Below are 115343 nucleotides of genomic sequence, written 5' to 3'. Positions count from 1 at the left end.
ACCACCAGCTCCGGCTTTTGCCAGGCGCGGATCAGGCGGTTGGTATCCTGATGGTGCGTGAAGTTCGACCCGCCCGCCCACCAGACAAATTTAATGTCCGGGAAATGGCGGTCCAGACCGTTGTGCTGATAAAAACCGCCGGGGTTTTCAAGGGCTTCAACAATACGCGCCACCGGGATTTTATCCACGGCATCCACGCCGCCCTGCACCGAGCCCTGCAGAGACGCCAGCACCGCCGCTTTACGCGTGGGGTTGCCGCCGTTAGCAAAGTGATAGGAGAGACCAAAACCACCGCCCGGCGTGCCGATCTGCCCAAGCATCGCGGCAAGGGTCACCAGCATCCAGTGTTTTTGCTCGCCAAACTGCTGGCGCTGCATTCCCCAGCCGGACATTAACATCGTAGTATTTTTATGGAACAACGCCGTCAGTTCGCGGATTTTCTCCGCATGAACGCCACAAATATTTGCCGCCCACTCTGCCGTTTTCGCAATCCCATCGGATTGACCCGTCAGGTAGTCGGCGAATTTATCGAAACCGGTGGTACAGCGCGTCAGGAATTCGACATCGTGCCAGCCGTTCTCCACCAGGGTATGGGCGATACCCAGCATCATTGCCACGTCGGTGCCCATATGCGGGGCAACCCACTCGGCGCTGTCGCCAAAGAAATCCATGGTTTCAGAACGCATCGGGTCAATGCAGATGATGCGCTTGCCGCTTTTGCGCAGCGCGTCGAAATACCCAATGCCCTGCTCGTCGCTGGCATTCCATGCAATTTTCAGCGTGTTAAGGGGGTTAGCGCTCCACAGCACGACCACATCGGTATGCTCCAGCACCAGCGGCCAGCTGGTCTGCTGCTGGTACACTTCGTTCCCGCCCACGACGTATGGCATGATCGCCTGCGCCGCGCCGGTGGAGTAATCCCCCAGATGACCGGTATAGCCTCCCGCCAGGCTCATGTAGCGCTGCAGCAGCGTCGAGGCTTTGTGCAGCACGCCGTTTGAACGCCAGCCGTAGGACCCGGCGAAAATGGACGACGGACCGTAGCTGTTGCGGATGCGCTTGTGCTGGGTGTGGATCAGCGCCAGCGCGTCATCCCAGCTCACGCGAACAAACTCATCCTGATCGCGAATACCCTGCGGCTTGTCCGGCGAGGCCAGAAAACCTTTACGCACCATCGGCCAGCGCACGCGCGTTTTGCTATGCACCTGATCGCGAACGACGGTCTGTAACGAGTTGGGATGTTGGGTTGGCAGTGCCCCGCGGGACGACAGAACATTTTCGCCATCGGTTTCGACCAGCATCGGACCCCAGTGGGCGGCGGTCAGAATGGTTTTCGTTGAGGTGCTCAAGCGTGCGCTCCTGGTTGCGTGCAGGTTTTACGGCCTTCTTTGCTGAGGCAGTTTATGGTTTGTCACAAATTTCAGAGTTATACCCGGAATTTTCTCCGTATCTGGACGTCATAATCAACTGCCACGCTCGCCGTGGCAAAGAATAAAAAGGATTAAGGAAAGAAGATGAAAAAACGCGTACTCGTTATTGCCGCTCTGGTGAGCGGTGCCCTGGCTGTTTCTGGCTGCACAACCAACCCTTACACCGGTGAACGCGAAGCGGGTAAATCCGGCATTGGCGCGGGTATCGGCTCGCTGGTCGGCGCAGGCGTTGGGGCGCTCTCCTCCTCCAAGAAAGACCGCGGCAAAGGCGCTCTGATTGGCGCAGCGGCGGGCGCGGCGCTGGGCGGCGGCGTTGGTTATTACATGGACGTGCAGGAAGCGAAGCTGCGCGACAAAATGAAGGGAACCGGCGTGAGCGTGACGCGCAGCGGCGATAACATCATCCTGAACATGCCGAACAACGTGACCTTCGACAGCAGCAGCGCAACGCTGAAACCAGCAGGTGCGAACACGCTCACCGGCGTGGCAATGGTGCTGAAAGAGTACAACAAGACTGCCGTGAACGTGATGGGCTATACCGATAGCACCGGCAGCCAGGATCTGAACATGCGTCTGTCCCAGCAGCGCGCCGACGCCGTGGCCAGCTCGCTCATCACTCAGGGCGTTGAAGCAAACCGCATCCGCACCAGCGGCATGGGCCCTGCCAACCCTATCGCCAGCAACAGCACGGCGGAAGGCAAAGCGCAGAACCGCCGCGTTGAGATTACGTTGAGCCCAATTCAGTAATTGCATTTCCTCCTCTCCCAGTGGGAGAGGGTCGGGGTGAGGGCATCAAGCCCCACACCCCGGCATGAACCACTTGCCATCGTTGATTTTCCCGCTAAGGTATTCTCACTAAATTCAGGGAAATCAGCGATGAGCAAACCAGCCCGGGCCACCATCAGCGACGTGGCGAAAGCCGCCAAAACCGGTAAAACCAGTATTTCGCGCTACCTTAACGGTGAGAAACACCTGCTGTCCGATGCGTTGCTGGCGCGAATTGAACAGGCCATTGCCGATCTCGACTACCGTCCCAGCCTCATGGCGCGCGGGCTAAAACGCGGTCGCACCCGTCTTATCGGACTTATCATCGCCGATATCACTAATCCCTACTCCGTTAACGTGCTCAGCGGTATCGAAGCCGCCTGTCGCGAGAAGGGGTTCACGCCGCTGGTCTGTAATACCAATAATGAAGTCGACCAGGAGCTGCACTATCTCGACCTGCTGCGCAGCTATCAGGTGGAAGGGATTGTGGTCAACGCGGTAGGCATGCGTGAAGAGGGGTTAAACCGCCTGCAGCAGTCCTCTCTGCCTATGGTCCTCATCGACCGTAAAATCCCTGAATTTGCCTGCGATGTCGTCGGGCTGGATAACACCCAGGCCGCGACGACCGCCACCGAACATCTGATTGAACAGGGCTTCGAGGCTATTCTTTTTCTGAGTGAACCGCTGGGGATGGTCAATACCCGTCGCGAGCGCCTGAGTGCATTTCGCGCCACGCTGGAGCGATATCCCGGCGTGATCGCCGAAAATGCCGAAACGCCGCTTCACGAAGCCGGGCAGCTCGACAACACCCTGCGTCAGTTCCATACGCGCCATCGCGGGATGCGCAAAGCCGTTATCTCGGCCAACGGGGCGCTGACGCTTCAGGTCGCCCGCTCGCTCAAGCGCATTGGCCTCCACTGGGGCAGCGACATCGGTCTGCTGGGGTTTGATGAACTGGAGTGGGCGGAACTGGCTGGCGTAGGCATTACCACCCTCAAGCAGCCCACCTGGCAAATTGGCTATGCTGCTGTTGAACAAGTGGTTCGTCGTATTGAAGGTACCAGCGATGCCGTTCGCGAGCAGGTCTTCTCCGGGGAGCTGATCGTTCGTGGCTCCACCGCGCGTTAAATTTCCCTTGTGATAGCGATCATAAATTCAACATCCTGACCTTTTCTTTGGAACCGGTTCCATCTAGCGTAATAGTATTGATATGTTGCGATGGAGTCCGAAGATGGGCAGGAAAATTATGGTGGTCACCGCCGCGTACGGTGCGGAACAGGTGCGACAGGCAGGCGGTCAGCGGGCGATGCTTCCCGTTATTGCAGGCGCAGGGGCAGACGGCGTGGAGATCCGCCGGGAACTGTTCAACAGCGAAGAGCTGCTGGCACTGCCTGCGCTGGGTGAATCCATTGAGCTGCTGGGCCTGCTTGCGTGCTACTCCGCACCCGCCGCCCTGTTTATGCCCGACGGCAACCTCAACCCGGACCTGCCCCGCTATCTTTCTGAAGCCAACACCCTGAACGCCCTGTGGCTGAAGGTTTCCCTGGGCCATTTCCAGGATGCGCAGCCTCTTGACGCCCTGCGTAGCCAGCTTATTGCAAGCGGTATGGCGCTGGTCGTGGAGAACGATCAGACCGACTGCGGGCAGCTCGCCCCCATGCAGCGCTTCCAGGCCGCCTGTCGGGAAATGGCTTTACCCGTCACGCTAACCTTCGACATGGGCAACTGGCTATGGGTTGGCGATTCCCCCGAAGAGGCCGCCCGTCATCTGGCCCCTGCGGTGAGCTATATCCACGTGAAGGCCGCCGTGCCGCACAAAGATAACTTCCGCGCCGTGGCGCCGGACCGCGCCGATGCGCGCTGGCTGGATCTGCTCGGCCAGCTGCCTGCCGATGCCCCGCGCGGTATCGAGTTCCCGCTGGAAGGGGCGGATTTAACCGCCGTTACCCGCCATTACGTCAACCTGCTGCGCGAGGAGTAAACCATGCACAAGACGCTGGATGTCATCACGATCGGCGAGGCCATGGCGATGTTTGTCGCCACCGAAACGGGCGAGCTGAGCGCGGTAGAGCACTTTATCAAACGCGTCGCAGGCGCTGAACTCAACGTCGCAACCGGCCTGGCGCGTCTTGGCCTGAACGTGGGCTGGGTCAGCCGCGTGGGGGACGACAGCTTTGGCCATTTCGTTCTCGATTCGCTGAAAAAAGAGGGGATTGATGCCGCAGGCGTCACCCTCGACGGACGCTTCCCTACCGGCTTTCAGCTTAAATCTAAGGTCGAAAATGGAACCGATCCCATCGTGGAGTATTTCCGTAAAGGATCGGCCGCAAGCCACCTGTCTGTCGCGGATTACCACACAGATTACTTTGCCGCCGCGCGCCATCTTCACCTGAGCGGCGTGGCGGCCGCGCTGTCTGCCAGCTCGTATGAGCTGCTCGATCATGCCGCGACCACTCTGAAAGGCCAGGGGAAAACCATATCGTTCGACCCCAACCTGCGCCCGGTGCTGTGGAAAAGCGAAGCGGAAATGGTGGAGAAACTGAACCGTCTGGCGTTCAGGGCGGACTGGGTTCTGCCAGGCCTGAAAGAAGGGATGATCCTCACCGGCGAAAGCACGCCGGAAGGCATTGCCGATTTCTATCTGAATAAAGGGGTAAAAGCGGTGGTGCTGAAAACCGGTGCTGATGGCGCATGGTTTAAAACGGCCGACGGCGAACAGGGCGCGGTCGCGGCGGTGAAGGTCGAGAACGTAGTCGACACCGTCGGCGCGGGCGACGGCTTTGCCGTGGGCGTGATTAGCGCCCTGCTGGAAGGCAAAACGCTGCCGCAGGCCGTCGCTCGAGGCAACAAGATTGGCTCGCTGGCCATTCAGGTGCAGGGCGACAGCGAAGGATTACCAACGCGAGCACAGCTCGGCGTTTAAATTCCCTCTCCCTATGGGAGAGGGCCAGGGTGAGGGCAGCAAGCCACACCAAATAATTAAACCACCGTGTACCCTACAGACAACGGCGGTAACAACCTCAACAACAGAGGCAAGCCTATGAACAGTTCGACCAATGCAGTAAAACGCTGGTGGTACATCATGCCAATCGTGTTTATCACCTACAGCCTGGCGTACCTTGACCGTGCCAACTTCAGCTTCGCGTCTGCGGCAGGGATCACAGAGGACCTTGGCATCACCAAAGGTATCTCCTCCCTGCTGGGTGCCCTTTTCTTCCTGGGCTACTTCTTCTTCCAGATCCCCGGCGCGATTTATGCGGAACGCCGCAGCGTGCGTAAGCTGATCTTCATCTGTCTGATCCTGTGGGGCGCCTGCGCGTCACTGACCGGCATGGTGAACAATATTCCTGCCCTGGCCGCCATTCGCTTTATCCTCGGCGTCGTTGAGGCGGCGGTTATGCCGGCGATGCTGATCTACATCAGCAACTGGTTTACCAAATCTGAACGCTCGCGCGCGAATACCTTCCTTATCCTCGGTAACCCGGTAACGGTACTGTGGATGTCGGTGGTGTCCGGCTACCTGATCCAGTCCTTCGGCTGGCGCGAAATGTTTATCATTGAAGGGGTGCCGGCGATTATCTGGGCCTTCTGCTGGTGGGTGCTGGTGAAAGATAAACCAGCCCAGGCGAAATGGCTTTCTGAAGATGAGAAAGCGGCGCTGCAGGCGCAGCTGGACAAAGAACAGCAGGGCCTGAAGGCGGTACGTAACTATGGTGAAGCCTTCCGCTCGCGTAACGTGATCCTGCTCTGCGCGCAGTATTTTACCTGGAGCATTGGCGTGTACGGCTTTGTGCTGTGGCTGCCGTCCATTATCCGCAGCGGCGGCGAGAACCTCGGCATGGTCGAAGTAGGCTGGCTGTCATCCGTACCATATCTGGCGGCAACCATCGCCATGATCGTCGTCTCCTGGGCATCGGACAAGCTGCAGAACCGTAAATTGTTTGTCTGGCCGCTGCTGCTGATTGCTGCCTTCGCCTTTATTGGCTCCTGGGCCGTGGGCGCAAACCATTTCTGGGCCTCTTACACCCTGCTGGTGATTGCCGGTGCGGCCATGTACGCCCCTTACGGACCGTTCTTTGCCATCATCCCGGAGATGCTCCCGCGTAACGTTGCGGGTGGCGCAATGGCGTTAATTAACAGCATGGGTGCGCTGGGCTCGTTCTGCGGCTCCTGGTTCGTCGGCTACCTGAACGGTGCCACCGGCAGCCCGTCCGCATCGTACATCTTTATGGGGGTGGCGCTTTTCGCCTCCGTGTGGCTTACTCTGATTGTTAAGCCTGCTAATAATCAACAACACCCTGTCGGCGCTCGCCACGCCTGAATCCTTAAAAATCAACGGAGATTAGCATGAAGCCGTCCGTCATTTTGTATAAAGCACTGCCGGAAGATCTGCAGAAACGCCTTGAAGAACACTTCACCGTCACGCATGTGAAGAACCTGAGCCCGGAAACCCTGGCACAGCACGCCGACGCGTTCGCCAGCGCCGAAGGCCTGCTGGGTTCAAGCGAGAAAGTGGATGTCGCCCTGCTGGAAAAAATGCCGAAGCTTCGTGCTACCTCAACCGTTTCCGTGGGTTACGACAACTTCGACGTGGATGCCCTTAACGCCCGCAAGATCCTGCTGATGCATACCCCACATGCCCTGACGGAAACCGTGGCCGATACGCTGATGGCGCTGATGCTCACCACGGCCCGTCGCGTGGTGGAAGTGGCTGAGCGCGTCAAAGCGGGCGAATGGACAAAAAGCATTGGTCCGGACTGGTTCGGCGTGGACGTTCACGGCAAGACGCTGGGCATTGTCGGTATGGGTCGTATCGGGCTGGCGCTGGCGCAGCGCGCGCATTTTGGTTTTAACATGCCGATTCTGTATAACGCGCGTCGCCATCACGGTGAAGCCGAAGAACGCTTCAACGCCCGTTACTGCGAGCTGGATACCCTGCTGCAGGAAGCCGATTTTGTCTGCCTGGTTCTGCCGCTCACGAACGAAACCCGTCATCTGATTGGCAAAGAGGCGTTTGAAAAAATGAAGACGTCAGCCATTTTCATCAACGCGGGTCGTGGCCCGGTGGTGGATGAGAAGGCGCTGATTGAGGCCCTTAAAAACGGTCAGATCCATGCAGCAGGTCTGGACGTGTTTGAGCAGGAGCCGCTGCCGGTGGATTCGCCGCTGCTTTCGCTGCCTAACGTGGTTGCCCTGCCCCACATCGGTTCAGCCACCCATGAGACGCGCTACAATATGGCGGCCACGGCGGTCGATAATCTAATTGCCGCCCTTAGCGGAAAGGTGGAGATAAACTGCGTGAACCCGCAGGTGCAACGGTAGAAACGAAAAAACCCGCCAGAAGGCGGGTTTTTAAATTTTTTGCTACTGGGTTGGAAGCTTACAGGCTTACAACGTTACCAGCTGCTGGGCCTTTAGCGCCGCTTTCGATGGTGAAGGACACTTTCTGACCTTCGTCCAGAGATTTGTAGCCATCGTTCTGGATAGCAGAGAAGTGTACGAACACGTCTTTAGAGCCATCGTCAGGAGTGATGAAGCCGAAACCTTTATCAGCGTTGAACCATTTTACCAGACCAGTCATTTTAGCAGACATAGAAATTACCTTATTAACAAATATATTGTGCCTTCCGGCTTGATGGATTGCGTTACAGATTTTTAAGCGATGAAGGAAGGGTCACTACGAAGGGTATCTATGGATAACAATCTGGACTGCTTTACTAAACTGCTTTAGGTCTGTGTAACAAACCGACGGGAATAGTTATACCGATGTGGTAGAGGAATGACAAGCGTTATTTTCGACAGGCATAAAAAAACCCCGCCAGAAGCGGGGGTTTTTCGGTTTATTCTGTGGCAGTGACTGCCGCACTCCAGGCCTGGCTAAAGGCCTGATGCTGGGAGGCCAGCGGCCCAATCAGCGTATTATACTGGCTTGCCTGCTGCGAGGTCGGGAACTGAATACCGTTGGCAACAAAGCTCACCTGCGTATCCTGCTGGGCGATAAAGTCACCTACCTGAACCAGTTGCTGCGTGAAGATTTGCGCAGCCGGAATCAGCGGTTGCAGCGCTTCAGAAGGCTTGGTCACCACTTTCTCATACACTTTGTCGAAGACCGGTTTAAGATCGTCACCTTGCTTGAGCGCAGAACGTGACGCGTCAGCCTGCATTTTCGCATTTTGCAACTGCTGGCTCAGCACGCCAAGTGCACCGTTGGACTGGCGCAGCGGTTCACGCTGCGTCACATAATCCTGTGGAACGCGGATGGCGTTCACGCTATCCACTACCGGGCGGATACCGGAATCCATCGCCTGGCTCACCTGCTGTGAATAACCATAAAGAATGGCGTAATCGGACACGAAGGGACCAAACTGTTTTTTCTGATCCGCAGTCAGCGTCGGCAACCGCTCGCCGCTGCGCATCACTGTATTCTGCAGAAAATCGATAAACGCTTTGCGCTGATCGCCTTCTTTATCAAAACACCCACTCAGGCTAACAACCATCAACAACGCCGCAATAGGCGCAAACCAGCGAGAGCAGGACTTTCCTGTCGCCATTTTATTACTCCTTTCACCCAAAAAAGCGCACACCGGCACACGCGTGCCCGACGCTGACAAGGATAGTCCAGGTCAGCCTTGCAAGATACTCTTTTCATGCAAAACGGCTATTGCCGATTTATTTCTTATCATTTACAAAAAAATACCTGGCGAAGCCGACCTATGACTAATCAGGGAATTAGCATAACTATCCATATTGCTGAATCGGATACAGCGATCGTTACCGCACAATTAATCACACCCGTGACGATCCTGGGTTGGTATTAGGGACTATTCTTAACTGGCTCTCTGATGTTCTTGATCACGATGTGAGATTTAAGAGGAGTCCTCAATGGAATATAAAGATCCTGAGTTTGAACTGCTGAGCAGTCTGGAACAGATCATTTTTAAAGATGTACCGCAGATGATTACCCTGCAACAAAAATCCAATCCCTTTACAGAATATGAGCAATTGCGCAAAGGGACAGGACTGAAAACCGAAGAATTCGCCAGAGCGATGGGTGTCAGCGTGGCTATGGTGCAGGAGTGGGAGTCAAAACGTGAGAAACCCACCCCAACCGAGTTACGGCTGATGCGCCTGATTCAGGCCAACCCTGCACTCAGCAAACAGATAGCGTAATGAAGATTGAATGCCCCCGCCTTTGCGGGGGCTTGTGTTTTACAGGCTATCACAACGCCAACCCGCCTCTTCCCATACCAGCTCATGCGTTAACGCCAGGCCTCTTAAAAAAGCCTCATCGTGTGATACCACCAGCAGAGCCCCAGGGAAACCGGCCAGCGCCGCTTCAATGGCCTGGACTGAAGCCAGATCCAGATGGTTGGTCGGTTCATCCAGTAGAAGAAGCTGCGCGGCCTCCGCGCGCCACAGCGCGCAGGCCAGGGCAGCCTTAAGACGCTCGCCGCCGCTGAGCGCCGCCAATGGGAGTTTCACTTTGTCGGCCCCCAGTTGAAGCTGCGCTAAACGGGTTCGCAATACTCCCTCTTCCAGAGGGGTATGACTCAAATTGAGATGCGTCATGACCGACTGCGTGAGATCGAGTTGTGACAGATGCTGGTCGAGATAAGCACAGCTGACGGATACCTTACAGGCACCCGAAGAGGGAGTAACCTCGCCGAGGATGGTTTTTAACAACGTCGATTTCCCACAGCCGTTCGGTCCCTTTAACGCCACGCGCATCGGTCCGTCCATACGCCAGGTAAGCGGTGGAACAGGCAGATGCGGCAACACCAGATCCTCCAGCACCAGTACCTGTTTGCCCTCCGGGACCTGACTTCCCGGCAGGGTGAACATCACCGGGTTATCGTCTTCAACCCGCTCACGCGCCTTGTTTACCGCGGCGTTCAGGGCTTCATTTTGCTCGCTGTGCTGTTTTTTCCATGAGCCGATCCGCTCCTTTGCCGCGCCTTTATATTTGACCCGCTCGAACGATGCGATATTCAGGGTATCGACGGTGCGTAACGTCTTTGCCGACCGCCGCTGGCTGTCATCATGCTCTTTTTGCATACGCGCGCGGGTGCGTTTGCGCTCGGTTGCCGCATGTTCCAGCGCCGCGCGGGCAGCCTGCTGTTCGGCATCGCGCTGGGCTTGATAATCCGCATAATTTCCACCGTAGCTGCACAGACCCGAGGCGCTCAGCTCAAGAATACGCGGCACCTGCTCCAGAAGTTCGCGGTCATGAGAGGCCACCAGCACGCCGCCCTGATAGCGACTCAACTGGTCGTAGAACCACGCCCGACCTTGTTGATCCAGATGGTTAGTCGGTTCGTCCAGCAGCATGAAATCCGCTTCAGCCGTAAACGCCCCGCACAGCAGGGCGCGGATGCGCTCGCCGCCGCTGAGTTCCTGGGCAGGCTTATCCGGATCAAACGCCGGGAGCTTCGCATTGATAAACGCCTCGCTCAGTCGCTCGGCTACATCCCAGTAGCCGTCGAGCAACGCCAGATCGTCAGGCTGGTAATCACCGCTGTCGATGCGCTTACGCGCAGTAAAAATCGCATCATATCCGAGAAGTTCAGCCAGCGTCGTCTGCGAAGAAATAACGTGCTGCTGCGCCACAAAGACATGCGAGCCAAAGCGTTCAATATTACCGGTAGCCGGTTCGTCCAGCCCCGCCAGCAGACGCAGCAGACGCGTTTTTCCGCTGCCGTTGCGGCCAACCAGCGCGCACAGAGAGGGTTCCAGCGTGAGATTCAGCGGGCCAAAAAGGGTATCGCCCGTCGGAAACTGACAGGTGACCTGATGCAAAATAAAAGAAGGGGGCTGCGCAAAATGAGCCATAAGCACTCCTGAATGAAATCAAAACATCCCCTGCCGACGCGGTGGCGTTTAGCAAGGATCGAAATTCATCAGTCGTGTTTGTTCATTTTTGGGGGGCTCTCCAGCGCGAGAAAGTTAACGTGGATAAGGATAGCGGTAATGTGTTGACGGTTTCAAGGTTAAATTTTCAGCAACACATCATAAAAAAACCCGCCGAAGCGGGTTTTTAGCATTTGTATCAACGGGCACATTACTGCAGCAGCGAAATATCCGCTACGCGCAGGAACAGCTCACGCAGTTTTTCGAGCATAGAGAGACGGTTAATACGCAGCTCTTTATCTTCTACGTTCACCATCACTTTCTCGAAGAAGGCGTCGATCACATCACGCAGTTCGGCCAGCTCCACCAGCGCTTCCTGGTAGCGACCTTCCGCGAAGACCGGCTCGAGCTTGTCGCGCAGCACCACAACCTGCATCGCCAGGGCGATCTCTTCCGGCTCTTTCAGCGTCGCGGCGTTCACACGCTCGTTCAGCGTCTCGTCGGATTTCGCCAGAATGTTGGATACACGCTTGTTGGCCGCCGCCAGAGCAGATGCCGCTTCCAGCGTACGGAAGTGGGAAACCGCCTTCATACGCGCATCGAAATCAGCCGGACGGGTCGGACGACGCGCCAGCACCGCCTGAATGGTGTCGACGGTGTAACCTTCATCCTGATACCAGGCGCGGAAACGACCGAGCATAAAGTCGATCACGTCATCCACCACGTTCGCGTTGGTCAGCTTGTCGCCGTACAGACGCACCGCTTCTTCGGTCAGGGTCTGCAGATCCAGGTTCAGGTTCTTCTCAACGATGATACGCAGCACGCCCAGCGCGGCACGACGCAGCGCAAACGGGTCTTTGTCGCCTTTTGGATGCTGACCGATACCGAAGATACCCGCCAGGGTGTCCATCTTATCGGCGATCGCCACGGCACAGGCAACCGGGTTGGACGGCAGCTCGTCACCCGCAAAGCGCGGCTGATACTGCTCGTTCAGGGCAACAGCCACGTCTTCCGCTTCGCCATCGTGACGCGCGTAGTGCATGCCCATCACGCCCTGGGTGTCGGTAAATTCGAACACCATGTTGGTCATCAGGTCGCATTTAGACAGCAGGCCAGCACGGGTTGCGTGGTTGACGTCCGCACCGATTTCACGGGCAATCCAGCCGGACAGTTCCGCAATACGGTCGGTCTTGTCGCGCAGCGTCCCCAGCTGCTGCTGGAACAGTACGGTCTGCAGGCGCGGCAGGTTATCTTCCAGACGCTTTTTGCGGTCGGTATTGAAGAAGAACTCGGCATCCGCCAGACGCGGACGCACTACTTTTTCGTTACCGGATATAATCTGGCTCGGATCTTTCGATTCGATGTTTGCCACGAAGATAAAGTTTGGTAGCAGCTTGCCGTCGTTGGCATAGACCGGGAAGTACTTCTGGTCACCCTTCATCGTGTACACCAGTGCTTCAGCCGGAACGGCGAGGAATTTCTCTTCGAATTTCGCAGTCAGCACAACCGGCCATTCAACCAGAGAGGTCACTTCTTCCAGCAGGCTGTCGCTCAGGTCGGCGTTACCGCCAATCTTGCGTGCCGCTTCTTCCGCGTCCGCTTTGATTTTGGCTTTACGCTGTTCGTAGTTAGCAATGACCTTACCGCGCTCCAGCAGGATCTGCGGGTACTGGTCGGCATTGTCGATGGTGAACTCTGGCTCGCCCATAAAGCGGTGGCCGCGGATCACGCGATCGGACGCCACGCCCAGAATGGTGGCCGGAATAACGGTGTCGCCCAGCAGCAGGGTCACGGTGTGAACCGGACGCACGAAGTGCACGTCGGACGCGCCCCAGCGCATCAGCTTAGGAATAGGCAGCTTCGCCAGAGACGTGGCAATCATGTCCGGCAGCAGCGCTTCCGCGCTTTCGCCCTTCACGTGCGCACGGTACAGCAGCCACTCGCCTTTATCCGTGGTCAGACGCTCGGCCTGATCGACGGTGATGCCGCAGCCGCGCGCCCAGCCTTCCGCCGCTTTGCTCGGCTTGCCTTCAGCGTCAAACGCCTGGGCAATCGCCGGGCCACGTTTTTCGACTTCGCGATCTGGCTGGGACGCCGCCAGATTTGCCACTTTCAGCGCCAGACGGCGCGGTGCAGCAAACCACTCAATTTTACCGTGCGCCAGGCCAGCGTTATCCAGCTCGGCGGTCACGTTCGCAGCAAAAGATTCAGCCAGGCTGCGCAGGGCTTTTGGTGGCAGCTCTTCGGTGCCGATTTCCACCAGGAAAGTTTTCTCAGACATGGCCGCCTCTTATTTGTTTCGGTTGCACATCGGGAAGCCAAGGGCTTCACGGGACGCATAGTAAGCTTCTGCAACGGCTTTGGTCAGGGTACGAATACGCAGAATGTAGCGCTGACGTTCAGTCACGGAGATGGCTTTGCGGGCATCCAGCAGGTTGAAACTGTGGGCGGCCTTCAGAATACGCTCGTAAGCAGGCAGCGGCAGTGGAGTCTCCAGCGCCAGCAGCTGCTGCGCTTCTTTCTCGTACTGCTCGAAGCAGGTGAACAGGAAGTCCACGTCTGCGTATTCGAAGTTATAGGTGGATTGCTCCACTTCGTTCTGATGGAACACGTCGCCGTAGGTGGTTTTACCCAGCGGGCCGTCGCTCCAGACCAGGTCGTAAACGCTGTCTACGCCCTGAATGTACATCGCCAGACGTTCCAGACCGTAGGTGATTTCACCGGTGATCGGCTTACATTCCAGACCACCCACCTGCTGGAAGTAAGTGAACTGGGTCACTTCCATACCGTTAAGCCACACTTCCCAACCCAGACCCCAGGCACCCAGCGTTGGGTTCTCCCAGTTATCTTCCACGAAACGGATGTCGTGGATGGTTGGATCCATACCCAGCTCTTTCAGCGACCCGAGGTACAGTTCCTGAATGTTGTCGGGTGATGGCTTAATCACCACCTGGAACTGATAGTAATGCTGCAGACGGTTCGGGTTCTCACCGTAACGACCATCGGTCGGACGACGGGAAGGCTGCACATACGCGGTCGCCATTGGCTCTGGCCCCAACGCACGCAGACTGGTCATCGGGTGTGAAGTGCCGGCGCCGACTTCCATGTCCAAAGGTTGAACAATGGTACAGCCCTGACGAGCCCAGTAATCCTGTAAGGTCAGGATCAGGCCCTGGAAGGTCTTGGTATCAAACTTTTGCATAGTATTTCGTGCTGGATACGTGTGGTTTTAAATGGAAGGGACCAGTATACCCGCTGGCTGCAAGATATACAGTACGAAACGGGGTTGTTTAGGGAAAATTGGGAAATAAGCCTTCCGGCCAGAACGCTGACGGCGTCTGGCTGCTGATTATACGAGCAGGCTAGCGCATGGAGAGGTGTAAAAACTGACCGTCCGCATCAAACGAGCAGACAAAGCCCTCTTTGCGCGACGTATGGCCCCGTAGCTCGTAGCTTCCCTGAAAACGCTCGAACCCGGTGACATCAATTTTTTGAACGTCCGAGTTATAGCGCCGAGCGGCCCGATCTTTACAGAGCGCTTCCATATTCAGCGAACGTTCCGGGCTCATTTTACCCTGCTGCGCTTTTTGCACGGGTGCTTCTTGCGGCGCACTGCATCCCGCCAGGATCAACAGCAGAAAGAGTGACGCCACACGCTTCATCATCATTTTTATTACCGTCCTGGTCAGCGGCTGTTATTTTTAGTATCAACACTTTTATAGATTAAGGACTGCCATTCTGCGAATCTCGCGGTCTCCCGGCAAGCCTGCGCATAAAACTCAGAATTTTCCAAACGAAGACTTTTGGACAATGGGAGTCACACTCAATTTACAGGGAATACGAGGAACTGATGCCGTCAAAAATTAACTGGATTGATAACCTGCGAGGAATAGCGTGTCTGATGGTGGTCATGATCCACACAACGACCTGGTACGTTACGAATGCCCACAGCATCAGCCCCGTTAACTGGGATATCGCCAATATTCTCAACTCTGCGTCACGCGTCAGCGTGCCGCTGTTCTTTATGATTTCCGGCTTTCTCTTTTTTGGCGAGCGCAGCGCGCAGCCAAGGCACTTCATCCGCATCGCGGCCTGCCTGGGGTTTTACAGCGCCGTTGCCCTGCTCTATATCACCCTGTTTACCTCAATAAACGCCGGACTATCGCTGAAATACGTGCTGCAAAAACCGGTGTTCTACCACCTGTGGTTCTTCTTCGCCATTATCGTTATCTATCTGGTCTCCCCGCTCATTCAGGTGAAAAACGTCAGCGGGAAAATGCTTCTGGCCCTGATGGTGGTCATTGGCATTGTCGCCAACCCTAATACGGTCTCGCAGAAAATCGACGGCGTTGAGTGGCTGCCGGTGAACCTCTATATCAACGGCGATACCTTTTACTACGTGCTTTACGGCATGCTGGGGCGCGCCATCGGGATGATGGAGACGCAAAAACGCGGTCTGAGCTGGCTCTGCGGGGCGCTGTTTATCGCTGGCGTGGCGGTGATTTCACGCGGGACGCTGCATGAGCTGCAGTGGCGCGGTAATTTTGCCGATACCTGGTATCTCTACTGCGGGCCGATGGTCTTTATCTGTGCCGTATCGCTGCTCACGCTCGTTAAAAACACCCTGAATGCGCGTCCCCTTCCCGTACTGAGCGTCATTTCACGACACTCTCTCGGGATTTACGGTTTTCACGCGCTGGTTATCCACGCGCTTAGGACAAGAGGCGTTGAGCTAAAAAGCTGGCCGGTGCTGGATATCATCTGGATTTTTGCCGCTACGCTGGCGATCAGCCTGCTGCTGTCGATGCTGCTGCAAAAAATAGACGTTCGCCGCTTCGTCAGTTAACGCTGCGCTGCCGGGCACGATGGTACTGGCGCGGGGAGGAAAACCCTGCCGCCAGCGAAGCCTGCTCCACGCCGCGCCCCTGCAATAGCCACTGCTCCGCCGCCGCCAGACGCAGCTGCTCCAGATAATCGCGAACGCTAATGCCTAAATGAGTCTGGAAAAGCCGGGTAAGATGGCGCGGGCTGACGTGCGCCAGCGCGGCGATATCAGGCAAGCTCCACGCTTTTTGCGGCTCGGCGGTGAGCGCATCCTGCGCTCGATGGATCGCCGGATGAAGATGATTGCGATAGCGTAGCCACGGGGATAGCTGGGGATCGTCACCGGAACGGCGGAACCAGACCACCATCTCGCGCGCCACACTCAGCGCCTTTTCGGGGCCGCACAGGCGGTTAATCATATGCAGCGCCAGATCGATGCCAGACGTGATGCCTGCGCTGGTCCAGATGTTCTCATCCTGCACAAAGATGCGGTTTTCTTTAATCATCGCCGTGGGAGCCGCAGTGCGTAAACGGCCGATAACGTCATGGTGGGTTGTACACTGACGGTTGTTCAACAGGCCCGATTTCGCCGCCAGTAGAGCGCCTGAACAGACGCACATTACCATGATATCCCGGTGCAAAATGACCGGCTGCAGGCGCATCAGCCAGTGCTGTATCTGTAACGCCTGTGGCGTCGAAAACTGAGAGCGGGAGTCACTCACGCCGGGCAATACCAGCAGACTTCCCTCTGGAAGACGCTCCGGCAATGGCTGAATACCGTTCATCGTCAGGCCAATCGACGTCGTAACCTCCGGTTGCGGGCCAATGTAATGCAGACGAAACGCGTCGCCAGCCAGCACAAAGGTCTCCGCCGGGCCCGTCATATCTAATGACAGGACTCCAGGTAACATGACGAACCAGACGTCGATGGGCATTACAGTGACTCCAGCGTCTCCGCTACCGTTTTAATTTCGGCAAAACGCCCGGACAGTACCGTTTCGGTACGGTGGCGAATTTCCGCTGCGCTAAGGGTTATCCCTTTGTACGTCATGGGAAACGTCAGCGTCGCCTCGCTTACAAAGGTCACAGCATAACCCAGATCGGATGCCACCCGGGCGGTGGTTTCACAGCATTGTTCAGTGCGAATGCCGCAGATAATCAGCTGGTTGATATCACGCTCGCGCAGCCAGCGGTCAAGCCCGGTATCCGTGAAGGCATTATGGACGTGTTTCTGAAAAACCACATCCGGCTGATGACGTAAAAAGGCCATCGGTTTGACATAGCCGCTTTCCAGGGTGAAAGGACCGTCTTCATCCACATGAAAAATATCAACGACCGGGATATTGCGTGCCTGGCAGCCATCAATCAGCCCCAGAATCGCCTGCTGAAAGGCAGGGATCTCGCTTTCCTGCCAGTAATTGCGGTGATGGAAGGACTGCTGAGTATCAATATTGATGAGTGCAATACGTGACATGATGGATCTCCTCGCCAGTGGGTGTGACACCATACTGGCAAGGAAAGGAAGGCACGAACAGACCAAAAAAGGACATCCTCGTGCCTCTCCCGGACAAGCGTATTTACGACATTAGCGGCAGCAGCTGCTGGTAGATTTTACGGAATACCGCGCGCCTTTCCGCGTACCGCGCATGGTTTACCGCGTTCGGGAAATGCGCCTGCTCAAGGGTAAGCTGCGGCAGCAGTTGTGAAAGCGGTTTTTCCGGGTTCACAGCAATCTGCGCCAGACGCGCGGCGCCGAGCGCGGGGCCAACATCCCCTCCCGTGCGGAAATCCAGCTGCAACCCGCTGATATCCGACAGCATTTGTCGCCAGTAAGGGCTTCGCGCACCTCCTCCAATCAGGGTGACGCTCGTCGGTTTCAGGCCGCAGTCGTGCACCACGTCCATCCCGTCGGCCAGCGCATAGCCCACCCCTTCCAGAACTGCACGCGCCAGTTCTGCCGGACCATGCTGATGGGTTAAGCCAAAAAACACCCCTTTCGCTTCCGGGTTGTTGTGCGGCGTACGTTCGCCGGAAAGATACGGTAAAAACCAGACGGTACCGGCATTTTCATCCGCCTGCTGTGCTGCGGCAATCAACGCAGGAACATCAGCCATCCCGGTCAATTTCGCCGCCCAGTCCAGGCAGGACGCAGCGCTCAGCATCACCGACATCAAATGCCATTTCCCAGGAAGCGCATGACAGAAACTGTGCACCGCGCTTTCGGGATTGCTGCGATAGCCGTCACTGACGGCAAAATAGACGCCAGACGTTCCCAGCGACAGCATCGCCTGACCCGCCTCAACCATGCCGACGCCCACGGCACCCGCGGCATTGTCACCGCCCCCGGCAACCACCGGTACGGCAGGCATATTCCAGCGTTCCGCAACGTACGGCAGCAACGTGCCTGTTACCTCGCTACCTTCGAACAGCGCGGGCATGTGTTCCCGGGTTAGATGGCAAGCATCCAGCATCGCCTCGCTCCAGTCGCGTTTCGCCACGTCGAGCCACATCGTGCCTGCGGCATCGGACATGTCGGAAGCAAAATCGCCCGTCATACGAAAGCGCAGATAGTCTTTCGGCAGCAGAACTTTCGCCACCTGACGGAAAATCTCCGGCTCGTGTCGCTGCACCCACAGCAGTTTGGGCGCCGTAAAGCCGGGCATCATCAGGTTGCCGGTAATTTCACGAGACGTGGGTACATGCGCCTCAAGAAGCGCGCACTCTTCCGCACAGCGGCCATCGTTCCAGAGAATGGCGGGTCGCAACACGCGATGCTCGCTGTCCAGCAGCGTAGCGCCGTGCATTTGCCCGGCAATCCCCAGCGCTTTAACGTCGCGCAGGCTATGCTGCTCGCCTAAAGCTTTGATTGCACGATCCGTTGCCTGCCACCACTGCTCCGGGTCCTGTTCCGACCACAGCGGATGCGGACGTGAAACCTGCAGCTTTTCTGTCTGCGTTGCTAACACCTCGCCCTGCTCGCTTAACAGGATGGCTTTCACACCCGATGTGCCCAGATCGATCCCGATATACATTGCGGTGACTCCTTTGACAGAAATGCCCGGTGGCGCTTCCGCGTACCGGGCCTGGATGCTGTTATTTATCGAACAGGTAGTGATTAACCAGATTTTCCAGCAGTTCCTGGTGCCCGCTCTGGTGCTGCGGCGCCAGCTGATGTTGTTCAGCGTACTTCGCGATGTCCGCAAGCGATAACTGCCCTTTCAATATTTGCTGGCCCAGTTCACTGTTCCAGCCGCTGTAACGCTTCGCCACGCGTTTATCCAGCTCGCCGTCTTCAATCATACGTGCCGCCACTTTCAGCGCCAGCGCCATGGTGTCCATCGCGCCAATGTGGCCGTAGAACAGATCGTATTTGTCGGTGCTCTGGCGACGCACTTTGGCGTCAAAGTTCAGGCCGCCGGTAGTGAAACCACCCGCTTTGATGATTTCGTACATCACCAGCGCGTTCTCTTCCACGCTGTTCGGGAACTGATCGGTGTCCCAGCCCAGCTGCGCATCGCCACGGTTCGCATCGACCGAGCCGAAGATGCCCAGCGCAATCGCAGACGCGATCTCGTGGTGGAAAGAGTGGCCCGCCAGCGTGGCGTGGTTGGCCTCAATGTTCACTTTGATCTCTTTTTCCAGACCGAACTGCTTCAGGAAGCCATACACCGTCGCCACGTCGTAGTCATACTGATGCTTCGTTGGTTCCTGCGGCTTCGGCTCAATCAACAGCGTGCCGCGGAAGCCAATTTTGTGCTTGTGGTCGACAACCATCTGCATAAAGCGGCCAATCTGCTCGCGCTCCTGACGCAGATCGGTGTTGAGCAGGGTTTCATAGCCTTCACGTCCGCCCCACAGGACATAGTTTTCGCCGCCCAACTGATGCGTGGCGTTCATTGCCGTCACCACCTGCGTGGCCGCCCAGCTAAACACTTCCGGATCCGGGTTGGTTGCCGCACCCGCGCCGTAGCGTGGGTTAGTGAAGCAGTTTGCCGTGCCCCAGAGCAGCTTTACGCCGCTTTGCTGCTGTTTTGCTGCCAGTACATCCACCATCTGTGCAAAGTTGTTCAGATACTCTTTCAGCGATGCGCCTTCCGGCGACACGTCGACGTCATGGAAGCAGTAGTACGGCACGTTCAGCTTGTGGAAGAACTCAAACGCAACGTCGGCTTTGCGCTTTGCCAGTTCGATGGCCTCACCCGGCTGCTGCCATGGGCGATCAAAGGAGCCCACGCCGAACATATCGGCGCCATTCCAGCAGAAGGTATGCCAGTAACAGGCGGCAAAGCGCAGATGATCTTCCATGCGCTTACCCAGCACCAGCTCATCCGGGTTGTAGTGACGAAATGCTAAAGGATTGGTCGTTTTCGGGCCTTCGTAACGAACACGATCGAGTTGGTCGAAATAAGCTTGCATATTGAGCTCCATAATCAGGGTATGCGGCGAGTCGTTGATACAGGAGTAATAGTGAATAGACATTTTGGGTTGCTCAATTACGTTATTTCACACTGCTATTGAGAGAATGCACAACTGTGCGCTGGCTCGCAAAATAATGCGCAGACAAACTATTTTTCGGCGCATATTCCAGAATCAAATGTAATTAAGACGTTACGTATTTTAAAATCCGATCGCGGTCATAAATTCAGAAATAAACCAAATATCATAATGCGAAGATAAAAATCTGTAATTGCCAGCCCGCCTTTCCGCGTTAAAAATTTGCTGCGTCCCAGCAGTGAATGTTTCTTTTATCTCAGCAACATATACCCCTACAAAAAGGCCTAATAATTATGAAGATAAAGAACCTGACTCTAACGCTCTGCACTACGCTCCTCCTTGCAAGCTTTGCAGGACATGCCAAAGAGGTCAAAATTGGCATGGCGATTGACGACCTGCGCCTGGAGCGCTGGCAAAAAGATCGCGATATTTTTGTTAAAAAAGCAGAATCCCTCGGCGCCAGCGTGTTTGTTCAGTCGGCTAACGGCAACGAAGAAACACAAATGTCGCAGATTGAGAATATGATTAACCGTGGCGTCGATGTGCTGGTCATTATCCCCTATAACGGCCAGGTATTAAGTAACGTGGTGAAAGAAGCCAAACAGGAAGGCATTAAAGTCCTGGCCTATGACCGCATGATTAATAATGCGGACATTGATTATTATATTTCGTTCGACAATGAAAAAGTCGGGGAATTACAGGCGCAAAGCCTGATCGACAAAGTGCCTCAGGGCAATTATTTCCTGATGGGCGGCTCTCCGGTGGATAACAACGCCAAGCTGTTCCGCGAAGGGCAAATGAAAGTCCTTAAGCCGTACATCGACAACGGGAAAATTAAAGTGGTCGGCGATCAGTGGGCCGACGGCTGGCTGCCAGAAAACGCGCTGAAGATTATGGAAAACGCGCTGACGGCCAACAACAACAAAATTGATGCGGTTGTGGCCTCCAACGATGCCACCGCAGGCGGTGCTATCCAGGCCCTGAGTGCACAGGGGCTGGCCGGTAAAGTCGCCATTTCAGGACAGGATGCCGATCTGGCTGGCGTAAAACGCATCATCGCAGGCACCCAAACCATGACGGTCTACAAACCGATTACCGAGCTTGCCAATACGGCGGCGGAAATCGCCGTGGAACTGGGTAATGGCAAGCAACCTAAAGCAGACGCAACGCTGAATAACGGGCTGAAAGACGTTCCGGCTCGCCTGCTCACCCCTATTGAAGTCAATAAAGAGAACATTGACGCCACCGTCATTAAAGACGGCTTCCACAAGAAGAGCGAACTGTAATCCGGCGCGGCCCCTGCTCTGCGGGGGCGCATCACGTTGTACTGTTCTTCCCTCGGGTTATGTGGAGCAGTTATGCCTTATTTACTTGAAATGAAAAGCATCACCAAGCGCTTCGGCACGGTGAAAGCCGTCGATAACGTCAGCCTCCGGTTGAACCCCGGCGAAGTAGTTTCGCTGTGTGGCGAGAACGGCTCAGGCAAGTCGACGCTGATGAAAGTGCTGTGCGGGATCTACCCGCACGGCAGCTATGAAGGCGAAATCATCTTTGCCGGTGAAGTTATCCAGGCGACTCACATTCGTGATACCGAACGTAAAGGCATCGCCATCATCCACCAGGAGCTGGCGCTGGTGAAGCATCTCACCGTGCTGGAGAACATTTTCCTTGGGGCCGAAATTTCCCGCCACGGCGTGCTGGATTACGACACCATGACGCTCCGCTGTGAAAAGCTGCTGGCGCAGGTGAGCCTCAGCATTTCACCAGATACCCGCGTGGGTGACCTGGGCCTTGGGCAACAGCAGTTGGTCGAAATAGCGAAAGCGCTCAATAAGCAGGTCAGGCTGCTGATCCTCGATGAGCCTACAGCCTCGCTCACCGAACAGGAAACCGCGGTTCTGCTCAATATCATCCGCGATCTGCAAAACCACGGCATCGCCTGCATCTACATTTCACATAAGCTGAACGAGGTTAAAGCCATTTCGGACACCATCTGCGTGATCCGCGACGGGCAGCACATCGGCACGCGTGAAGCCGCCGGGATGAGCGAAGATGACATCATCACCATGATGGTAGGGCGCGAGCTGACGGCGCTCTACCCGAATGAACCTCATACCAAAGGAGATGAAGTGCTGCGCGTGGAAAACCTGACCGCGTGGCACCCCGTTAACCGCCACATCAGGCGCGTCAATAACGTCTCGTTTTCTCTGCACAGCGGCGAAATTCTCGGTATTGCCGGGTTAGTCGGTGCCGGGCGCACGGAGGCCGTACAGTGTCTGTTTGGCGTGTGGCCGGGGCGCTGGGAGGGCACGATTTATATCGACGGCCAGCCGGTGAAAATCGACAACTGCCAGCAGGCGATCGCCCGCGGCATTGCAATGGTGCCGGAAGACCGCAAAAAAGACGGCATCGTGCCGGTCATGGCGGTAGGGAAAAACATTACGCTTGCGGCGCTCGATCGCTTCTCCGGTGCTCTGAGCAGCCTGGACGATGCCGCAGAGCAGCAGTGCATCCTCCAGTCACTCGCCCGTCTGAAGGTCAAAACATCCTCTCCGGAACTGGCGATTGGTCGCCTGAGCGGCGGCAACCAGCAAAAAGCCATTCTGGCGCGCTGCCTGCTGCTTAATCCACGCATATTAATCCTTGATGAACCGACGCGCGGGATTGATATCGGTGCCAAATATGAAATCTACAAACTGATTAATCAGCTTGTACAGCAAGGGATTGCCGTCATTGTCATTTCGTCTGAGTTACCCGAAGTGCTCGGCCTGAGCGACCGCGTGTTGGTCATGCATGAGGGGAAACTGAAAGCCAACCTGATTAACCAGAACCTGACGCAGGAGCAGGTGATGGAAGCCGCTTTAAGGAGCGAACGTCATGTCGAAAAGCAATCCGTCTGATATCAAAGTCGCCGTTCCGACGCCCGGTGCGTTCGCAGGGCTAAAAGCGCTGAACCTGCAGGTCTTCGTGATGATTGCGGCCATTATCGTCATCATGCTGTTCTTTACCTGGATGACCGATGGCTCGTACTTAAGCGCGCGAAACGTCTCCAACCTGCTTCGCCAGACCGCCATCACCGGCATCCTGGCCGTGGGCATGGTGTTCGTGATTATCTCCGCGGAGATCGATCTGTCGGTCGGGTCGATGATGGGACTTCTCGGCGGCGTGGCGGCGATTTTTGACGTATGGCTCGGCTGGCCGCTACCGCTGACCGTGGCGGTCACGCTGGTGCTGGGTCTGGTTCTGGGGGCCTGGAACGGCTGGTGGGTAGCCTATCGTAAAGTGCCGTCGTTCATTGTCACCCTGGCAGGGATGCTGGCCTTCCGCGGGATCTTAATCGGCATCACTAACGGCACCACCGTCTCCCCGACCAGTGCAGCCATGTCGCAGATTGGCCAGAGTTACCTCTCAGATAGCGTGGGCTTTTCCATCGGCGTGGTGGGATTGCTGGCCTTTGTCGCGTGGCAGTGGCGTGGACGCATGCGCCGTCAGGCGCTGGGGCTCGCTTCTCCGGCGTCAACCTCGGTGGTGGGGCGTCAGGCGCTCACGGCGGTCATTGTGCTGGGCGCCATCTGGCTTTTAAACGACTATCGCGGTGTCCCGACACCCGTCCTGCTGCTGGCACTTTTACTGTTGGGCGGTATGTTTATGGCGACGCGCACCGCGTTTGGCCGCCGTATTTATGCCATTGGCGGCAACCTTGAGGCTGCTCGGCTTTCGGGTATTAACGTCGAACGCACCAAACTCGCGGTCTTCGCCATTAACGGCCTGATGGTCGCTATCGCCGGGCTGATCCTCAGCTCAAGACTGGGCGCCGGCTCTCCCTCCGCCGGTAACATCGCCGAGCTGGATGCTATCGCCGCCTGCGTCATTGGCGGTACCAGCCTCGCAGGGGGTATCGGTAGCGTGGCGGGCGCGGTCATGGGGGCATTTATTATGGCGTCGTTGGATAACGGGATGAGTATGATGGACGTCCCGACGTTTTGGCAGTATATCGTCAAGGGGGCAATTCTTTTACTGGCAGTCTGGATGGATTCGGCCACCAAGCGACGGGCCTGATAACGGTATTGTGACTTAATTAGGAAGTGAGCCATGTTTGAAAAGCGTCACCGCATTACGTTGTTATTCAATGCCAACAAAGCCTACGACCGTCAGGTGGTGGAAGGCGTGGGTGAATATTTGCAGGCGTCGCAATCCGAATGGGATATTTTTATTGAAGAAGATTTCCGCACCCGTCTGGAGAACATCAAAGACTGGCTGGGCGATGGCGTTATCGCCGACTATGACGATCCCGTCATCGAACAGCTGCTGACCGACGTCGACGTGCCGATCGTGGGCGTCGGCGGCTCCTACCATTCGCCCGAACACTATCCTCCGGTTCACTATATTGCCACCGATAACCATGCCCTGGTCGAGGCCGCGTTTCTCCATTTAAAAGAGAAAGGCGTCCACCGCTTTGCGTTTTACGGCCTACCCGCCACCAGCGGCAAGCGCTGGGCCGTTGAGCGTGAACACGCGTTTTGCCAGCTGGTCGCGCAGGAGAAGTATCGCGGCGTGGTCTATCAGGGGCTGGAAACCGCGCCGGAAAACTGGCAGCACGCGCAAAACCGCCTCGCTGACTGGCTGCAAACGCTGCCACCACAAACCGGTATCATTGCCGTGACGGACGCGCGTGCGCGCCACGTGCTGCAGGTCTGCGAACACTTACATATTCCGGTGCCCGAAAAGCTGTGCGTGATTGGCATTGATAATGAAGAACTGACCCGCTATCTGTCCCGCGTGGCGCTTTCCTCCGTTGCTCAGGGCACGCGTCAGATGGGCTATCAGGCGGCGAAGCTGCTGCATCGCCTGCTCGATAAAGAATCACTGCCACTTCAGCGCCTGCTGGTGCCTCCTGTTCGCGTCGTAGAACGTCGTTCAACCGATTATCGCTCCTTAAGCGACCCGGCCGTTATTCAGGCCATGCACTATATTCGCAACCACGCCTGCAAAGGGATTAAGGTCGATCAGGTGCTGGATTCGGTGGGTATTTCGCGTTCGAATCTGGAGAAGCGTTTTAAAGAAGAGGTGGGCGAAACTATTCATGCCGTCATCCATGCTGAAAAGCTGGAGAAAGCACGCAGCCTGCTCATCTCCACATCGCTGTCGATCAACGAAATCTCGCAGATGTGCGGTTACCCGTCGCTGCAATATTTTTATTCGGTGTTTCGCAAAGAGTATGACACCACGCCGAAAGAGTATCGGGATCGCCACAGCGAGGTGCTGATCTAGAAAAGAAAACGCCTTCCCGTGGAAGGCGTTTTTTTGAGATTACATATGGGCGGCGATTAAGCGCTGGTTATCCTGGTACATAGCAAACAGATAGTTGTTATAGCTCTGTCCCTTCGTCGAATACCCTTTCAGCTTGTGGATCATCGTACTGGCCGTCACTTCCTGGTCCGCTTTACGCAGCTGAGCGCGTGATTTCCGGAACGATGAGTAGGCCGGGTGCGTGTTTAGATTCACCACGTAGGCGCTAACGGAATCTTTCACGGATTCAAACTGCGAATAGCCTTTCACCTTGCCCGGCGCATTTGTACAACGGCCTTTCACGCATTTCATGCCGAAAAGGTTGTTGTTGCTACGTGCAAGCTTAGAAGTCCCCCAGCCGCTTTCGGCTGCAGCCATGGTCGCAACCATACTGCCTGGGATGATATCCACACGCTCAAGGAGAGCGTTCCACGGCACACGACGCGTGTTACCGTTCCAGCTCAGCTTGTAGCGCTTCGTGATATCCTTCAGACGCGCGCGCTCGGATGGCGACCAGCGGCTATCGTACTGTTTGGAAATCAGCCAGTTACGATCCGCAGTAATCGCGGCATTTTGACTCGTGATGTAAGGCATTACCGTCCGGAGAAACGCTTTTTTCCTTGGTGTTCCGGAAGGGTATTTTCGCAAATCAGGAAGTGAACTACTCTTTGCACTATTGCGAGAATACTCTTGTTTACTGCTAACCTTACTACTTGTCGTCTTTATTACGTGGGCTTTCTTACTCGTTGTATCCGTGTGCGTCTTCGCAAGCACCTCACCCGAAAATGCCGTGGTGAGTAACATGAGTATCGCAGCCCCATATCGTCGAATGGGAGTCGATATCATTAGGTCTCCTGGTCGGATGTAATCATCCTAACACCTTATTTTTTTCACAAATTTGAGATCGGAATCTCAAATCATATCAAAAATAGACTTCAAGAGCACGTATAGAAATAGTCCAATTCCGAAACTATGTCACCTGAAACTTGCTCATAAAAACATCATTCCACAAAAACTGTGTGCGCTATCGCAGATAACTGCCTAATTTTGCGCGAGATCACTCATCCTCACGCATCCTCCTGGCGGAAAGCGACAGGGGATGAGTTTTTGCCCCTTGTCTGATGGCACACTGGTCAAAAATGCCGCGACAGGAAAAAGGAATGAAACGTACCGCATTAGCCTTTCTGATGTTACCCGCACTGGCGCATGCCGACTGGTCATCGCCAGGGTTTAGCGCATTTAGCGCCGAAGGCACCGGGGTCTTCACCAGCCAGGCAAAGCTTGCGAAGGGTACGCGTCCTCTTACGCTGAGTTTTGACAAGACGTGCTGGCAGCCTACAGGCGCGATAAAACTCAATGAGATGCTGTCGCTCAAGCCCTGTGACGGCACGCCGCCGCAGTGGCGCCTTTTCCGCGACGGTGAATACCAGATGCGGATTGATACCCGCTCCGGCACGCCCACCCTGCTGCTGACGATTCTGAGCGCCGCAGAACAGCCGGTTGCAAACGTCATCCGTCAGTGTCCGAAGTGGGACGGTAAGCCGCTGACGCTGGACGTCAGCCATACCTTCCCGGAAGGCTCCGTCGTGCGCGACTACTACAGTAAACAGACGGCGACGGTGCAGAATGGAAACATCACTCTGCAGCCAGCCGTCAACAGTAACGGCCTGCTGCTGCTTGAGCGCGCCGAAACCGACAAGCCTGCGCCGTTTAGCTGGCAAAATGCCACCGTCTATTTTGTGCTGACCGACCGCTATGCGAATGGTGACCCGGGTAACGACAACAGCTACGGTCGCCATAAAGACGGCATGCAGGAGATTGGCACCTTCCACGGTGGTGACCTCAAGGGACTCGCCGGCAAGCTCGACTACCTGCAGCAGCTGGGAGTGAACGCGCTCTGGATAAGCTCCCCGCTTGAGCAGATCCACGGCTGGGTCGGCGGTGGCACCAAAGGAGATTTTCCTCACTACGCCTATCACGGCTACTACACCCAGGACTGGACAAAACTCGACGCCAACATGGGCACCGAAGATGATTTACGCCATCTTGTCGACGAAGCGCACAAGCGCGGGATCCGCATTCTGTTCGATATCGTTATGAACCACGCTGGCTATGCCACGCTTGCAGACATGCAGGAGTATCAGTTTGGAGCCCTGTACCTGCAGGGGGACGAGCTGAAAAAGACGCTGGGAGAACGCTCGACGGACTGGAAGCCGGGCGCGGGACAAAGCTGGCATAGCTTCAACGACTACATCAAATTCAGCGACAAGGCCGCATGGGAAAAATGGTGGGGTAAGAAATGGATCCGTACCGACATCGGTGATTACGATAATCCCGGCTTCGACGATTTAACGATGTCGCTGGCGTTCTTGCCCGACCTGAAAACGGAATCCACCGTCCCTTCCGGGTTACCCAATTTCTATCAACACAAGCCCGATACCCACGCGAAAGCTATTCCGGGCTATACCCCGCGCGACTACCTGACCCACTGGCTCAGCCAGTGGGTGCGTGACTACGGCATCGACGGTTTCCGGGTGGATACCGCAAAACACGTTGAGCTTGCGGCCTGGCAACAGCTGAAAGACCAGGCAAGCCAGGCGCTGGCTGCCTGGAAAGGCGCTCACCCGGATAAAAAGCTCGATAATGCACCGTTCTGGATGACCGGGGAATCCTGGGGCCACGGCGTCATGCAGAGCGATTATTACCGCCATGGTTTTGACGCGATGATTAACTTTGATTATCAGGAGCAGGCGGCAAAAGCGGTGGATTGTCTGGCCGATATGGATCTCACCTGGCAGCAGATGGCGGAGAAGCTGCAAAGCTTCAACGTGCTGAGCTATCTCTCATCCCACGATACGCGCCTGTTCCGCGAAGGGGGCCCGCGCGCGGCGGAGCTGCTTCTGCTCGCACCGGGCAGCGTGCAAATCTATTACGGGGATGAGTCCGAGCGCCCATTCGGGCCGACAGGCTCCGACCCGCTGCAGGGCACCCGCTCGGATATGAACTGGCAGGACGTCACGGGCAAGCAGGCCTTAACCGTCGCCCACTGGCAAACGCTGGGTCAGTTCCGCGCCCGCCACCCGGCGATTGGTGAAGGCAAACAAACCACGCTGTCGCTGAAAGAGGGGTATGGCTTCGTACGTGAACATGATGGCGATAAGGTGATGGTCGTCTGGGCGGGGAATCAGTAGATCATACCCCTCACCCTAACCCTCTCCCCATGGGGAGAGGGGAGGAGCTCCAGAACTATTCACTACACAAATCCACTCCCGCCCTATAAAACTACAAATCCGACCACACCACCCGATTTGCACCAACACGGTGCTAGCGTTATGGTTACCCACTTTCAAAATAAGCTCGACAGATCACCTGCTATGACGTTTTCACTTTTCGGCGACAAATTTACCCGCCATTCAGGCATTACTCGCCTGATGGAGGACCTCAACGACGGGCTGCGCACACCGGGCGCAATCATGCTCGGCGGCGGAAACCCGGCTCAAATTCCGGAGATGACGACCTATTTCCAGACGCTGCTCGCTCAGATGCTGGAAAGCGGCAAAGCAACCGATGCGCTTTGCAATTACGACGGCCCGCAGGGTAAAACCGAACTGCTGGCACTCCTCGCCGAAATGCTGCGTGACGAGCTGGGCTGGGATATCGAACCACAGAATATTGCACTAACAAACGGCAGCCAGAGCGCATTTTTCTACTTGTTTAACCTGTTCGCAGGGCGTCGCGCCGACGGCACCACCAAAAAAGTGCTGTTCCCGCTGGCGCCGGAGTATATCGGCTATGCCGATTCCGGCCTGGAAGAGGATCTGTTCGTCTCCGCGCGCCCGAACATCGAGCTGCTGCCGGAAGGCCAGTTCAAATATCACGTCGATTTTGAACACCTGCATATTGGTGAAGAGACGGGCATGATCTGCGTATCGCGCCCGACTAACCCAACGGGCAATGTGATCACCGATGACGAACTGATGAAGCTGGATGCACTGGCAAATCAGCACGGCATTCCGCTGGTAATCGATAACGCCTACGGCGTACCGTTCCCGGGCATTATCTTCAGCGAAGCACGTCCGCTGTGGAACCCGAACATTGTCCTGTGCATGAGCCTCTCTAAGCTGGGCCTGCCGGGCAGCCGCTGCGGCATCATCATCGCCAATGAGAAAATCATCACCGCCATTACCAATATGAACGGTATTATCAGCCTTTCACCGGGCGGCATTGGCCCGGCGATGATGTGCGAGATGATCAAACGCAAGGATCTGCTGCGTCTGTCGAATGACGTGATTAAGCCTTTCTATTACCAGCGAGTTCAGGAAACAATCGCGACAATTCGCCGCTATTTGCCGGAAGAACGCTGCCTGATCCACAAGCCTGAAGGAGCGATTTTCCTGTGGCTGTGGTTTAAGGATTTGCCTATCACTACCGAACTGCTCTACCAGCGCCTTAAAAAGCGCGGCGTGCTGATGGTTCCGGGCGATTATTTCTTCCCGGGACTGGATAAGCCATGGCCGCATACCCATCAGTGCATGCGCATGAACTACGTCCCCGACCCGGAAAAAATCGAAGCGGGGGTTAAAATTCTCGCCGAAGAAATCGAAAAAGCCTGGCTCGAAGGCAATTGTTAAATAATTAGGCTCTTCAAATGAAGAGCCTTATTTTTCCGTGATCTGAATCTTACAATAAGGATATATCCTGTAGCGTTTCATTTATCATCCCCATTGAGTTTTCTTAGGAATATTCCTTTAATTTACGCCCGCTAACTACTCTCTCAATAATTAAGCACCGATTAAACACCCTAACTTATTGTTATTTTAAATAACCACCTACACCGAAGAAAAATACCTTCTTCAGCCACTTTCATGCATATTTAAAAATACTGCATATACTCACTAATACGCCGCTCGGCGTTCTTTTGCGTGGAGTATTCATATGCTACCTAATAATGTTAGTCGCATCAGCGCTATTGCTGTTGCGGTACTGCTCGCGTTCTCTCTTTCTGCCTGTAGTGGAAGCGGTGGCGGATCTCACTCAACAGCCAAAAATAACCCTGCAACGGGAAGCAGCAGCGGCTCAGATGATGGAAGTGGCACAACCGCGAGCAATGGCGGTTCGGGCAGCAACGGATCGGGCACCGGAACGGGTTCAGGTACCGGGACAGGCGCTGGTGGCGGAACGGGTTCTGGTTCAGGCTCAGGCTCAGGGGGCAGTGGAGGAACAACTACCGCAGGCGTAAATACGATACTGGGTGATGCTGGTGAAACCGTGACCAGCGTCGGATCCACTGTGGATGGCCTCGGAAGCCAGCTTCCAACAAATAATCCCGTCACGTCAACCGTTTCAACCACCGTCAGCGGTGTTGGCAGTGCCGTGTCCACCGTGGGGACAGGCGTTACGACTGGCGTTGGCGATCCAAACAACCCGAACGGTGTGGGTACAACGGTTAAAGGCGTGACCACGTCGGTCACCTCCCTCGGCAATACCGTTTCAACGGTAGGCACGGGTCTGGCGAGTTCCACTTCCGGAACACCGGTCAGCGGCGTAACCGGCCTGACGGGCAGCGTGGTAAACAGTACCGGGCAACTGGTCAGTAACACCGGCACGGGTCTCACCAACACGGTAAGCAGCCCCGCAGTCACTCAGGTAACAACCGATACCACGACCCTGGCTAACAAGACGCTGGGCGGAGTACAAGGCGTGACGCAAACCGTAGGCACCACAACGGGTCTCGGCACACCGGTCAACGGTCTGCTGACTCAGGTGGGTGGCACCGTCAGCGGCGTGGGGACCAACATTAGCAGCAGCAATAGCGGGCTTAGCGGTGTCGGTCAGGTCGTTCAAAATGTCGGCCAGACGGTCACGGATAGCGGTACGCTAGTGAAACCCACATCAACCACCGGAGGCAGCGGCTCAGGATCTCTGACGGCCGATGCCAATGTAACAGCCACAAACAATAGCCTGAGCACAACAGTCAATACCACCCTCAATACGCTGACTGCGGGTGTAACGGCCAATGCAGGCACAACCCAAAACACATCTACGACAAACCCGATTAACGGGCTCAACACGTTAACCTCGAGTCTACTGACACCAAAACAGTAATCCTTTTATTGCCTGTCTGCGCCCCTGGTTCAGGGGCGCTTTATTCAGCGACACTTACCCCAACCGGGGATGACGAACAGGGATTGCGCGATGAAACACCACTTCCTTTTTTCGCTGACGGGGCTGGTTGTGCTGAGCATGGCCCGCGCCGATACTCTGCCCTCTATTATTAACCCCGATAACCCGGCGCAAGTTTCTCGTAACGTTGCCCCCGAACAGACTGAAGCCGTTCAACAACCGAACGTCAAAATAGAAAAACCGAAGTCAACGCTGACGCCTGAAACGCCCATTACCATTAATCACATTCAGTTTATTGGCGGCACGCGTTATCCCTTGAAGGAATTACTTCAGCCCTTCAGGCCTTACGCCGGAAAAACCGTGCCGCTAAAAACGCTCACGGGGCTGATAAACGATATTACGGAACGCTATAAGGCCGACGGTTTTCCACTCTCCTATGCCTGGCTGCCCGATAATAATTTCCAGCAGGGCAATATTAAAATTGTTCTGGTTGAAGGCTATGTCGCTCATAGCGACATCACCAGTAATAACCCGCACATCGCCGAACGTCTTAAACGTTTGTCCGAAAAAATCATGGCGGAAAAACCGCTGTCTCAGGATACGTTCGATCGCTACAGCCAGCTGATGACGCGCACCCCGAACGTTCCGGTTACGGCTAACGCGCAGCTGCCAACCAATATCTATGGCGCGGCGGCGATGCAAATCACCGGCAACCAGGAGCGGAGCTGGAATATCGCCTCGACGATTGATACCCGTAAAGGGCAAGATTTAATGATGCTGAACGGCACGCTCAGCAACATGACAAGCTATGGCGATCAGCTTGGCGTGGCCACGCTTGTGCCGTTAGATAGCAACACGCGAAAAAACTATGTCGGGCTCAACTGGCAGCAGTTTTTAAACGATGAAGGGCTGACGATGCAGCTCAAAGGCAGCTATTACCATGAAGAGCCGCGAGATTTTTCTCCCCTGCTCTCTTTGCCGAATAATATCAGCGTCGATTCGAAGCAAAAAACAACGCAATACAACGGCGGCGTGACGTTTGGCTATCCCCTGCTGCTGACGCAAAAATCACAAATTAATCTGACCAGCGGTTTTGATTACACCGACCGCCAGGATGATTACGCTCTGCAGGCCAGACTGCAGGGCAAAACCTATAGCCTTGACTCCGTCAACCAGCACGCGCGTTATCCCGCCCTGGAAGTCGGCATCAACGGTGCACATCAATTCACAACCGCCAGCATCAGCGGCCGACTCAACGTTCGTCAGGGGATTGATGCGATGGGTGCCGATATCGTCTCGGCCCCCAGGCCCGATATTAATTTTACGCTCACGAAAAGCTATCTGGACGCAGCCTGGCTGTTTGCCGATAAATGGCGGCTATCAACGTCCTGGGAGGGGGACTGGTCAAACAACACGTTGCCAGAACCCGAACGCGTTAGTTTCGGAGCCCAGCGGTTTGGCCGAGGATATCAGGACAGTGAAGCAAGCGGTGACTACGGCTACGGCGGGCAGGTAGAACTGCGCTATATGCAGATGCGAAAAGAGAGCACCTGGCTTGCCACTATCCAGCCCTACATCCTGGCCGATACCGCGCAAACCTGGTTTAACACCTCCGGCTTGCCTCATCAGCGGCTCGGGTCAGTGGCGGCCGGCGTGATGGTAGGCGATACCCGCCACTATAGCATCACGGTTGAGGCGGCAAGACCCGTCGGGGATGTTCCGACAGACAGTCGCAACAGAGACTGGCGCTACAGCCTGACGTTTACGTGGAATTTCAATAAAATGCAGTAAGCTTTTCAGCCCGAATACTGGCAGGATCAACGCAGCGCAGCGCGTGGGTTGGACAGGCCTCCACGCAGGCCGGTCCGCCTTCGCGCTGCACACATAAATCACATTTCAGCGCTTGTGGCCTGTTTCCCTCCAGCCGTACCTGCATCGCCCCAAACGGACAGGCGACCATGCAGCTTTTACAGCCAATACAGCGCGTCTGCTCAACAAGCCAGGCGCCTGCCGTACGTCTGATGGCATGGGTTGGGCAGACATTGGCACAGGGGGCGTCCTCGCACTGATGGCAACCCACAGCCGTAGTGTAGGCGTCCCCCTTCACCACCCGCAGGCGAGAGGTAAAAGCCTCTGCGGTGAAGTCATCCTGATGCGCGACCGCACAGGCCGCTTCACAGGTGCGGCACCCGATGCATTTTTCCGCATCAGCCATGATAAATCGGTTCATCTGTTACGCCTCTCGTACGTTAAAACCCAGCTCTTTTGAGATCGCATACGGAACGCGGCCGTGGATATCAAACACCAGCTCATCATACATGGCGCTCAGTTCAGTGATGGTGTTCCGCGTCAAAGGTTGGATCTCAACGCCATGTAGATCTTGCCCATTGCGGAGCAGTAGAGAGGCATATGCTGGCCGATTCAGATCCCGGATATGCAGCAGGAACTGCTCGACAGGCACGATCGTAGGCCGGGTAAGGCGAACCTGCCCCCCGGCTTTACCGCATCAGAAACGCCAGGTCAGGCCGGTCATTAGCGCGAAGCTGTCATCGCGGTCGATCATCGGGCTGTTCTTCACGTCGTCAGGCAACACGGTGTAAATCGCGCTGGCGTTGAGGTACAGATTCTGGGTTAACTGATATTTAGCCGCGAGGCCAACGTATGGCGTCCAACTGTCGCCAGCGGTGTATTGATCCAGTCCGGAGCGGCGAGACTCGCTGCCGGATACGCCGTAGTAGTAGTCGTTATAGCTTTCGTCGCTATAGAAAACACCAACAGTAGGTGTCAGGGTCAGGCGCTCCATTTTGATCGGACGGAAGTACGATACCTCGCCCACCACGCCGCCGCTTTCATCCATCGCATCGCCAGAAACGGCCACTTTCAGCGACCCCCAGCTTTCGTGGCGGTAGTACGCCCCGCCGAGGAATGCAGATGCTTTACGCTCATCAAGCTGCTTCATCTGATGGTCGTCGTTGTCATCAGGATCGAAATGCAGTGGCATCCAGGTTGCGGTCAGGCTGAGTTCATTTTTTGCGTCTTTCCACAGGATCCATCCACCCGTGGTCTGGCGAACATAAAAGCGATCGCCTTCGTAGCTAATTAACGGTACTGCGGTAGTATTTTCGTTATAGCCTCTGTAAGGAGACTCATTAAATACAGCCCCCGCTCCAAGTGAAAAATCACCAGCCATGGCAGACGTTGATGCAAATAACGTGGCAGCGATGAGTAAATTGTATTTAATAGTCATTCTATGTAATCCATTTAAATGCCAAACAAGCGAGGCGCATAATAATGGTTACAAAATTGCCAATGCAACGCTGCGGTTTATATAATATTATATATAAAATCATATAGATGGGTGTGCATGATGAGTACATTACAGCTAAAGCCACGCGAATTAAAAATTATCTCCGTCATTGCAGCCACCCACAGCATTGGTGATGCCGCCGCCCTGCTGGGCATGGCGCAGGCCAACGTCAGTAAATATCTGTCTGATTTTGAAACGCGGGTTGGACTCAAGGTTTTTGAGCGCACCACGCGCCAGCTTGCCCTGACCCAGTTTGGTGAAGCGTTGCTCCCTTACGTTAATGCAACACTGGATAAGAACAGCCAGCTTGTGAATTTCATTGCGGATTATAAGCACGAAAAGCGCGGAAAAGTGACGATCTATGCCCCAACCGGCATCGTGACCTACCTGGCGCGACACGTGATCCATCAGATAGAAGACATCGGTGACATTCGCATCTCTTTGAAAACCTACAACCTGGACCGGAATGAATTTTCAGAAGGCGTTTCCTTTCCGGATGACTGCGACATTTTAATTACTTATGCGCAGCCAAAAGACGAAAGTCTGGTTGCCAGCGTTCTGACACAATATTCCGTTACGGCCTTCGCAACCGTGGAATATTTAAATAAACACCCGTTAACGGGACCGGAAGATTTAATTAATCACTCCTGTATTCTCATTGATTCCATGCTGGTTGATGATGCCAACATCTGGCGTTTCCGAGTGCATGGCAGTGATGACGTGCATGACTACCGGGTGACCGGTAATTATATTTGCGACAATACGCAGACGGCTCTGGAGCTGGCAAGAAATAATCTTGGGATTGTTTTTGCACCAAAAGAAAGTCTGAAAAAAGAATTAACGCAGGGGATGCTGGTCCCCTGCTTCCCGCATCAGGAAGAGTGGTGGCTCGATCTGACGGCCATCTTCCGCAAACGCGAATACCAGCCCTGGCGCGTGCAATACGTACTGGATGGGGTTCTGAACTGCCTGCGCCAGCAAATTGCTCAGGCCGTGCATGGACGGCCTGAGCTGGGTGATTAGAACAGCCCCAACGGCTTATCGGAGTAGCTGACCAGCAAACATTTCGTCTGCTGATAATGCTCCAGCATCATCTTGTGGGTTTCACGCCCGATGCCCGATTGCTTATAACCGCCAAATGCCGCGTGCGCAGGATAGGCGTGGTAGCAGTTGGTCCATACGCGCCCGGCCTGAATGCCTCTGCCCATTTTATAGGCCAGATTACCGTTGCGGCTCCAGACGCCTGCTCCCAGGCCATACGGCGTGTCGTTGGCAATCTCCAGCGCCTCCTCCATCGTTTTGAAGGTGGTCACGGCCAGTACCGGTCCGAAAATTTCTTCCTGGAAGACGCGCATGTTGTTTTGACCGAACAGGATCGTCGGCTCCAGATAATACCCGTCCTGCAGATCCCCACCGAGTACCTTACGACGCCCGCCGGTGAGAATATCCGCCCCCTCTTTCTTGCCGATATCAATGTAGTTGAGGATAGTTTCCAGCTGTCCATGCGAGACCTGCGCCCCCATCTGCGTGGCGTTATCAAGCGGGTTACCGCTGCGGATAGACTCAACGCGCCGAATCGCCCGCTCCATAAAGCGCTCGTAGATGGACTCTTGTACCAGCGCACGGCTTGGGCAAGTGCAGACTTCGCCCTGGTTAAACGCAAACAGCGCAAACCCTTCCAGGGCTTTATCGAAGAAGGCATCCTCTTCCTCCATTACGTCTGCGAAGAAGATGTTCGGGGATTTCCCGCCCAGCTCGAGGGTCACCGGGATAATGTTCTGCGTGGCGTACTGCATGATCTGCTGGCCCACCTCCGTCGACCCGGTAAACGCCACTTTGGCGATCCGTTTTGAGGTAGCCAGATATTCCCCTATCTCCCCGCCCGCGCCGTTAACCACGTTAATCACGCCCGGCGGCAAAAGATCGCCAACGATTTCCATCAGCAGCAGCACCGAGAGAGGGGTCAGACGCGCCGGTTTCAGCACAATGCAGTTTCCCGCCGCCAGCGCGGGCGCCATTTTCCAGCTCGCCATCAGCAGCGGGAAGTTCCACGGAATGATTTGCCCGACGACGCCCAGCGGTTCGTGGAAGTGATACGCCACGGTATCGCTGTCAACTTCGCTGATCCCGCCCTCCTGAGCGCGAATGCAGGAAGCAAAATAGCGGAAGTGGTCAATGGCCAGCGGCACGTCTGCCGCCATCGTTTCCCGTATCGGCTTGCCGTTATCCCAGGTTTCAGCCGTCGCCAGCAGCTCCAGATTCTGCTCCATCCGGTCGGCGATTTTGAACAGGATCGCCGCCCGGTCCTGCACGGAGGTGTGAGCCCATTTTTCTTTCGCTTTGTGTGCCGCATCCAGCGCCAGGTCGATATCACGCTTGCCGGAGCTGGCAATTTCGCACAGCGGCTGGCCGGTAACGGGAGTCAGGTTGGAATAGTATTCGCCGTCGACGGGAGCGACCCAGTCGCCGCCAATAAAGTTGTCATAACGAGGCTTCAGCTTGAGTGGAAAACCATACTCGCCGGGCTGGATACGCGATGAGGGAGGATTGTTTGTCATGTCCGTCTCCTTGCTGTTGGTGTACAACAAGGGTAGTTCCGGCTGGCGATTTTCTCGCCAACCGGTAACGGTGTTTACGACGGAGGTCACGGAGTTTCAGGAAATAATAACGAATCGCGCAACAGGTGATCGTTACCGCGACGGCGGGTAAAGCCGATGCGGTTGAAATACTCCAGGATCTGGATCGCCAGCTTGCGGCCCACGTTCAGCCGATCGCGGAAATCCGCTGCGCAGGTCGAGCCGCGCGCCTGATCCAGCTCGCGGATCAGGTTGGCAAACGCCACAATACGATCGTTACGGTAATAACGATCTTTCACGATCGCGACTATTAGCCCCTGCTGCGCCGCATGGCGCAATACCTGGCGCATCACCTGCTCGTCGGTGTTGGTTTCGCGAGCCAGATCGCGAACCCACCACGGCTCATCGCCAAACAGCGGGGCGGCTTTTTGCCATATGGCCTCTTGCTCGGCGGTGAACCCGGCCTTGTGATCCGGCAGATGCAGCCAGCCGTGGTGGCTTTTGATCGCCCCGCTTTCGCGCATGTTTTCAATCAGCAGCAGCACCAGCGCATCGTCTTCCATCGGCAGCGCCATGCGCCGCAGACGCTCACGGCCCGGGCCAGGCTCGTCCTGATGCTGTTCGTGGTAAGTCGCAAGCGTGTTCAGTATCTTACGCTGCCATTGCGCAGCAACCGGGGCATTGAGCAGGCTGTCTCCAGCCTGAATAAAGCCCGGCTCCTGAGTCAGCTGCCGTAAGCCTTCCCCGCTCAGCTGGCGTGCCCATGCAAAATCACGCAGGCTCACCGCTCCGCGATCGAGGTGTACCCGCAGCGCGGCGTTATTCTCTCTGGCCTGCGCCAGCGCGGCCAGCCACTGCAGATATTCCGGCTTACGCTTGCCGCGTCGGGGTGGGTTAAGCGCCACCACGCGCGCCCCGGCCAGCGTTTCCCTTGCAGAAATGTCACGCAGAACCAGACGATCGTTGTCTGCCAGCCAGAGCGGTGAATCGAATACCAGCTCGGCGAGATCGTTTTCCAGCAGCGACACGCGCCCGGTGATATGGCTGGCCGCGTGGTGAATATGCAGCGGCTGCCATTGGGTCAGAGGCACGTTTGCCTGCAGGGAGACGATGACGCGTTCAGACGGTTCCGGCGGGGCATCGGCCAGCAGCCAGTCGCCGCGGTTAAGCTGCTCTTTTTCCGCATCCCCGGCAATGTTCAGCGCGATCCGCTGCCCGGCGTGAGCCTGCTCTGTGGGCTGGTTTTGAGCATGCAGGCCGCGCACGCGCATCGGTTTATTCACGCCCGTCAGCCATAAGCTATCGCCTACTTTCACCTCGCCGCTGAGCGCCGTCCCGGTGACCACCAGACCCGCCCCTTTCACGCTAAACGCCCGGTCAATCGCCAGACGGAAACGGTGATGGCTGGCGTGGTCACGTGATGAAAGGTGCTGCAAGTGGTGGCGAAGTTCGTCGATACCTCGCCCTTCGGTCGCCACGGTGACAAAAAGCGCTGCATCGGCAAAGCCATATTCACGTAAGGTCGCCTGCACCGCTTCGCGCACCTCGCTGACGCGTGCGTCATCCACGCGATCGGCTTTGGTCAGCGCCACGGTCAGCTGCGGATTGCCGGTCAGTTGCAGGATCGCCAGATGCTCGCGGGTTTGCGCCATAACGCCATCATCACAGGCCACCACCAGCAGGGCATGATCGATGCCGCCTACCCCCGCCAGCATGTTAGACAGAAACTTTTCATGCCCCGGCACATCAATAAAGCCCAGCACGCGGCCATCAGGCTGGGGCCAGTAGGCATAGCCCAGATCGATGGTCATGCCGCGCTTTTTCTCTTCCGGCAGGCGATCGGCGTTTACCCCGGTAATGGCCTGCAGTAACGTGGTTTTTCCGTGGTCAACGTGACCGGCGGTGGCAATAATCATTTCAACAACATCTCCAGAAATCGCTCTTCATCTTCAAGGCAGCGCAGATCCAGCCACATTCGGCCATCGTAAATCCGCCCGATAACCGGCGTCGAGAGACCCCGCCAGCGCGACGACAGGGCTTCCAGATGGCCGCCGCGCCTGTCACGCGGCGTGAACGTCAGCGCTTCACTCGGCAGCCTGTCCACCGGCAGCGAACCGCTGCCAATCTGCGACTGGCAGGGCTCAATGCGAACGTCAAAATCAGAGTAGTGCGCGGCGACGCGCGGCAGCAGAAGTTCGGCCTGGGCGCGAATCGAGGCGGCATCACGGCTTAACAGGCGCAGCGTGGGCAGGCGGTCGGCCAGTTTTTCCGGGTGGAGATAGAGCCGCAGCGTCGCCTCCAGCGCGGCAAGCGTCATTTTATCGGCGCGCAGGGCGCGCTTGAGCGGATGCTGCTGCAGCTGCGCAATCAGCTCGCGCTTGCCGACGATAATCCCGGCCTGCGGCCCGCCCAGCAGTTTGTCGCCGGAAAAACTGACCAGGCTAACGCCCGCCGCAATCATCTCCTGCGGCATCGGCTCTTTTGGCAGCCCGTAAAGGCTCAGATCAACCAGCGAGCCGCTGCCAAGATCGGCAATCACCGGTATATTCAGTTCGCGCCCAATCGCCGCCAGCTCCGCCTCTTCAACCGTTTTGGTGAAGCCTTCAATATGGTAATTGCTGGTGTGAACCTTCATCAGCAGGGCGGTATTTTCATTTACCGCCGCGCGATAGTCTTTCGCATGAGTACGGTTAGTGGTACCCACCTCATGCAGCGTACAGCCCGCCTGGCGCATCACGTCAGGAATACGAAACGCCCCGCCAATCTCCACCAGCTCGCCGCGGGACACTACCACCTCTTTGCCGCTGGCGGTGGCCGCCAGCATCAGCAGCACCGCTGCGGCGTTGTTATTCACAATGCAGGCATCTTCCGCGCCGGTCAGCCGGCACAGCAGCTCCGCCAGCGCGCGGTCGCGATGCCCGCGTCCGGCGCCGTCCAGATCGTACTCCAGCGTTACAGGCGCTTGCATGGCCTGTACAACCGCCTCGACAGCCTCTTCTGCCTGCTGCGCGCGGCCCAGGTTGGTATGCAGTACGGTACCGGTCAGGTTAATCACCGGGCGTAACGCGCTTTGCGCTTTCTCATCCAGCCGGCGTTCAACTTCCTGCTCCCACGCCGTGCACCAGTCGGGCAAGACGTTTTCTGACTGAATAGCGCATCGGGCTTCGTCCTGAAGCAGGCGTAACATTTCCACCGTCGCGGTATGGCCGAAGCGCTCAACAACAGCATGAATGCGGGGCTCGCGAAGGAGACGGTCGGTAGCGGGGATCTGGCTGTACAGCGAACGATGAGTAGTCATGAAAGCGCCTGGCGAATAAATATCTTCCCCCCTCCCGACGGGAGAGGGAGTTAACATGTAGAGGGATTGTACCGCCTCCGACGCCGAAGTGTTATAACCCGCGTCAAGCCTTTGGCGGTTCTGTACGGGCAAAGCTTTCGCGGCTAAACAGCGTGTCTGCAAGCTTCACCAGCAGCGGACGGTCGACGCACCAGCCCGGGGAGACGTGGCGGAAGTTGAGATAGCCAATCGCGCAGGCGATGGCGATGGTCCCCAGGTTCAGGCTGTCGGTGTCGATCTTTCCCTCCCGGATAAGCTGTTCACACCTGTCCAGGCTGCGGCTGATTTTTTCCCGCTGGCGTAACAGTTCCGTTTCCGACTGCTGGGCAGCGGGCCTTGCCTGTTCCCGTACGGAGGTTAATGCCGCATCCATAATACCGTCGGCCAGGGCTTCAATTTGCTTCACCGCCAGCGCCGCTTTTGGGTCAGCCGGCAGCATTGCCGGGGCAACGCCCAGCAGCTCGATATACTCCGCAATAATCGGGGAATCGAACCAGTATTCTCCCTCATCTGTTACCAGCGCCGGGACTTTCCCCAGCGGGTTGTACTGCGCGACGCCGTTTTCCGCGTTGTAGGGCTGTTCGTTCACGAATTCAAATTCAATTCCCTTCTCCAGCAGGAGAATCGAGATTTTTCGCACGAAGGGACTGGTGTAGCTGCCGATGAGTTTCATTGCCTGATCCTTGATGCCGGAAAAAAGTCAGTATGGATCAAGCGATGGAAAAAGGGCAGATCTGCATGTCGCATTCCTGCCCTGGAAGGATTAGTGATCGAGGTAGAGGTAGTGCATCCAGCTGGTCATGCGCAGCAGTACTTTACGCATCACCGAGACGTGGGCGAAATGGTCCGAATAGACCGCCACCTGGGCATAGATACCGTCCGGCAGGGCATCGACTTCAGCGTCAGGGCTCAGTTCTATGATGGCCTGCACGCCATCCGTACCCGGTGTGACCGTCAGAGACTGCAGCGCGCCCTGCGCCTGATAGGTTCCTCCCGGTACCACAGGCAGAATTGCGGTGAGCTTCCCGGAGAACACCTGGCCCGGCAGCGCGTTAAACACCACTTCCGCTTCATCGCCTGGCTTCAGACGCAGCAGCGAGTTCTGGCGGAACTGGGCCACAATCTGACGCTTCTGTTCTGGGATAAAGACCATCACCGGACGCAGCGGCAGCGCGGCGGCATAGGTCCCCGGACGTATCAGCACCTGGGTGATGTAACCATCGCTCGGCGCACGCACCACGGTCTGATCCAGGTTGTATTTGGCTTCGGCAAGCTGGGCGCGTAACGAAGCAATCTGCGACTGCTCGCCGTTCACCATGCTGTCTAACTGGCTTTGGATCTGCACCTGTTCAGCCACGGAGCCTTTCACCATGGCGTCCTGCGCCAGATAGTTTTGCCGCGCGTTATCAATATCGCTTTCAGAGAACGGATTGACCTTCGCCTGGCTGCCTTTCAGGTAGCGCTGATAATCTTTATAGAGGCGATCGCGCTCAGCGGAGACGCGCGTGGTATTGGCAACCGCTTCCGACAGCTGCGCTTTCAGATTGTCGATATTGTGCGTCGCGGTTACCAGGTCGGCCTGGAGTCTGTCGACGCGCGCCTGATAGCGGCCCGGATCAAGTTTAAATAACACTTCGCCTTTTTTAATTAGCTGGTTATTTTTATCTGTCACTTCGCTGACCACCCCGGTAACCTGCGGCGTAATCGGAATAGAAATAACCGCTTTTTGCGCCGTAAAGGTATACGGGTGGTTATAGTTCATTAACAGAATAAGTCCGGCAACAATAAATACGCCGCCTAATGTTGCGGTGGCAAGCGTCCACTGGTTGACCGGAATTCGGAATATTTTAAAGATGGCCCAGGCAAATGCCACGTAGGTCAAAATAATCAACAGATCCATGATTAGCGCTCCAGCGTGGTCTTATCAGCAGCAGGCTTTACCGCGGCCAGCTTTTGTTCTAATTCGGCCACGCGTTTGGCCAGCGCATCCATGCCCGGAACCTCATCAGGCTTTGTGATGTGGTTTTGCATACCCCAGCCGCGATCTTCACGGTACAGCGTGGCCCAAATCCACAGGAATGGCCAGATGGCATGAAGCGTAAACAGGCTAATCCAGCCTGCCGTATGAATGGCATCGGCATGCGGGTGGTTACGCTTTTTGGCCATATTATAAGGGATGTCATGGATAGCGATGATTCCATAAAAGAGAACCAGAAATACAAAAATCAATACGCCCAGCGCAAAATAGTTGAGAAACATATTCTCCTCACTTAAACAACGTCAACTCATTAAATTAATAAAACGGTACGCAACCTAATTAATTTTTTATAAACACGGGGTTGTGCTTATTATTTCCGAGCCGGGGAGTATGGGTTTTTATAATATCTCCATGCAAGTTTATAAGCGTGTCAAAATATATCCTGAATAATAATAGACTTAACCTTACAATATGAGCGTAATCCACCTTTTAACTTTTCGCCATACCACACAGAAAAAGTGGTTTTTTAGCTTATCGTGTCGTGCCATATCATCCTGGCGCTGAATCGCTATGCAGAGTTTGCCGTCGATCACAGCCGGAGAAATCTGCATAAAAATATTTTGTGAAATCAGTCACAATCCAGAAACAAACACGCCATAACAAAACGTGACAACAATCACACAAAAGGGTGTGTTTTGCTTTTTTTCTCGCCATCGTATTTTTTTTGCCCATCGTTTTTGTGATTCAGATCACCTCATAGATATCCTCACCCCCTACATTTACGTGACATGAATCACATAAATTTTCACTGTCTGGACAGTTGAACGATTCAGTGCCAGATTTCACAGCATCAGAACAGGGCCCGGCTACCTCTGCCGCCTCATTAACAATAAACCTCGGGCCATAAGCCTTAGCGTAAACAGAAGAAGGGGTGTTTTATGTCATCCGATTTCAAGATCAAAGTTCAAAGCTTTGGTCGTTTCCTCAGCAACATGGTGATGCCAAATATCGGCGCGTTTATCGCGTGGGGTATCATCACCGCATTGTTCATTCCGACAGGGTGGTTGCCTAACGAGACGCTGGCGAAACTTGTTGGCCCAATGATTACCTATCTCCTGCCGCTGCTCATCGGTTTCACCGGGGGTCGTCTGGTGGGCGGTGACCGTGGTGGCGTAGTGGGTGCCATCACAACCATGGGCGTTATCGTCGGTGCAGATATGCCGATGTTCCTCGGTGCGATGATTGCCGGTCCTCTGGGCGGCTGGGCGATTAAGAAATTCGACGTCTGGGTTGATGGTAAGATCAAATCCGGCTTCGAAATGCTGGTGAACAACTTCTCTGCGGGCATCATCGGGATGATCCTCGCCATTCTGGCGTTCCTCGGCATTGGCCCTGCGGTTGAAGTGCTGTCTAAAATTCTGGCGGCAGGCGTTAACTTCATGGTGGCGCACGAAATGCTGCCGCTGGCGTCTATCTTCGTTGAACCGGCGAAAATCCTGTTCCTTAACAACGCCATCAACCACGGTATCTTCTCGCCGCTGGGTATCCAGCAGTCTCACGATCTCGGCAAGTCTATCTTCTTCCTGATTGAAGCTAACCCGGGTCCAGGTATGGGCGTTCTGCTGGCGTACATCTTCTTCGGCCGTGGCAGCGCTAAACAGTCTGCTGGCGGCGCGGCGATAATCCACTTCCTGGGCGGTATCCACGAAATTTACTTCCCGTACGTGCTGATGAACCCGCGTCTGATCCTGGCCGTTATCCTCGGCGGTATGACCGGCGTGTTCACCCTGAGCGTGCTGGGCGGCGGTCTGGTTTCTCCGGCCTCTCCGGGTTCTATCCTGGCGGTACTGGCGATGACGCCAAAAGGCGCTTACTTCGCGAACCTCGCGGCTATTTTTGCGGCAATGGCCGTCTCCTTCGTGGTCTCTTCTATCCTGCTGAAAACCAGCAAAGTGAAAGAAGATGATGACATCGAAGCGGCGACCCGTCGTATGCACGATATGAAAGCCGAATCCAAAGGCGCAACCCCACTGGCAGCCGGTGATGTCTCTAACGACCTGAGCCACGTGCGTAAAATCATCGTTGCCTGTGATGCCGGTATGGGTTCCAGCGCGATGGGTGCAGGCGTGCTACGTAAGAAAGTGCAGGATGCGGGCCTGACCAACATCTCCGTGACCAACAGCGCCATTAACAGCCTGCCGCCGGATGTTGACCTGGTCATCACGCACCGCGATCTGACCGAACGCGCCATGCGCCAGGTGCCGCAGGCACAGCACATTTCGCTGACCAACTTCCTCGACAGCGGCCTGTACACCAGCCTGACCGAACGTCTGGTGGCCGCGCAGCGTCACGAAGACAACGAAGTGAAAGTGCGCTCCAGCCTGCAGGACAGTTTTGACGAGAGCAATGCTCATCTGTTTAAGCTGGGTGCGGAGAATATTTTCCTCGGTCGTACCGCGGCCACCAAAGAAGAAGCGATTCGCTTTGCCGGTGAGCAGCTGGTGAAAGACGGCTACGTTCAGCCTGAATATGTCGACGCGATGCTGGAACGCGAAAAACTGACGCCAACCTACCTGGGCGAATCCATCGCGGTGCCGCACGGAACGGTTGAAGCGAAAGATCGCGTCCTGAAAACCGGCGTCGTATTCTGTCAGTACCCGCAGGGCGTGCGCTTCGGTGAAGAAGAAGACGACATCGCTCGTCTGGTGATTGGTATCGCCGCTCGCAACAACGAGCACATTCAGGTGATTACCAGCCTGACCAACGCCCTGGATGATGAATCCGTCATTGAGCGTCTGGCCAATACCACCAGCGTGGAAGAAGTGCTGGCTCTGCTGAACAAATAAGTTCTCTTCCCTCTCCCTCCGGGGAGAGGGCTAGGGTGAGGGGGAAAACGTTCCTCACCCCAGCCCTCTCGGGTAAAAACATTGATGAAGGTTAACACTATGAAAGCATTACATTTTGGCGCAGGTAATATCGGTCGTGGTTTTATCGGTAAACTGCTTGCTGACGCGGGCATTACTCTGACATTCGCCGATGTGAATCAGGTTGTCCTGGATGCCCTGAATGCCCGTCATAGCTATCAGGTCCATGTGGTGGGCGAAAACGAGCAGGTTGAGACGGTATCCGGCGTCAACGCGGTCAGCAGCATCGGTGAAGACGTTATTGACCTGATCGCCAGCGTCGATCTGGTCACCACCGCCGTGGGTCCGGTCGTCCTTGAGCGCATCGCCCCTGCGGTTGCAAAAGGCTTGGCAAAACGTAAAGCGCAGGGCATCGACACCCCGCTGAACATCATCGCCTGTGAAAACATGGTGCGCGGCACTACGCAGCTGAAAGGCCACGTTCTTAACGCGGTGGCAGACGAAGACAAAGCCTGGGTTGAAGCGCACGTGGGTTTTGTGGATTCCGCCGTGGATCGCATCGTTCCGCCTTCCGAATCCGCGACCAACGACCCGCTGGAAGTGACCGTGGAAACCTTCAGCGAGTGGATCGTCGATAAAACCCAGTTTAAAGGTGACCTGCCGACCATTCCGGGAATGGAATTAACCGATAACCTGATGGCATTTGTCGAACGCAAGCTCTTCACGCTGAACACCGGGCATGCTATAACCGCGTACCTCGGAAAATTGGCCGGTCATCAGACCATTCGTGACGCGATCCTCGATGAGAAGATCCGCGCGGTGGTAAAAGGGGCAATGGAAGAGAGCGGCGCGGTGCTAATCAAACGCTACGGTTTTGATGCTGAGAAACACGCAGCATACATCCAGAAAATCCTCGGTCGCTTTGAAAACCCGTATCTGAAAGATGACGTTGAGCGCGTGGGCCGCCAGCCGCTGCGTAAGCTGAGCGCGGGCGATCGCCTGATTAAGCCGCTGCTGGGCACGCTGGAATACGGCCTGCCGCACGCCAACCTGGTGAAAGGGATTGCCGCAGCGATGCACTACCGCAGCGAGCAGGACCCACAGGCGATTGAGCTGGCTCAGCTGATTGATGATAAAGGCGCGCAGGCTGCGCTGGCGCAGATCTCCGGTCTGGACGCCAACAGCGACGTGGTTGCGGAGGCGGTTAACGCATACAACGCAACCAAATGATGCAGAATGCGGCGCAGGTTAGCCTGCGCCCTGATTACAGATTGTCAGATATGCAGGCAATAATGGAACAAACCCAGGCCTTTGAAAATCGTGTGCTTGAGCGTCTGAATGCTGGCAAAACCGTACGAAGTTTCCTGATTGCCGCCGTCGAGCTGTTAACCGAGGCGGTGAATATCCTGGTGCTTCAGGTGTTTCGCAAAGACGACTACGCGGTAAAATATGCTGTAGAACCGTTACTGGACGGAGACGGACCGCTGGGCGATCTATCCGTGCGTCTGAAGCTGATTTATGGTCTTGGCGTGCTGAACCGACAAGAGTATGAAGATGCGGAGCTGTTGATGGCGCTGCGAGAAGAGCTCAATCATGACGGTAACGAGTATACCTTTACCGACGATGAGATTCTGGGGCCCTTCGGCGAGCTGCACTGCGTTACCGCGCTGCCCCCTGCTCCCCATTTTGATAACAGCGACCCTGAGCTTTACGCGATGCAAAAGCTGCGTTATCAACAGGTTGTCCGTTCCACGATGGTTCTCTCCCTGACTGAGCTGATTTCCCGAATCAGCTTAAAAAAAGCGTTTCAGAAGTAAGCCTGCTCACATTGGTGTATCCTTCCCTGTAAATTCCCCGTTTTCAGAGTCATTTGTTATGAAAGAAGTCGAAAAGAACGAAATTAAACGCCTGAGCGACCGCCTGGATCTCATCCGCCACCAGATGGCTGGCCTGTCGCTGGTCGATTCCGCCGAGAAATACGCCGAGCTTGAGAAAGAGACCGCGAAGCTGGAAGCGGAAATCGAGCGCCTGCGCGAAGTCAAAGGCCAGAAGCTGAGTAAAGAAGCGCAGAAGCTGATGAACATGCCGCACCGCCGCGCGATCACCAAAAAAGAACAGGCCGACATGGGCAAGCTGAAGAAAAGCGTCCGCGGTCTGGTGGTGGTACACCCGATGACCGAGCTTGGCCGCGAAATGGGCCTGAAAGAGATGACGGGCTTTTGTAAGACCGCGTTCTAACCATTCTTCCCCTCCCCCTCTCCCGTGGGAGAGGGCCGGGGTGAGGGCATCAGGCCCCACCCCGCTTCAAATTGGCCCAACCAATCCCCCTTTTCTTTCTTCCCTGGTTCACAATTCCATTATTTCCGCTCACAAAACCATTGCTAGCTCATAACATCTGGTTAACCATTCATTGTCATTAACCCTACAACACAACATTGGCAGGACCACTTTTACACAACCTGTGACGCAGAGTTGAGCGGAGACTCACCCGCAGCGCAGGCTGTCTGGTCCCCAGGAGACCTGCATGAGCCTCTGGCAACAAAACTACGACCCGGCTGGAAATATCTGGCTGTCGAGCCTGATCGCATCGCTTCCGATCCTGTTCTTCTTCTTTGCGCTGATTAAGCTCAAGCTGAAGGGCTACCTCGCCGCGACGTATACCGTTGCCATCGCCCTGATGGTGGCGTTGTTCTTCTACAAAATGCCGGTCGATCGCGCGCTGGCCTCCGTCGTCTACGGTTTCTTCTACGGCCTGTGGCCGATTGCGTGGATCATCATCGCCGCGGTCTTTGTGTATAAAATCTCGGTGAAAACCGGGCAGTTCGACATTATCCGCTCGTCGATTCTCTCCATTACACCGGACCAACGCCTGCAGATGCTGATTGTTGGCTTCTCCTTCGGGGCGTTTCTGGAAGGTGCGGCAGGTTTTGGCGCTCCGGTGGCGATTACCGCCGCGCTGCTGGTGGGTCTGGGCTTTAACCCGCTCTATGCCGCAGGTCTGTGCCTGATTGTGAACACCGCTCCGGTTGCGTTTGGCGCGATGGGTATTCCGATTCTGGTAGCCGGGCAGGTCACCGGGCTGGACAGCTTCGAGATCGGCCAGATGGTTGGCCGCCAGCTGCCCTTCCTGACCATTATCGTCCTGTTCTGGATCATGGCGATTATGGACGGCTGGCGCGGCGTGAAGGAGACCTGGCCTGCGGTGATGGTGGCGGGCGGTTCGTTCGCTATCGCCCAGTACCTCAGCTCGAACTTCCTTGGCCCGGAGCTGCCGGACATCATCTCTTCGCTGGTTTCTCTGGTCTGCCTGACGCTGTTCCTGAAACGCTGGCAGCCGGTCCGTATTTTCCGCTTCGCCGACATGGGCGCCTCGCAGGTCGATCAAACCCTGGCCCGCACCGGCTACACCGCAGGACAGGTGATCCGCGCCTGGTCGCCGTTCCTGTTCCTGACCGCCACGGTCACGCTGTGGAGCATCCCGCCGTTTAAAGCCCTGTTCGCCCCTGGCGGCGCGCTGTACGACATGGTGATTAATATCTCCGTGCCGTTTCTCGACAAGATGGTCGCCCGTATGCCGCCGGTAGTGCACGCCGCCACGCCGTATGCCGCGGTCTATAAATTCGACTGGTTCTCCGCCACCGGGACCGCCATCCTGTTTGCCGCTATTCTTTCCGTGGTGTGGCTGCGCATGAAGCCTGCGGCTGCGGTACAGACCTTTGCGGCGACCGTTAAAGAGCTGATGCTGCCGATTTACTCCATCGGCATGGTGCTGGCGTTCGCGTTTATCTCGAACTACTCCGGACTGTCATCGACGCTGGCGCTCGCGCTGGCCCATACCAGCCACGCCTTCACCTTCTTCTCGCCGTTCCTCGGCTGGCTGGGGGTGTTCCTGACCGGGTCCGATACCTCGTCTAACGCCCTGTTTGCCGCGCTGCAGGCAACGGCAGCCCAGCAGATTGGCGTATCGGACGTCCTGCTGGTGGCCGCGAACACGACGGGCGGCGTGACCGGGAAAATGATCTCCCCGCAGTCCATTGCCATTGCCTGTGCGGCGGTGGGACTGGTCGGTAAAGAGTCGGATCTGTTCCGCTTTACCGTGAAACACAGCCTGATATTCACCTGCATGGTCGGGGTGATCACCACCCTGCAGGCCTATGTCTTAACCTGGATGATCCCATGATAGTGATGCCCAGACGCCTGTCCGACGAGATTGCCTCTCGCGTGCGGGCGCTGATTGAAGAACAACAGCTGGAAGCGGGCATGAAGTTGCCCGCCGAACGCCAGCTCGCCGCCCAGCTTGGCGTGTCGCGCAATTCACTGCGCGAGGCGCTGGCGACGCTGGTCAGCGAAGGGGTACTGGTAAGCCGTCGCGGCGGCGGCACCTTTGTGCGCTGGCAGCATGACGACTGGTCCGAGCAAAACATCGTTCAGCCGCTGAAAACGCTGATGGAGAACGACCCGGACTACAGCTTCGACATCCTTGAAGCGCGCCACGCCATCGAAACCAGTACCGCCTGGCACGCGGCCATGCGGGCAACCGACGCCGACAAAGAGAAACTCATCGCCTGCTTTGAGGCCACGCAAAGCAGCGACCCGGATATCGCCTCCCAGGCGGACGTCCGTTTTCACCTTGCGATTGCCGAGGCGTCGCACAACGTGGTGCTGCTCCAGACCATGCGCGGGTTTTTCGACCTGCTGCAATCCTCCGTGAAGCAGAGCCGCCAGCGCATGTATCTGGTTCCGCCGGTGTTTGCCCAACTGACCGAACAGCACGAGGCGGTGCTCAACGCCATTCTTGCCGGTGATGCCGAGGCCGCGCGCAAAGCGATGATGGCGCATCTGGGCTTCGTGCATACCACCATCAAACGATTCGATGAAGACCAGGCCCGACAGGCGCGTATTACCCGTCTGCCAGGCGACAGTGATATTTCCAGGGAGAACAAAGCATGATTATTTCAGCAGCCAGTGACTATCGCGCCGCGGCGCAGCGCATTTTGCCCCCGTTCCTGTTCCACTACATTGACGGCGGGGCGTATGCCGAATACACCCTGCGCCGCAATGTGGAAGACCTGTCGGAGGTGGCGCTGCGCCAGCGCGTGCTGAAGAATATGTCTGACCTGAGCCTTGAGACGAAACTGTTCAACGAAACGCTTTCCATGCCCGTCGCGCTCGCGCCCGTTGGCCTGTGCGGTATGTATGCCCGCCGTGGCGAAGTGCAGGCCGCCGCTGCAGCGGATGCCAAAGGCATTCCGTTTACCCTCTCTACCGTCTCGGTTTGTCCGATTGAAGAGGTCGCCCCAACCATCAAACGCCCGATGTGGTTCCAGCTGTACGTCCTGCGCGATCGCGGCTTTATGCGTAACGCGCTCGAGCGTGCCAAAGCGGCGGGCTGCTCCACGCTGGTCTTTACCGTCGATATGCCGACCCCCGGCGCGCGCTATCGTGATGCCCACTCCGGCATGAGCGGCCCAAATGCGGCGCTCCGCCGCTACTGGCAGGCGGTAACGCATCCGCAGTGGGCGTGGGACGTTGGCCTGAACGGTCGTCCACACGATCTGGGGAATATCTCGGCGTATCTGGGTAAACCCACCGGGCTGGAGGATTACATCGGCTGGCTGGCGAACAACTTCGATCCGTCCATCTCCTGGAAAGACCTGGAGTGGATCCGCGAATTCTGGGATGGCCCGATGGTGATCAAGGGGATCCTCGACCCGGAAGATGCCCGCGATGCGGTCCGCTTTGGCGCAGACGGGATTGTGGTTTCTAACCACGGCGGCCGCCAGCTCGACGGGGTGCTCTCCTCCGCCCGCGCCCTGCCGGCCATTGCCGATGCGGTGAAAGGCGATATTGCCATCCTGGCCGACAGCGGGATCCGCAACGGGCTGGACGTGGTGCGCATGATTGCACTGGGTGCCGACAGCGTGCTGCTGGGGCGCGCGTATCTGTACGCCCTGGCGACCGCGGGCCAGGCGGGCGTGGCGAATCTGCTTAACCTGATCGAAAAAGAGATGAAGGTAGCGATGACGCTGACCGGTGCAAAAACGATTAGCGAAATCAGCAGGGATTCTCTGGTTCAGGAGTTAAGCAAATTACCGGCAGCGCTGGCTCCCCTTGCTCAGGGAAACGCGGCCTGAATTATCCCTCGTTAACACCTCTTCTCACGCGTCCGATCTCCCCCTCGGGCGCTTTTTTATGCCAAAAATAACATCCAGATAACATATTGGATAAGAAAATTTGACATCTACCTGTCGCCCGCAATTGTATAGACAAGCAAAGACAAGAACACAAAAACAACATCACATCAGAGGGGAGCGTATGACCTATTCAGGTAAGGTGGATATTCAGCAGGTGATCGACGACAGCCGCTTTTCAGGGTTTCACTGGCTGCTCATTGTGCTGGGCTTTCTGGTTCTGGCGATCGATGGCTTTGATACGGCGGCGATGGGCTACATCGCCCCTACGCTGTCGGCAGAATGGGGGATCCATAAACAGGATCTGGGGCCGGTGCTGAGCGCCGCGCTGCTGGGGCTGTCGCTGGGCGCGCTGATTGCCGGTCCGGTATCGGACCGGATGGGGCGCAAGCGCGTGCTGGTCTTTTCGTGCCTGTTCTTCGGCCTTGCGAGCCTGGGGACGGCCTGGGCGCAAAGCCTGAATACCCTGACGCTGTGGCGCTTCCTGACGGGGCTCGGGCTCGGAGCTGCGATGCCCAACGCCATTACGCTTATCTCCGAGTTTGCCCCCCAGCGCTGTCGCGCCATGGCGATTAACACCATGTACTGCGGTTTCCCTCTGGGTGCGGCGGGCGGCGGCGCGATCTCGTCCTGGCTTATCCCCCATCACGGCTGGCGAAGCGTACTGCTGACCGGCGCGATTGCGCCGCTGGTTTTAACGCTGCTGCTGGCGCTGCTGTTGCCGGAGTCGGTGAAGTTTCTGGTGCAGCGCGGAAGAGATGTCATGCAGGTCCGCCGCATCGCCAACCGGTTCGCCCGCAGCACGCTGGATAGCGTCACGGGCTTTTTCCTGGCGGAGGAGAAAGTCGCGTCTAAAAAAGGAAGCGTGTCGCAGCTGTTTTCGATGCCCTGGCTGCCCGGCACCCTGATGCTGTGGGTGACCTATTTTATGGGGCTGGTGATTTACTACGTCCTGCTGAGCTGGATGCCGACGCTAATGCAGGGGATGGGTTATGCGCTGGCGGAGTCAGCCTGGCTCACCTCGCTGTTCACCTTCGGCGGCACGGCCGGGATCCTGCTAGCGGGCTGGATGATGGACCGTTGGGAAGCGCACAAGGTGGTCGCGGGCGGGTTTATCCTGACGATGGGGCTGATCCTGCTACTCGGCATGGAGCATAATCATATCGCCCTGTTTGGCGGGCTAATCTTCCTGATGGGGATCGCAATGAACGGCGCGCAGTCGGGCATGCAAACCCTGGCCGCCACCTTTTACCCTACCGAGTGCCGCGCGACGGGCATCGCCTGGATGCAGGGGATCGGCCGCTTTGGCGGCGTGGCGGGAACCATGACCAGCGCCCAGCTTCTTTCGATGCAGTGGCAGGCGGACAGTATTTTAATGATCCTCAGCGTACCCGCTCTGGTGGCCGCCGCGGCAACCGTCTACAAAATGCTGTATAGCCGCTCGCAGGAGCCCGGCGTCGCGTAGTTGCTCTCTTTTCTGCTATCCTGCCCCCGCAATTAAGGGGGCAGCATGCTTAACATCGTTTTATTCGAACCAGAAATTCCGCCGAATACCGGCAATATTATCCGCCTGTGTGCCAACACCGGTTTTCGTCTGCACATTATTGAGCCGATGGGCTTTACTTGGGACGACAAACGCCTGCGTCGCGCAGGGCTGGATTACCATGAATTTACCGCCGTTATTCGCCACCACGATTACGCCGCGTTTCTGGAAGCCGAGCAGCCGCAGCGCATGTTCGCCCTGACCACCAAAGGCACGCCGGCGCACAGCGCCGTGAGCTATCAGGCAGGTGACTATCTGATGTTTGGCCCGGAAACCCGCGGCCTGCCGGCCACGATTCTGGATGCCCTGCCCGCTGAGCAGAAAATCCGTATTCCGATGATGCCGGACAGCCGCAGCATGAACCTGTCGAACGCGGTGTCGGTGGTGGTGTATGAAGCATGGCGCCAGCTGGGATATCCGGGCGCCATTCTCAGAAGTTAAATGCCGTCGCCATACTCGAAGGTATGGTGAATGCCGTTGAAGTGCTGATCCATGTCCATGGACGGCTTATCGCTGTCTGGCTTACCGACGATGCGCGCCGGTACGCCAGCGGCGGTGGTGTGCGGCGGAACCGGCTGGAGCACCACGGAGCCTGCGCCGATCTTCGCGCCGCGTCCGACTTCGATATTGCCGAGGATTTTGGCACCCGCGCCTATCATCACCCCTTCACGAATTTTCGGATGGCGATCGCCGCTGGTTTTGCCGGTACCGCCCAGGGTAACCGACTGCAGGATCGAGACGTCGTCTTCAATCACTGCCGTTTCCCCGACAACGATCCCGGTGGCGTGGTCGAGCATGATCCCGCGGCCAATCTTAGCCGCCGGGTGAATATCAACCTGAAACGTCACGGAAACCTGGTTTTGCAGGAAGATCGCCAGCGCGCGGCGGCCTTCATTCCACAGCCAGTGGCCGATTCGATAAGCCTGCAGGGCGTGGAAGCCTTTCAGGTAAAGCAGCGGCGTAGAATATTTATCGACCGCCGGGTCACGGGTGCGCACGGCCTGGATATCACAGGCGGCAGACGCAATCATTTCCGGGTCTGCTGCGTACGCCTCTTCCACCACCTCACGAATGGCAATCGCGGGCATGATCGAGGAAGCCAGCTTGTTGGCGAGCATATAGCTCAGCGCGCTGCCGAGGTTTTCGTGCTTGAGTAGCGTTGCGTGGTAGAAACTGGCCAGCATAGGCTCACAGTCGGCCAGCGCCCGGGCTTCGGCTTTAATGTTGTTCCAGACGATATCCAGTTCTTCACACGGCATTGCTTACTCCAGACGATAGTTAATGACCAGCCAGTTCTGCACTGGCTGGGTCATTCAGGTGACAACGGTTCCGACTAGTTACTGCTGCGCTCGTCCTTGCGCGCACGACCTAATAAGGTCAATGCTGCCTCGCGCGCATTTTTTCCGCAATACAATACCTGATAAATTTCCTCGGTTATTGGCATTTCGACACCAAAACGGTGCGCCAACTCGCGGACTTCTTTGGTATTGCGGTAGCCTTCCACCACCTGACCAATCTTCTCCTGCGCGTCTTTCACATCGCTGCCCTGTCCGAGCATCATGCCAAAACGGCGGTTACGAGACTGGTTGTCGGTACAGGTCAGCACCAGGTCGCCCAGGCCAGCCATTCCCATAAACGTGGCCGGATCGGCACCCAGCGCTTCGCCCAAACGGGACATCTCGGTCAGACCCCGGGTGATCAGCGCCGTACGCGCGTTGGCACCAAAACCAATGCCGTCGGACATCCCGGCACCAATCGCAATCACGTTCTTCACCGCTCCGCCCAACTGCACACCGATAAAATCGGGGTTGCTGTAGACGCGGAAGCTCTTGCCGCAGTGCAGCAGCTGTTGAAGATCGTCGGAGAAGGCCCGATCGGTTGAGGCCAGCGAAATCGCCGTCGGCAGGCCAGCGGCCAGCTCTTTGGCAAAGGTCGGGCCGGAGATGACCGCCAGCGGGATCTCATCACCCAGCGCTTCACGGGCAACGTCCTGCAGCAGGCGCCCGGTTTCGGCTTCCAGTCCTTTTGTCGCCCAGACAATGCGCGCATCCGGGCGCATCAGCGGCTTAATCTGACGCAGCACGTCGCCAAAGACATGGCTCGGAACCACAATCAGAATGTTGCGGCTGGCCGCCAGCGCGGTCGCAAGGTCGCTTTCAAGGTGCAGGGAGTCAGGGAACGGAACGTCCGGGAGAAACGCCACGTTACAGCGGTCGCGCTGCAGCGTTGCGATATGTTTTGGGTCGTGGCCCCAGAGGACCACATCGTGACCATTTCTTGCCAGCGTGATGGCAAGAGCGGTGCCGTATGAGCCGGCACCGATCACAGTCATTGACGCATTAACAGTGCTCATCAGGCATCCTGATGTTGTTCAGCACCTTCGCCAGCCTGCTGCTGCAGATAGTTCATGAACAGCGCATCAAAGTTAACTGGCGCAAGGTTCAGTTGCGGGAATGTACCGCGAGAAACCAGGCTGGTGATGCATTCACGCGCATACGGGAACAGAATGTTCGGGCAGTACGCACCCAGGCAATGTGCCATCTGGTTGCCTTCGATACCGCCGATAGAGAAGATGCCGCCCTGCTGTACTTCACACAGGAATGCAGTTTCTTCGCCCAGGGATGCGGTAACGGTCACACGCAGCACGACTTCATACACGTCATCTGCCAGTTGGGTAGATGCGGTATCCAGATCAAGTTTAACCTCTGGCTGCCAATCTTTCTGGAAAACGTGTGGCGCATTTGGCGCTTCGAAAGAGACGTCCTTGGTGTAGATACGCTGGATCTGGAAAGTCATTTCGGTGTTGTTTTGTTCTGACATGGAAATACCCTTTTTAATTGTCCTAAAGTCTCTTAGCTCAGCAGCGGATCGAGTCCACCACGGGCGTCGAGCGCATACAAGTCATCACAGCCGCCAATGTGCTGCGCATCAATAAAAATCTGCGGAACCGTCGTGCGACCACTACGTTTGATCATCTCTTCGCGTTTAATCGCGTCACCGTCGATCGGCAGTTCCTGGAACGTGACGCCCTTGCTGTTCAGCAGCGCTTTCGCACGATGGCAGAACGGACACGTCGCTTTGGTATAGATCTCAATATTGGCCATGACTGAACTCCTTATTTACCGCGCACCAAAGGAAGATTTTCCCCGCTCCAGCCGGAAATACCTTCTTTCAGCACAGTTACGTTTTCGAAGCCTGCTTTATGAAGCGCGCTGGCAGATTCTTGTGCCTGCATGCCGGTCGCATCGACAACGATAATCGGCTGGGCTTTGTGTTTTTCAAGCTCACCGACGTTGTTCGCTTTGATTTCAGCTGGCAACAGGTTGATTGCGCCCGCAATGTGACCTTTACGGAAATCGTCACGCTGACGCAGATCGACAACGACGGCATCTTCTTTGTTAATCAGACGCGTCGCTTCACCACGGGTGATAACCTTAATCTTAGACGTCAGGCTCTTAAATGTGGTGAACAGCACAGCAGCCAGCAGGCCAATCCACGCGATGCTCAGAACCGGATGGCGGCTAACGAATTGCATAATTTCTTGCATGGAGGGTAACTACTCCCGACTAATTGATAAAAAAACCAGGACAGGAGTATACCTGTGCGTTCTGGCAAATACAGCCAGCGACCATAACCTAATCCATTTTCTGCGGCATGCCACCTAAAAAAATGCCTCAAAATGGTCTGGAGGGCACCTTGCCACTGCGCTTTCTTTGATCTTCTGCGGCTATTTGATCGATTCAGCTGTAGTAAAATTACGCAAATTTTGACTCTTGAGCATGAGGTTGTCGCAATGTCGGTTTCTAAAAAACCTATGGTACTGGTGATTCTGGATGGTTATGGCTACCGTGAAGATAGCCAGGATAACGCTATTTTCAACGCCAAAACCCCGGTCATGGATGCCCTGTGGGCAAAACGTCCACATACGCTGATTGACGCGTCTGGCCTGGAAGTGGGCCTGCCGGACCGCCAGATGGGCAACTCCGAAGTCGGTCACGTAAACCTGGGCGCCGGGCGTATTGTGTATCAGGACCTGACGCGTCTGGACGTTGAAATCAAAGAACGCACCTTCTTCTCCAACCCAACGCTGTCTGGCGCGGTCGATAAAGCCGTTGCCGCTGGCAAGGCTGTACACATTATGGGCCTGCTCTCTGCTGGCGGCGTGCACAGCCACGAAGATCACATCATGGCGATGGTTGAACTGGCCGCTGAACGCGGTGCAGAAAAAATCTATCTGCACGCCTTCCTGGACGGTCGCGATACGCCACCACGCAGCGCAAAAGGCTCTCTGCAAGCCTTCGAAGACAAATTCGCCGCGCTGGGTAAAGGCCGCGTAGCATCCATTATTGGCCGTTACTACGCCATGGACCGCGACAACCGCTGGGATCGCGTTGAACAGGCCTATGACCTGTTGACCCTGGCAAAAGGGGAATTCCAGTTCGCGACCGCCGTTGAAGCGCTGGAAGCAGCTTATGCTCGTGATGAAAACGACGAATTCGTCAAAGCGTCCGTCATTCGCGCTGAAGGTCAGGCCGACGCCGCCATGGAAGATGGCGACGCGCTGATCTTCATGAACTTCCGTGCTGACCGCGCGCGCGAAATCACCCGTGCTTTCGTCAACAGCGACTTCGACGGTTTTGCCCGCAAGAAAGTGGTAAACATCGACTTCATCCAGCTGACCGAATACGCGGCAGACATCAAAGCCCCATGCGCGTATCCACCAGCCTCGCTGGCCAATACCTTCGGTGAGTGGATGGCGAAGAACGATAAAACGCAGCTGCGTATTTCCGAAACTGAAAAATACGCACACGTGACCTTCTTCTTTAACGGCGGCGTTGAAGAACCGTTCAAAGGCGAAGACCGCATTCTGGTCAACTCACCGAAAGTCGCCACCTACGATCTGCAGCCAGAAATGAGCTCTGCAGAATTGACGGAAAAACTGGTTGCAGCCATCGAGAGCGGTAAATACGACACCATCATTTGTAACTACCCGAACGGCGACATGGTGGGTCATACCGGGGTGATGGAAGCGGCAGTGAAAGCGGTTGAAGCACTGGATCACTGCGTTGATCAGGTTGCGAAAGCTGTTGAATCCGTTGGCGGCCAGCTGCTGATCACCGCAGATCACGGTAACGCTGAACAGATGCGCGACCCGGCGACTGGCCAGGCGCATACCGCCCACACCAACCTGCCCGTTCCGCTGATTTATGTGGGTGATAAATCACTGAAAGCAGTGGAAGGTGGCAAGCTTTCTGACATCGCGCCAACCATGCTGTCGCTGATGGGGATGCCGATCCCTGAAGAGATGACTGGTAAGCCGCTGTTCATCGTGGAATAATCGCTCCCCATGAGGGGAAAGGCGATTTTTTCAATCACATGGGTCGTGAAGCCGCTTAGGTTATCAGTCAGACCTCTGTTTTACGCCAGCGCACTCAGCGCTGGCGTATTGCTGTGCGCCGCATCCGCCCACGCGGATGACCGCGACCAGCTGAAATCCATTCAGGCCGATATCGCCGCCAAAGAGCGTGCGGTACGCCAACAGCAACAGCAGCGATCCGCACTTCTTGCCCAGCTAAAGCAACAGGAAGAGGCGATCTCCGCCGCCGCGCGTAAACTCCGTGAAACGCAAAACACCCTCGCCCTGTTGAACAAGCAGATAGACGAGATGAACGCGTCGATTGCCAAACTGGAACGCCAGCGCGATGCGCAGGAGCGCAATCTTGCCGCACAGCTTGATGCCGCATTCCGCCAGGGTGAACATACCGGACTCCAGCTGATCCTCAGCGGCGAAGAGAGCCAGCGCGGCCAGCGCCTGCAGGCCTACTTTGGCTATCTCAACCAGGCGCGTCAGGAGACTATCGCGCAACTGAAGCAGACGCGCGAAGAGGTCACCACGCAAAAAGCCGAGCTGGAAGAGAAGCAGAGCCAGCAGCAGACGCTGCTCTACGATCAGCAGGCCCAGCAGGCGAAGCTCGAGCAGGCGCGCAACGAGCGTAAGAAAACCCTTTCCGGCCTTGAATCCTCTATTCAGGAAGGACAGAGCCAGCTCAGCGAAATGCGCGCCAACGAATCAAAACTGCGTAACAGCATCGCCCGTGCGGAAGCCGCGGCGAAAGCGCGTGCCGAAAAAGAAGCGCGCGAGGCGCAGGCCGTTCGCGACAAGCAGCAGGAAGCGTCCCGCAAAGGCACCACCTACAAGCCAAGCGAGAGCGAACGTTCCCTGATGTCGCGTACCGGCGGTTTGGGTTCTCCTCGCGGCCAGGCTTTCTGGCCCGTTCGTGGTTCAATTCTGCATCGCTATGGCGAACAGCTGCAGGGTGAGCTACGTTGGAAAGGGATCGTTATCGGTGCGTCTGAAGGTAGCGAAGTGAAAGCCATCGCCGATGGCCGCGTGATTCTGGCCGACTGGCTGCAGGGTTACGGACTGGTGGTGGTGGTCGAACACGGTAAAGGTGATATGAGCCTTTACGGCTACAACCAGAGCGCGCTGGTCAGCGTCGGCACGCAGGTGCGCGCCGGCCAACCCATCGCCCTTGTGGGCAGCAGTGGCGGTCAGGGCCGCCCGTCACTCTATTTCGAAATTCGTCGCCAGGGTCAGGCGGTCAATCCACAGCCGTGGTTGGGAAGATAAGTTTTGCTTCAATTTCGTCGAATGGTTTTCTCCGTCGTCAGCGCGCTGGCGCTGGCTGCACCGGTATACGCAGGTAAACTCGCTATCGTGATTGATGACTTCGGTTATCGTCCGCACTATGAAAATCAGGTGCTGGCGATGCCGTCGGCCATCTCTGTCGCCGTCCTTCCGAATGCTCCCCACGCGCGTGAGATGGCGACCAAAGCACACAGCAGCGACCATCAGGTGCTGATCCACCTGCCAATGGCACCTCTCAGCAAGCAGCCGCTGGAAAAAGATACCCTGCGCCCGGACATGAGCAGCGAGGAAATCGAGCGCATCATCCGTGACGCCTACAACAAAGTGCCGTATGCCGTAGGGCTGAACAACCATATGGGCAGCGCGATGACGTCAAGCCTGTACGGTATGCTCAAAGTGATGCAGGCGCTGGAGCGTTACAACCTCTACTTCCTCGACAGCATGACCATCGGCAACAGCCAGGCGATGCGTGCCGCTCAGGGAACGGGCGTAAAGGTGATTAAGCGCAAGGTGTTCCTGGATGATACCCAGAACGAAGCCGATATTCGCATGCAGTTCAATCGCGCGGTACAGCTGGCCCGCCGCAATGGATCAGCCATCGCCATCGGTCACCCGCACCCGTCTACCGTTCGCGTCCTGCAGCAGATGCTGCCGACCTTACCTTCCGATATCACGCTGGTACGTCCGAGCGATCTACTGAACGAGCCGCAGGTGGATACCTCTACACCGAATTCTGCGCAGCCCGTCCCGACAGCGCCGCGTAATCCGTTCCGCGGCGTGAAGCGCTGTGTACCGAAGCAGCCGCTTGAACCGGTCTATGCGACCCGCTTCTTCTCCGTCATCGGAGACAGCATCAGTAACAGTACGCTGGTGAAATACGTCCAGCAGCAGTGGCAGGGATGGGGCAAGAAAGCCTGACGCCTATTTCGCAATCTGTGAGTCCGTCTGCTCGTTAGCAACGGACTCTTTTTTTTCCTGATGCTGATACCAGGATTTGAAATACTTCAAAAAACTATAGGCTGTGGCATACAGTCCCGTTGCCACCCCCACTTTGCCCTGACGCCAGGCGCCGCTAAAAAGATACCATTTGAAAAAAGCACCGATGGCGCTGATTACGCCGCGCCCAACAGAGGGCCGTATTTTTTGATGTTGAACCAGGCGGGTTGTATAACAATTTAATTTATTAAAAAGCTCGTGCAACGTGGGAAACGTATCATGTTTTACATAACCCTGAATACGTTCACAACGGAGAAAACCTTCGACCTGATCGTCTACCGGTCGGTTATTAAACCGGGACTGTTTACGGTTAAAAAGACGCACAGGATAATCAGGGGATGAAACAGGATAAATCGTCCGGACTTCTTCACCCAGAACAAACCAGTGGCGGCATATTCGCCATGCCGTTCCGGGCTCAGGCTCATCACCTGCTTTTAACCTTAAAATGGCATTAACCGTTTCCTGGTCAAGAATTTCGTCGCTATCGATGCACAGGACCCAGTCATTGCTGGCTAAGGATATGGCATGGTTCATCTGCTCGCCATGCCAGCCAAATTTTTTATAGACCGGGAGCAGTCCAAAGCTTTCACAAATATATCGTGTTTTGTCCGTACTCCCTGAATCAACCACGACGACTTCATCCGCTATTTTTAAAAGAGGCGGAATAACATCATGCAACAATCTCTCAGAATTAAACGTTAATAAGCAGACCGTTATTTTAAACATTTTCCCACTCTCAATAGCAGCCTAAATTAATATTATTAATACTATATAAATGAGTAGAGATGGTTAAAGTCCTGAATCACACTTTTAAAATAAACGCGCTTGAAATTTTCTCTAATCCTGAATCGCAATAAAATAGAAAAATCTATTTTATTTCAACAGATTCTTTATAATGCTGTCAGATGAAGGGTAGCACACGGATTCAGACATGCCGCACAAAAGTAAAATTCTCCTCCTGGATACGGGTAAAGAATGGGGGGGAGGCACCAACAGTATGCTTGAGCTCCTGAAGCGAATCAATCGCGATAAATTCGATATTACCTGTTGTTTTTACAGTGATTATAGTCGTGCCGAAGGTGAGACGATTGGCCAGGTGCTCAACGGCATCGGGATCCCGCTCATCGTGATCCCTCAACGTCCGCAGCCGGTCTGGGCCAAATTGTTGAAGGAAGCTGGGCGTAGCCTGCTGTTTTTCTCACGCAGCGCCCGCAAGGCATTAACGCGTCACGTGGATATTATGTGGCGCATCAGGCCTAACGTCAGCCAGATCGAAGCTCTTTTCTCGCAGGGCGGTTTCGATACGCTCTATATGAATAACCAACCGGGCTCAAATGAAGAAGGCTATCTGGCGGCGGCGAACCTGCAGGCGCGGGTGATCCAACACTGCCGCATTGAACCTGTTTTGACCCCACCTCTGGTAAAGCTGGTTAATGCCCATGCAACAAAAATCATCGCCGTCTCGCACGGCGTTGAACGCGTGTTACTTCAGCATGGCGTCCGGCCCGAACTGTGTACGACGGTCAATAATGCCATCGACATCCACCAGCCTTTGCCTGACCGAAGTGCGATGCGCCAGCGCCTGAATATTGATGACGACACGTTTGTGTTCGGCAGTATTGGATCCTTAATCCCTCGCAAAGCCAACCACCACACGCTGGAGGCGCTGGCACAGTTCAGCGAGAAGCATCCGCAGGCGAAATGGAAAATGGTGCTGGTCGGCGAAGGTGCCGAACGCCGCGCTTTAGCGGAACAGGCCCGAGCGCTGGGAATTGAACATCACGTCATCTTCACCGGTTTTCAGAACACCCCGTTTGATTACCTCGCTACGTTTGACGCCTTTATCCTCGCCTCAAAAAGCGAAGGGCTACCGCGCGTGGTGCTGGAAGCGATGCTTCTCAATATCCCCGTGATTGGCTCTCAGGTAACCGGCACGGCGGAATTAATTGACCATGATTCGACAGGGCTGCTCTTCCCCTGGAGCGATGTTTCACAACTTGCACAACATCTGGACAATATCTGGGCAGACGCGGAACTGCGGGCTCGACTGGCGGCAGCTGCTTACCAGAAAGTCTGTCATAACTACGCCATTGAAAACTACGTCAGCGGTGTCGAAGCCGTGCTTGGCGCGCGCTGACCAAACGAGATAACTATGTTTAAATTTCTTAATGCTCGCTATCGTCATATCACCGGGCGACACAACATTCCTTACAGCTCTCTTCCCGTGACGGGCGCGCTTGCTGCGGTGGACTCTATTGTGATTCCGTGTACCGGCGCAGATTTCGTCGAAGAAGCATTACTCTCTGCCACCTTCGCGGAACGTTATGCCACCGGGGTGAGCGAAATCGTCATCGTCAGCGATCAACCCGAATCCGCCTTTGGGATACTGCCGCCTAAAACCCGCGTAGTGACGCTTAACCTTCCCGTTCGTGAGGAAAGTTACCGCTATAAGCAGATCTACCTCAGCCGTCTGGTGAAGCTTAACGCCCCGCTACAGGCTCGCGGTGAAGGGATATTGATGATCGATTCCGATCTCAATCTGCTGAAGATGCCAGAGATCAACATGGCCGATATGCACATCTACTCCAGCTTCCGTCAGGGTAAAATGATTGCCAAGCTCGACGGTGCGCCTGCGGAGAAAGTGCCGGCGTATTACAAGGAGACGGTGCGCCCTTATCTGGTCGATCACGTTAACGGCGCGTTTCTTGCGGCAACTAAAAAAACCTGGCGCCGTATCTGCCCGCTGTGGCTGACGCTGTTCCAGGATACCTGGGAACTGATGGACGACACGCAGCCGCCGACCGATCAGCTGCCGCTCGCCGCGCTGCTGGACATGCTGGATTTAAAAACGGTTAACCTGGGTGACTGGATGAACTGGCCGGTCTCCAAGAAGATCGGCGGGCAGGAAGCCGTAGTTCCGAAAGAGGTGATTGGCGCGCATGGCGGTTTCCCTCTCTCAGAATGGCAAAAATATCTTGAATCACCGGATAACAAACTGCTGTTCAAAGGTCAGGACTACACCCGCAAGGTGCGCTACCTGACGGACGAAGAGAAAAAGAATCAATAAAAAAAGGGGCCTCAGGCCCCTTTTTGATTACTTATCCCAGCTCAGGATCACTTTCCCTGACTGGCCGGAACGCATCGCGTCAAAGCCCTGCTGGAACTCATCGATGGAGAAACGGTGCGTGATAATCGGGGACAGATCCAGACCGGACTGGATCAGCGCCGCCATCTTGTACCAGGTCTCGAACATTTCGCGGCCATAGATGCCCTTAATGAACAGCCCCTTGAAGATGACCTTGTTCCAGTCGATAGACATATCCGACGGCGGAATACCCAGCATCGCAATACGACCGCCGTGGTTCATGGTGTCGAGCATGGTGCGAAACGCCGGTGGCGCGCCGGACATCTCCAGACCCACGTCAAAGCCCTCGGTCATGCCCAGCTCTTCCATCACGTCGCTCAGGCTCTCTTTCGAGACATCCACCGCACGGGTGACGCCCATTTTGCGCGCCAGCGACAGACGGTATTCGTTCACATCGGTGATCACAACGTTGCGCGCACCCACGTGCTTCGCCACGGCTGCCGCCATAATGCCAATTGGGCCCGCGCCGGAGACCAGCACGTCTTCACCAACCAGGTCGAAAGAGAGCGCCGTGTGCACCGCATTGCCGAACGGGTCGAATATAGAGGCCAGATCGTCAGAAATATTGTCCGGGATTTTGAACGCGTTAAAGGCCGGGATCACCAGATATTCCGCGAAGCAGCCCGGACGGTTCACGCCCACGCCGATGGTATTACGGCACAGGTGAGTACGTCCGCCGCGGCAGTTACGGCAGTGGCCGCAGGTAATATGGCCTTCACCGGAGACGCGGTCGCCAATTTTGAAGCCTTTTACTTCCTGGCCGATACCCACCACTTCGCCGACATATTCGTGACCGACAACCATCGGTACCGGGATGGTTTTCTGCGACCACTGGTCCCAGTTATAGATATGAACGTCAGTACCGCAGATGGCCGTTTTACGAATTTTGATCAGCAGATCGTTATGACCGACTTCCGGCTCCGGCACGTCGGTCATCCAAATCCCTTCTTCCGCTTTCAGTTTGGATAACGCTTTCATCACACGTCCTCAGGCAATTACGCCCAGCTGTTTACCAATGCGGGTAAAGGCTTCTACCGCACGTTCAATTTGTTCAGGCGTATGCGCCGCAGACATCTGGGTGCGGATACGCGCCTGACCTTTTGGCACCACCGGGAAGAAGAACCCGGTGACGTAAATCCCTTCTTTCTGCAGTTCACGGGCAAATTGCTGCGCGACGACCGCATCGCCGAGCATTACCGGAATGATCGCATGGTCGGCACCGGCCAGGGTAAACCCTGCGGCGCTCATTTTTTCACGGAACAGACGGGCGTTGGACCACAGGCGGTCGCGCAGCTCAGCGCCGGACTCCACCATCTCCAGCACTTTAATGGAGGCGGCAACAATCGCCGGCGCCAGGGAGTTGGAGAACAGATACGGACGGGAGCGCTGACGCAGCCACTCAACCACCTCTTTACGCGCGGCGGTATAGCCGCCGGACGCGCCGCCGAGCGCTTTGCCCAGCGTGCCGGTGATGATGTCCACGCGGCCCATCACGTCACAGTATTCGTGGGAACCGCGGCCGTTTTCGCCGACAAAACCGACCGCGTGAGAGTCATCGACCATCACCAGCGCGTCGTATTTATCCGCCAGGTCGCACACACCCTTCAGGTTGGCGATCACGCCGTCCATGGAGAACACGCCGTCGGTGGCGATCAGCACGTGGCGAGCACCCGCTTCACGAGCCTCTTTCAGGCGCGCTTCCAGCTCAACCATATCGTTGTTGGCGTAGCGGAAACGCTTCGCTTTACACAGGCGTACGCCGTCGATGATGGAAGCGTGGTTCAGGGCGTCCGAGATAATCGCATCTTCTGCACCGAGCAGGGTCTCAAACAGACCGCCGTTGGCGTCAAAGCAGGAGGAGTAAAGAATCGCGTCTTCCATTCCGAGGAAGCTCGCCAGCTTTTGCTCAAGCTGTTTGTGGCTGTCCTGCGTGCCGCAGATAAAGCGTACGGAGGCCATGCCGAAACCGTGGGTGTCCATGCCGTTTTTTGCAGCGGCAATCAGCTCAGGGTGATTTGCGAGACCTAAGTAGTTGTTCGCACAAAAGTTGATCACATGGCTGCCGTCGGCAACGGTGATGTCCGCCTGCTGGGCAGACGTGATAATACGCTCTTCCTTGAACAACCCTTCCGCACGTGCGGTGTCGAGGTCGCTGTTTAACTGTTTGTAAAAATCACCACGCATTGCAATTCTCCAGACTCGGCAAATTTCGGGACATATTACCCAAACCAATAGTTCATGACGAGATGACACGTCATCTCTTGTCGTTTTTGCAGCATAAATCACGCGTACCCCTGCGCTATGTCGGTGAATGGCTGAAGGGCAGCCATACTAATGATATGATAGAGACATTAGCGCCCGGGATTGTCCCCGGGCTCCACACTTCAAAGGTTACAGTTATGATCATCGTTACCGGCGGCGCGGGCTTTATCGGCAGCAATATTGTTAAGGCCCTCAATGACAAAGGCATCACCGACATCCTGGTGGTTGACAACCTGAAAGACGGCACCAAGTTCGTCAACCTGGTGGATCTGAACATCGCTGACTACATGGATAAAGAAGACTTCCTTATCCAGATTATGGCAGGCGAAGAGTTCGGCGAGATCGAAGCCATCTTCCACGAAGGTGCATGTTCTTCCACCACCGAGTGGGACGGAAAGTACATGATGGACAACAACTATCAGTACTCCAAAGAGATCCTGCACTACTGCCTGGAGCGTGAAATTCCGTTCCTGTACGCCTCCTCTGCTGCAACCTACGGCGGCCGCACCTCGGACTTCATCGAGTCCCGCGAGTATGAACAGCCGCTGAACGTCTACGGTTATTCTAAGTTTCTGTTCGACGAGTACGTGCGTCAGGTTCTGCCGGAAGCGAACTCGCAGATCGTCGGCTTCCGTTACTTCAACGTCTACGGACCGCGCGAAGGCCACAAAGGCAGTATGGCAAGCGTAGCGTTCCACCTGAACACCCAGCTGAATAACGGTGAAAGTCCGAAACTGTTCGAAGGCAGTGACGGCTTTAAGCGTGATTTCGTCTACGTAGGCGACGTTGCCGCAGTGAACCTGTGGTTCTGGGAAAACGGCGTATCCGGCATCTTCAACCTGGGGACCGGCCGCGCGGAGTCCTTCCAGGCAGTGGCTGACGCCACGCTGGCGTATCACAAAAAAGGCAGCATTGAGTACATTCCGTTCCCTGACAAGCTGAAAGGCCGTTATCAGGCGTTCACGCAGGCCGATCTAACTAACCTGCGCGCAGCGGGTTATGACAAGCCGTTCAAGACCGTTGCCGAAGGCGTAACGGAATATATGGCCTGGCTGAACCGCGACGCGTAAGTATGAAGATTCTGGTGATCGGCCCGTCATGGGTGGGCGACATGATGATGTCGCAAAGTCTCTATCGCACGCTCAAGGCGCGCTATCCCCAGGCGATAATCGACGTGATGGCACCTGCATGGTGCCGTCCTCTGTTGTCGCGTATGCCGGAAGTGAATGAAGCCATCCCGATGCCGCTTGGCCACGGGGCGCTGGAAATCGGCGAACGCCGCAAACTCGGACATAGCCTGCGCGAGAAGCGCTACGATCGGGCGTATGTCCTGCCAAACTCCTTTAAATCCGCCCTGGTGCCCTTTTTTGCGGGGATACCGCACCGTACCGGCTGGCGCGGCGAAATGCGCTACGGCCTGCTGAACGATGCACGGGTGCTGGATAAAGAGGCCTGGCCGCTGATGGTGGAACGCTACGTGGCTTTGGCCTATGACAAAGGCGTGATGCGCAGTGCGAAAGACCTGCCGCAGCCGCTGCTCTGGCCACAGCTTCAGGTTAACGACGGTGAAAAATCCCAGACCTGTAACGCGTTTGGTCTTTCGTCTGAACGCCCGATGATTGGCTTTTGCCCTGGCGCCGAGTTCGGCCCGGCAAAACGCTGGCCGCACTATCATTATGCGGAGCTGGCGAAACAGCTGATTGACGAAGGCTACCAGATTGTCCTGTTCGGCTCGGCAAAGGACCACGAGGCAGGCAACGAAATTCTCGCGACGCTGAGTAATGAACAGCAGGCCTGGTGCCGCAACCTGGCGGGAGAAACGCAGCTTGAACAGGCGGTTATTCTGATTGCCGCCTGTAAGGCTGTAGTAAGTAACGATTCTGGCCTGATGCACGTCGCTGCCGCGCTCAACCGCCCGCTTGTGGCGCTGTATGGCCCAAGTAGCCCGGACTTCACGCCCCCGCTTTCTCATAAAGCGCGCGTCATTCGCCTGATCACCGGCTACCACAAAGTGCGCAAAGGCGATGCCGCAGAAGGCTATCATCAGAGCCTGATCGACATTACCCCAGAGCGCGTTCTCGAAGAACTTAACGAACTGCTGCTGAGCGAAGAAGGATAACGAATGCGGGTACTGATCGTTAAAACCTCTTCGATGGGCGATGTTCTGCATACGCTGCCGTCACTGACGGACGCCATGCGGGCCATTCCCGGCATTCGTTTTGACTGGGTAGTGGAAGAAGGTTTCGCACAGATCCCCACCTGGCATGAAGCGGTTGACCGCGTGATCCCGGTGGCGATTCGCCGCTGGCGCAAAGCGTGGTTCTCCGCGCCAATTAAAGCCGAACGCAAAGCCTTCCGTGAGGCGGTGCAGGCACAACATTACGACGCTATCATCGACGCCCAGGGGCTGGTGAAAAGCGCTGCGCTGGTGACGCGTCTGGCACGCGGCATAAAGCACGGCATGGACTGGCACACCGCCCGCGAACCGCTGGCGAGCCTGTTCTATAACCGCCGCCACTACATCGCAAAGCAACAGCATGCCGTCGAACGTACACGCGAGCTGTTTGCAAAAAGCCTGGGCTATGCCAAACCGGAAACCCAGGGCGACTACGCCATTGCACAGCACTTTTTGCGCAATACAGATCCCTGTGCTCAGCCTTATCTTGTGTTCCTGCATGCCACAACTCGCGACGATAAACACTGGCCGGAAACGCACTGGCGAAGCCTGATTGAACTAATGCAACCTACCGGCATCCATATTAAACTGCCCTGGGGCGCTGAACATGAGCGGCAGCGTGCAGAGCGTCTGGCTGCAGGATTTTCGCACGTCGAGGTATTGCCGAAACTCACGCTGGCGCAGGTTGCTGCACAGCTGGCGGAGGCGAATGCTGTTGTTTCCGTTGATACCGGTTTAAGCCATTTAACCGCGGCGCTGGATCGTCCGAATATTACGATTTTTGGTCCGACCGATCCCGGATTGATCGGGGGTTACGGTAAGAACCAGCATCAGATGGTCAGCCCGACCCAGCAAACGAAGGATATCAGCGCAGATGCTATTTTTTCATTTTTACAGGGCAGCCGTTGGCTTTCCAACAGGGATATCTAACGCATGAGTTACGTATTTCTGCTGATTTTACTTTTTCCGGTGAAGCTTATCCGGAAGCTGTTCCGCAAAGAGACAGGTAAAAACCTGGTCATTCAGACAGCTAAAATCGGCGATTTTGTTAATGCAACGCCCCTTCTGGCATACCTTCAAAAAAGCGACGTACTCATCAGTCGTAGCGTGGGTGCGCTGGCGAAGCATGATGAGACGATCGATGAAATTTTTTTCATCGAGCAGCATAAGCGTAACCTGTGGCGAAAACTGGTCTTTGCCTGCCGGATCATGAATCGCTATGACAATGTCTATCTCCTGCAACCTAACAGCGTAAATCTCTTTTTCGCCTCCGTGTGTAATGCTAAAAACAAAGAGTTTTTAAGCACCTACACGCGCAGATGGTATCACGGTATTTTCTATGCCACGGCAGACGGTATTGTTGAACATGGTAAGAAGACTCTTTCGGTCACGAATTATCTCAAACTGGCCGATCGCACCTTAACCTGGCAAGACTCGCCAAAGCACGCCACAAAGCCACTTTTCAAACCCGCAACCTATCCGGCAATCCTTGATAAACCCGGCGTGATCCGCATTGGCATCAGCGTAGCCGCCGGGAATAAAGCGAAAACCGTTCCGCCGGTCATCTGGAAGCAAATTGCCGATCGTCTCGCTGACCTGCCTTGCGAATTTTATGTTTTTGGCGCCCCAAATGAACAATCTTGGATGGACGATATCACCCGCGCTTATGGTGAAGTGCCCAACTTTATTAATCTGATTGGCAAAATCTCGCTTGAAGAGCTGCCGTGGGCCATTTCTAAAATGGATTGTTATATTGCCTCTGACTCGGGGAATGTTTACATCGCCGATGCCGTCGGAGTGCCAGTTATCCTATTGTTCGGGCCTTGTTGCCACTATGAACAGCGTCCGCTGGGCAACGTGTTGCTAATTGGAAATGATGACAACATTTGCTCATACGTTTTTGAAACACGGTATTACTTCTCACAGAGCAGAGAAGAACTCTTCGCTGTAACTGAAGAATCGCTACGTGACCTCAAACATTTTATTTGCGAGTTATCAACAACTAACGCAACCGCATACTCCTTTGATGCTCAGGGAAAATAATTACTATGGCTTTTCTAAGCATCATTATTACCGCGCATAACGCTAAAGATACGCTTCACGCAACCCTGGAAAGCCTGCAAAACGCAATTGATGGTGCGGGCAACGATGTAGAGATCATTATCTTTAACGACAGCTCCAATGACTCAACGCAGGATATTATTGAAGCCTGGCTGCCAGCGTTTCCAAATGTCCAATCGCGATACGTTGAATACCGTAACGTAGGTCATGTTCGAAACAGTGCCCTCTCGCTGGCCTCAGGTGAATATATTACTATGCTGGATAGCGATGACCGATTGAAACCAGGCAGCATCAGGGACGCCGTGGAGTTTCTCAAAAAAGAACGCCCTGATATGTTACTGACGCGCCTGCTGGAAATTCGCGACACTAAGAAAATCACCGCCGACTGGCAGGGTTTCTCTCCTGTTGCGTTGTCACAGCATGAAGCAATAAAGCGGTTCCTGCAGCACAAAGATTTTCAGGCACATCTCATCGGGCAATTCATGCATCGAAAATTGTATGCAAGCAACCCGATTCCTTCGATGATCTGCTATGAAGATTTCGCCGTATTTCCCGGCATGCTGATGCAATCGAGTAAAATAGTTTATCAGCGTCAGGGGCACTATTATTACATTAAACGTAGCGACAGTTTGTCGAGTCGACTCGACGCCAGTAAAATCGCTATGCTGGTTGAATGCACACTACAGATGGAAAAAACATTTCCGCCATCATTTAGACACCTTGTGAATTGTCACTGGTTTGATATTTACAGTAACCACCGCCAGCATCTGACTGACCAGCAACTCAAACTGGTTAAGCAGCGGGTAAACGCTCTTTATTCTTTCTCTTTTTTCTTCTCCAGAGATGTACGTTTCAGCTACAAAAAAAGGGTCATTGAGGCATTATGGAAAAAGTAAAACTGCGGCTTTATCAGCTTACGCTGATTTTGAGCCTTATTTCGCTTGCGCTGGCGCTGCTGAGTTCAGGGAAGCAGCGCGAGTTTTTCTATATTGCAATTTATGCCAGCATCATCGGTTTAGCTTGCGAATATAAAAAGATCACAGTGCGCCCTTTTACTATCGCATTGCCGATTTTATTAATCGGGTTGCTTAATCTTAGCTGGTATATGGTGTATGAGTATCATAGTGAGGGTTTGAACGTTTATAGCGACTATCTCGGTGCAAGTAAAAAATTGATTCTGGCGAGTATCCTTATATTCTATCTTGACCGGTTTAAGTCTTACATTGATCAAGCATCCTTCCAGAAATATTTCTTATACGCTTCTGGTGCTGGGTTTATTCTTGCTACTGGCTATGGCTTATGGCAAGCATCACAGGGTATGGGGCGTATCGAGATGGCCATAAACCGTGCAACCGTGTCGGCCTATGTTTACTCTGTACTGTCACTGGCGTTTGTATACAGCCTTTATCTACAAAAAAATATAAAACTGTATGTAGCCGCAGGACTCATTATCTTAATCTCTTACTTTGTCATTCTTCTAACGGGCACGCGTGCCGCAATGGGATTATATTTACTCCTGGCGATTATACTCACGCTCTACCACTTCAGAAGAATACACCTTAAATCAACGTTGATTTTCTTATGCATTGTGGCGGGCATTGTTGTCGTTAGCTACAAGCCATTAATTTTACCAAAGATACAACAAACACAAATTGAAGTTGAAAATTACCAAAAAGGTAATGATGCAACCTCGCTCGGCGCACGTTTCTCTATGTGGAGTGTGGGTATTCAAAACGGACTTGCCCATCCTTTAGGGCAATCAGTTGAAGACCGCGAAGTATGGACACAGCAATATGTGAAAAATGGGCATCCACATCTTGCGGCCGCACTCGAGTTTATCAAAGTGCATCTGCACAATGAGTTTATTGAAAAATATTCACTGCAAGGGATCCCCGGGCTAGCGATATTACTCTTTGCCTATATATCGATGTTCGCTTACGCACTAAAAAACAAAAATGGTCTGCTGCTGACGACCCTGCTTCTTTTATTACTCTACGGCATGACGGACGTCATACTATTGAGTTCAGAGGCCTTAATTTTCTTTGTCACCGTGTTTGCGCTGAGTACACCTTTTTCGCAAACCAGGCAACGTTAATGATAGTGCCCGCTTCGCGGGCATTATTTTTTCTTGTATTGATAAAACTCCGCCAGCGTCATCCCTACCGTCTTATCGGATAACCAGCCAAAGAGCGTTTCTAAATCCTGATACAACCCTTCTATCGCTGCCTCATCTTTAAACGTAGGACTTCCGCCTGGCATAAATTCCGACGAATGAAGCATAAACTCCACGTACTCATTTCCCTGCGACAGGCATTGCTGTGCGACCTGAATCATTTGCGCCGCATTCCCACCGGACGGTCTTAGCCAGTTGACGGACGGGGAACGGTATTTACCCCGAAGCCGATCGTAACCCTGTTTGATCGTGTTCAACCACGCCGGGTGCTTATACTGAATGCTCATCGGCACTTCAAGTAATGGGCTATTACCTGCCCGGGAAATATTGTCTAAGTCCATGAAATAGGCGTGGTCGGGGAAATGCTGGTAATCCGTTCCGCCATTGCCCTGCGGGGCGCCTTTCGCATTGCGCCAGTTCACGCGTGGCGTCACGGAGCAATCAACCTGGTAACCCAGTTCAACGAGCAATTTTGCATAGCGACTGTCAAATGCCCAACGTCCGGCACGGTGGCTTAACATTTTGGTCTGGAAGGTCTCTTCCAGCAGTCGGGTCATGAACAGCACTTTCTCGCGCATCATCTCATCGGAAAATTCAATCAGATAAGGCTGCCAGCGCCAGTCATCTCCCGTGAGATCGTGTTCCGGCGGGCTATTCCATGCGTGGAGGTGCATTCCCACCTCCCCCTGACCGCGGGCGATCGCGTCCCTTGCGAATTCGATGAAAACGGGCTCGATCGCCATCTCATAATTGGTCAGCCACACGGGCTTAAAGCCGAAACGCTCGCAAAGCGTCTGGAAACGCGCCAGATAGCGCGCATTTTCCGTTTTAATGACGCGGTGATTTTGCCAGAGATTATCGCCCTCAGTATCAATTGTGATGATAAACGCTGGTTTGTTCATAATGAGTCCGCAAGACAGGAAAGTTAGCGCTATGTTACGCACTCTCCAAAGCATGAGTAAACCCTTCCAGGGAAATTACTGAGATTATGGAGAAAGAGTGCAAGTCGCTAACAGGTCTATTAGAATTGCCATCAGTACAACGCCGATAAGATGATGATGAATAACTTACCTGACACACCTGATTTGCGCATTTTACTTATCAAACTCCGCCATCATGGCGACATGTTGCTGACCACTCCCGTCATTGATTCGTTACGTCAAAAATGGCCGCAGGCGCAGATTGATGTCCTGCTGTATGAAGAAACGCGCGATATGCTCGCCGCGCATCCAGCGATCGGTACAATTTATGGAATCGATCGCAAATGGAAACAGCTGGGCACGCTGAAGCATCTTCAAAAAGAGTGTCAGTTGTTGTGTGCGTTAAGAAATCAGCATTATCATCTGGTAATTAACCTTGCCGATCAATGGCGTAGCGCGATCGTTACTCGTTTCACCGGTGCCCCCGTTCGCCTCGGATTTGCGTTTAACAAACGCAATAGTGCGTTCTGGCGTTTTTGTCATACCGATCTGGTCTCTGTCGACGGCCATAAATCCCTGCATACGGTCGAACAGAATCTCTCCATTTTGGCACCATTGCCGATCGCGCCACAGCCTGCCGTAACCATGGCCTACACCGAAGAAGACTGGGATCATGCCCGTCAAAGATTGACGCAGAAAGGTGTGGGCGACAGCTATATCGTGATCCAACCGACGTCCCGCTGGTTCTTTAAATGCTGGAGCGAAGACAAGATGGCGCAAACCATGACTGCTCTGCAACAGGATGGTCATACGATTGTGCTCACCGCGGGGCCGGATAAAAAAGAGCTGGCGATGATCGATCGCATTCTCGCTGCCGCACCCAAAACCGGCGTGGTTTCGCTGGCAGGCCAGTTGACGCTGCGTCAACTGGCATCGCTTATCGATCATGCCTCTCTGTTTATTGGCGTTGACTCCGTTCCAATGCATATGGCCGCCGCGCTGCAAACGCCCTGCGTGGCATTGTTTGGTCCATCAAAACTGACATTCTGGTCACCGTGGCAGGTTAAAGGGGAAGTGATCTGGGCCGGCGATTACGGCCCGCTGCCCGATCCGGATGCCATTGATACTAAAACGAAAGAACGCTATCTCGATGCCATTCCTGTTGATGCAGTCGTCTCCGCTGCAAGGAGATATCTGTCATGAAAAACCATCGTCTGGCCATTGTTCGCCAAAAATATCGCCCTGATGGCGGGGCAGAGCGCTTCGTTTCGCGAGCTCTCACCGCATTGAGCAATCAGAACCTTGAACTCAACGTCATCACGCGTGAGTGGCAGGGAGAGAAACAAGACGACTGGCATATCCACATTTGCAACCCTCAAAAATGGGGCCGCATCAGTCGAGAACGCGGGTTTGCACAAGCCGCGCGCGCGCTGTGGCAGCAACAGCAGTTTGATATTGTTCAAAGCCATGAGCGCATCCCGGGTTGTGATATCTATCGCGCGGGTGATGGAGTGCATCGTCGCTGGCTGCTTCAGCGCGCGCGCATTTTACCTGCCTGGCGTGCGCAAATGCTGATGTATGACCGCTATCACCGCTACGTGATGCGCGCGGAACGGGACATGTATCAGGCACCTGAGTTAAAAGCCGTAATTTGTAATGCGGAGATGATCAAACGCGAAATCGTTGAAGACTTTGATATTGACGCAAATAAAATCCATGTGATTTATAATTCTATTGATTCCAGCCGATTCGTTCCGGCCCAGGAGACGCAACGTGCGATTTTGCGCCAACAATTTGGTTTGCCGGTCAATGCGGTGGTGTTCTGTTTTGTAGGATCAGGGTTTGAACGAAAAGGCTTGGCGAGCGCCATACGCGCTATTGCTGGAACATCGGCCTGGCTGATTGTGGTTGGGCAAGATAAAGCAGAAAATCGTTATCGCGACCTCGCCCGTTCGTTAGGCTGCGAGGGGCAAATCCGTTTCCTGGGGGTGCAAAAAGAAACTCTGCCTTTTTATCAGCTATCCGATGGTTTACTGTTACCAACGCTGTATGATCCCTTTCCTAACGTTATTCTTGAAGCGATGGCCTGCGGCTTGCCCGTCATTACTTCAGAGAGTTGCGGTGGTGCAGAGTTTATTCAACAAGGCCAGAACGGATTTTATTGTGACGCGCTTGATATCAGTACATTGAAGGAAGCGGTAGCCGCTATCCCTTCACTGGAAAAAAATAACAATATGGGACGAGCAGCACGTGAACGTGTAAAAGACGCCACTCCCGAAAAACTGTCAAGTCAGCTTATTACGCTTTATCAAAAATTACTGGATTAAAAATGCGCATCCTAATGATTATTGATGGTTTACCCGGTGGAGGAGCTGAAAAAACGGTTCTTACACTCTCCCGCGGATTAATAGATATGGGGCATCAGGTCTCTCTATTCTCTCTGCGGAAAGTGTGCGACTACGCCATCCCGGAGGGCATCGATTATCAGGTTGTTCAGGACACATGTAAAAAACCGTGGCGAAAGCTGACGGAAATTCCACGCCGCGCCCAATTGCTGGATCAAGCTATTGAGCGGGCTGAACGCAGCGGCAAATTTGATGTGGTGTTCTCTCATCTGCACAAAACAGACCGGATTGTGGCGCACTGCCGCGCCCTTGAACGTAACAAAGTTTGGTTCTGCGTGCATGGCATGTTCTCGTTCTCCTATCTTCGCCATCGCAGCGGGCTTTCGCGCTGGTTTAAACATCTTAAAATTCGTCATACCTACGAAAACCGCAACGTCGTCGCCGTCTCAGGCGCCGTGTTGAACGATCTTTCCGAGACGCTGGCACTCAATCTTCGACGCAAAGCGGTTATCCATAATCCTTTCGATATTCCTGAAATTCAGCGTCTGGCGGATGCGCCCTTCGAGATGCAGGGAAAGGATTACATCATTCATGTTGGCCGCTTCCATGAGCACAAACGCCACGACCGTCTCTTACGTGCGTTCGCCCTGAGTAAAATTGACACAACGCTGGTCATGATGGGCAATGGATCTGACGCTCAAATTCAAAAACTCAAGCAGCTTGCCCGCGATTTGGGCATTGAAAACAAAACGGTTTTCCGCCCGTTCGAGTCCAATCCCTATCCCTGGATTAAAGGGGCACGCCTTTTAGTGTTAAGTTCTGACTGCGAAGGTTTTGGTAATGTGCTGGTCGAAGCCATTATCTGCCAGACGCCACCGGTCAGTACAAATTGCCCAGGAGGCCCTGCCGAAATTCTTACCGGGGCTTTAGCGCGCGGGCTGGCAGAGTTAAATGACGAGTCACTGGCAAAAACGCTGGCGGATATTTATACCGCCCCGCCGGTCGTTGGCGATGCAACTATCGCGTCGTTCGGTATCAATGCCATTTGCCAGCAATATGTTGCTCTGGTCGACAATCAAAAATAATCAGGTTTTTTATGCAAAATTCTGCCCCATTGTTAAGCGTGGTGGTTGCCGTTTATAACGGTGAAGCTTTCCTGGATCAGTTCTTTACCTGCCTTGTCAATCAACGCATCGACAGCATGGAAGTCATCATTGTCAATGACGGCTCTACTGACCGCTCGATGGAAATCGTCGAGAAATGGCGAGAAAAACTGCCGCAGATGCAGGTCATAGAACAGCAAAACCAGGGGGTATCCATCGCGCGTAATACCGGTCTGGCCGTTGCGACGGGTCAATATCTCTCTTTCCCGGATATTGATGATGTCTTTAAACCAGGCATGTACCAGCGCCTGCTGGATATGGCCGTCACGCAGGATCTGGATGTCGCCACCTGTAACGGGAACTACGTCTGGGAGAATAACAAGAAGCCCTCGCGCCCGATTTTTCCTGAAGACAAACTGGCTTCGACAGGGGTCATGGCTGGCCCTGCGTGGTTAAAAATGGCGTTGGATTCTCGCAAATTCCTTCACGTCACCTGGCTGAACATCTATCGCCACGACTTTATCCGTAAACACAGCTTCCATTTTGAACCCGGCCTACGCCATCAGGATATTCCGTGGACCACCGAAGTGCTGCTCGCGGCAGAGCGGGTTCAGTACACCAGTGAACGTTATTACGACTACTACATTCACTCTGCATCGGTATCCCATATGCCGGACAATGACGACACGCTGATTCGTTCCGCGCGTCACTACATGAAAATCCTGCAGATGCTCGACGCCATTAATCAACGTTACCCGGATAAGGTAAAAGGGATCCCTGCCTGCCACTGGCAAATTGCCAAAGAGGGGCTGGGAATTATTCACACCTTCGACAACATGAAGGATGAGAAGAAGAAATCAATGATTATTAAAGAGTTCTTCGAAACAGGCATCTGGAAACTCATCTGGAAAAGTGCAAAAAGTCCGCGTCTGCGCTGGCGGCTGGGTAGACGTTATTTCCGTTTGAAACGGTATCTGGCATAAGAGATAGCTTTACCTGGCCTAAATGCTTAGAATTTGCCCGCCGAAACTAAAAAAACGGATAATCGCTTGGAATTGTTGTATACCGCTCTGCTCTACATCATTCAGCCACTGGTGTGGCTGAGACTGTTGCTTCGTAGCCGGAAAGCGCCTGCGTATCGCAAACGCTGGGCTGAACGCTATGGCTTCTGCCGCAATAAGGTCGTACCGGACGGTATTTTGCTGCATTCCGTTTCTGTTGGTGAAACGCTGGCGGCGATCCCGCTGGTTCGCGCCCTGCGTCACCGCTACCCTTCACTGCCAATCACCGTCACGACGATGACGCCAACCGGCTCGGAGCGCGCGTTATCCGCTTTCGGTAAAGACGTGCAGCATGTTTATCTGCCTTACGATCTGCCCTGCGCCATGAATCGTTTCCTCAACACCGTGCGCCCGAAGCTGGTGATCGTGATGGAAACCGAACTGTGGCCGAACATGATTTCCGCCCTGCATGCCCGTAAAATCCCGCTGGTCATTGCCAACGCGCGCCTCTCAGAGCGCTCGGCGAAAGGTTACGGCAAACTGGGTAAATTTATGCGCCGCCTGCTCAGTAAGATCACGCTGATTGCCGCGCAGAATGAAGAAGATGCAGCACGCTTTATCTCTCTGGGCCTGAAACGCAACCAGCTTGCGGTAACGGGAAGCCTGAAATTTGATATTTCCGTTACCCCTGAACTCGCCGCTCGCGCCATCACGCTGCGTCGCCAGTGGGCTCCACGTCGTCAGGTCTGGATTGCAACCAGTACCCATGATGGCGAAGAAGAGATCATCCTGCAGGCTCACCGCAAGCTGCTGGAAAAATTCCCTGATTTACTGCTGATCCTCGTGCCTCGCCATCCGGAGCGTTTTAAAGATGCCCGTGAAATGGTCCAGAAAGGCGGCTTCAGCTTCACGCTGCGCAGCAGCGGTGAAATCCCTTCCGGCAGCACCCAGGTGGTGATTGGCGATACGATGGGCGAGCTGATGCTGCTGTACGGCATTGCTGACCTCGCGTTTGTCGGTGGTAGCCTGGTCGAGCGCGGCGGTCATAACCCGCTGGAGCCGGCAGCCCACGCCATTCCGGTGCTGATGGGACCGCACACGTTTAACTTCAAAGACATCTGCGCGAAATTACAGCAGGCCGATGGTTTAATTACCGTGACCGATGCGGATTCGGTGGTCAAAGAGGTATCGACCCTTCTGACTGACGAAGATTATCGCCTGTGGTACGGCCGCCATGCCGTCGAAGTGCTGCACCAGAACCAGGGCGCACTGACCCGTCTGCTGCAGCTTCTGCAACCTTATCTGCCTCAGCGGAGCCACTAATGTCAACGCGTCTGTCGGTCGTGATGATCGCCAAAAACGCCGCCGACCTGCTTCCGGACTGCCTGGCGTCGGTTGCCTGGGCTGACGAGATTGTCGTGCTCGACTCCGGAAGTACGGATGATACGGTAGATGTTGCCCGGGCTGCGGGCGCAAAAGTCTTTACCGATACGGACTGGCAAGGCTATGGCATCCAGCGCCAGCGCGCGCAGGGGTATGCCACCGGTGATTATGTATTGATGCTCGACACCGACGAACGCATCACGCCGGAGCTTCAGCAGGCCATTCAGGCGGTGCTTTCTTCGCCCCAGCCTGGCGCCGTATACAGCATTGCCCGCCGCAACTACTTCCTTGGTCGTTTTATGCGCCACAGCGGCTGGTATCCCGATCGCGTCATGCGCCTCTACGAGCGCGAGCGGTATCAGTACAATGACAATCTGGTTCATGAATCCCTGAGCTGCGATAGCGCCCAGGTCATCCCCCTGAGGGGCGATTTGCTGCATCTGACCTGCCGTGATTTCGCGAGCTTCCAGCGTAAACAGCTCAACTATGCCACCGCATGGGCGCAGGAGCGTCACCAGCGCGGCAAGAAGGCCTCGATGACGGGTATCTTCACCCACACGCTGGGCGCGTTTCTGAAAACGCTGCTGCTGCGTGGTGGCGTGCTGGACGGTAAGCAGGGCTGGTTACTCGCGGTAGTAAATGCCCAGTATACTTTCAACAAATACACCGAGCTGTGGGCGCTCTGCCGCGGCTACTCAGAGAAAACGTGAGCCATGAGCACAAAAGCGATTTATCCGGGTACCTTCGATCCGATCACCAACGGTCATCTTGATATCATCACCCGTGCAGCGAGCATGTTCGATAAGGTGATCCTGGCCATTGCCGCCAGCCCCAGCAAAAAGCCGATGTTTGATCTCAACGAGCGCGTGCAGCTCGCCACCGATGCCATTTCGCACCTACCGAATGTTGAGGTGGTCGGGTTTAGCGACCTGATGGCTAACTTCGCCCGCGCTCAGCAGGCCAATATTCTGATCCGCGGCTTACGCGCGGTGGCAGACTTCGAGTATGAGATGCAGCTGGCGCACATGAATCGCCACCTGATGCCGGAGCTGGAAAGCGTGTTCCTGATGCCCTCCAAAGAGTGGTCGTTTATCTCGTCCACGCTGGTAAAAGAGGTGGCGCGCCATCATGGGGACGTTACCCATTTCCTGCCGGTTAACGTCCACCAGGCGTTGATGGAAAAGCTCAAGTAGCCCTATTTCTGGCACTGACGGCAGTAGAACGTGGCGCGCTGGGCGTGCTTCGTGGCAATCACTGGCGTGCCGCAGACTCTGCACGGTTCGCCTTTACGGCCATAGACCTGCAGCTCCTGGGCAAAATAGCCCGGCTTGCCGTCACTTTGCAGGAAGTCCTTCAGCGTTGTTCCCCCCTGTTCAATCGAGCGCAGCAATACGGCTTTAATCACCCGGACCAGTAGTTCGCACTCCTCCGCAGACAGCGAAGAGGCCAGCCGATCGGGATGGATCCCGGCGGCAAATAGCGATTCGCTGGCATAGATATTCCCCACGCCGACCACCAGCTTGTTATCCATCAGCCAGGGCTTAATCGGGCTTTTCTTCTTCGCACACTTTGCCTTGAGGTATTCCGCGTTAAACGCGTCTGAGAGTGGCTCGGGGCCCAGATGCGCAAGCACGTTATGCCCTTCAAGCTCCTTCGTCCACAGCCACGCGCCAAAGCGCCGTGGGTCGGTGTAACGGAGCACTTTGCCGTTGCTCATCACCAGATCGACATGGTCGTGCTTTTCCGCAGGCAGTTCTTCGGTAAGAATGCGCAGGCTTCCGGACATCCCCAGGTGGATAATGATCCAGCCGTCGGGCAGCTCCAGCAGCAGGTATTTCGCGCGACGCTGTACGCTCAGGACGGGTTTGTCACTTAACGCGTGGATCTCATCGGACACCGGCCAGCGCAGACGTCCATTGCGGATCACCGCGTGAAGAATCGTCGCGCCGACCAGATGGGGCTCAATACCGCGGCGGCTGGTTTCTACCTCAGGTAATTCAGGCATGGTTCCTCCGTTGAGATACAGAATGCAAAAAACCCCGCAGTTGCGGGGTTTTTCGTTACAAGGAGACTAAAATTATTTGATTTTAGCTTCTTTGTACAGTACGTGCTGGCGTACAACTGGATCGAATTTTTTCAGTTCCAGTTTTTCCGGCTTAGTACGTTTGTTCTTCGTGGTGGTGTAGAAGTGACCTGTACCAGCAGAAGAAACCAGCTTGATTTTCTCGCGAATACCTTTAGCCATGATTTATTTCCTCTTTAAGTACTTAGTACTTTTCGCCACGGGCACGCAGTTCAGACAGAACTGTATCGATGCCTTTCTTATCGATTACACGCATACCTTTAGCAGATACGCGCAGGGTGACAAAACGCTTCTCGCTCTCAACCCAGAAACGGTGAGAGTGCAGGTTCGGCAGGAAACGGCGTTTAGTCGCGTTCAGTGCGTGGGAACGGTTGTTACCGGTCACCGGACGCTTGCCAGTAACTTGGCAGACTCGGGACATGTCTATTCTCCAAAAATCAAATTAGCTCGAGCTTCGTATGGGGTATCGGCGCCTCGTCAGGCTTTACAGCCCGGTCATCGCATAGTTCTAAGTGAACTCTCGATTGCCAGGCCCAAATGCCAAACCCGAGATTCTCAAAGGTGGCGTAGTATACGCTGACTCGGCGGTGTGCTCAAGTCCCGAACAGACAAAGATCCCGATGGATCGCGAGAAATAGCCTAAATCCAGCCATGTTCTGCGAAAGAAATGTACTCACCGCGGCCAATTATCAGATGGTCAAGCACACGAATGTCCATGAATTGACAGCATTTGATAATGCGCTCGGTGATTTCTTTGTCAGCTCTGCTCGGTTCTGCACAGCCAGAGGGGTGATTATGCGCGAGGATCACGCCCGCTGCATTCACTTTTATCGCTTCCCGCACAATTTCACGCGGATGCACCTCAACGTGGCTCAATGTGCCCGCAAAGAGACAGCTATGTTTAAGCACTCGATTTCTGTTATCGACAAAGATCACCATAAAGATCTCGCGTTCAATATCGGTTAACTGACTTTGCAGGAATTCACGCGTCATTTCTGGCGTCAGGATCGGATCTTCCTTCTCCATGCGGACATTATAAAAACGGCGGGCAAGTTCAGCTATGCCCCTCAGCTGGGCATATTTCGCCACGCCAATTCCCTCAACGTGCTTAAACTGCGCCAGATCGGCGGTCAATAAACCGTACAGCGAACCGAAATGTGCTATCAGCTCTTTTGCCAGCGTAAATACCGTTTTTCCGGGCGTTCCGGTACGTAAAAAGAGCGCCAGCAGTTCATCGTCTTTTAACAGGGTGACGCCATAGCGCAGCAGTTTTTCGCGCGGCAGCAGCTCCTCATCCTCTTCTTCCATGCTCTTTCTCCCTTTTTTAACCTCATGCTGCCACAGGCCAATCCGTCCCTCGACGACCACATTGCGTTCTTGCGTGGCGCCTCGCAAAGTGGCCGAAGGACAAAATCACCCCGCTTTGGGGATTGTGATAAAATGCCTGCTCTCTGGTGAAACCCAACAGGAAAGAATCATGATGAGCCTGGCCGGTAAAAAAATCGTTCTTGGCGTGAGCGGCGGCATTGCTGCTTATAAAGCGCCGGACCTCGTGCGTCGCCTGCGCGAGCGAGGGGCTGACGTGCGGGTCGCGATAACCGAAGGCGGTAAAGCCTTTATCACTCCCCTGAGCCTGCAGGCCGTTTCAGGATACCCGGTTTCTGACAGCCTGCTCGATCCGGCCGCCGAAGCCGCGATGGGCCATATTGAACTGGGTAAATGGGCAGACCTGGTTATCCTCGCCCCCGCCACGGCCGATTTAATCGCTCGGGTGGCGGCCGGTATGGCAAACGACCTGGTTTCCACCATTTGTCTGGCCACGCCTGCGCCTGTTGCCGTCGTTCCTGCTATGAACCAGCAGATGTACCGTAATGCGGCCACCCAGTACAATCTTGAGACGCTGGCCTCACGCGGACTGCTTATCTGGGGACCGGACAGCGGCAGCCAGGCCTGCGGCGACGTTGGCCCGGGTCGCATGCTTGATCCGCTGACGATTGTTGATATGGCCGCCGCCCATTTTTCGCCTGTCAACGATCTGCAACATCTCAACATCATGATTACCGCGGGCCCTACGCGCGAGCCGCTGGACCCGGTGCGCTATATCACCAATCACAGCTCCGGTAAGATGGGTTTTGCCATTGCCGCCGCAGCGGCGAAGCGCGGCGCGAACGTCACGCTGGTGAGCGGCCCGGTATCGCTGCCTACCCCTGCGTTTGTGAAGCGAATTGACGTTACCACCGCGCTGGAGATGGAAGCCGCCGTGCAGGCACATGCTCAAAGCCAGCAGATTTTTATCGGCTGTGCAGCCGTTGCAGACTATCGTGCCGAGACGATCGCCGAGGCTAAAATTAAAAAGCAAGGCGATGAATTAACAATAAAAATGGTGAAAAATCCGGACATCGTTGCCGGTGTCGCCGCACTAAAAAGCCATCGTCCATACGTTGTTGGGTTTGCCGCAGAAACGAATAATGTGGAAGAATATGCCCTGCAAAAACGTACCCGCAAAAACCTCGATTTGATTTGCGCGAACGACGTATCGCTGGCCACACAGGGATTTAACAGCGACAGCAACGCACTGCACCTTTTCTGGCAGGATGGAGATAAAGTCTTACCGCTTGAGCGCAAGGAACTCCTGGGCCAACAATTACTGGACGAGATCGTTACCCGTTATGATGAAAAAAATCGACGTTAAGATTCTGGACCCGCGTGTTGGCGAGCAATTCCCGCTGCCAACCTATGCCACCTCCGGCTCTGCCGGTCTTGACCTGCGCGCCTGTCTCGATGACGCCGTAGAACTGGCTCCGGGTGCCACTACCCTGGTTCCAACTGGCCTGGCGATTCACATTGCTGACCCGTCTCTGGCAGCGGTGATCCTGCCGCGTTCTGGTCTGGGCCATAAGCACGGCGTTGTGCTGGGTAACCTGGTGGGTCTGATTGACTCCGACTATCAGGGTCAACTGATGGTCTCCGTCTGGAACCGTGGTCAGGACAGCTTCACCATTGAACCAGGCGAGCGTATCGCACAGATGGTCTTTGTACCGGTGGTACAGGCAGAATTTAACCTGGTGGCAGACTTTGACGCCACCGACCGTGGCGAAGGCGGCTTCGGCCATTCCGGGCGCAAATAACGGCCCGAAAGACACGTATCTCACAGCGTCATAATGCAATAACAAACCGCAAACGCCAGTTTGCGGTCGCTGTGTGGATGCCAGCCTGGCAAGTGCTTATTTTCAGGGGTATTTTGTAACATGGCAGAAAAACAAACCGCGAAAAGGAATCGTCGCGAAGAAATACTTCAATCTCTGGCTCTGATGCTTGAATCCAGCGATGGCAGTCAACGCATCACCACCGCTAAACTGGCCGCCTCTGTGGGCGTGTCTGAGGCGGCGCTGTACCGTCATTTTCCGAGCAAAACCCGGATGTTCGACAGCCTGATCGAATTCATTGAAGACAGCCTGATCACGCGCATCAACCTGATTCTGAAAGATGAAAAAGACACGACCGCGCGTCTGCGTCTGATTGTGCTGTTAATCCTGGGCTTCGGTGAACGCAATCCGGGATTAACCCGTATCCTCACCGGCCACGCGCTGATGTTTGAACAGGACAGACTGCAGGGCCGCATTAACCAGCTTTTCGAGCGAATTGAAGCGCAGCTGCGCCAGGTACTGCGCGAAAAGAAAATGCGTGAGGGCGAAGGTTACAGCATTGATGAAACGCTGCTGGCGAGCCAGATTCTGGCGTTTTGTGAAGGCATGCTCTCCCGCTTTGTGCGCAGCGAGTTCAAATACTGTCCAACGGACGATTTTGACGCCCGCTGGCCGTTAGTGGCTGCTCAGCTGCAGTAATCCGTAAGCCCGGTAAGCGTCGCGCCACCGGGCAATTTAACTACACCCCGAACTCTTCCCGGTACGCACGTACCGCTGCCAGATGGTCCGCCATCTCAGGCTTCTCTTCCAGATACGCAATCAGCTCTTTTAGGGTGATAATCGACGTCACTTTACAGCTGTAATCGCGCTCAACTTCCTGAATAGCGGAAATTTCACCGCGACCACGCTCCTGACGATCCAGAGAAATCAGCACGCCAGCAAGCGTCGCACCGTTGGCCTGGATAATCTCCATCGATTCGCGGATCGCCGTACCCGCGGTGATCACGTCATCGACCAGCATGACGCGGCCCTGCAGTGTGCTGCCGACCAGATTTCCGCCTTCACCGTGGGTTTTAGCCTCTTTGCGGTTAAAGCAGTACGGCACGTCGCGGTCATGGTGTTCCGCCAGCGCCACCGCAGTGGTGGTCGCAATCGGAATGCCTTTATAGGCCGGGCCAAACAGCAGGTCAAAATCAATCCCGGAATCCACCAGCGCTTCGGCATAGAAACGGCCTAACAGTGCCAGATCGCGCCCGGTATTAAACAGCCCGGCGTTGAAGAAATAGGGACTCTTACGCCCGGATTTCAGCGTAAACTCGCCAAACTTAAGTACCTGCTTGTTAAGCGCAAACTCAATAAACTGGCGCTGATACGATTTCATGGATTTGCTCCTTTGGTTTTTCTGTCTTACAGGCAAAAAAAAGGCGACTCATTGGTCGCCTTTAAAATCAATTTTCTAACGCCGCTTTCTGCGTCGTTACAATGGATTCGATTCCCCCTCGGGCCAACGCCAGCAGGGAGAGAAGCTCGTCGTGGGTGAACGGCTCGCCTTCCGCCGTGCCCTGTACTTCAATGATGCGACCGTCTTCGGTCATCACCACGTTCATGTCGGTCTCGGCGGCAGAATCTTCAACGTATTCCAGATCGCAAAGCGCTTCACCGTTAACGATACCCACGGACACCGCCGCAACCATACCTTTCATTGGGTTGGTTTTCAGCTTACCGGCCGCAACCAGCTTGTTAAGGGCATCAGCCAGCGCCACGCATGCGCCAGTAATGGACGCCGTACGCGTACCGCCGTCTGCCTGAATAACGTCGCAGTCCAGCGTGATGGTGAATTCGCCGAGGATTTTCAGATCAACGGCTGCACGCAGCGCACGCGCGATCAGACGCTGAATTTCCATGGTACGACCGCCCTGCTTGCCCTTTGCCGCTTCACGGGCATTACGGGTGTGGGTCGCACGCGGCAGCATGCCGTACTCTGCGGTGATCCAGCCCTGGCCCTGACCTTTCAGGAAACGCGGAACGCCTTCTTCAATGGACGCGGTGCACAGAACCTTCGTGTCACCAAACTCAACCAGCACGGAGCCTTCAGCGTGTTTTGTATAGTTACGGGTCAGGGTGACGGGACGCACCTGATTGGCGCTACGACCTGATGGACGCATGATGGATTCTCCGGCTTGAAACGAATGTGGCTGCGCATTATACGGATAAAGGACGCTTATTCCTATCCTGAGAAGCCCCCGAAAGCTATAATCCCCCCATCTCTCCTTTAAAAACGGGAATGTCTATGATCCGCAGTATGACCGCCTACGCCCGGCGTGAAATCAAGGGTAGCTGGGGTAGCGCCACATGGGAAATGCGCTCGGTAAACCAGCGTTACCTGGAAACGTATTTCCGTATGCCGGAGCAGTTCCGCAGCCTTGAGCCTGTCGTACGTGAACGTATCCGTACGCGTCTGACGCGCGGGAAAGTGGAATGTAACCTGCGCTTTGAGCCTGATGCCAGCGCACAGGGCGAACTGATCCTCAACGAAAAACTGGCGAAACAGCTCGTGAATGCGGCGAACTGGGTCAAAATGCAGAGCGATGAAGGCGAAATCAACCCGGTTGATATTCTGCGCTGGCCTGGCGTCATGGCCGCCGGTGAACAGGATCTGGATGCCATTGCCGCTGAAATCCTGGCAGCCCTCGACGGCACGCTGGACGACTTTATCGTTGCCCGTGAAACCGAAGGCCAGGCGCTGAAAGCGATGATTGAGCAGCGCCTTGAAGGCGTGAGCACCGAAGTAGCCAAAGTCCGCGCCCATATGCCAGAAGTGCTGCAATGGCAGCGCGAGCGTCTTGTCGCCAAACTGGAAGAAGCGGAAGTTCAGCTGGAAAACACCCGTCTGGAACAAGAGCTGGTGCTGATGGCGCAGCGTATCGATGTCGCTGAAGAGCTGGACCGTCTGGAAGCGCACGTTAAAGAAACCTACAACATTCTGAAGAAGAAAGAAGCTGTGGGCCGCCGTCTGGACTTTATGATGCAGGAGTTTAACCGCGAGTCGAACACCCTGGCGTCTAAGTCGATCAATGCAGAAGTGACGAATTCAGCGATTGAGCTGAAAGTGCTGATTGAGCAGATGCGCGAGCAGATCCAGAATATCGAGTAATGCATTTCGGGTGGTGTCGATGGTGCCACCCATTACTATTTCTAATCCATCTCAGCGCCTATTTTTGTTTTTTACCGCTGCTCATCAAGCCCATTCAACCTATCCTGATAAAAATTTATAGGGCAAACCTGGTCGCCTTAGAAAATCTCAATCGTGATCTTGCGCACAAATCGCTAACCTCCCACGCGTTCACACCGGAGGGTATATGCTGCTTCACATCCTTTATCTCATTGGCATCACCGCAGAAGCCATGACCGGCGCACTTGCCGCCGGACGTCGCCGTATGGACACCTTCGGCGTAATCATTATTGCTACAGCGACCGCACTGGGCGGCGGTTCCGTGCGCGATATTCTGCTTGGCCATTACCCGCTCAGCTGGGTTAAACACCCTGAGTATGTGATTATCGTGGCAACGGCCGCCGTGTTAACCACCATCGTGGCGCCCGTTATGCCCCATCTTCGCCGCCTGTTCCTGGTGCTTGATGCGCTGGGGCTGATCGTCTTTTCGATCATCGGTGCGCAAATCGCACTCGATATGGGTGAAGGCCCGGTAATCGCCACCATTGCTGCCGTGGTCACGGGCGTATTCGGCGGCGTGCTGCGCGATATGTTCTGCAAACGTATTCCTCTGGTCTTTCAAAAAGAGCTGTATGCTGGCATCTCCTTTGCGGCAGCGGTGCTCTATATTGCCCTGCAGCATTACGTTTCAAACCATGATGTCGTGGTCATCTCGACGCTACTGTTTGGCTTTACGGCCCGCATGCTGGCGCTGCGTCTTAAGCTTGGACTACCCGTTTTTCATTACAAACACAGCGCACACTAGCTTCAGAACCCGTTGATGTGCTGTTCAGCGAGCCATTTCGCCAGCACATCAATTTGAGGCGCGTGCAGCCAGTTAATGATTTGTCGCGCTTTCTCCTCTCCCGTTCCCGGCAGGGTCTGCCAGTCCTTTGCGTTGCGCCCGCTCATCTTCTGCCACGATATGTCTCCCATTGCCTTCAGCGAAGACTGCGACATTGGCACACCCAATGCCATGAGCCAGCGGATAAAAGGCTTCTCGCGCACCAGATTAAATCGGTGCCAGAGCGCCAGCCCGCGCGCAGAGGAAAATCCCGGTACAGCCTGCAGCTGCGCCTGCGTTAATAACAGCCACGAAAAGAGATGTTCAAAATGATGCGCCTGCCAGAGGGTTCGCCAGCCTGACTCGCCTAATCCATCAATATCAAGTACCTGCTTTGAACTAAGCCAGGTCAGCCGGGCAAAGAACTGTTCCATACACTCCGGTGAAGCATAGAAACAGCTAAGAGAATGATAACGTGGGGCCGGAGGCTCTGGTTTATGTCTGTCCGTTCCACGCCAGAGCACCTTATCAAACCGGGGGATACCTTGCCCGGCCAGGCTGATCTGGATCTGATCCCCCGGGGCAATATCCAGCCCCTGCCAGCGCGCAACCGAGCCCAGACTCACCCTCTGCACCTGTTTATCATCCAGTTGCACGGGTTCCAGCGCTGCTACAACGGAAATTTTGCCCGTTCGCCCCACGGAAAAATGAATATCACTCACCTCGGCGACCTGGGCTGCAGGAGGATATTTCCACGCGACGACCCAGCTACCTTCTCCCGGTAACCAATCTTCGCCCGCGGGTTCATTCTCCGAACGCACCACAATGCCATCCGTGGCAAAGGGTAATGCGCTTACGTGCCAGGCCGCGCGCTGTTTCTCAACGGCATCAACAGAATCGGTGGGTAACGTATACCGTGCCGACAGCGTAAAACCGGCCTGAGACAGTTCAGCTAGAGATGTATGCATGTCTTTCGGTCCGTCAGGCCAGGCCCAGATGAATACGCCGAGCTTATTCGATAGCGCGTTATCCTTTTGCCGCATCATCGCACCCGCAACTTTTGCGCGAGCATTCACCCCGCCCATCTGCCGCTGGACGTGCTTGTCGCTTAACCAGAAAAGCTCGCCCTGTAAGACGCTATTTGCCAACTTGCCGGTGAGCTTTTGCGGAACAGACGGGATTAAACGTACCTTATCGGTCCAGTCTTCCCCTTTCAGGCCATCACCTCGACTAATGGCCTGGGTTAACTTTCCGTCACGATAGACCAGCGTTACCGCCACACCGTCAACTTTGGGCTGCATCCACAGATGTTGCCGCGCGAGCATCCACTGACTCATCGCCTCTTTGCTGGCCACTTTATGTACGCCCGTATGGGCGACAGGATGTTTTACGCTCCCCGTCAGGGTAGGGAGTTTCTCTCCTGAAGGTTCACTGCCGAAACAGTGCTGCCACTTCGTTAACCGCCCGTGAAGCTGGTCGTAAACTTCGTCGTTGACCTCGCTCACACCCTCCTTCCAGTAAGCGTTATCCCAGCGTTTGATTTGCGCGCTTAACGACGCCATCTCTTTCTCTGCTTTTGCCTGCGACCACACTGGGCAAACCGCCGCGCCATAGCCACACCACAACAACATTACCCCGCTTATACATCGCCACATCGCTACCCCTCCTTTACATTGCAGGAGGTATACCCTGATGCCTGAAACAACGCTAACGGCAACGTTTCACAATGCGAGACGCTATCCGGTATTTCTTTTGGTGGCTGAAAACCACAGATAAAACCTGAAAACGGCACGCAAAATTCAATAATCCGAGGGAAAAAGTGTGACAAAGACTACGTCACACGGCGGTGACGTGTATAATAAGCCCGTATGTAGGACTTCTTCGTTAACACATACAAAAGACTCTCATGGCTCAAGGCACGCTTTATATTGTTTCTGCCCCTAGCGGCGCGGGTAAATCCAGCCTTATTCAGGCACTGTTAAAAACCCAACCGTTGTACGACACACAGGTTTCTGTTTCTCATACCACGCGAGCGCCGCGTCCGGGTGAAGTGCACGGTGAACACTATTTCTTTGTGGATCACGACGAATTCAGAGCGATGATCGGCAGAGACGCGTTTCTTGAACACGCTGAAGTATTTGGTAATTACTACGGTACCTCGCGTGAAACCATTGAGCAGGTTCTGGCCACGGGCGTGAATGTGTTCCTGGATATCGACTGGCAGGGTGCGCAGCAAATTCGCAAGAAAATGCCTGACTCGCGCAGTATCTTTATTTTACCGCCATCGAAAGATGAGCTGGATCGCCGCCTGCGTGGGCGCGGCCAGGACAGCGAAGAAGTGATCGCAAAGCGTATGGAACAGGCTGTTGCAGAAATGAGCCATTACGCGGAATATGATTACCTAATTGTGAATGATGATTTTGATGCCGCGCTGAGCGATCTCAAAACCATTCTTCGTGCAGAACGTCTGCGTATGAGCCGCCAGAAGCAGCGACATGACGCATTAATCACCAAACTGTTGGCAGACTGAACCCACTTTCAGTATCATGCCCAGTCATTTCTTCACCTGTGGAGCATTTTAAGTATGGCACGCGTAACTGTTCAGGACGCTGTAGAGAAAATTGGTAACCGTTTTGACCTGGTGCTGGTCGCCGCGCGTCGCGCTCGTCAGATGCAGGTAGGCGGTAAAGATCCGCTGGTACCGGAAGAAAACGATAAAACCACCGTTATTGCACTTCGCGAAATCGAAGAAGGTCTGATCAACAACCAGATCCTCGACGTGCGTGAGCGCCAGGAGCAGCAAGAGCAGGAAGCCGCAGAACTGCAGGCCGTAACCGCTATTGCTGAAGGTCGTCGTTAATTAAACCTGCGGGTCGCCCTTGTATCTGTTTGAAAGCCTGAATCAACTGATTCAAACCTACCTGCCTGAAGACCAGATTAAGCGTCTTCAGCAGGCGTATCTCGTTGCACGTGACGCTCACGAGGGCCAGACACGTTCAAGCGGTGAACCCTATATCACGCACCCGGTAGCGGTGGCCTGTATTCTGGCCGAGATGAAACTCGACTACGAAACGCTCATGGCCGCTCTGCTGCACGACGTGATCGAAGATACCCCTGCCACTTATCAGGACATGGAACAGCTGTTTGGCAAAAGCGTTGCCGAACTGGTGGAAGGGGTCTCTAAGCTTGATAAGCTGAATTTCCGCGACAAGAAAGAGGCGCAAGCCGAAAACTTCCGCAAGATGATTATGGCGATGGTGCAGGATATCCGCGTCATTCTCATCAAACTCGCTGACCGTACCCACAACATGCGCACGCTGGGCTCACTTCGTCCGGATAAACGTCGCCGTATTGCCCGTGAAACCCTCGAAATTTACAGCCCGCTGGCGCACCGTTTAGGTATTCACCACATTAAAACCGAGCTGGAAGAGCTGGGTTTTGAAGCGTTGTACCCGAACCGTTATCGCGTCATTAAAGAGGTGGTGAAAGCCGCACGCGGTAACCGTAAAGAGATGATTCAAAAAATCCTCTCTGAAATCGAAGGGCGCTTGCAGGAAGCGGGAATTCCGTGCCGCGTTAGCGGTCGCGAGAAACACCTGTACTCCATCTACTGCAAAATGGTGCTCAAAGAGCAGCGTTTTCACTCGATCATGGATATCTACGCCTTCCGCGTAATTGTCCATGACTCGGACACCTGCTATCGCGTGCTGGGGCAGATGCACAGCCTCTACAAGCCGCGTCCGGGGCGCATGAAAGATTATATCGCCATTCCAAAAGCGAACGGCTATCAATCTTTGCACACCTCGATGATCGGGCCGCACGGCGTGCCTGTTGAGGTGCAAATTCGCACCGAAGACATGGACCAGATGGCAGAGATGGGTGTAGCCGCACACTGGGCCTATAAAGAGCACGGCGGCGAAAGCAGTACGACCGCACAAATCCGCGCCCAGCGCTGGATGCAGAGCCTGCTGGAGCTTCAGCAGAGTGCGGGCAGCTCGTTTGAATTTATCGAGAGCGTTAAATCCGATCTCTTCCCGGATGAGATTTACGTTTTCACCCCAGAAGGTCGCATTGTCGAACTGCCTGCGGGCGCAACGCCGGTCGATTTCGCTTACGCCGTGCATACCGATATCGGGCATGCCTGCGTCGGCGCGCGCGTCGACAGACAGCCTTATCCGCTGTCTCAGCCGCTCTCCAGCGGCCAGACCGTAGAAATTATTACCGCGCCGGGCGCACGTCCGAACGCGGCCTGGTTGAACTTTGTCGTAAGCTCCAAAGCACGCGCCAAAATTCGCCAGCTGCTGAAAAACCTCAAGCGTGATGATTCCGTCAGTCTGGGACGTCGGCTGCTCAACCACGCGTTGGGCGGTAGCCGTAAGCTGGCTGAGATCCCACCGGAGCATATCCAGCGCGAACTCGACCGAATGAAGCTCACGTCTCTGGACGATCTGCTGGCGGAAATTGGTCTGGGCAACGCCATGAGTGTCGTAGTAGCGAAAAACTTGCAGCAGGGCGAAGCGACACCTTCTGCTCCAGGCGCATCTGGCCATGCTCATTTGCCGATTAAAGGCGCGGACGGGGTGCTGATCACCTTCGCAAAATGTTGCCGCCCAATTCCTGGCGACCCGATTATTGCGCACGTCAGCCCGGGCAAAGGGCTGGTTATCCACCATGAATCCTGTCGTAACATTCGCGGCTACCAGAAAGAAGCCGAGAAGTTTATGGCGGTCGAGTGGGATAAAGAGACCGCGCAGGAATTTATCACCGAAATTAAGGTGGATATGTTCAACCACCAGGGTGCCCTGGCGAACCTGACGGCAGCGATCAACACGGCCTCTTCCAACATTCAGAGTCTGAATACGGAAGAAAAAGATGGCCGCGTTTATAGCGCCTTTATTCGTCTGACCGCCCGCGACCGCGTACATCTGGCGAATATTATGCGCAAGATCCGCGTCATGCCGGACGTGATTAAAGTCACCCGAAACCGAAACTAGGTTTATGAATTCACAACGTTATGCACGTATCTGCGAAATGCTCGCCAGGCGTCAGCCTGACCTGACGGTCTGCATGGAGCAGGTGCATAAACCTCATAACGTCTCTGCCATCGTCCGTACCGCAGATGCTGTCGGTGTGCATGAAGTGCACGCCGTCTGGCCGGATGGCCGTATGCGAAATACGGTCTCAGCGGCGGCAGGCAGCAACAGCTGGGTGTCCGTCAAAAATCATCACACCATTGGCGAAGCCGTATCGCACCTGAAAGGGCGCGGGATGCAGATCCTTGCCACTAACCTGTCCGCTAAAGCCGTAGATTTCCGCGAGATCGACTATACCCGCCCGACCTGCATTTTAATGGGTCAGGAGAAAACCGGGATCTCCCAGGAAGCGCTGGATCTGGCGGATCGGGACATCATCATTCCGATGATCGGCATGGTCCAGTCTCTCAACGTCTCCGTGGCGTCCGCGCTCATTCTTTATGAAGCGCAGCGCCAGCGTCAGAACGCGGGGATGTACGAGCGCAGCAACAGCATGCTGCCGGAAGATGAACAGCAGCGCCTGCTGTTTGAAGGTGGTTATCCGGTGCTGGCTCGCGTTGCGAAGCAGAAAAAATTGCCTTACCCCCACGTCAACGCGCAGGGCGAAATTGAAGCCGATGCCGAGTGGTGGGCCACCATGCAGTACGCCGGGTAAGCGATGAAAGGCCGCCTGCTGGATGCCATCCCGCTTAACAGCCTGACGGGCGTGGGCGCGGCGCAAAGCAATAAGCTGGCGAAAATTGGCCTGCACACCGTGCAGGATCTCCTGCTTCACCTCCCCCTGCGTTACGAAGACCGCACCCAGCTCTATAAGATTGGCGATCTCCTTCCCGCCATTTACGCCACCGTTGAAGGCGAAGTACTGAACTGCAATATCACCTTCGGCGGACGCCGGATGATGACCTGCCAGATTAGCGACGGCACCGGCATCCTTACCATGCGTTTTTTCAACTTCAGCGCGGCGATGAAAAACAGCCTGGCGACGGGCCGCAGGGTGCTGGCCTATGGTGAAGCCAAACGCGGGAAATACGGCGCAGAGATGATCCACCCGGAGTACCGCGTGCAGGGCGATCTCAGCACGCCGGAGCTGCAGGAGACGCTCACCGCGGTTTACCCGACGACCGAAGGCATCAAGCAGGCGACGCTGCGTAAGCTCACCGATCAGGCGCTGGAGCTACTGGATACCTGCGCCATTACCGAGCTGCTGCCGCCCGAGCTGGCGCAGGGCATGATGAGCCTGCCCGAGGCGCTGCGAACCCTGCACCGTCCACCGCCAACGCTGCAGCTCAGCGATTTAGAAAGCGGCAAACACCCCGCCCAACAGCGTCTTATCCTTGAGGAATTACTGGCGCATAACCTGAGCATGCTGGCGCTTCGTGCGGGCGCGCAGCGTTTCCACGCTCAGCCCTTAAGCCAGAATGATGCGCTCAAAGATAAGCTGCTGGCCTCTCTGCCGTTTAAACCCACCGGCGCGCAGGCGCGCGTCACCGCTGAGATTGAACGCGATATGGCGCTCGACGTGCCGATGATGCGCCTGGTGCAGGGCGATGTAGGGTCCGGTAAAACGCTGGTTGCCGCGCTGGCAGCCCTGCGCGCGATTTCCCACGGTAAACAGGTCGCGCTTATGGCGCCGACCGAGCTGCTGGCTGAACAGCACGCCAACAATTTCCGCGCCTGGTTCGCGCCGCTGGGGATTGAAGTGGGCTGGCTTGCCGGGAAGCAAAAAGGCAAAGCGCGACTTGCGCAGCAGGAAGCCATCGCCAGCGGGCAGGTGCAAATGATTGTCGGCACGCACGCTATCTTCCAGGAGCAGGTGCAGTTCAGCGGCCTTGCGCTGGTGATTATCGATGAACAACACCGCTTTGGCGTCCATCAGCGTCTTGCGCTGTGGGAAAAAGGCCTTCAACAGGGCTTCCATCCGCATCAGCTGATCATGACCGCCACGCCGATCCCGCGCACCCTGGCGATGACCGCCTACGCCGATCTGGATACCTCCACCATCGACGAACTGCCGCCGGGCCGTACCCCGGTCACAACGGTCGCCATTCCTGACACGCGTCGCAGCGATATTATTGACCGCGTGCGCAACGCCTGCACCCACGAAGGACGTCAGGCCTACTGGGTCTGTACGCTGATCGAGGAGTCTGAACTGCTGGAAGCGCAGGCTGCCGAAGCCACGTGGGAAGAACTCAAGCTGGCGCTGCCGGAGCTGAACGTGGGTCTGGTTCACGGACGTATGAAGCCCGCTGAAAAACAGTCGGTGATGCAGTCGTTTAAGCAGGGAGAGCTGCATTTGCTGGTCGCCACGACGGTCATTGAAGTGGGCGTGGACGTACCCAACTCCAGCCTGATGATTATCGAAAACCCGGAGCGCCTGGGCCTTGCCCAGCTCCACCAGCTGCGCGGACGTGTTGGCCGTGGCGCGGTAGCCTCCCACTGCGTCCTGCTCTACAAAGCCCCGCTCTCGAAAACCGCCCAGATGCGGTTGCAGGTGCTGCGCGACAGCAACGACGGTTTTGTGATTGCGCAAAAAGACCTGGAGATCCGCGGCCCGGGTGAACTGCTGGGCACGCGCCAGACGGGGAATGCGGAATTCAAAGTGGCGGATTTGCTGCGCGATCAGGCTATGATCCCGGAAGTTCAGCGCCTTGCGCGCCACATTCATGAACGCTACCCCGAACAGGCGGCAGCGTTAATTGAGCGCTGGATGCCGGAAACCGAGCGGTATTCCAACGCCTGATTTCAGGCAAACATTGGCAGCATCAGGTATAGCTTGATAACCAGCGCGTTGACGATATCAATAAAGAACGCCCCGACCATCGGGACCACCAGAAACGCCATGTGCGATGGCCCGAACCGTTCTGTGATCGCCTGCATGTTAGCGATAGCCGTTGGGGTTGCCCCCAGACCAAACCCGCAGTGACCCGCCGCCAGCACCGCCGCATCGTAGTTTTTGCCCATCATGCGCCAGGTGACGAACATAGCGTACAGCGCCATAAACAGGGTTTGCACTGCCAGAATCGCCACCATCGGCAGCGCCAGCGAGGCCAGCTCCCACAGCTTGAGGCTCATCAGCGCCATCGCCAGGAACAGCGAGAGGCAGACGTTGCCGAGCACCGACACCGCCCTTTCAAACACGCGGTAGAAGCCCATCAGCGCCAGACCGTTGCTCAGGATCACCCCGATAAACAGCACGCAAACAAACGTCGGCAGCTCAAACGCTGTGCCCGCCAGCCATTGCGCAACCACTTTGCCCACGGTCAGGCAGATGGCGATCATCGCGATGGTTTCAATCAGCACCAGCGAGGTGATACTGCGCCCAACGTCCGGCTTTTCAAAGGCGGTAGGCACCAGCTCATCGTCCGGCCTGCCGTCCGGCGTGGTAGAGTGCTTCACAAGATAACGCGCCACCGGGCCGCCAATCAGGCCACCCAGCACCAGGCCAAAGGTGGCACAGGCCATCGCTACTTCCGTCGCGTTTTCAAAGCCGTAGCGTTCGATGAATAGCTTGCTCCACGCGGCCCCGGTTCCGTGACCGCCCGAAAGGGTAATCGACCCCGCCAGCAGCCCCATCAGCGGATCCAGCCCCAGCAGCGTTGCCATGCCGATGCCAATGGCGTTTTGCATCAGCAGCAGCCCCACCACCACAATCAGGAATACGCCGAGCACCTTACCGCCCGAGCGCAGGCTCGCCAGGTTGGCATTCAGGCCAATGGTGGCAAAGAAGGCCAGCATCAGCGGGTCTTTCAGGGACATATCAAAATCTATTTCCCAGCCCAGGCTTTTTTTCAGCACCAGCAGGGCCAGCGCTACCAGCAGGCCGCCGGCGACGGGTTCAGGAATGGTGTACTTTTTCAGAAGGGAAACGCTATGTACCAGCTTACGACCAAGCAGTAAGACCAGCGTTGCGGCAACAAGGGTCGACAACGTATCGAGATGAATCATAGAAGGCTCCTTTTTTGCGCGTGTTCCATACACACGCGGCGTTATCCTGGGCCGGTTTGCGCTCTTCATGAGCCCCCGGCGCAAAAAGTGTAATTTTTTTTTCCGATGCGTTGTAGAAAACCTGCTCACAGCGGCAGAATTTCTTCCCTTTTTTTGCTGGCAATCGTTTGCTTTTACCAGGTGGTCAGATAAAATGCCCGCTTTTCCACCGTGGGATTGCCGCCGATGTCCGTTAACACCATAGAGTCGCCTGATGCGCAACCGATTGCGCAGAAGCAAAATAGCGAACTGATTTACCGCCTTGAAGACCGCCCGCCGCTGCCGCAAACGCTTTTCGCCGCCTGCCAGCATCTTCTGGCTATGTTTGTTGCGGTGATCACTCCGGCGCTGCTGATTTGCCAGGCGCTCGGCTTACCGGCGCAGGACACGCAGCACATTATCAGCATGTCTCTTTTCGCCTCCGGCGTGGCCTCGATTATTCAAATTAAAGCGTGGGGTCCGGTGGGGTCGGGTTTGTTGTCGATTCAGGGCACCAGCTTTAACTTCGTGGCACCGCTGATCATGGGCGGTACGGCCCTGAAAACCGGCGGTGCGGATGTTCCGACCATGATGGCGGCGCTGTTCGGCACGCTGATGCTGGCCAGCTGTACGGAGATGGTGATCTCCCGCGTTCTGCATCTGGCTCGCCGCGTTATCACCCCGCTGGTTTCCGGCGTGGTCGTCATGATTATCGGACTGTCGCTGATTCAGGTGGGCCTGACGTCCATCGGCGGCGGTTATGCGGCAATGAGCGACCACACCTTCGGCGCACCGAAAAACCTGCTGCTGGCAGGCGTGGTGCTGGCCATCATTATTCTGCTTAACCGTCAGCGTAACCCTTACCTGCGCGTCGCCTCGCTGGTGATTGCCATGGCGGCAGGCTATCTGCTGGCGTGGGCGCTGGGCATGCTGCCGGAGAACACCGCGCCGACCAACAGCGCACTGATCGTCGTCCCCACGCCTTTGTACTACGGCCTGGGCATTGACTGGGGCCTGCTCCTGCCGCTGATGCTGGTCTTTATGATCACCTCTCTGGAGACCATCGGCGATATCACCGCTACCTCGGACGTCTCCGAGCAGCCGGTATCCGGCCCGCTGTATATGAAGCGTCTGAAAGGCGGCGTGCTGGCGAACGGCCTGAACTCGTTTGTCTCTGCGGTATTCAACACCTTCCCGAACTCCTGCTTCGGCCAGAACAACGGCGTCATCCAGCTGACCGGCGTGGCCAGCCGCTACGTCGGTTTTGTAGTAGCGCTCATGCTGATCGTCCTCGGCCTGTTCCCGGCGGTAAGCGGCTTTGTGCAGCACATCCCTGAGCCAGTGCTGGGCGGCGCAACGCTGGTGATGTTCGGGACTATCGCAGCCTCCGGTGTGCGTATCGTCTCCCGCGAACCACTGAACCGCCGCGCGATCATGATTATCGCGCTGTCGCTGGCCGTTGGTCTGGGCGTTTCCCAGCAGCCGCTGATCCTGCAGTTTGCCCCTGACTGGGTGAAAAACCTGCTCTCTTCCGGCATTGCTGCGGGCGGTATCACCGCTATCGTGCTAAACCTCGTTTTCCCGCCTGAGAAAAATTGATTTCTCTCACGGCAGGCAGTCAATGCCTGCCGTGACATCGAATTACACCATTCCCGCCTTGAGGATTGCGCATAAATCGTGCATAACTCCCTTATGTGCGTTTTGCGGGATGGAAGACCATGAAATTTATTGGAAAGCTCCTCATCTATCTTCTGGTAGCCCTGCTCATTGTGATGCTGGCGCTCTATATTCTGCTCCAGACCCGCTGGGGCGCGTCTCAGGTCAGCAGCTGGGTAACGGTGAATACCGACTACGAACTCAGTTTCGACAAGATGAATCACCGCTTTTCGTCGCCTTCCCACATCATTCTGGAAAATGTCACCTTTGGTCGGGACGGTAAACCCGCCACGCTGGTAGCCAAAAAAGTCGATATTGGCCTGAGCAGCCGTCAGATAACCGATCCGCTGCACATGGACACCATCACCCTCTTCGACGGCACGCTGAATCTCTCGCCGCAGACGGCGCCGCTGCCTTTCCAGGCGGATCGCCTGCAGTTGAACAACATGGCGTTTAACAGCCCGAATACCGAATGGGATTTGAGCGCGCAGAAGGTCACGGGCGGCGTCAGCCCGTGGCAGCCGGAAGCGGGCAACGTGCTGGGGAACAACGCGCAGATTCAGATGAGCGCGGGCTCGCTGACCCTGAACGGCGTACCGGCCACCAACGTGCTGATCGAGGGCCAGCTTAACGGCAAGGAGGTGGTGCTGAAAACGATTGGCGCCGACATGGCTCGTGGCTCACTCACCGGCTCCGCCCTGCGCAACGCCGACGGGAGCTGGATTATCGACACCATGCGCCTCAACGAGATCCGCCTGCAGAGCGATAAAACGCTGACGGCGTTCTTCGCACCGCTGGGCACCATTCCCTCTTTGCAGATTGGTCGTCTGGACGTGACCGACGCCCGGCTTCAGGGCCCGGACTGGGCGGTGACCGATCTCGATTTAAGCCTGCGCAACCTGACTCTAAGCAAAGGTGACTGGCAGAGCCAGGAAGGTCGTCTGTCCATGAACGCCAGCGAGTTTATCTACGGCTCGCTGCATCTTTTCGACCCGATCCTGAATGCGGAGTTTTCCCCGCAGGGCATGGCGCTGCGTCAGTTCACCTCCCGCTGGGAGGGCGGCATGGTACGCACCTCGGGCAACTGGCTACGCGACGGTAAAGCGCTGGTGCTGGACGATGTCGCCATCGCCGGACTGGAGTACACCCTACCGCAGAACTGGAAAGCATTGTGGATGGAGCCTCTGCCGGAATGGCTGAACAGCGTCACGCTGCAAAAATTCGGCCTGAGCCGTAACCTGGTGATCGACATCGATCCCGCCTTCCCCTGGCAGATCACCTCTCTGGACGGTTATGGCGCAAACCTGCATCTGGTGAAAGATCGCCAGTGGGGCGTCTGGGGCGGGAGCGCAACCCTGAACGGCGCGGCGGCGACCTTTAACCGCGTCGACGTGCGCCGCCCGTCGCTGGCGCTGAATGCCAACGCCGCCACGGTGAACATTACCGACCTGAGCGCATTTACCGAAAAAGGCATTCTGGAAGCCACGGCGACCGTTTCACAACTCCCGCAGCGGCAGACTACGGTAAGCCTGAACGGGCGCGGCGTACCGCTCAACGTGCTGCAGCAGTGGGGCTGGCCTGCTCTGCCGATTACGGGCGACGGCAATATTCAGCTCACCGCCAGCGGCAGCGTGCAGGCGAATGCCCCGCTGAAGCCGACGGTGAATGGGAAGCTGAGCGCGGTGAATATGGATAAACAGCAGGTGCAGCAGACGATGTCGGGTGGTGTGGTTTCAACACCACCCTCACCCCAGCCCTCTCCCTGAAAGGGAGAGGGAGCAAACCATTCCCTCGCCCCTTTGGGGAGAGGGTTAGGGTGAGGGGAATTAAAGGTGAACCACCACCTCATCGCCCTCCGCTTTCACCACCACACCCCACTCGCTGCCCGCGTGCGAACCGCCCTTCACGCCGCTCACCTTCTGCACGTTGCGCAAGCACACCGACCAGTTTTGCGCGTCTCCCGCGCCGGTAAAGGTCACGATGTCGCCCCGACGTGACGCCTTCAGCGTAAACGCCACGGAGCCGTCCGCCACAGGCACTTCGCTCACCGCCGTTGCGCCGTCGTCCAGGTTAAACAGCTGGAAGGCCGTCCCCTCAATCCATGCGTAGTCCGGCTTCTGGTTATTGTTGCCCAGCGCCAGCAACGTGTTGTCGCGCACGTAGACCGGCAGGCTCATGAAACCGTGCTGCTGCTTCTGCCAGCGGCTGCCCTGGATTTCGTCGTTGTGCCACAGGTGCGTCCAGCGCCCTTCCGGCAGGTAGAACTGCACGTCGCCCGCCTCGGAGAATACCGGTGCCACCATTAACGAATCTCCCAGCATGTACTGACGGTCGAGATAATCGCACGCCGGATCGTCCGGGAACTCCAGCATCATCGCCCGCAGCATCGGCGTGCCGAACTCGCGGGCCAGCGCCGCCTGACGGTACAGGTACGGCATCAGCTGACATTTCAACTGCGTGAAGTGGCGCACCACGTCGCAGGACTCGTCATCGTACGCCCACGGCACGCGGTAGGATTTGCTGCCGTGCAGACGGCTGTGGCTGGAGAACAGCCCGAACGCGCACCAGCGCTTGTAGACGTGCGCCGGGGCGGTGTTTTCGAACCCGCCGATATCGTGGCTCCAGAACCCGAAGCCGGACAGACCAATCGACAGCCCGCCGCGCAGGCTTTCGGCCATCGACTCATAGTTGGCGTAGCAGTCGCCGCCCCAGTGAACCGGGAACTGTTGCGCACCCACGGACGCGGAGCGGGCAAACAGCACCGCCTCTTCTTCACCCACCGTCTCTTTCAGCACGCTCCACACCAGTTCGTTGTAGATGTAGGCGTAGTGGTTGTGCATTTTCTGCGGATCGGATCCGTCAAACCACTGAACGTCGGTCGGGATACGCTCGCCAAAGTCGGTCTTGAAGCAGTCGACGCCGATATCTACCAGGCCTTTCAGCTTGTCGGCATACCACCGGCACGCGTCCGGATTGGTGAAGTCATAAATCGCCAGCCCCGGCTGCCATTTGTCCCATTGCCACAGGGAGCCGTCCGGGCGTCTGAGCAGGTAGCCCTTCTCTTTCAGCTCCCGGAATATCGGGGATTTCTGGCCAATGTATGGGTTAATCCACACGCAGACCTTCAGCCCTTTCTCCTTCAGGCGGCGGATCATGCCTTCCGGATCCGGGAAGGTCATCGGGTCCCACTCGAAGTCGCACCACTGGAAGGCCTTCATCCAGAAGCAGTCGAAGTGGAACACGTGCAGCGGCAGGTCGCGTTCGGCCATGCCGTCGATAAAGCTGTTCACCGTCGCTTCGTCGTAGTTGGTGGTGAACGAGGTGGTCAGCCACAGACCGAACGACCACGCAGGCGGCAGCGCCGGACGCCCGGTGAATTGCGTATAGCGGTTTAATACCTCTTTTGGCGTCGGGCCGTCGATCACGAAGTATTCCAGATATTCCCCTTCCACGCTGAACTGCACCTTGGAGACCTTCTCTGAGCCAACTTCAAACGAGACGTTCTCCGGATGATTCACCAGCACGCCGTAGCCGCGGTTGGTCAGGTAGAACGGGATATTTTTGTAGGACTGCTCGGTGCTGGTGCCGCCGTCGCGGTTCCAGGTTTCGACCGTCTGGCCGTTGCGCACCAGCGCGGTGAAGCGCTCGCCCAGGCCGTAGACCGTTTCCCCCACGCCCAGATCCAGACGCTCGAACACGTAATTGCGGTCGGCGTTGCTGTCCTGCACGTAGCCGTTGTTTTTCAGCTGGCTGCCGGTAATGCGCTGGCCGTTACGCAGGAAATCCAGCGCCCAGAACTCGCCTTTGGTGACGCGCACGCTGATACTGCCGCTTTTCAGCTCGGCAAAATCGGCGTTGTTTTCAATCTCTACCTTCACGTCTTTCAGAACGTTCAGCGGATAGTGCGGGCCGTTATTCAGTGCGCCCTGGAAATGTTCGATACGCACCCCGATAATCCCTTCCTGCGGGGCAAACAGGCGCACCGTGAACATCAACGTGTCGAGCTGCCAGGTACGCTCGCGCACGTCGCGCGGCGCAACAAATACCACCAGGTCATTGCCCTGCTGCTCCACGTCGAACACCTGAACCGGATACGTCACGTTCAGGCCCGGTTGAATAAGCCAGTTTCCATCACTGATTTTCATGCTCTCGTCCTCTTAGTTCTGTAATTCTTTGCTGACCGGCAGGTTTTCAAATTCCTGCTGATTGCGGCGCGCGCCCTGCGCCAGTTCACCCAGGATTTTGGTCAGGAAGGGGGTTTTCAGCGTGTAGTAGCGTTTGGCGATAATGGCGCTCAGCACGTAGCAGACAGCCGGGGCCAGGGTAAACAGGCCGATAATGATGCTGATGGTCGCGCTGTTTTGAGTTTTGGCTGCCGCGTCGTAGCCGCCGCCAGCCAGCATCCAGCCGATCATCGCCCCGCCCAGCGCCAGGCCGAGCTTCAGCACGAACAGCGTGCCCGCAAAGCTGATGCCGGTCAGGCGTTTGCCGTTGGTCCATTCGCCGTAGTCGACGGTATCGGACATCATCACCCACTGAATCGGCGTCACCAGCTGGTGCAATACGCCAATGACGAAGATAAAGGCGAACATCAGCACGGTGGCGTGCATCGGGACGAAGAACATCGCCACGCTGACCACCGCCAGCGCGGCGTTGGTCCACCAGAAGATGCTGACCTTGCACTTCCAGTCGGTGAGCGGTTTCGCCAGCGCGGAGCCAATGAGGTTGCCGACGCAGTAGGTGGTGAGGAAGGCGACGAACACCTCCGGCGAGCCCATGATCCAGGCGCAGTAGTACATCATCGCGCCGCCGCGCACGCAGACGGCGAGGATGTTGAGGATGGTGAGCACGCCGACGATGCGCCACTGGTCGTTGTGCCAGATATCGCGCAGGTCTTCCCGCATGGAGGTGGTGCTCGGCGGCACCTGGATGCGCTCTTTGGTGGTGAAGAAGCAGAACGCCAGCATCAGGAACGCGACCACCGACAGCACGGCGATGCCGCCCTGGAAGCCGAACGCCTTATCGTCGCCGCCAATGAGGTTAACCAGCGGCATCATCAGCACCGTGGAGAGCATGCCGCCCGCGGTCGCCAGCACAAAGCGCCAGGACTGAAGGGAGATACGCTGCGTCGGGTCGTTAGTGATCACGCCGCCCAGCGCGCAGTAGGGGATGTTGACCACGGTATAGAGCAGGGTCAGCAGGGTGTAAGTCACTGCAGCGTAAACCAGTTTACCGTTGAGGCTGAGGTCCGGCGTGGTGTAGGCCAGCACGCAGACGATGCCGAACGGGATCGCGCCGAACAAAATCCACGGTCGGAACTTGCCCCAGCGGCTGCGGGTGCGGTCGGCAATCAGCCCCATGCACGGGTCGGAGATCGCATCCAGCGCGCGCGCCAGCAGGAACATGGTGCCGACAAACCCGGCGGGAATGCCGAAAATATCGGTGTAGAAAAACATCATGTACAACATGACGTTATCAAAAATGATGTGGCTGGCGGCGTCTCCCATGCCGTAGCCAATCTTCTCTTTTACTGACAATACTTCGCTCATTTTTTTATCCTTCACGCTGTAGGGTGCGCTGAGACCGGTTACAGAGTTTTAAACCATTGTTTCAGGGGTGGGTATTGCGTTTTCTGGTTAGCAGATTACGTTTCTTGTTTTTTGTGATCGCGGTAAATGTCGAAGAGCACAAAAGGCTAACCTGAGGATTTTCTTAGGAATTAACTGAAACAGGGGTGTACAGGTCAAAAGAGAGGTGAAAAAAGTGTGTCGGGGTATGTGGTAAATGCCTGAAAGTAGCTATAATGCGCCCCGCCTCCATGTAGCAATGCAGGCGCGGAAGATCGTCATCTCCGGTGAGGTGGCTGGACTTCAAATCCAGTTGGGGACGCCAGCGTTCCCGGGCAGGTTCGACTCCTGTGATCTTCCGCCAAAAATGCCATCCGCTTTAATAAAAAACTTTATTAATAAATAGATTCACCCATTCCAGTCATCTTATGTGAACATAATCACTTATTGATTTAAATATTTTTTTATTCTCTTTCCCATTTCAAAAATATCAAAAAGTGAAGCTGCAATGGAATGGATTATAGGTGCTGTAATTTTAATGGCCATTATTGGTGCTATATTTAAGCCCAGACAGTGTGATATCTGTCATAATCCCTTTAAGAAGGAATACTACACATGGGAAATTGAAGGGAAGAAACAACATTTTTGTCCCAATTGCAATGGTAAAATGCAACGAACGAATCAGTTCGCAAAAATTTAAAAGCAGACTCGGTTAAAAAAGACTGATTAATTTTTTAAGTATATAATTGATAATTATAAAATCATCATCAATGATACTTTTGGAAAAAATATTCCGAACTTATCATCTATTTCATTGTTAACACTACCTATAAAGCTTTGATTACTACTCACTTAAAAGCCTAAGCCTACAAGCCTCTTTCACCCATTTACTAAAAATCCCCTTCCCGCAGCCTTCTCATTCTGTTCCAAAAGCTCATCCTCGAACCGGATGTTCTTCATCGTGCTCTTAGTGCGGCCAAAATTTGGTTTCTTTTTCTTAACACGTAATCCAATCTCCTGCAGCCATGGCCGATCTGTAAGGTAAACATGTTCGAACTAAAATTCGTTGGTGGTAAAGTGGATTAACATTCAACTATCCGGTTATTCCGGATAATTCATCAGTTAGGAAAACGCCATTTTTTTGAGAGAAAGATCACTATAACCTCAAAGTAATACTCGCCAGCATGAATAGAAAAAACGCTGGAAAGCGCCTCGCAATTTCGTAATGACACAATCATTATGAAATTCCCTCTTTGTCATACTCTTGCCACTAATAGCCTGGCTATCGATGACAGCCATTGCATTTATTAACTAAAGCTTATCACGGACGAAAGCATCTGGACGGTTCTGTTTTGAAAGGTTTTCGAGCAATGGTTGCTTGAGCAGGATGAAGGTTTACAGGGTAAGGTACTGGCAGACCTGTTAAATCTGCAAAATTATGGGCCTCGTCTTTCTCGCCCCTATGCAGATACGGTTAAAGGTTCACGATATAACTATATGAAAGAATTACGTATTCAATATGCTGGTCGTCCGATACGTGCTTTCTTCGCATTTGACCCTGTCCGTCAGGCCATTGTGCTTTGCGTGGGCGATAAGACTAACGACAAAGCCTTTTGTGAAAAAATGATTAGCATCGCAGATGCCAAATTTGCCTTTCATCTTACAAGCCTGGAGGCAACCAAGTGAAAACCTTAAATGTTGCCGATCTGATGGGGGTTAACCAACCCGCAGTAACGCAGCTTGAGCAACGTGGAAATGAACTTAAAATCGCCACGTTTAAGCGCTACATCGAGGCAATGGGTGGGAAACTTCATATCGACGTTGAACCTCCCACAGGAAAACGCGTTGCATTTTATATCTAACAAGTATGATTTCTGCGATAAGTTAATATTCACTCGCTCAACCGCATATGCAGCAACGGAAACGGATTCCCCTGCCCGTCCAGTTCCGAGCGCCCGACCTGCTCAAACCCCATATGGCGATAAAATCCCACGCCCTGCGGGTTCTGCTCATTCACATCCACCTCGTTCGCGCCAAACTCTGCGATGGCATATTGCAGCAGCAATTTCCCGACGCCCTTCCCCCGGCTAGCATCATCCACAAACAGCATTTCAATGCGGTTTTCATCCACGCCTAAAAAGCCGTGGATAATGCCTGCGTCATCGCGGGCCATCACGACGCTGAGGCCAGGCAAATACGCGTTGAGCAATAGCGGGCGCAGCGCCGCAATATCGCTTTCCTGTAAAAAGTGATGGGTGGCGCGGACGGAGGATTCCCAGATCGCGACCAGACGTTCGAAGTGTGTGGGGAGTGCGGTTTCTATTTTCATGGGGGGATCATGATTGGAAAATCGAACTATTTCAACCCACGCTTTGCGCTCTGTCCCCCCACACCGATCGCGCTAACCCCTAATCTCCATCACTGCGTACACTCCGTCCTTCGGCACTACTACGGTGACGTTTTCCACCGGCACGCCCGCCGCGAGGTGGATATCCTGCAGCTGCTGTAACGACCTCGGGTAAATATCCTCCCAGCCGATACCCCGCAGCACAAAGTCAATGTGCGGGCTGCTGGTGAGCATGTTCGACACAATCACCGCCCCGCCGGGCTTGACCAGCCGCAGCGCGCGCTGGAGGAAAGTCACCGCATCGACGTCGTTGAAGTATTCAAATATCCCCAGCGCGTCGACCAGTTCGGCCTGATGCTCGCCCAGCTCCAGCAGCAGGTCCTCATTACGCACCAGCGTATGGAGCAGGTTGCGCCTGAGCAGCGTCAGCTGTTCGCCCACCACAATGCCTTCCTGCGCCGCCATGGTTTCCGCCCAGCTCAGCGCCACCGGGTCTTTGTCCACCAGCGTGAGATAGACCTGCTGGCCATCAAGCTTTGCTTCGCGCAGCGCCTCCAGCACCGGGATGGCGGCGCCGCTCGCGAGGCTGACCCAGTTGTTCTCGCTTTCATTATGAATGTACTTATCCACCAGAGCGGCCAGCACCCGGGCGCGAGAACGCACGCCAACCGCATCGTTAGCGTGGATAAACCACTGGCGGCTGTCGCTGTCCATTTTCGTGCCGTCGGGCAGGCGGTCCTCCAGCGGGTTTTGCACCACAAACAGCGCCAGCGCGGAGGGCACCAGCCGGGTGCGCCACGCGGTGAGCGCCGGGCGGTTGCGAAAGGCCTGTTCGGAATAGCGATTCTGCGGGACAAGCACGGCCAGCCCCCCTTCGTCGTATTCCACCCGCGGCGGCCGAAGCGCCGGCTCCGCTTTCAAGGCGCGGTCAAGGGAGGCGATCTCACGGGCAGCATCGTCTTTCATCGGCCACTGGTCGCTGACGTCGGGAAATGACGCGCTGAAAATCGTCATATTTTCCGGTGCATCGCCGCGAAAAGGCTGCCAGTTCATGTCGTCTTCCCTCCGTTAGGCTTTTAACGGAAGTCTATCCAGGCGAGCCAGTAAAACCCTACGAAGAAAGCACGAAATAGGTGCATCAGTTCTGCGACGTGCGCCATACCCCCGGCGTGCAGCCGTACTCGGTCTGAAAATGACGAATAAAGTGGGCGCAGTCGCTAAACCGCATCCGCCGCGCAATGTCCGTAACGCTTTGCTGAGAGTTTTTCAGCAGCCAGCAGGCATAGCGCAGCCTGGCGCTGCGAATAAATTCCCGCGCCGTTTTGCCAAACTCGGCGTGAAACAGGCGATTAAGCTGACGTTCGCTCAGCTTAACGTCCTGCGCGAGCCTGGCGGCGCTGAGCGGGTGAGTCAGATACTGTTCGACGATCGTCACCGCCCTGCGCAGGCGCGAATCAGGGATCATGGCAATATTCGCGGGCCGCGGCGTGGCGGCATCATGCGGAGGAAGGGACAGCCGCCGGGAGGTGGAGGCCGCAATGTCGTCTCCCCCATGGACGCGGATCAGCGCCGTTACCAGGGTGAGCGTTGAGATCCCACCCGGGCAGGTCAGTACATCGCCTTCGTCGATAAAATCGAGGCCTTGCTCAGCATAAACCTGCGGAAAGCGCTGCGTGAAAACGTCATGGTGATGAGGATGGATCGAGGCTCGGCGCTCGTTCAGTAAGCCTTCCTCCGCCAGAATAAAGCTGCCGGTACCAATACCAATCAGGGGAACGTTGTTGTGATGAGCATCCGTGAGAAACGCTCTGTCGCCACGGTGTCCCTGGTGAAGATGATCAAGACCTCCACCGATCGCCGCAATATAATCGAAGTCGCCGGGCGGCGCATAGGCGGCCTCGGGCCGCACGCTGAGTCCTGAGCTGCTCACTACCGGTAAGTCGGGATAAGTGCTTATCAGGCTGAGTTTAAAGCGTATTTTCTGGCTACGCTTCTGGACGCTGGAAGCAATACGTAACGCCTCTATCAATCCTGAATATGCGAAAAGCGAGAAATGAGGCCACAGGAGTAACCCCATATGCAGGGATTTTTTCCGCGCAGGCGTCATTCTGACGCTATCATCAATTAAAGTTTTCATTAACTTGCCGAAGAATAATTACATTATCGCAACATTATTGTTGCTGTTATATTTTCCTAAGATAGGTCCTGGCTATTAAATCAAGCATAAATGATGGTCGCAAAAACTTAAAAATATTTTTCCCTGTCGCTATCCGTTTTTTGACGTGTGGCACACATAGGTCGGGAGCGTTCCCAGAATAAATAAATAATTCTCATTCTGCTGTTTCTTAATTCGCATATAAATATTCTTATTCGGATAGATAAAAAATAAGGGTTCGTACTTCTCCAGCCAGCTGTCGCTGATGTTGTCGTCCGGAAATTTCATATTGCGTATAGACGTCAGATTATAGACGCTGTCTTTGCGCTCAATCTGAAAGAAAACTTTGCGATTCAGGGTCTTCGTGGGATCGTTTTTCAGCCGACCATTCATACTGAGTATTCCGCTGTTGCCTTCCACGGTGTAATTCAGCCACAGAGAAAGCGTTTCATCACGGTGATGCTGAATAAAGTTCGCCTGGCAGGAAAAGGGCTGGATGTAATGGCGATGCCAGAGGTAATACGCCGCCACAACAGCCACCATCAACAGGCACAGGCAGAGCGCAACAAGCGTTTGACGGTAGCGAACCATACTAGCGATCCTCTATAAAATAATCGGACATACAGCGGTTGGGTTCCGTCATCGGTCTGTCACAGCGAATGACCGACGCGCGAGGCAGCAGGATGTATCCGCTGACATACACCCAGGGATAGTTCGCGCACTGGTCTTTAAACGGGGTGGCATAGGCCAGGGCTTTATCCCTATCGCGTTGCGTTTCAATATCGCGAGAAAAATAGAGCTGACACTCGCCCATCTTCATCGCGAAGCGGTACCCGTCTACGAAATAGCTGTCATGCAGCAGGTTATGGCTGATAACGCTCACGCCAGCCAGCATCAGCAATAGCACCAGCGCGCCCGACAGCCAGAAGCGGTTTCTCGAGACCGTCGGGGCGACAGTCTCTTCACAGATATCCGGAGCAGCACATTCTTCCTCTTCAGCCTGCGGCTGCGTCTCTTTAATGGTGATTTGCGTATCGCTTGCGAGCGTGAGTCCAATGCGCGGGATAGTGACAATTGGATCGGTTTCGAAACCCACCTTCTTCAGACCTTTGCGCAGAATAGAAATGTTCTGGTAATAGGTATTAGGCGAAACCAGCATCCCCCGGCGCTGCCAGACAATATCCATGCACTCCTGTTGAGTCACAATACTTCCGACCCTTTCTATTAATAACAACAAACAGCGGCCCGCCGGGGAATTTAATACCACCACCCGGTCAGGATTGTTGAGATCGCGTAATGTGCTGGCGGCTGGGTGAAACTCTACCAGGCCATTAATAATGTAATGCTTATGCATAGAATGGGCTAAATACCTCCGGTCAACGCCTGTTGCTCCAGTAGATTCCCTTCACGGTTAACCTGCGTATCCCTCGCCTGTGTAAGGATTAATGTGACGGATAATTGCGCAACTGTATATCCTGGCGCCTGGCGAAAAATCTTATTTTTCCTTTCTCTTTATCTGACCGGTCTGAAGTTTTCTTAACCGCCATTTAAAGCCGTCTTGACACTGACAAAACTCGACAAAGGCGCCCGTTGAACGCTTTAGCCATCGTTGTCTGAATTATTCAGCGTGCTTAATTTGTTTTTTAATAAAAAGCAGAGGGGACGCGCTCTGCCAGAGGGTTTCGAAATTACAACCAGTTCGAAAGCTGTCGTCTTAATTAACAATTTCGGCGCAAAACTGTTAGCCACCGTCAGTAACTACCCGCATCACATGACGTCCGCAGACTATTTCCTTACAAAACATTTATTAAAGCCAACTTTTCAATAAAAACTACCGGTATGATTATTTACAGGCAGATAAGCAAAAGCCGGTTTAGCGAGGAGAAATTGACGCCACACCTAAACCGTACTTAAAACAAATTAAGATTAATTCAGGTTACCTATTTAACGCCCTGAGTATAGTGGGCTCACACCGTGCAATGCTTAATTGCTTCGAAAATACAGGCATCGTTCTGCCCGACAGAAGAGTCTCATTACAATTATAAATCGAGGGAATGACATGGCGAATAAGCTCAACAACACACGTCATTTAAATATCGCGCTATTGGGTGGAGATCACTTTGCGCGTCAGGGGATCGCCGCGTTATTAAAAAATATTGTCCCGACCATGCAGATAACAGCGTCGATCGATAATTATGCGGAGATCGAAACAATACTCGCGGCCGCACCTGTAGACGTAGTTTTTTTATCCGGCACGGAGAAATATCACGCGGGATATGATTGCCTGAAATATATCAGGAAGATGAAAGTCCTCTATCCCGACGTACTTATTTGCATGTATTCCGCACCGGCAAATTCCTGGCTGTGGATACGCGGTGAAATAGACGCCTATATCTCGCTACAGGACCCGCTTTATCACTGGCGAGCCAGCGTATTAAAAATGGTCGATAGCCGTTATCGCCCAATAAAAAAACCCACGGCGTTATCGCTGACGCCGGGTGAATGGAGGGTATTGAAGGAACTGCGAAAGGGTCTGGATATGCGTTACATCGCCGAAACAGAGCAGCTTTCTTACCGTCGTGTCAGCGCGTTAAAAAGCTCAGCGATAAGAAAACTCGGGCTCAGGAACAAGACAGATTTGCTGGTCTTTTTAACCAGTTAGACCTGCTGCTTTCAGAGCAAATCTCGACATAACACCATAATGGAATCAGGACAATGAAAGCTCAATTCAATAATAAAGCGCTGCTTGCGATCGCTATTGCGGCAGTACTGCCAGTGGGCTCGGCGCTGGCTGCCGGCACCAGCGGCGGCACGGTGAACTTTAGCGGCAAAGTGGTGACCTCCGCCTGCGCCATCAGCGCAGGAAGCGCCAATATTGACGTGGATATGGGTGAAGTGCGGACCGCAACGCTGAAGACGGCAGGCAGTGAAGCCAGCACGGCAAAAGCGTTTGCCATCACCCTGGAAGATTGTGAAATCGCCGATACCTCAGCCTCAACGGCAGAGAACCCGATTGCTGCGACCACAGTGGCCGTCACCTTCACCGGTACGCCGGACGGTTCCGATATCAATAGCTTGTCCGTCGGTGCAAACGGCAGCGCCAACTCTGCGCAAAACGTGGCTATTCGCCTTTATGACGAGCAAGGCAATGTGGTGAAGCTGGGTGAACCGGCATCGGCCATCCCTCTGCGTAAGGGTGCCAACACACTGAACTTCAGCGCGAAATATTACTCGCCGAAGGGCGGCGCCACCGCAGGCGATGCCAGCGCCGTCGCGACTTACACCGTGACCTATTCGTAATCTTTAGGCCCGGTCTGCGAGCCGGGCCTGTCTTAGCTTTCAGGAGAAACACTATGCGCGTAAACACATGGATTTGCCTGGCGGGCGCGTTATGTTCCTCCGCCGTCTATGCCGGCGGCGTTGGATTGGGCGCAACGCGAATGGTCTACTCCAGCGCCACCAGCCAGGCCATGATGCAGGTGAGAAACACCCATCCCGACGCCACGTTCCTCATCCAGTCCTGGATGGAGAATGAGAAAGGCGAACGCACCAACGACTTCGTGATCACGCCACCGCTGTACGTCATGAAACCGGCCAGCGAAAGCGCGGTAAAAATCATGTTTAACGGCAAAGCCCTGCCAGAGGATCGGGAGACGCTCTACTGGATGACGGTCAAAGCCATCCCCCAGCAGGCTAAAAGCGGCTCCGGGAACACGCTGCAGTTTGCGTCGGCTAACCGCATCAAGGTCTTTTATCGCCCGGAAGGACTCAGTGAGAGCCCGGCAGAGGCGTGGAAAAAACTGGCCGGTGTCTACCGTGCCGGAAAGGTTACGCTCAGCAACCCCACGCCGTACTACCTCACCACCATCAACGTGAAAATTGACGGTATGCCGGTGCAGCCGGTGATGGTGCCCCCGAAAGGCAGCGTGACGCTGGCCGAAACCTTCAGCCATGCGGGCAGCATGAGCTATCAGACCATTAACGATTACGGGGCATGGACTCCCGCCACGCGCGCGTCGTTATCCCAATAATAAAAGTAAGGCGTGACCACGTGAAAATAAAAATCCTGTGCGCCACGGTGATCTCCCTGGTGATTCGGCAAGCCGTGGCTGCTGAAAGCGAGCTGCAATTTAACCCCGCATTCCTCAACGGCGAGAGCGCGAACAGCGCCGATCTCGCCTGGGTCAACGCCGGGAGCGCGTTGCCGCCGGGTGATTACAACCTCAACGTGTATATCAATACCAACTACGCGTTCACAGGTAACGTCACGTTCCGCCTTGCTGAAGACAGTTCGGGTGAAGCGCTGCCCTGCCTCACGCCCGAGCAATTCGACGCGCTGGGCATCGATAGTCATCAGGCGAAGGGCGGAGTGCTGCCGCTGGCGCAACGCTGCATCCTCTTAACGAAGGCGTTTGCGGATACGCAGTTTGATCTGGACCAAAAGACGCTCACCCTGAGCTTCACCGTACCGCAAAGTGCGATGCGCAATTTGCCGCGCGGATATGTCAGCCCGGAAAGCTGGGAGGCGGGCATTCCTGCCGCGTGGCTGAATTACGTGGTCAATGGCTCGAATAATGAATATCGCGGCGAGACGCGCACGCGGGAACAGCAGCTGTTTGCAAGCCTCAACAGCGGCGTCAACCTGGGCGCGTGGCGGCTGCGTGATTTCACCACGTGGACCAAAGATAGCAATGAACTTACCCACGTGCAGACCTGGCTGCAGCGCGATATTCACGCCCTGCGCGCGCAGGTGTACGCCGGGGAAACGTACACCTCGGCGCAGGTTTTCGACTCCGTGGGCCTGCGCGGTATCGCCCTGAAAACCGATGACAACATGCTGCCCGCCAGCCTCAGCGGCTATGCTCCTGAAGTCCGGGGCATTGCGCGCAGCAACGCCACGGTCACGGTTCGCCAGAACGGCAACATCATCTATCAAACCTCCGTTCCGCCGGGGGCGTTCGTGCTGAAAGATCTCTACCCGACCTCCTCGGGAGGCGATCTGGCGGTCACCATTCAGGAGAACGACGGCAGCAAAACGCAATACACGCTTCCCTTTGCCAGCGTGCCGAACCTGGTGCGTAACGGACAGGTGAAATATGCCCTGGGTGCCGGGAAATACCGTCCGACGGGCAATCAGGATGAGCCCTCTTTCGCGCAGGGCGAGCTGTTCTACGGCTGGCGATACGGCCTGACGTTTTACGGTGGGGCGCAGTTTGCCGATCGCTATAACGGCCTGGCCTTAGGGTTTGGGCAGAACCTCGGCCGCTTTGGCGCTTATTCTATTGACCTGACCCACGCCCGCAGCCAGCTGGCGGACGATCGGCACTATACCGGTGATTCGGTGCGCCTGCGCTACAGCAAGCTGCTGAATGATATTGGCACGCGGGTTAACTTCTTCTCGCTGCGCTACTCCACGAAAGGGTTTTATACCCTCAGCGACACCACGTACAAACGCATGTCGGGCGGATCGCCAAAGCAGACGGTGGAAGACGATGGCACCGTCACCACCCAATACGACACCATGTACAACCTGCGCATGTCGCGTAAGGCAAAAAACCAGCTGCTGCTGTCGCAGCCGATGGGACAATACGGCTCGCTGTCACTGTCGTGGGATCA

The 115343-nt window shown here is 55.3% G+C and carries 106 protein-coding genes, 1 tRNA gene and 2 pseudogenes (2 of these 109 running past the window's edge); 64 read left to right on the top strand and 45 right to left on the bottom strand.

Annotated features, from left to right (window positions below; translation table 11 throughout):
- Positions 1-1301, bottom strand: partial view of a molybdopterin guanine dinucleotide-containing S/N-oxide reductase gene (locus USH94_RS13985; RefSeq protein ID WP_258525036.1) — the 5' portion only. The gene continues 979 nt to the left of window position 1, outside the view; only the first 1301 of its 2280 coding nucleotides appear in the window; the start codon lies at positions 1299-1301; its stop codon lies off the left edge, out of view.
- Between the two features lie 213 nt (positions 1302-1514).
- Between USH94_RS13985 and USH94_RS13980 the strand changes: the two genes are divergently transcribed.
- The 6 genes from USH94_RS13980 to ghrB all read left to right on the top strand — a co-directional run bounded on the left by USH94_RS13980 (position 1515) and on the right by ghrB (position 7517).
- Positions 1515-2177, top strand: a complete 663-nt coding sequence (locus tag USH94_RS13980; RefSeq protein ID WP_024909080.1) for an OmpA family lipoprotein — start codon at positions 1515-1517, stop codon at positions 2175-2177.
- Between the two features lie 129 nt (positions 2178-2306).
- Positions 2307-3323 (top strand): LacI family DNA-binding transcriptional regulator, encoded by a 1017-nt coding sequence (locus USH94_RS13975; RefSeq protein WP_008502761.1) that lies wholly within the window; start codon positions 2307-2309, stop codon positions 3321-3323.
- A 103-nt stretch (positions 3324-3426) separates the two neighbouring features.
- Complete coding sequence (locus tag USH94_RS13970) at positions 3427-4176, top strand: sugar phosphate isomerase/epimerase family protein (protein ID WP_111964346.1); 750 nt, start codon at positions 3427-3429, stop codon at positions 4174-4176.
- A 3-nt stretch (positions 4177-4179) separates the two neighbouring features.
- A complete protein-coding gene (locus USH94_RS13965; RefSeq protein WP_111964345.1) occupies positions 4180-5118 on the top strand; it encodes a sugar kinase in 939 nt (312 codons plus the stop codon).
- Between the two features lie 117 nt (positions 5119-5235).
- The gene (locus USH94_RS13960) at positions 5236-6516 is read left to right on the top strand and encodes an MFS transporter (protein WP_111964344.1); all 1281 of its coding nucleotides are present in this window, start codon (positions 5236-5238) and stop codon (positions 6514-6516) included.
- Positions 6517-6542: 26 nt separating this feature from the next.
- The gene (gene ghrB / locus USH94_RS13955) at positions 6543-7517 is read left to right on the top strand and encodes a glyoxylate/hydroxypyruvate reductase GhrB (RefSeq protein ID WP_111964343.1); all 975 of its coding nucleotides are present in this window, start codon (positions 6543-6545) and stop codon (positions 7515-7517) included.
- A gap of 58 nt (positions 7518-7575) precedes the next feature.
- Here the strand turns inward: ghrB and cspA are convergent, their stop codons facing one another.
- A complete protein-coding gene (gene cspA, locus USH94_RS13950) occupies positions 7576-7788 on the bottom strand; it encodes an RNA chaperone/antiterminator CspA (protein ID WP_003860775.1) in 213 nt (70 codons plus the stop codon).
- A gap of 247 nt (positions 7789-8035) precedes the next feature.
- A complete protein-coding gene (locus USH94_RS13945; protein WP_014882044.1) occupies positions 8036-8746 on the bottom strand; it encodes a DUF3053 domain-containing protein in 711 nt (236 codons plus the stop codon).
- A 331-nt stretch (positions 8747-9077) separates the two neighbouring features.
- Between USH94_RS13945 and USH94_RS13940 the strand changes: the two genes are divergently transcribed.
- Positions 9078-9365, top strand: coding sequence for an HTH-type transcriptional regulator (locus tag USH94_RS13940; protein WP_111964342.1), 288 nt, complete (start codon positions 9078-9080; stop codon positions 9363-9365).
- 39 nt (positions 9366-9404) lie between these two features.
- Here the strand turns inward: USH94_RS13940 and USH94_RS13935 are convergent, their stop codons facing one another.
- The 4 genes from USH94_RS13935 to USH94_RS13920 all read right to left on the bottom strand — a co-directional run bounded on the left by USH94_RS13935 (position 9405) and on the right by USH94_RS13920 (position 14710).
- Positions 9405-11024 carry an ABC-F family ATP-binding cassette domain-containing protein gene (locus USH94_RS13935; RefSeq protein ID WP_111964341.1) on the bottom strand — a complete coding sequence of 540 codons (1620 nt, stop codon included), beginning with the start codon at positions 11022-11024 and terminating at the stop codon, positions 9405-9407.
- 229 nt (positions 11025-11253) lie between these two features.
- The gene (gene glyS, locus USH94_RS13930) at positions 11254-13323 is read right to left on the bottom strand and encodes a glycine--tRNA ligase subunit beta (RefSeq protein ID WP_111964340.1); all 2070 of its coding nucleotides are present in this window, start codon (positions 13321-13323) and stop codon (positions 11254-11256) included.
- Between the two features lie 9 nt (positions 13324-13332).
- Positions 13333-14244 (bottom strand): glycine--tRNA ligase subunit alpha, encoded by a 912-nt coding sequence (gene glyQ / locus USH94_RS13925; protein WP_003860141.1) that lies wholly within the window; start codon positions 14242-14244, stop codon positions 13333-13335.
- Between the two features lie 160 nt (positions 14245-14404).
- Entirely contained in the window at positions 14405-14710 is a 306-nt protein-coding gene (locus tag USH94_RS13920; RefSeq protein ID WP_024909071.1) for a YsaB family lipoprotein, read from the bottom strand.
- A gap of 182 nt (positions 14711-14892) precedes the next feature.
- Here USH94_RS13920 and USH94_RS13915 point away from each other — a divergent pair, with 182 nt between their 5' ends.
- Positions 14893-15888, top strand: coding sequence for an acyltransferase (locus tag USH94_RS13915; protein ID WP_111964339.1), 996 nt, complete (start codon positions 14893-14895; stop codon positions 15886-15888).
- Here USH94_RS13915 and USH94_RS13910 read toward each other — a convergent pair.
- The 4 genes from USH94_RS13910 to xylA all read right to left on the bottom strand — a co-directional run bounded on the left by USH94_RS13910 (position 15881) and on the right by xylA (position 20282).
- Complete coding sequence (locus USH94_RS13910; protein WP_111964338.1) at positions 15881-16801, bottom strand: GlxA family transcriptional regulator; 921 nt, start codon at positions 16799-16801, stop codon at positions 15881-15883. The two genes, USH94_RS13915 and USH94_RS13910, sit on opposite strands and share 8 nt — an antisense overlap.
- Positions 16801-17340: a cysteine hydrolase family protein gene (locus USH94_RS13905; RefSeq protein ID WP_111964337.1), complete on the bottom strand. Its 540-nt coding sequence runs from the start codon at positions 17338-17340 to the stop codon at positions 16801-16803. The genes USH94_RS13910 and USH94_RS13905 overlap by 1 nt, the downstream gene beginning before the upstream one ends.
- Positions 17341-17443: 103 nt before the next feature.
- On the bottom strand, positions 17444-18898 hold the full coding sequence (xylB, locus tag USH94_RS13900; RefSeq protein ID WP_111964336.1) for a xylulokinase: 1455 nt from the start codon (positions 18896-18898) through the stop codon (positions 17444-17446).
- Positions 18899-18959: 61 nt separating this feature from the next.
- Positions 18960-20282: a xylose isomerase gene (gene xylA, locus USH94_RS13895; RefSeq protein WP_086374966.1), complete on the bottom strand. Its 1323-nt coding sequence runs from the start codon at positions 20280-20282 to the stop codon at positions 18960-18962.
- A 371-nt stretch (positions 20283-20653) separates the two neighbouring features.
- Between xylA and xylF the strand changes: the two genes are divergently transcribed.
- The 4 genes from xylF to xylR all read left to right on the top strand — a co-directional run bounded on the left by xylF (position 20654) and on the right by xylR (position 25631).
- The gene (gene xylF / locus USH94_RS13890) at positions 20654-21646 is read left to right on the top strand and encodes a D-xylose ABC transporter substrate-binding protein (RefSeq protein ID WP_111964335.1); all 993 of its coding nucleotides are present in this window, start codon (positions 20654-20656) and stop codon (positions 21644-21646) included.
- A 72-nt stretch (positions 21647-21718) separates the two neighbouring features.
- A complete protein-coding gene (locus USH94_RS13885; RefSeq protein ID WP_111964334.1) occupies positions 21719-23260 on the top strand; it encodes a xylose ABC transporter ATP-binding protein in 1542 nt (513 codons plus the stop codon).
- The gene (gene xylH / locus USH94_RS13880; protein WP_111964333.1) at positions 23238-24419 is read left to right on the top strand and encodes a xylose ABC transporter permease XylH; all 1182 of its coding nucleotides are present in this window, start codon (positions 23238-23240) and stop codon (positions 24417-24419) included. The genes USH94_RS13885 and xylH overlap by 23 nt, the downstream gene beginning before the upstream one ends.
- Positions 24420-24452: 33 nt before the next feature.
- Positions 24453-25631 (top strand): D-xylose utilization transcriptional activator XylR, encoded by a 1179-nt coding sequence (gene xylR, locus USH94_RS13875; protein WP_021242460.1) that lies wholly within the window; start codon positions 24453-24455, stop codon positions 25629-25631.
- Between the two features lie 39 nt (positions 25632-25670).
- Here xylR and USH94_RS13870 read toward each other — a convergent pair whose 3' ends face one another.
- Positions 25671-26495, bottom strand: coding sequence for a protein bax (locus USH94_RS13870; RefSeq protein ID WP_111964332.1), 825 nt, complete (start codon positions 26493-26495; stop codon positions 25671-25673).
- A 314-nt stretch (positions 26496-26809) separates the two neighbouring features.
- Here USH94_RS13870 and USH94_RS13865 point away from each other — a divergent pair, with 314 nt between their 5' ends.
- The 5 genes from USH94_RS13865 to USH94_RS13845 all read left to right on the top strand — a co-directional run bounded on the left by USH94_RS13865 (position 26810) and on the right by USH94_RS13845 (position 33563).
- A complete protein-coding gene (locus tag USH94_RS13865; protein ID WP_111964331.1) occupies positions 26810-28840 on the top strand; it encodes an alpha-amylase in 2031 nt (676 codons plus the stop codon).
- A gap of 183 nt (positions 28841-29023) precedes the next feature.
- On the top strand, positions 29024-30280 hold the full coding sequence (avtA, locus tag USH94_RS13860) for a valine--pyruvate transaminase (RefSeq protein ID WP_111964330.1): 1257 nt from the start codon (positions 29024-29026) through the stop codon (positions 30278-30280).
- A gap of 317 nt (positions 30281-30597) precedes the next feature.
- Entirely contained in the window at positions 30598-30888 is a 291-nt protein-coding gene (locus tag USH94_RS13855; RefSeq protein ID WP_111964329.1) for a hypothetical protein, read from the top strand.
- A 29-nt stretch (positions 30889-30917) separates the two neighbouring features.
- On the top strand, positions 30918-31754 hold the full coding sequence (locus tag USH94_RS13850; protein WP_240168103.1) for a collagen-like triple helix repeat-containing protein: 837 nt from the start codon (positions 30918-30920) through the stop codon (positions 31752-31754).
- A gap of 90 nt (positions 31755-31844) precedes the next feature.
- The gene (locus USH94_RS13845) at positions 31845-33563 is read left to right on the top strand and encodes a ShlB/FhaC/HecB family hemolysin secretion/activation protein (protein ID WP_111964328.1); all 1719 of its coding nucleotides are present in this window, start codon (positions 31845-31847) and stop codon (positions 33561-33563) included.
- Here the strand turns inward: USH94_RS13845 and USH94_RS13840 are convergent.
- From USH94_RS13840 to USH94_RS13830, 3 genes and pseudogenes are all read right to left on the bottom strand, one after another.
- On the bottom strand, positions 33547-34002 hold the full coding sequence (locus USH94_RS13840) for a 4Fe-4S dicluster domain-containing protein (RefSeq protein ID WP_111964327.1): 456 nt from the start codon (positions 34000-34002) through the stop codon (positions 33547-33549). The genes USH94_RS13845 and USH94_RS13840 overlap by 17 nt on opposite strands.
- Positions 34003-34005: 3 nt before the next feature.
- Positions 34006-34193: pseudogene (locus USH94_RS22545) on the bottom strand (IclR family transcriptional regulator C-terminal domain-containing protein); the annotation flags it as partial.
- A gap of 85 nt (positions 34194-34278) precedes the next feature.
- Positions 34279-35019, bottom strand: a complete 741-nt coding sequence (locus tag USH94_RS13830; protein WP_111964326.1) for a MipA/OmpV family protein — start codon at positions 35017-35019, stop codon at positions 34279-34281.
- 117 nt (positions 35020-35136) lie between these two features.
- On the opposite strand from USH94_RS13830, the gene USH94_RS13825 reads away from it, so the two are divergent.
- Positions 35137-36102 (top strand): LysR family transcriptional regulator, encoded by a 966-nt coding sequence (locus tag USH94_RS13825; RefSeq protein WP_111964325.1) that lies wholly within the window; start codon positions 35137-35139, stop codon positions 36100-36102.
- Here USH94_RS13825 and aldB read toward each other — a convergent pair.
- The 6 genes from aldB to USH94_RS13795 form a co-directional block, all read right to left on the bottom strand.
- Complete coding sequence (aldB, locus tag USH94_RS13820) at positions 36099-37637, bottom strand: aldehyde dehydrogenase AldB (protein ID WP_111964324.1); 1539 nt, start codon at positions 37635-37637, stop codon at positions 36099-36101. The genes USH94_RS13825 and aldB overlap by 4 nt on opposite strands.
- 86 nt (positions 37638-37723) lie before the next feature.
- Complete coding sequence (selB, locus tag USH94_RS13815) at positions 37724-39571, bottom strand: selenocysteine-specific translation elongation factor (protein WP_111964323.1); 1848 nt, start codon at positions 39569-39571, stop codon at positions 37724-37726.
- A complete protein-coding gene (gene selA, locus USH94_RS13810) occupies positions 39568-40953 on the bottom strand; it encodes an L-seryl-tRNA(Sec) selenium transferase (RefSeq protein WP_111964322.1) in 1386 nt (461 codons plus the stop codon). Before selA ends, selB begins: the two co-directional genes overlap by 4 nt.
- Before the next feature lie 103 nt (positions 40954-41056).
- The gene (locus USH94_RS13805) at positions 41057-41665 is read right to left on the bottom strand and encodes a glutathione S-transferase (RefSeq protein WP_111964321.1); all 609 of its coding nucleotides are present in this window, start codon (positions 41663-41665) and stop codon (positions 41057-41059) included.
- A gap of 90 nt (positions 41666-41755) precedes the next feature.
- A complete protein-coding gene (locus tag USH94_RS13800; protein ID WP_021242439.1) occupies positions 41756-42892 on the bottom strand; it encodes an HlyD family secretion protein in 1137 nt (378 codons plus the stop codon).
- Positions 42893-42894: 2 nt separating this feature from the next.
- Positions 42895-43251 carry a DUF3302 domain-containing protein gene (locus USH94_RS13795; RefSeq protein WP_111964320.1) on the bottom strand — a complete coding sequence of 119 codons (357 nt, stop codon included), beginning with the start codon at positions 43249-43251 and terminating at the stop codon, positions 42895-42897.
- 657 nt (positions 43252-43908) lie between these two features.
- Here USH94_RS13795 and USH94_RS13790 point away from each other — a divergent pair.
- The 9 genes from USH94_RS13790 (at position 43909) to trmL (ending at position 54009) form a co-directional block, all read left to right on the top strand.
- Positions 43909-45816 (top strand): PTS mannitol transporter subunit IICBA, encoded by a 1908-nt coding sequence (locus USH94_RS13790; protein WP_111964319.1) that lies wholly within the window; start codon positions 43909-43911, stop codon positions 45814-45816.
- 84 nt (positions 45817-45900) lie between these two features.
- Positions 45901-47064, top strand: a complete 1164-nt coding sequence (mtlD, locus tag USH94_RS13785) for a mannitol-1-phosphate 5-dehydrogenase (protein WP_111964318.1) — start codon at positions 45901-45903, stop codon at positions 47062-47064.
- Positions 47061-47651, top strand: coding sequence for a mannitol operon repressor MtlR (gene mtlR, locus USH94_RS13780; RefSeq protein ID WP_111964317.1), 591 nt, complete (start codon positions 47061-47063; stop codon positions 47649-47651). The genes mtlD and mtlR overlap by 4 nt, the downstream gene beginning before the upstream one ends.
- A gap of 58 nt (positions 47652-47709) precedes the next feature.
- Positions 47710-48072, top strand: a complete 363-nt coding sequence (locus USH94_RS13775; protein ID WP_008502724.1) for a YibL family ribosome-associated protein — start codon at positions 47710-47712, stop codon at positions 48070-48072.
- A gap of 286 nt (positions 48073-48358) precedes the next feature.
- Positions 48359-50014: an L-lactate permease gene (lldP, locus tag USH94_RS13770; RefSeq protein ID WP_023309919.1), complete on the top strand. Its 1656-nt coding sequence runs from the start codon at positions 48359-48361 to the stop codon at positions 50012-50014.
- A complete protein-coding gene (lldR, locus tag USH94_RS13765; protein WP_023294814.1) occupies positions 50011-50784 on the top strand; it encodes a transcriptional regulator LldR in 774 nt (257 codons plus the stop codon). The genes lldP and lldR overlap by 4 nt, the downstream gene beginning before the upstream one ends.
- Positions 50781-51968: a quinone-dependent L-lactate dehydrogenase gene (lldD, locus tag USH94_RS13760; RefSeq protein WP_008502721.1), complete on the top strand. Its 1188-nt coding sequence runs from the start codon at positions 50781-50783 to the stop codon at positions 51966-51968. The genes lldR and lldD overlap by 4 nt, the downstream gene beginning before the upstream one ends.
- Before the next feature lie 181 nt (positions 51969-52149).
- On the top strand, positions 52150-53490 hold the full coding sequence (locus USH94_RS13755; protein WP_111964316.1) for an MFS transporter: 1341 nt from the start codon (positions 52150-52152) through the stop codon (positions 53488-53490).
- 45 nt (positions 53491-53535) lie between these two features.
- Positions 53536-54009: a tRNA (uridine(34)/cytosine(34)/5-carboxymethylaminomethyluridine(34)-2'-O)-methyltransferase TrmL gene (trmL, locus tag USH94_RS13750; protein WP_021242431.1), complete on the top strand. Its 474-nt coding sequence runs from the start codon at positions 53536-53538 to the stop codon at positions 54007-54009.
- Here trmL and cysE read toward each other — a convergent pair.
- The 5 genes from cysE to USH94_RS13725 form a co-directional block, all read right to left on the bottom strand.
- Positions 54006-54827 (bottom strand): serine O-acetyltransferase, encoded by an 822-nt coding sequence (gene cysE / locus USH94_RS13745; protein WP_008502718.1) that lies wholly within the window; start codon positions 54825-54827, stop codon positions 54006-54008. The two genes, trmL and cysE, sit on opposite strands and share 4 nt — an antisense overlap.
- A 74-nt stretch (positions 54828-54901) precedes the next feature.
- The gene (gene gpsA, locus USH94_RS13740; RefSeq protein WP_111964315.1) at positions 54902-55921 is read right to left on the bottom strand and encodes an NAD(P)H-dependent glycerol-3-phosphate dehydrogenase; all 1020 of its coding nucleotides are present in this window, start codon (positions 55919-55921) and stop codon (positions 54902-54904) included.
- Positions 55921-56388: a protein-export chaperone SecB gene (secB, locus tag USH94_RS13735; protein ID WP_003860835.1), complete on the bottom strand. Its 468-nt coding sequence runs from the start codon at positions 56386-56388 to the stop codon at positions 55921-55923. The genes gpsA and secB overlap by 1 nt, the downstream gene beginning before the upstream one ends.
- Positions 56389-56420: 32 nt before the next feature.
- The gene (grxC, locus tag USH94_RS13730) at positions 56421-56672 is read right to left on the bottom strand and encodes a glutaredoxin 3 (RefSeq protein WP_023309914.1); all 252 of its coding nucleotides are present in this window, start codon (positions 56670-56672) and stop codon (positions 56421-56423) included.
- Between the two features lie 11 nt (positions 56673-56683).
- Entirely contained in the window at positions 56684-57115 is a 432-nt protein-coding gene (locus USH94_RS13725; RefSeq protein ID WP_023309913.1) for a rhodanese-like domain-containing protein, read from the bottom strand.
- A 246-nt stretch (positions 57116-57361) separates the two neighbouring features.
- Here USH94_RS13725 and gpmM point away from each other — a divergent pair, with 246 nt between their 5' ends.
- The 3 genes from gpmM to USH94_RS13710 are packed head-to-tail and all read left to right on the top strand — an operon-like array spanning position 57362 to position 61135.
- Positions 57362-58906: a 2,3-bisphosphoglycerate-independent phosphoglycerate mutase gene (gene gpmM / locus USH94_RS13720; protein ID WP_111964314.1), complete on the top strand. Its 1545-nt coding sequence runs from the start codon at positions 57362-57364 to the stop codon at positions 58904-58906.
- A 33-nt stretch (positions 58907-58939) separates the two neighbouring features.
- Positions 58940-60199 carry a murein hydrolase activator EnvC gene (envC, locus tag USH94_RS13715; protein WP_240168105.1) on the top strand — a complete coding sequence of 420 codons (1260 nt, stop codon included), beginning with the start codon at positions 58940-58942 and terminating at the stop codon, positions 60197-60199.
- A 3-nt stretch (positions 60200-60202) separates the two neighbouring features.
- Positions 60203-61135, top strand: coding sequence for a divergent polysaccharide deacetylase family protein (locus USH94_RS13710; RefSeq protein WP_111964312.1), 933 nt, complete (start codon positions 60203-60205; stop codon positions 61133-61135).
- Between the two features lie 3 nt (positions 61136-61138).
- On the opposite strand, the gene USH94_RS13705 is transcribed toward USH94_RS13710, so the two are convergent.
- Complete coding sequence (locus tag USH94_RS13705) at positions 61139-61939, bottom strand: glycosyltransferase family 2 protein (RefSeq protein ID WP_111964311.1); 801 nt, start codon at positions 61937-61939, stop codon at positions 61139-61141.
- A gap of 205 nt (positions 61940-62144) precedes the next feature.
- Between USH94_RS13705 and USH94_RS13700 the strand changes: the two genes are divergently transcribed.
- Both USH94_RS13700 and USH94_RS13695 read left to right on the top strand, forming a co-directional pair.
- The gene (locus tag USH94_RS13700) at positions 62145-63350 is read left to right on the top strand and encodes a glycosyltransferase (protein ID WP_111964310.1); all 1206 of its coding nucleotides are present in this window, start codon (positions 62145-62147) and stop codon (positions 63348-63350) included.
- A 15-nt stretch (positions 63351-63365) separates the two neighbouring features.
- Positions 63366-64280, top strand: coding sequence for a hypothetical protein (locus USH94_RS13695; RefSeq protein WP_111964309.1), 915 nt, complete (start codon positions 63366-63368; stop codon positions 64278-64280).
- A gap of 27 nt (positions 64281-64307) precedes the next feature.
- Here the strand turns inward: USH94_RS13695 and tdh are convergent, their stop codons facing one another.
- Positions 64308-65336 (bottom strand): L-threonine 3-dehydrogenase, encoded by a 1029-nt coding sequence (gene tdh / locus USH94_RS13690; RefSeq protein ID WP_111964308.1) that lies wholly within the window; start codon positions 65334-65336, stop codon positions 64308-64310.
- A 9-nt stretch (positions 65337-65345) separates the two neighbouring features.
- The gene (gene kbl / locus USH94_RS13685; RefSeq protein ID WP_024906617.1) at positions 65346-66542 is read right to left on the bottom strand and encodes a glycine C-acetyltransferase; all 1197 of its coding nucleotides are present in this window, start codon (positions 66540-66542) and stop codon (positions 65346-65348) included.
- 215 nt (positions 66543-66757) lie between these two features.
- Between kbl and rfaD the strand changes: the two genes are divergently transcribed.
- The 6 genes from rfaD to USH94_RS13655 are packed head-to-tail and all read left to right on the top strand — an operon-like array spanning position 66758 to position 72952.
- Positions 66758-67690 (top strand): ADP-glyceromanno-heptose 6-epimerase, encoded by a 933-nt coding sequence (gene rfaD, locus USH94_RS13680; RefSeq protein ID WP_008502707.1) that lies wholly within the window; start codon positions 66758-66760, stop codon positions 67688-67690.
- Positions 67691-67692: 2 nt separating this feature from the next.
- Positions 67693-68739: an ADP-heptose--LPS heptosyltransferase RfaF gene (gene rfaF / locus USH94_RS13675; RefSeq protein ID WP_032661897.1), complete on the top strand. Its 1047-nt coding sequence runs from the start codon at positions 67693-67695 to the stop codon at positions 68737-68739.
- 3 nt (positions 68740-68742) lie between these two features.
- A complete protein-coding gene (gene rfaC / locus USH94_RS13670) occupies positions 68743-69726 on the top strand; it encodes a lipopolysaccharide heptosyltransferase RfaC (protein ID WP_111964307.1) in 984 nt (327 codons plus the stop codon).
- A 3-nt stretch (positions 69727-69729) separates the two neighbouring features.
- Entirely contained in the window at positions 69730-70839 is a 1110-nt protein-coding gene (locus USH94_RS13665) for a glycosyltransferase family 9 protein (RefSeq protein WP_111964306.1), read from the top strand.
- Between the two features lie 5 nt (positions 70840-70844).
- Complete coding sequence (locus tag USH94_RS13660; RefSeq protein ID WP_111964305.1) at positions 70845-71753, top strand: glycosyltransferase family 2 protein; 909 nt, start codon at positions 70845-70847, stop codon at positions 71751-71753.
- Positions 71741-72952, top strand: a complete 1212-nt coding sequence (locus tag USH94_RS13655) for an O-antigen ligase family protein (protein ID WP_111964304.1) — start codon at positions 71741-71743, stop codon at positions 72950-72952. Before USH94_RS13660 ends, USH94_RS13655 begins: the two co-directional genes overlap by 13 nt.
- Before the next feature lie 23 nt (positions 72953-72975).
- Here USH94_RS13655 and USH94_RS13650 read toward each other — a convergent pair whose 3' ends face one another.
- On the bottom strand, positions 72976-73932 hold the full coding sequence (locus USH94_RS13650; protein WP_111964303.1) for a polysaccharide deacetylase family protein: 957 nt from the start codon (positions 73930-73932) through the stop codon (positions 72976-72978).
- A gap of 150 nt (positions 73933-74082) precedes the next feature.
- On the opposite strand from USH94_RS13650, the gene rfaQ reads away from it, so the two are divergent.
- The 7 genes from rfaQ (at position 74083) to coaD (ending at position 80975) form a co-directional block, all read left to right on the top strand.
- Positions 74083-75153 carry a putative lipopolysaccharide heptosyltransferase III gene (rfaQ, locus tag USH94_RS13645; RefSeq protein WP_111964302.1) on the top strand — a complete coding sequence of 357 codons (1071 nt, stop codon included), beginning with the start codon at positions 74083-74085 and terminating at the stop codon, positions 75151-75153.
- A complete protein-coding gene (locus USH94_RS13640; RefSeq protein ID WP_111964301.1) occupies positions 75150-76277 on the top strand; it encodes a glycosyltransferase family 4 protein in 1128 nt (375 codons plus the stop codon). The genes rfaQ and USH94_RS13640 overlap by 4 nt, the downstream gene beginning before the upstream one ends.
- Positions 76278-76279: 2 nt before the next feature.
- Positions 76280-77380: a glycosyltransferase gene (locus tag USH94_RS13635; protein ID WP_111964300.1), complete on the top strand. Its 1101-nt coding sequence runs from the start codon at positions 76280-76282 to the stop codon at positions 77378-77380.
- Between the two features lie 11 nt (positions 77381-77391).
- Positions 77392-78381, top strand: a complete 990-nt coding sequence (locus USH94_RS13630) for a glycosyltransferase (protein ID WP_032661919.1) — start codon at positions 77392-77394, stop codon at positions 78379-78381.
- Between the two features lie 66 nt (positions 78382-78447).
- Positions 78448-79722 carry a lipid IV(A) 3-deoxy-D-manno-octulosonic acid transferase gene (gene waaA / locus USH94_RS13625; RefSeq protein ID WP_029740803.1) on the top strand — a complete coding sequence of 425 codons (1275 nt, stop codon included), beginning with the start codon at positions 78448-78450 and terminating at the stop codon, positions 79720-79722.
- The gene (locus tag USH94_RS13620; RefSeq protein ID WP_111964299.1) at positions 79722-80492 is read left to right on the top strand and encodes a glycosyltransferase family 2 protein; all 771 of its coding nucleotides are present in this window, start codon (positions 79722-79724) and stop codon (positions 80490-80492) included. The genes waaA and USH94_RS13620 overlap by 1 nt, the downstream gene beginning before the upstream one ends.
- A gap of 3 nt (positions 80493-80495) precedes the next feature.
- Positions 80496-80975 carry a pantetheine-phosphate adenylyltransferase gene (coaD, locus tag USH94_RS13615; protein ID WP_111964298.1) on the top strand — a complete coding sequence of 160 codons (480 nt, stop codon included), beginning with the start codon at positions 80496-80498 and terminating at the stop codon, positions 80973-80975.
- 2 nt (positions 80976-80977) lie between these two features.
- On the opposite strand, the gene mutM is transcribed toward coaD, so the two are convergent.
- From mutM to radC, 4 genes are all read right to left on the bottom strand, one after another.
- Positions 80978-81787 carry a bifunctional DNA-formamidopyrimidine glycosylase/DNA-(apurinic or apyrimidinic site) lyase gene (mutM, locus tag USH94_RS13610; protein ID WP_111964297.1) on the bottom strand — a complete coding sequence of 270 codons (810 nt, stop codon included), beginning with the start codon at positions 81785-81787 and terminating at the stop codon, positions 80978-80980.
- 72 nt (positions 81788-81859) lie between these two features.
- Positions 81860-82027, bottom strand: a complete 168-nt coding sequence (rpmG, locus tag USH94_RS13605; RefSeq protein ID WP_003024094.1) for a 50S ribosomal protein L33 — start codon at positions 82025-82027, stop codon at positions 81860-81862.
- Positions 82028-82049: 22 nt separating this feature from the next.
- Positions 82050-82286, bottom strand: a complete 237-nt coding sequence (gene rpmB / locus USH94_RS13600; protein ID WP_002436699.1) for a 50S ribosomal protein L28 — start codon at positions 82284-82286, stop codon at positions 82050-82052.
- Positions 82287-82504: 218 nt separating this feature from the next.
- Positions 82505-83173 carry a RadC family protein gene (radC, locus tag USH94_RS13595; protein WP_023309889.1) on the bottom strand — a complete coding sequence of 223 codons (669 nt, stop codon included), beginning with the start codon at positions 83171-83173 and terminating at the stop codon, positions 82505-82507.
- Positions 83174-83345: 172 nt separating this feature from the next.
- Between radC and coaBC the strand changes: the two genes are divergently transcribed.
- The 3 genes from coaBC (at position 83346) to slmA (ending at position 85710) form a co-directional block, all read left to right on the top strand.
- A complete protein-coding gene (coaBC, locus tag USH94_RS13590) occupies positions 83346-84557 on the top strand; it encodes a bifunctional phosphopantothenoylcysteine decarboxylase/phosphopantothenate--cysteine ligase CoaBC (RefSeq protein ID WP_111964364.1) in 1212 nt (403 codons plus the stop codon).
- Positions 84535-84993: a dUTP diphosphatase gene (dut, locus tag USH94_RS13585; protein WP_008502691.1), complete on the top strand. Its 459-nt coding sequence runs from the start codon at positions 84535-84537 to the stop codon at positions 84991-84993. Before coaBC ends, dut begins: the two co-directional genes overlap by 23 nt.
- A 120-nt stretch (positions 84994-85113) precedes the next feature.
- Positions 85114-85710, top strand: a complete 597-nt coding sequence (gene slmA / locus USH94_RS13580; RefSeq protein ID WP_024906630.1) for a nucleoid occlusion factor SlmA — start codon at positions 85114-85116, stop codon at positions 85708-85710.
- Positions 85711-85750: 40 nt separating this feature from the next.
- On the opposite strand, the gene pyrE is transcribed toward slmA, so the two are convergent.
- Both pyrE and rph read right to left on the bottom strand, forming a co-directional pair.
- Entirely contained in the window at positions 85751-86392 is a 642-nt protein-coding gene (gene pyrE / locus USH94_RS13575; protein WP_111964296.1) for an orotate phosphoribosyltransferase, read from the bottom strand.
- Between the two features lie 67 nt (positions 86393-86459).
- Entirely contained in the window at positions 86460-87176 is a 717-nt protein-coding gene (gene rph, locus USH94_RS13570) for a ribonuclease PH (RefSeq protein WP_048975619.1), read from the bottom strand.
- A 125-nt stretch (positions 87177-87301) separates the two neighbouring features.
- On the opposite strand from rph, the gene USH94_RS13565 reads away from it, so the two are divergent.
- Positions 87302-88165 (top strand): YicC/YloC family endoribonuclease, encoded by an 864-nt coding sequence (locus USH94_RS13565; protein ID WP_090420358.1) that lies wholly within the window; start codon positions 87302-87304, stop codon positions 88163-88165.
- A 205-nt stretch (positions 88166-88370) separates the two neighbouring features.
- Positions 88371-88988, top strand: a complete 618-nt coding sequence (locus USH94_RS13560) for a trimeric intracellular cation channel family protein (RefSeq protein WP_111964295.1) — start codon at positions 88371-88373, stop codon at positions 88986-88988.
- A gap of 2 nt (positions 88989-88990) precedes the next feature.
- Here USH94_RS13560 and ligB read toward each other — a convergent pair whose 3' ends face one another.
- Positions 88991-90661, bottom strand: a complete 1671-nt coding sequence (gene ligB / locus USH94_RS13555) for an NAD-dependent DNA ligase LigB (protein WP_111964294.1) — start codon at positions 90659-90661, stop codon at positions 88991-88993.
- A gap of 251 nt (positions 90662-90912) precedes the next feature.
- Here ligB and gmk point away from each other — a divergent pair, with 251 nt between their 5' ends.
- The 5 genes from gmk to recG are packed head-to-tail and all read left to right on the top strand — an operon-like array spanning position 90913 to position 96779.
- The gene (gene gmk, locus USH94_RS13550) at positions 90913-91536 is read left to right on the top strand and encodes a guanylate kinase (protein ID WP_010426438.1); all 624 of its coding nucleotides are present in this window, start codon (positions 90913-90915) and stop codon (positions 91534-91536) included.
- A gap of 54 nt (positions 91537-91590) precedes the next feature.
- Complete coding sequence (rpoZ, locus tag USH94_RS13545; RefSeq protein WP_000135058.1) at positions 91591-91866, top strand: DNA-directed RNA polymerase subunit omega; 276 nt, start codon at positions 91591-91593, stop codon at positions 91864-91866.
- A 19-nt stretch (positions 91867-91885) separates the two neighbouring features.
- On the top strand, positions 91886-94000 hold the full coding sequence (gene spoT, locus USH94_RS13540; protein WP_111964293.1) for a bifunctional GTP diphosphokinase/guanosine-3',5'-bis pyrophosphate 3'-pyrophosphohydrolase: 2115 nt from the start codon (positions 91886-91888) through the stop codon (positions 93998-94000).
- Between the two features lie 4 nt (positions 94001-94004).
- Positions 94005-94694, top strand: coding sequence for a tRNA (guanosine(18)-2'-O)-methyltransferase TrmH (gene trmH, locus USH94_RS13535; protein WP_047059694.1), 690 nt, complete (start codon positions 94005-94007; stop codon positions 94692-94694).
- Between the two features lie 3 nt (positions 94695-94697).
- Positions 94698-96779, top strand: a complete 2082-nt coding sequence (gene recG / locus USH94_RS13530; RefSeq protein ID WP_111964292.1) for an ATP-dependent DNA helicase RecG — start codon at positions 94698-94700, stop codon at positions 96777-96779.
- A 2-nt stretch (positions 96780-96781) separates the two neighbouring features.
- Here recG and gltS read toward each other — a convergent pair whose 3' ends face one another.
- Positions 96782-97984 (bottom strand): sodium/glutamate symporter, encoded by a 1203-nt coding sequence (gene gltS / locus USH94_RS13525; protein WP_111964291.1) that lies wholly within the window; start codon positions 97982-97984, stop codon positions 96782-96784.
- Between the two features lie 225 nt (positions 97985-98209).
- Here gltS and xanP point away from each other — a divergent pair, with 225 nt between their 5' ends.
- A complete protein-coding gene (gene xanP, locus USH94_RS13520; RefSeq protein ID WP_023309879.1) occupies positions 98210-99601 on the top strand; it encodes a xanthine/proton symporter XanP in 1392 nt (463 codons plus the stop codon).
- A 119-nt stretch (positions 99602-99720) separates the two neighbouring features.
- The gene (locus USH94_RS13515) at positions 99721-101424 is read left to right on the top strand and encodes an AsmA family protein (RefSeq protein ID WP_111964290.1); all 1704 of its coding nucleotides are present in this window, start codon (positions 99721-99723) and stop codon (positions 101422-101424) included.
- Positions 101425-101484: 60 nt separating this feature from the next.
- On the opposite strand, the gene yicI is transcribed toward USH94_RS13515, so the two are convergent.
- Together yicI and USH94_RS13505 are read right to left on the bottom strand one after the other, a co-directional pair.
- Complete coding sequence (yicI, locus tag USH94_RS13510; protein WP_111964289.1) at positions 101485-103803, bottom strand: alpha-xylosidase; 2319 nt, start codon at positions 103801-103803, stop codon at positions 101485-101487.
- 12 nt (positions 103804-103815) lie between these two features.
- Entirely contained in the window at positions 103816-105207 is a 1392-nt protein-coding gene (locus USH94_RS13505) for a glycoside-pentoside-hexuronide family transporter (RefSeq protein WP_111964288.1), read from the bottom strand.
- A gap of 287 nt (positions 105208-105494) precedes the next feature.
- On the opposite strand from USH94_RS13505, the gene USH94_RS13500 reads away from it, so the two are divergent.
- The 3 genes and pseudogenes from USH94_RS13500 to USH94_RS13485 form a co-directional block, all read left to right on the top strand.
- Positions 105495-105589 (top strand) — tRNA-Sec (locus tag USH94_RS13500).
- Between the two features lie 1010 nt (positions 105590-106599).
- Positions 106600-106911, top strand: coding sequence for a type II toxin-antitoxin system RelE/ParE family toxin (locus USH94_RS13490; RefSeq protein WP_258525034.1), 312 nt, complete (start codon positions 106600-106602; stop codon positions 106909-106911).
- 11 nt (positions 106912-106922) lie between these two features.
- Positions 106923-107087 (top strand): annotated as a pseudogene (locus USH94_RS13485) (transcriptional regulator); the annotation flags it as partial.
- Between the two features lie 29 nt (positions 107088-107116).
- Here USH94_RS13485 and USH94_RS13480 read toward each other — a convergent pair.
- From USH94_RS13480 to USH94_RS13460, 5 genes are all read right to left on the bottom strand, one after another.
- Positions 107117-107554 (bottom strand): acetyltransferase, encoded by a 438-nt coding sequence (locus USH94_RS13480; protein WP_111964287.1) that lies wholly within the window; start codon positions 107552-107554, stop codon positions 107117-107119.
- Between the two features lie 72 nt (positions 107555-107626).
- The gene (locus USH94_RS13475) at positions 107627-108625 is read right to left on the bottom strand and encodes a class I SAM-dependent methyltransferase (RefSeq protein WP_111964286.1); all 999 of its coding nucleotides are present in this window, start codon (positions 108623-108625) and stop codon (positions 107627-107629) included.
- An 85-nt stretch (positions 108626-108710) separates the two neighbouring features.
- On the bottom strand, positions 108711-109649 hold the full coding sequence (locus USH94_RS13470) for a GlxA family transcriptional regulator (RefSeq protein WP_111964362.1): 939 nt from the start codon (positions 109647-109649) through the stop codon (positions 108711-108713).
- Positions 109650-109838: 189 nt separating this feature from the next.
- Positions 109839-110318: a hypothetical protein gene (locus USH94_RS13465; protein WP_111964285.1), complete on the bottom strand. Its 480-nt coding sequence runs from the start codon at positions 110316-110318 to the stop codon at positions 109839-109841.
- Position 110319: 1 nt separating this feature from the next.
- The gene (locus USH94_RS13460; protein WP_111964284.1) at positions 110320-111081 is read right to left on the bottom strand and encodes a winged helix-turn-helix domain-containing protein; all 762 of its coding nucleotides are present in this window, start codon (positions 111079-111081) and stop codon (positions 110320-110322) included.
- Between the two features lie 705 nt (positions 111082-111786).
- On the opposite strand from USH94_RS13460, the gene USH94_RS13455 reads away from it, so the two are divergent.
- The 4 genes in view from USH94_RS13455 to USH94_RS13440 are tightly spaced (at most 53 nt apart) and all read left to right on the top strand, a layout consistent with a single transcriptional unit that may run on beyond the window.
- Positions 111787-112389 carry a helix-turn-helix transcriptional regulator gene (locus USH94_RS13455; protein ID WP_111964283.1) on the top strand — a complete coding sequence of 201 codons (603 nt, stop codon included), beginning with the start codon at positions 111787-111789 and terminating at the stop codon, positions 112387-112389.
- Positions 112390-112442: 53 nt separating this feature from the next.
- Entirely contained in the window at positions 112443-113027 is a 585-nt protein-coding gene (locus USH94_RS13450; protein ID WP_111964282.1) for a fimbrial protein, read from the top strand.
- Between the two features lie 53 nt (positions 113028-113080).
- Positions 113081-113758, top strand: coding sequence for a molecular chaperone (locus tag USH94_RS13445; RefSeq protein WP_111964281.1), 678 nt, complete (start codon positions 113081-113083; stop codon positions 113756-113758).
- 20 nt (positions 113759-113778) lie between these two features.
- Positions 113779-115343, top strand: the 5' portion of a protein-coding gene (locus USH94_RS13440) for a fimbria/pilus outer membrane usher protein (RefSeq protein ID WP_111964280.1). The gene runs 961 nt beyond the window's last position; 1565 of the gene's 2526 nt are visible here — the first part of the coding sequence; the start codon lies at positions 113779-113781; the stop codon falls past the right edge of the window.

Source organism: Enterobacter sp. 148H3, from assembly GCF_034107425.1.
Taxonomy (GTDB): Bacteria; Pseudomonadota; Gammaproteobacteria; order Enterobacterales; family Enterobacteriaceae; genus Enterobacter; species Enterobacter vonholyi.
This window is presented reverse-complemented; position numbering and strand designations above follow the sequence as displayed.

Coding starts and splice junctions, on each gene's coding strand:
- USH94_RS13660 (WP_111964305.1), top strand. CDS start 70,845: ATGGCTTTTCTAAGCATCATTATTACCGCGCATAACGCTAAAGATACG.
- trmL (WP_021242431.1), top strand. CDS start 53,536: ATGCTTAACATCGTTTTATTCGAACCAGAAATTCCGCCGAATACCGGC.
- USH94_RS13905 (WP_111964337.1), bottom strand. CDS start 17,340: ATGTCACGTATTGCACTCATCAATATTGATACTCAGCAGTCCTTCCAT.
- avtA (WP_111964330.1), top strand. CDS start 29,024: ATGACGTTTTCACTTTTCGGCGACAAATTTACCCGCCATTCAGGCATT.
- rfaC (WP_111964307.1), top strand. CDS start 68,743: ATGCGGGTACTGATCGTTAAAACCTCTTCGATGGGCGATGTTCTGCAT.
- USH94_RS13870 (WP_111964332.1), bottom strand. CDS start 26,495: ATGATATCGACTCCCATTCGACGATATGGGGCTGCGATACTCATGTTA.
- cysE (WP_008502718.1), bottom strand. CDS start 54,827: ATGCCGTGTGAAGAACTGGATATCGTCTGGAACAACATTAAAGCCGAA.
- USH94_RS13470 (WP_111964362.1), bottom strand. CDS start 109,649: ATGGGGTTACTCCTGTGGCCTCATTTCTCGCTTTTCGCATATTCAGGA.
- USH94_RS13805 (WP_111964321.1), bottom strand. CDS start 41,665: ATGAAACTCATCGGCAGCTACACCAGTCCCTTCGTGCGAAAAATCTCG.
- USH94_RS13475 (WP_111964286.1), bottom strand. CDS start 108,625: ATGAACTGGCAGCCTTTTCGCGGCGATGCACCGGAAAATATGACGATT.
- USH94_RS13695 (WP_111964309.1), top strand. CDS start 63,366: ATGTTTAAATTTCTTAATGCTCGCTATCGTCATATCACCGGGCGACAC.
- gltS (WP_111964291.1), bottom strand. CDS start 97,984: ATGATTCATCTCGATACGTTGTCGACCCTTGTTGCCGCAACGCTGGTC.
- rfaQ (WP_111964302.1), top strand. CDS start 74,083: ATGATGATGAATAACTTACCTGACACACCTGATTTGCGCATTTTACTT.
- USH94_RS13795 (WP_111964320.1), bottom strand. CDS start 43,251: ATGTTTCTCAACTATTTTGCGCTGGGCGTATTGATTTTTGTATTTCTG.
- gpmM (WP_111964314.1), top strand. CDS start 57,362: ATGTCGGTTTCTAAAAAACCTATGGTACTGGTGATTCTGGATGGTTAT.
- secB (WP_003860835.1), bottom strand. CDS start 56,388: ATGTCAGAACAAAACAACACCGAAATGACTTTCCAGATCCAGCGTATC.
- USH94_RS13865 (WP_111964331.1), top strand. CDS start 26,810: ATGAAACGTACCGCATTAGCCTTTCTGATGTTACCCGCACTGGCGCAT.
- radC (WP_023309889.1), bottom strand. CDS start 83,173: ATGGAAGAAGAGGATGAGGAGCTGCTGCCGCGCGAAAAACTGCTGCGC.
- recG (WP_111964292.1), top strand. CDS start 94,698: ATGAAAGGCCGCCTGCTGGATGCCATCCCGCTTAACAGCCTGACGGGC.
- USH94_RS13455 (WP_111964283.1), top strand. CDS start 111,787: ATGGCGAATAAGCTCAACAACACACGTCATTTAAATATCGCGCTATTG.
- glyS (WP_111964340.1), bottom strand. CDS start 13,323: ATGTCTGAGAAAACTTTCCTGGTGGAAATCGGCACCGAAGAGCTGCCA.
- USH94_RS13830 (WP_111964326.1), bottom strand. CDS start 35,019: ATGACTATTAAATACAATTTACTCATCGCTGCCACGTTATTTGCATCA.
- USH94_RS13935 (WP_111964341.1), bottom strand. CDS start 11,024: ATGGCTCATTTTGCGCAGCCCCCTTCTTTTATTTTGCATCAGGTCACC.
- ligB (WP_111964294.1), bottom strand. CDS start 90,661: ATGTGGCGATGTATAAGCGGGGTAATGTTGTTGTGGTGTGGCTATGGC.
- USH94_RS13480 (WP_111964287.1), bottom strand. CDS start 107,554: ATGAAAATAGAAACCGCACTCCCCACACACTTCGAACGTCTGGTCGCG.
- yicI (WP_111964289.1), bottom strand. CDS start 103,803: ATGAAAATCAGTGATGGAAACTGGCTTATTCAACCGGGCCTGAACGTG.
- rpmG (WP_003024094.1), bottom strand. CDS start 82,027: ATGGCTAAAGGTATTCGCGAGAAAATCAAGCTGGTTTCTTCTGCTGGT.
- gpsA (WP_111964315.1), bottom strand. CDS start 55,921: ATGAGCACTGTTAATGCGTCAATGACTGTGATCGGTGCCGGCTCATAC.
- lldP (WP_023309919.1), top strand. CDS start 48,359: ATGAGCCTCTGGCAACAAAACTACGACCCGGCTGGAAATATCTGGCTG.
- selA (WP_111964322.1), bottom strand. CDS start 40,953: ATGACTACTCATCGTTCGCTGTACAGCCAGATCCCCGCTACCGACCGT.
- USH94_RS13630 (WP_032661919.1), top strand. CDS start 77,392: ATGCAAAATTCTGCCCCATTGTTAAGCGTGGTGGTTGCCGTTTATAAC.
- USH94_RS13655 (WP_111964304.1), top strand. CDS start 71,741: ATGGAAAAAGTAAAACTGCGGCTTTATCAGCTTACGCTGATTTTGAGC.
- USH94_RS13800 (WP_021242439.1), bottom strand. CDS start 42,892: ATGGATCTGTTGATTATTTTGACCTACGTGGCATTTGCCTGGGCCATC.
- USH94_RS13460 (WP_111964284.1), bottom strand. CDS start 111,081: ATGCATAAGCATTACATTATTAATGGCCTGGTAGAGTTTCACCCAGCC.
- USH94_RS13775 (WP_008502724.1), top strand. CDS start 47,710: ATGAAAGAAGTCGAAAAGAACGAAATTAAACGCCTGAGCGACCGCCTG.
- USH94_RS13965 (WP_111964345.1), top strand. CDS start 4,180: ATGCACAAGACGCTGGATGTCATCACGATCGGCGAGGCCATGGCGATG.
- USH94_RS13445 (WP_111964281.1), top strand. CDS start 113,081: ATGCGCGTAAACACATGGATTTGCCTGGCGGGCGCGTTATGTTCCTCC.
- glyQ (WP_003860141.1), bottom strand. CDS start 14,244: ATGCAAAAGTTTGATACCAAGACCTTCCAGGGCCTGATCCTGACCTTA.
- xylR (WP_021242460.1), top strand. CDS start 24,453: ATGTTTGAAAAGCGTCACCGCATTACGTTGTTATTCAATGCCAACAAA.
- USH94_RS13755 (WP_111964316.1), top strand. CDS start 52,150: ATGACCTATTCAGGTAAGGTGGATATTCAGCAGGTGATCGACGACAGC.
- grxC (WP_023309914.1), bottom strand. CDS start 56,672: ATGGCCAATATTGAGATCTATACCAAAGCGACGTGTCCGTTCTGCCAT.
- rpoZ (WP_000135058.1), top strand. CDS start 91,591: ATGGCACGCGTAACTGTTCAGGACGCTGTAGAGAAAATTGGTAACCGT.
- xanP (WP_023309879.1), top strand. CDS start 98,210: ATGTCCGTTAACACCATAGAGTCGCCTGATGCGCAACCGATTGCGCAG.
- USH94_RS13705 (WP_111964311.1), bottom strand. CDS start 61,939: ATGTTTAAAATAACGGTCTGCTTATTAACGTTTAATTCTGAGAGATTG.
- rpmB (WP_002436699.1), bottom strand. CDS start 82,286: ATGTCCCGAGTCTGCCAAGTTACTGGCAAGCGTCCGGTGACCGGTAAC.
- USH94_RS13980 (WP_024909080.1), top strand. CDS start 1,515: ATGAAAAAACGCGTACTCGTTATTGCCGCTCTGGTGAGCGGTGCCCTG.
- USH94_RS13910 (WP_111964338.1), bottom strand. CDS start 16,801: ATGCCCATCGACGTCTGGTTCGTCATGTTACCTGGAGTCCTGTCATTA.
- USH94_RS13970 (WP_111964346.1), top strand. CDS start 3,427: ATGGGCAGGAAAATTATGGTGGTCACCGCCGCGTACGGTGCGGAACAG.
- kbl (WP_024906617.1), bottom strand. CDS start 66,542: ATGCGTGGTGATTTTTACAAACAGTTAAACAGCGACCTCGACACCGCA.
- rph (WP_048975619.1), bottom strand. CDS start 87,176: ATGCGTCCATCAGGTCGTAGCGCCAATCAGGTGCGTCCCGTCACCCTG.
- tdh (WP_111964308.1), bottom strand. CDS start 65,336: ATGAAAGCGTTATCCAAACTGAAAGCGGAAGAAGGGATTTGGATGACC.
- coaBC (WP_111964364.1), top strand. CDS start 83,346: ATGAGCCTGGCCGGTAAAAAAATCGTTCTTGGCGTGAGCGGCGGCATT.
- pyrE (WP_111964296.1), bottom strand. CDS start 86,392: ATGAAATCGTATCAGCGCCAGTTTATTGAGTTTGCGCTTAACAAGCAG.
- mtlD (WP_111964318.1), top strand. CDS start 45,901: ATGAAGGTTAACACTATGAAAGCATTACATTTTGGCGCAGGTAATATC.
- rfaD (WP_008502707.1), top strand. CDS start 66,758: ATGATCATCGTTACCGGCGGCGCGGGCTTTATCGGCAGCAATATTGTT.
- USH94_RS13620 (WP_111964299.1), top strand. CDS start 79,722: ATGTCAACGCGTCTGTCGGTCGTGATGATCGCCAAAAACGCCGCCGAC.
- USH94_RS13825 (WP_111964325.1), top strand. CDS start 35,137: ATGATGAGTACATTACAGCTAAAGCCACGCGAATTAAAAATTATCTCC.
- USH94_RS13960 (WP_111964344.1), top strand. CDS start 5,236: ATGAACAGTTCGACCAATGCAGTAAAACGCTGGTGGTACATCATGCCA.
- mutM (WP_111964297.1), bottom strand. CDS start 81,787: ATGCCTGAATTACCTGAGGTAGAAACCAGCCGCCGCGGTATTGAGCCC.
- rfaF (WP_032661897.1), top strand. CDS start 67,693: ATGAAGATTCTGGTGATCGGCCCGTCATGGGTGGGCGACATGATGATG.
- USH94_RS13915 (WP_111964339.1), top strand. CDS start 14,893: ATGCCGTCAAAAATTAACTGGATTGATAACCTGCGAGGAATAGCGTGT.
- mtlR (WP_111964317.1), top strand. CDS start 47,061: ATGATGCAGAATGCGGCGCAGGTTAGCCTGCGCCCTGATTACAGATTG.
- xylH (WP_111964333.1), top strand. CDS start 23,238: ATGTCGAAAAGCAATCCGTCTGATATCAAAGTCGCCGTTCCGACGCCC.
- xylF (WP_111964335.1), top strand. CDS start 20,654: ATGAAGATAAAGAACCTGACTCTAACGCTCTGCACTACGCTCCTCCTT.
- selB (WP_111964323.1), bottom strand. CDS start 39,571: ATGATTATTGCCACCGCCGGTCACGTTGACCACGGAAAAACCACGTTA.
- lldR (WP_023294814.1), top strand. CDS start 50,011: ATGATAGTGATGCCCAGACGCCTGTCCGACGAGATTGCCTCTCGCGTG.
- USH94_RS13465 (WP_111964285.1), bottom strand. CDS start 110,318: ATGGTTCGCTACCGTCAAACGCTTGTTGCGCTCTGCCTGTGCCTGTTG.
- aldB (WP_111964324.1), bottom strand. CDS start 37,637: ATGACAAACAATCCTCCCTCATCGCGTATCCAGCCCGGCGAGTATGGT.
- USH94_RS13845 (WP_111964328.1), top strand. CDS start 31,845: ATGAAACACCACTTCCTTTTTTCGCTGACGGGGCTGGTTGTGCTGAGC.
- xylA (WP_086374966.1), bottom strand. CDS start 20,282: ATGCAAGCTTATTTCGACCAACTCGATCGTGTTCGTTACGAAGGCCCG.
- USH94_RS13665 (WP_111964306.1), top strand. CDS start 69,730: ATGAGTTACGTATTTCTGCTGATTTTACTTTTTCCGGTGAAGCTTATC.
- cspA (WP_003860775.1), bottom strand. CDS start 7,788: ATGTCTGCTAAAATGACTGGTCTGGTAAAATGGTTCAACGCTGATAAA.
- USH94_RS13855 (WP_111964329.1), top strand. CDS start 30,598: ATGTTAGTCGCATCAGCGCTATTGCTGTTGCGGTACTGCTCGCGTTCT.
- dut (WP_008502691.1), top strand. CDS start 84,535: ATGATGAAAAAAATCGACGTTAAGATTCTGGACCCGCGTGTTGGCGAG.
- USH94_RS13565 (WP_090420358.1), top strand. CDS start 87,302: ATGATCCGCAGTATGACCGCCTACGCCCGGCGTGAAATCAAGGGTAGC.
- USH94_RS13940 (WP_111964342.1), top strand. CDS start 9,078: ATGGAATATAAAGATCCTGAGTTTGAACTGCTGAGCAGTCTGGAACAG.
- USH94_RS13885 (WP_111964334.1), top strand. CDS start 21,719: ATGCCTTATTTACTTGAAATGAAAAGCATCACCAAGCGCTTCGGCACG.
- USH94_RS13640 (WP_111964301.1), top strand. CDS start 75,150: ATGAAAAACCATCGTCTGGCCATTGTTCGCCAAAAATATCGCCCTGAT.
- USH94_RS13515 (WP_111964290.1), top strand. CDS start 99,721: ATGAAATTTATTGGAAAGCTCCTCATCTATCTTCTGGTAGCCCTGCTC.
- USH94_RS13725 (WP_023309913.1), bottom strand. CDS start 57,115: ATGCAAGAAATTATGCAATTCGTTAGCCGCCATCCGGTTCTGAGCATC.
- USH94_RS13560 (WP_111964295.1), top strand. CDS start 88,371: ATGCTGCTTCACATCCTTTATCTCATTGGCATCACCGCAGAAGCCATG.
- USH94_RS13790 (WP_111964319.1), top strand. CDS start 43,909: ATGTCATCCGATTTCAAGATCAAAGTTCAAAGCTTTGGTCGTTTCCTC.
- gmk (WP_010426438.1), top strand. CDS start 90,913: ATGGCTCAAGGCACGCTTTATATTGTTTCTGCCCCTAGCGGCGCGGGT.
- USH94_RS13975 (WP_008502761.1), top strand. CDS start 2,307: ATGAGCAAACCAGCCCGGGCCACCATCAGCGACGTGGCGAAAGCCGCC.
- ghrB (WP_111964343.1), top strand. CDS start 6,543: ATGAAGCCGTCCGTCATTTTGTATAAAGCACTGCCGGAAGATCTGCAG.
- slmA (WP_024906630.1), top strand. CDS start 85,114: ATGGCAGAAAAACAAACCGCGAAAAGGAATCGTCGCGAAGAAATACTT.
- xylB (WP_111964336.1), bottom strand. CDS start 18,898: ATGTATATCGGGATCGATCTGGGCACATCGGGTGTGAAAGCCATCCTG.
- USH94_RS13920 (WP_024909071.1), bottom strand. CDS start 14,710: ATGATGATGAAGCGTGTGGCGTCACTCTTTCTGCTGTTGATCCTGGCG.
- USH94_RS13840 (WP_111964327.1), bottom strand. CDS start 34,002: ATGAACCGATTTATCATGGCTGATGCGGAAAAATGCATCGGGTGCCGC.
- USH94_RS13505 (WP_111964288.1), bottom strand. CDS start 105,207: ATGAGCGAAGTATTGTCAGTAAAAGAGAAGATTGGCTACGGCATGGGA.
- USH94_RS13650 (WP_111964303.1), bottom strand. CDS start 73,932: ATGAACAAACCAGCGTTTATCATCACAATTGATACTGAGGGCGATAAT.
- lldD (WP_008502721.1), top strand. CDS start 50,781: ATGATTATTTCAGCAGCCAGTGACTATCGCGCCGCGGCGCAGCGCATT.
- USH94_RS13450 (WP_111964282.1), top strand. CDS start 112,443: ATGAAAGCTCAATTCAATAATAAAGCGCTGCTTGCGATCGCTATTGCG.
- trmH (WP_047059694.1), top strand. CDS start 94,005: ATGAATTCACAACGTTATGCACGTATCTGCGAAATGCTCGCCAGGCGT.
- coaD (WP_111964298.1), top strand. CDS start 80,496: ATGAGCACAAAAGCGATTTATCCGGGTACCTTCGATCCGATCACCAAC.
- USH94_RS13700 (WP_111964310.1), top strand. CDS start 62,145: ATGCCGCACAAAAGTAAAATTCTCCTCCTGGATACGGGTAAAGAATGG.
- USH94_RS13945 (WP_014882044.1), bottom strand. CDS start 8,746: ATGGCGACAGGAAAGTCCTGCTCTCGCTGGTTTGCGCCTATTGCGGCG.
- USH94_RS13635 (WP_111964300.1), top strand. CDS start 76,280: ATGCGCATCCTAATGATTATTGATGGTTTACCCGGTGGAGGAGCTGAA.